Annotated in this window: 87 protein-coding genes and 4 pseudogenes; 63 read left to right on the top strand and 28 right to left on the bottom strand. The window is 60.6% G+C overall.

Annotation, left to right across the window (positions count from 1 at the left end; translation table 11 throughout):
* The first annotated feature begins 466 nt into the window (after positions 1-466).
* Complete coding sequence (gene pgm, locus BOP96_RS19195; RefSeq protein ID WP_014718392.1) at positions 467-2110, top strand: phosphoglucomutase (alpha-D-glucose-1,6-bisphosphate-dependent); 1644 nt, start codon at positions 467-469, stop codon at positions 2108-2110.
* Positions 2111-2182: 72 nt separating this feature from the next.
* Here the strand turns inward: pgm and BOP96_RS19190 are convergent, their stop codons facing one another.
* Positions 2183-2878: a pirin family protein gene (locus tag BOP96_RS19190; protein WP_073453710.1), complete on the bottom strand. Its 696-nt coding sequence runs from the start codon at positions 2876-2878 to the stop codon at positions 2183-2185.
* 217 nt (positions 2879-3095) lie between these two features.
* Here BOP96_RS19190 and BOP96_RS19185 point away from each other — a divergent pair, with 217 nt between their 5' ends.
* A complete protein-coding gene (locus BOP96_RS19185; RefSeq protein WP_073453709.1) occupies positions 3096-5558 on the top strand; it encodes a UvrD-helicase domain-containing protein in 2463 nt (820 codons plus the stop codon).
* A gap of 264 nt (positions 5559-5822) precedes the next feature.
* On the opposite strand, the gene BOP96_RS19180 is transcribed toward BOP96_RS19185, so the two are convergent.
* Positions 5823-6095, bottom strand: a complete 273-nt coding sequence (locus BOP96_RS19180) for a DUF1652 domain-containing protein (protein WP_014718395.1) — start codon at positions 6093-6095, stop codon at positions 5823-5825.
* A 257-nt stretch (positions 6096-6352) separates the two neighbouring features.
* Between BOP96_RS19180 and BOP96_RS19175 the strand changes: the two genes are divergently transcribed.
* The 5 genes from BOP96_RS19175 (at position 6353) to BOP96_RS19155 (ending at position 10783) form a co-directional block, all read left to right on the top strand.
* Positions 6353-7162 carry a helix-turn-helix transcriptional regulator gene (locus tag BOP96_RS19175; protein WP_014718396.1) on the top strand — a complete coding sequence of 270 codons (810 nt, stop codon included), beginning with the start codon at positions 6353-6355 and terminating at the stop codon, positions 7160-7162.
* Between the two features lie 49 nt (positions 7163-7211).
* Positions 7212-8618 carry an NAD(P)/FAD-dependent oxidoreductase gene (locus BOP96_RS19170; protein WP_073453707.1) on the top strand — a complete coding sequence of 469 codons (1407 nt, stop codon included), beginning with the start codon at positions 7212-7214 and terminating at the stop codon, positions 8616-8618.
* Between the two features lie 26 nt (positions 8619-8644).
* Positions 8645-8986, top strand: coding sequence for a cupin domain-containing protein (locus BOP96_RS19165; RefSeq protein ID WP_073453705.1), 342 nt, complete (start codon positions 8645-8647; stop codon positions 8984-8986).
* Between the two features lie 60 nt (positions 8987-9046).
* A complete protein-coding gene (locus tag BOP96_RS19160) occupies positions 9047-10126 on the top strand; it encodes a polyamine ABC transporter substrate-binding protein (protein WP_073453703.1) in 1080 nt (359 codons plus the stop codon).
* 189 nt (positions 10127-10315) lie between these two features.
* A complete protein-coding gene (locus BOP96_RS19155; RefSeq protein ID WP_019820090.1) occupies positions 10316-10783 on the top strand; it encodes a M10 family metallopeptidase C-terminal domain-containing protein in 468 nt (155 codons plus the stop codon).
* 2 nt (positions 10784-10785) lie between these two features.
* On the opposite strand, the gene BOP96_RS19150 is transcribed toward BOP96_RS19155, so the two are convergent.
* Positions 10786-11571 (bottom strand): helix-turn-helix transcriptional regulator, encoded by a 786-nt coding sequence (locus BOP96_RS19150; protein ID WP_014718401.1) that lies wholly within the window; start codon positions 11569-11571, stop codon positions 10786-10788.
* A gap of 199 nt (positions 11572-11770) precedes the next feature.
* On the opposite strand from BOP96_RS19150, the gene BOP96_RS19145 reads away from it, so the two are divergent.
* From BOP96_RS19145 to BOP96_RS19100, 10 genes are all read left to right on the top strand, one after another.
* Positions 11771-13135, top strand: a complete 1365-nt coding sequence (locus tag BOP96_RS19145) for an APC family permease (RefSeq protein ID WP_014718402.1) — start codon at positions 11771-11773, stop codon at positions 13133-13135.
* A gap of 9 nt (positions 13136-13144) precedes the next feature.
* Positions 13145-14248 carry a DmpA family aminopeptidase gene (locus BOP96_RS19140; RefSeq protein WP_019820089.1) on the top strand — a complete coding sequence of 368 codons (1104 nt, stop codon included), beginning with the start codon at positions 13145-13147 and terminating at the stop codon, positions 14246-14248.
* A 369-nt stretch (positions 14249-14617) separates the two neighbouring features.
* Positions 14618-16051: a serralysin family metalloprotease gene (locus BOP96_RS19135; RefSeq protein WP_014718404.1), complete on the top strand. Its 1434-nt coding sequence runs from the start codon at positions 14618-14620 to the stop codon at positions 16049-16051.
* 48 nt (positions 16052-16099) lie between these two features.
* Positions 16100-16468 carry an AprI/Inh family metalloprotease inhibitor gene (locus tag BOP96_RS19130; protein WP_014718405.1) on the top strand — a complete coding sequence of 123 codons (369 nt, stop codon included), beginning with the start codon at positions 16100-16102 and terminating at the stop codon, positions 16466-16468.
* Positions 16469-16568: 100 nt separating this feature from the next.
* Positions 16569-18320: a type I secretion system permease/ATPase gene (locus tag BOP96_RS19125; RefSeq protein ID WP_073453701.1), complete on the top strand. Its 1752-nt coding sequence runs from the start codon at positions 16569-16571 to the stop codon at positions 18318-18320.
* The gene (locus BOP96_RS19120) at positions 18317-19630 is read left to right on the top strand and encodes an HlyD family type I secretion periplasmic adaptor subunit (RefSeq protein WP_014718407.1); all 1314 of its coding nucleotides are present in this window, start codon (positions 18317-18319) and stop codon (positions 19628-19630) included. Before BOP96_RS19125 ends, BOP96_RS19120 begins: the two co-directional genes overlap by 4 nt.
* 2 nt (positions 19631-19632) lie before the next feature.
* Entirely contained in the window at positions 19633-20973 is a 1341-nt protein-coding gene (locus BOP96_RS19115; RefSeq protein WP_073453699.1) for a TolC family outer membrane protein, read from the top strand.
* A gap of 142 nt (positions 20974-21115) precedes the next feature.
* Complete coding sequence (eprS, locus tag BOP96_RS19110; protein ID WP_020301487.1) at positions 21116-24073, top strand: autotransporter serine peptidase EprS; 2958 nt, start codon at positions 21116-21118, stop codon at positions 24071-24073.
* A gap of 205 nt (positions 24074-24278) precedes the next feature.
* The gene (locus BOP96_RS19105) at positions 24279-27386 is read left to right on the top strand and encodes an autotransporter outer membrane beta-barrel domain-containing protein (RefSeq protein ID WP_038450072.1); all 3108 of its coding nucleotides are present in this window, start codon (positions 24279-24281) and stop codon (positions 27384-27386) included.
* Between the two features lie 128 nt (positions 27387-27514).
* Positions 27515-28942: a polyurethane esterase gene (locus tag BOP96_RS19100; protein ID WP_073453697.1), complete on the top strand. Its 1428-nt coding sequence runs from the start codon at positions 27515-27517 to the stop codon at positions 28940-28942.
* 121 nt (positions 28943-29063) lie between these two features.
* Here the strand turns inward: BOP96_RS19100 and BOP96_RS19095 are convergent, their stop codons facing one another.
* Positions 29064-29288 carry a YgdI/YgdR family lipoprotein gene (locus tag BOP96_RS19095; protein ID WP_073453695.1) on the bottom strand — a complete coding sequence of 75 codons (225 nt, stop codon included), beginning with the start codon at positions 29286-29288 and terminating at the stop codon, positions 29064-29066.
* Positions 29289-29477: 189 nt separating this feature from the next.
* Between BOP96_RS19095 and BOP96_RS19090 the strand changes: the two genes are divergently transcribed.
* Positions 29478-31124 (top strand): VRR-NUC domain-containing protein, encoded by a 1647-nt coding sequence (locus tag BOP96_RS19090; RefSeq protein WP_073453693.1) that lies wholly within the window; start codon positions 29478-29480, stop codon positions 31122-31124.
* Positions 31121-33382 (top strand): ATP-dependent DNA helicase, encoded by a 2262-nt coding sequence (locus BOP96_RS19085; RefSeq protein ID WP_073453691.1) that lies wholly within the window; start codon positions 31121-31123, stop codon positions 33380-33382. Before BOP96_RS19090 ends, BOP96_RS19085 begins: the two co-directional genes overlap by 4 nt.
* 31 nt (positions 33383-33413) lie before the next feature.
* Here BOP96_RS19085 and BOP96_RS19080 read toward each other — a convergent pair whose 3' ends face one another.
* Positions 33414-34364: an alpha-E domain-containing protein gene (locus BOP96_RS19080; RefSeq protein WP_014718413.1), complete on the bottom strand. Its 951-nt coding sequence runs from the start codon at positions 34362-34364 to the stop codon at positions 33414-33416.
* A 2-nt stretch (positions 34365-34366) separates the two neighbouring features.
* Positions 34367-35776, bottom strand: a complete 1410-nt coding sequence (locus tag BOP96_RS19075) for a circularly permuted type 2 ATP-grasp protein (protein ID WP_060767315.1) — start codon at positions 35774-35776, stop codon at positions 34367-34369.
* Between the two features lie 407 nt (positions 35777-36183).
* Here BOP96_RS19075 and BOP96_RS19070 point away from each other — a divergent pair, with 407 nt between their 5' ends.
* From BOP96_RS19070 to BOP96_RS30590, 3 genes are all read left to right on the top strand, one after another.
* Entirely contained in the window at positions 36184-36729 is a 546-nt protein-coding gene (locus BOP96_RS19070) for a hypothetical protein (RefSeq protein ID WP_014718415.1), read from the top strand.
* 85 nt (positions 36730-36814) lie between these two features.
* Positions 36815-37027 (top strand): hypothetical protein, encoded by a 213-nt coding sequence (locus BOP96_RS19065; RefSeq protein WP_014718416.1) that lies wholly within the window; start codon positions 36815-36817, stop codon positions 37025-37027.
* Positions 37028-37038: 11 nt separating this feature from the next.
* Entirely contained in the window at positions 37039-37173 is a 135-nt protein-coding gene (locus BOP96_RS30590; protein ID WP_014718417.1) for a hypothetical protein, read from the top strand.
* Here BOP96_RS30590 and BOP96_RS19060 read toward each other — a convergent pair.
* From BOP96_RS19060 to BOP96_RS19050, 3 genes are all read right to left on the bottom strand, one after another.
* The gene (locus tag BOP96_RS19060) at positions 37164-37511 is read right to left on the bottom strand and encodes a helix-turn-helix domain-containing protein (RefSeq protein ID WP_073453690.1); all 348 of its coding nucleotides are present in this window, start codon (positions 37509-37511) and stop codon (positions 37164-37166) included. The genes BOP96_RS30590 and BOP96_RS19060 overlap by 10 nt on opposite strands.
* A 55-nt stretch (positions 37512-37566) precedes the next feature.
* Positions 37567-38913 (bottom strand): cation:proton antiporter, encoded by a 1347-nt coding sequence (locus BOP96_RS19055; protein ID WP_019820078.1) that lies wholly within the window; start codon positions 38911-38913, stop codon positions 37567-37569.
* A gap of 218 nt (positions 38914-39131) precedes the next feature.
* Positions 39132-39575: an Lrp/AsnC family transcriptional regulator gene (locus tag BOP96_RS19050; RefSeq protein ID WP_014718420.1), complete on the bottom strand. Its 444-nt coding sequence runs from the start codon at positions 39573-39575 to the stop codon at positions 39132-39134.
* A gap of 108 nt (positions 39576-39683) precedes the next feature.
* Here BOP96_RS19050 and BOP96_RS19045 point away from each other — a divergent pair, with 108 nt between their 5' ends.
* Entirely contained in the window at positions 39684-40592 is a 909-nt protein-coding gene (locus BOP96_RS19045) for a DMT family transporter (RefSeq protein WP_032903427.1), read from the top strand.
* A 76-nt stretch (positions 40593-40668) separates the two neighbouring features.
* Here BOP96_RS19045 and BOP96_RS19040 read toward each other — a convergent pair whose 3' ends face one another.
* The 3 genes from BOP96_RS19040 to fabF form a co-directional block, all read right to left on the bottom strand.
* Positions 40669-42648 carry a peptidase U32 family protein gene (locus BOP96_RS19040; protein ID WP_014718422.1) on the bottom strand — a complete coding sequence of 660 codons (1980 nt, stop codon included), beginning with the start codon at positions 42646-42648 and terminating at the stop codon, positions 40669-40671.
* 262 nt (positions 42649-42910) lie between these two features.
* Positions 42911-43291 (bottom strand): RidA family protein, encoded by a 381-nt coding sequence (locus tag BOP96_RS19035; RefSeq protein WP_014718423.1) that lies wholly within the window; start codon positions 43289-43291, stop codon positions 42911-42913.
* Between the two features lie 71 nt (positions 43292-43362).
* Positions 43363-44631: a beta-ketoacyl-ACP synthase II gene (fabF, locus tag BOP96_RS19030; RefSeq protein ID WP_014718424.1), complete on the bottom strand. Its 1269-nt coding sequence runs from the start codon at positions 44629-44631 to the stop codon at positions 43363-43365.
* Between the two features lie 107 nt (positions 44632-44738).
* Between fabF and BOP96_RS19025 the strand changes: the two genes are divergently transcribed.
* A complete protein-coding gene (locus BOP96_RS19025; RefSeq protein WP_073453688.1) occupies positions 44739-45215 on the top strand; it encodes a winged helix-turn-helix transcriptional regulator in 477 nt (158 codons plus the stop codon).
* A gap of 4 nt (positions 45216-45219) precedes the next feature.
* Here the strand turns inward: BOP96_RS19025 and BOP96_RS19020 are convergent, their stop codons facing one another.
* Positions 45220-46089, bottom strand: a complete 870-nt coding sequence (locus tag BOP96_RS19020; protein ID WP_019820071.1) for an isocitrate lyase/PEP mutase family protein — start codon at positions 46087-46089, stop codon at positions 45220-45222.
* A gap of 142 nt (positions 46090-46231) precedes the next feature.
* On the opposite strand from BOP96_RS19020, the pseudogene BOP96_RS30125 reads away from it, so the two are divergent.
* From BOP96_RS30125 to BOP96_RS18975, 8 genes and pseudogenes are all read left to right on the top strand, one after another.
* Positions 46232-46348: pseudogene (locus BOP96_RS30125) on the top strand (ATP-binding protein); the annotation flags it as partial.
* A 176-nt stretch (positions 46349-46524) separates the two neighbouring features.
* Positions 46525-47481 (top strand): ABC transporter substrate-binding protein, encoded by a 957-nt coding sequence (locus tag BOP96_RS19010; RefSeq protein ID WP_073453686.1) that lies wholly within the window; start codon positions 46525-46527, stop codon positions 47479-47481.
* A gap of 22 nt (positions 47482-47503) precedes the next feature.
* Entirely contained in the window at positions 47504-48835 is a 1332-nt protein-coding gene (locus BOP96_RS19005; RefSeq protein ID WP_060767313.1) for an LLM class flavin-dependent oxidoreductase, read from the top strand.
* Positions 48836-48936: 101 nt separating this feature from the next.
* Positions 48937-49776, top strand: a complete 840-nt coding sequence (locus BOP96_RS19000) for a helix-turn-helix transcriptional regulator (protein ID WP_032873985.1) — start codon at positions 48937-48939, stop codon at positions 49774-49776.
* 36 nt (positions 49777-49812) lie between these two features.
* The gene (locus BOP96_RS18995; protein WP_014718431.1) at positions 49813-51195 is read left to right on the top strand and encodes an aspartate aminotransferase family protein; all 1383 of its coding nucleotides are present in this window, start codon (positions 49813-49815) and stop codon (positions 51193-51195) included.
* A 145-nt stretch (positions 51196-51340) separates the two neighbouring features.
* Positions 51341-52720, top strand: a complete 1380-nt coding sequence (locus BOP96_RS18990; RefSeq protein WP_014718432.1) for an APC family permease — start codon at positions 51341-51343, stop codon at positions 52718-52720.
* Between the two features lie 222 nt (positions 52721-52942).
* Complete coding sequence (locus BOP96_RS18980) at positions 52943-54433, top strand: aldehyde dehydrogenase (RefSeq protein WP_058410430.1); 1491 nt, start codon at positions 52943-52945, stop codon at positions 54431-54433.
* A gap of 131 nt (positions 54434-54564) precedes the next feature.
* A complete protein-coding gene (locus BOP96_RS18975; protein WP_014718434.1) occupies positions 54565-55497 on the top strand; it encodes a cupin in 933 nt (310 codons plus the stop codon).
* Position 55498: 1 nt separating this feature from the next.
* On the opposite strand, the gene BOP96_RS18970 is transcribed toward BOP96_RS18975, so the two are convergent.
* The 3 genes from BOP96_RS18970 to BOP96_RS18960 all read right to left on the bottom strand — a co-directional run bounded on the left by BOP96_RS18970 (position 55499) and on the right by BOP96_RS18960 (position 57066).
* Complete coding sequence (locus tag BOP96_RS18970; protein ID WP_014718435.1) at positions 55499-56404, bottom strand: LysR family transcriptional regulator; 906 nt, start codon at positions 56402-56404, stop codon at positions 55499-55501.
* A 117-nt stretch (positions 56405-56521) separates the two neighbouring features.
* Positions 56522-56782 carry a metallothionein gene (locus BOP96_RS18965; protein ID WP_014718436.1) on the bottom strand — a complete coding sequence of 87 codons (261 nt, stop codon included), beginning with the start codon at positions 56780-56782 and terminating at the stop codon, positions 56522-56524.
* A gap of 56 nt (positions 56783-56838) precedes the next feature.
* Positions 56839-57066 carry a hypothetical protein gene (locus tag BOP96_RS18960; protein WP_003191203.1) on the bottom strand — a complete coding sequence of 76 codons (228 nt, stop codon included), beginning with the start codon at positions 57064-57066 and terminating at the stop codon, positions 56839-56841.
* Between the two features lie 217 nt (positions 57067-57283).
* Between BOP96_RS18960 and BOP96_RS18955 the strand changes: the two genes are divergently transcribed.
* From BOP96_RS18955 to BOP96_RS18920, 9 genes and pseudogenes are all read left to right on the top strand, one after another.
* Positions 57284-59011, top strand: coding sequence for a hydrogenase maturation protein (locus BOP96_RS18955; protein WP_073453682.1), 1728 nt, complete (start codon positions 57284-57286; stop codon positions 59009-59011).
* Positions 59012-59153: 142 nt separating this feature from the next.
* Entirely contained in the window at positions 59154-59762 is a 609-nt protein-coding gene (locus tag BOP96_RS18950) for a dTMP kinase (RefSeq protein ID WP_014718438.1), read from the top strand.
* Positions 59763-60076: 314 nt separating this feature from the next.
* On the top strand, positions 60077-60325 hold the full coding sequence (locus tag BOP96_RS18945) for a CsbD family protein (protein WP_014718439.1): 249 nt from the start codon (positions 60077-60079) through the stop codon (positions 60323-60325).
* Between the two features lie 490 nt (positions 60326-60815).
* Positions 60816-62183, top strand: coding sequence for an epoxide hydrolase family protein (locus BOP96_RS18940; RefSeq protein WP_073453681.1), 1368 nt, complete (start codon positions 60816-60818; stop codon positions 62181-62183).
* Between the two features lie 62 nt (positions 62184-62245).
* Positions 62246-63319: an alpha/beta fold hydrolase gene (locus BOP96_RS18935; protein ID WP_072434564.1), complete on the top strand. Its 1074-nt coding sequence runs from the start codon at positions 62246-62248 to the stop codon at positions 63317-63319.
* A 24-nt stretch (positions 63320-63343) separates the two neighbouring features.
* Entirely contained in the window at positions 63344-63853 is a 510-nt protein-coding gene (locus tag BOP96_RS18930; protein WP_032902606.1) for a cytochrome P460 family protein, read from the top strand.
* Positions 63854-63878: 25 nt separating this feature from the next.
* Positions 63879-64655 (top strand): alpha/beta fold hydrolase, encoded by a 777-nt coding sequence (locus tag BOP96_RS18925; RefSeq protein WP_073453679.1) that lies wholly within the window; start codon positions 63879-63881, stop codon positions 64653-64655.
* 12 nt (positions 64656-64667) lie between these two features.
* Positions 64668-64745, top strand: a pseudogene (locus BOP96_RS30585) (creatininase family protein); the annotation flags it as partial.
* A gap of 74 nt (positions 64746-64819) precedes the next feature.
* Positions 64820-64996: pseudogene (locus BOP96_RS18920) on the top strand (aldehyde dehydrogenase family protein); the annotation flags it as partial.
* A 99-nt stretch (positions 64997-65095) separates the two neighbouring features.
* Here the strand turns inward: BOP96_RS18920 and BOP96_RS18915 are convergent.
* Both BOP96_RS18915 and BOP96_RS18910 read right to left on the bottom strand, forming a co-directional pair.
* Complete coding sequence (locus tag BOP96_RS18915; RefSeq protein WP_073453677.1) at positions 65096-66307, bottom strand: cytochrome c biogenesis protein DipZ; 1212 nt, start codon at positions 66305-66307, stop codon at positions 65096-65098.
* Positions 66308-66337: 30 nt separating this feature from the next.
* On the bottom strand, positions 66338-66598 hold the full coding sequence (locus BOP96_RS18910) for a DUF2790 domain-containing protein (RefSeq protein ID WP_014718446.1): 261 nt from the start codon (positions 66596-66598) through the stop codon (positions 66338-66340).
* A gap of 304 nt (positions 66599-66902) precedes the next feature.
* Here BOP96_RS18910 and BOP96_RS18905 point away from each other — a divergent pair, with 304 nt between their 5' ends.
* Positions 66903-67643 carry a response regulator gene (locus BOP96_RS18905; RefSeq protein WP_014718447.1) on the top strand — a complete coding sequence of 247 codons (741 nt, stop codon included), beginning with the start codon at positions 66903-66905 and terminating at the stop codon, positions 67641-67643.
* Positions 67640-68947, top strand: coding sequence for a sensor histidine kinase (locus BOP96_RS18900; protein WP_073453675.1), 1308 nt, complete (start codon positions 67640-67642; stop codon positions 68945-68947). Before BOP96_RS18905 ends, BOP96_RS18900 begins: the two co-directional genes overlap by 4 nt.
* A gap of 468 nt (positions 68948-69415) precedes the next feature.
* On the opposite strand, the gene BOP96_RS18895 is transcribed toward BOP96_RS18900, so the two are convergent.
* The gene (locus BOP96_RS18895; RefSeq protein WP_044483237.1) at positions 69416-69601 is read right to left on the bottom strand and encodes a hypothetical protein; all 186 of its coding nucleotides are present in this window, start codon (positions 69599-69601) and stop codon (positions 69416-69418) included.
* A 20-nt stretch (positions 69602-69621) separates the two neighbouring features.
* Here BOP96_RS18895 and BOP96_RS18890 point away from each other — a divergent pair, with 20 nt between their 5' ends.
* On the top strand, positions 69622-69813 hold the full coding sequence (locus BOP96_RS18890; protein ID WP_073453673.1) for a hypothetical protein: 192 nt from the start codon (positions 69622-69624) through the stop codon (positions 69811-69813).
* A gap of 248 nt (positions 69814-70061) precedes the next feature.
* On the opposite strand, the gene BOP96_RS30930 is transcribed toward BOP96_RS18890, so the two are convergent.
* Together BOP96_RS30930 and BOP96_RS30925 are read right to left on the bottom strand one after the other, a co-directional pair.
* On the bottom strand, positions 70062-70787 hold the full coding sequence (locus BOP96_RS30930) for a methyl-accepting chemotaxis protein (RefSeq protein WP_370712708.1): 726 nt from the start codon (positions 70785-70787) through the stop codon (positions 70062-70064).
* Between the two features lie 132 nt (positions 70788-70919).
* Positions 70920-71675, bottom strand: a pseudogene (locus BOP96_RS30925) (MCP four helix bundle domain-containing protein); the annotation flags it as partial.
* Between the two features lie 157 nt (positions 71676-71832).
* Here BOP96_RS30925 and BOP96_RS18880 point away from each other — a divergent pair.
* A complete protein-coding gene (locus tag BOP96_RS18880; protein WP_020302785.1) occupies positions 71833-73044 on the top strand; it encodes a multidrug effflux MFS transporter in 1212 nt (403 codons plus the stop codon).
* 96 nt (positions 73045-73140) lie between these two features.
* On the opposite strand, the gene BOP96_RS18875 is transcribed toward BOP96_RS18880, so the two are convergent.
* On the bottom strand, positions 73141-74055 hold the full coding sequence (locus BOP96_RS18875; RefSeq protein WP_014718461.1) for a site-specific integrase: 915 nt from the start codon (positions 74053-74055) through the stop codon (positions 73141-73143).
* 108 nt (positions 74056-74163) lie between these two features.
* The gene (locus BOP96_RS18870; RefSeq protein WP_073453670.1) at positions 74164-74976 is read right to left on the bottom strand and encodes a M949_RS01915 family surface polysaccharide biosynthesis protein; all 813 of its coding nucleotides are present in this window, start codon (positions 74974-74976) and stop codon (positions 74164-74166) included.
* A gap of 411 nt (positions 74977-75387) precedes the next feature.
* Between BOP96_RS18870 and arnC the strand changes: the two genes are divergently transcribed.
* The 12 genes from arnC (at position 75388) to BOP96_RS18810 (ending at position 88474) form a co-directional block, all read left to right on the top strand.
* The gene (gene arnC, locus BOP96_RS18865) at positions 75388-76422 is read left to right on the top strand and encodes an undecaprenyl-phosphate 4-deoxy-4-formamido-L-arabinose transferase (protein ID WP_003191219.1); all 1035 of its coding nucleotides are present in this window, start codon (positions 75388-75390) and stop codon (positions 76420-76422) included.
* Entirely contained in the window at positions 76419-78410 is a 1992-nt protein-coding gene (arnA, locus tag BOP96_RS18860) for a bifunctional UDP-4-amino-4-deoxy-L-arabinose formyltransferase/UDP-glucuronic acid oxidase ArnA (protein ID WP_014718463.1), read from the top strand. Before arnC ends, arnA begins: the two co-directional genes overlap by 4 nt.
* Entirely contained in the window at positions 78410-79294 is an 885-nt protein-coding gene (gene arnD / locus BOP96_RS18855; RefSeq protein WP_073453668.1) for a 4-deoxy-4-formamido-L-arabinose-phosphoundecaprenol deformylase, read from the top strand. Before arnA ends, arnD begins: the two co-directional genes overlap by 1 nt.
* Entirely contained in the window at positions 79291-80946 is a 1656-nt protein-coding gene (gene arnT / locus BOP96_RS18850; protein WP_073453666.1) for a lipid IV(A) 4-amino-4-deoxy-L-arabinosyltransferase, read from the top strand. The genes arnD and arnT overlap by 4 nt, the downstream gene beginning before the upstream one ends.
* Entirely contained in the window at positions 80943-81290 is a 348-nt protein-coding gene (gene arnE / locus BOP96_RS18845; RefSeq protein ID WP_058409911.1) for a 4-amino-4-deoxy-L-arabinose-phosphoundecaprenol flippase subunit ArnE, read from the top strand. Before arnT ends, arnE begins: the two co-directional genes overlap by 4 nt.
* On the top strand, positions 81287-81700 hold the full coding sequence (gene arnF / locus BOP96_RS18840) for a 4-amino-4-deoxy-L-arabinose-phosphoundecaprenol flippase subunit ArnF (RefSeq protein WP_014718467.1): 414 nt from the start codon (positions 81287-81289) through the stop codon (positions 81698-81700). The genes arnE and arnF overlap by 4 nt, the downstream gene beginning before the upstream one ends.
* Positions 81697-83079 carry a UDP-glucose dehydrogenase family protein gene (locus tag BOP96_RS18835; RefSeq protein WP_014718468.1) on the top strand — a complete coding sequence of 461 codons (1383 nt, stop codon included), beginning with the start codon at positions 81697-81699 and terminating at the stop codon, positions 83077-83079. The genes arnF and BOP96_RS18835 overlap by 4 nt, the downstream gene beginning before the upstream one ends.
* Positions 83080-84702 carry an ArnT family glycosyltransferase gene (locus tag BOP96_RS18830; RefSeq protein WP_073453664.1) on the top strand — a complete coding sequence of 541 codons (1623 nt, stop codon included), beginning with the start codon at positions 83080-83082 and terminating at the stop codon, positions 84700-84702.
* Between the two features lie 317 nt (positions 84703-85019).
* Positions 85020-85208: a type VI secretion system contractile sheath small subunit gene (locus BOP96_RS18825; protein ID WP_256200704.1), complete on the top strand. Its 189-nt coding sequence runs from the start codon at positions 85020-85022 to the stop codon at positions 85206-85208.
* A gap of 165 nt (positions 85209-85373) precedes the next feature.
* Positions 85374-86084 (top strand): HPP family protein, encoded by a 711-nt coding sequence (locus BOP96_RS18820; protein WP_019817055.1) that lies wholly within the window; start codon positions 85374-85376, stop codon positions 86082-86084.
* A 131-nt stretch (positions 86085-86215) separates the two neighbouring features.
* Complete coding sequence (locus BOP96_RS18815) at positions 86216-87319, top strand: enoyl-CoA hydratase/isomerase family protein (RefSeq protein ID WP_060767292.1); 1104 nt, start codon at positions 86216-86218, stop codon at positions 87317-87319.
* 3 nt (positions 87320-87322) lie between these two features.
* A complete protein-coding gene (locus BOP96_RS18810) occupies positions 87323-88474 on the top strand; it encodes an acyl-CoA dehydrogenase family protein (RefSeq protein ID WP_073453662.1) in 1152 nt (383 codons plus the stop codon).
* Positions 88475-88603: 129 nt separating this feature from the next.
* Here the strand turns inward: BOP96_RS18810 and BOP96_RS18805 are convergent, their stop codons facing one another.
* From BOP96_RS18805 to BOP96_RS18785, 5 genes are read right to left on the bottom strand one after another with little or no spacing between them, the layout of a single operon-like run.
* Positions 88604-89377: an enoyl-CoA hydratase gene (locus tag BOP96_RS18805; protein ID WP_019817057.1), complete on the bottom strand. Its 774-nt coding sequence runs from the start codon at positions 89375-89377 to the stop codon at positions 88604-88606.
* 9 nt (positions 89378-89386) lie between these two features.
* Positions 89387-90514, bottom strand: coding sequence for an acyl-CoA dehydrogenase (locus tag BOP96_RS18800; RefSeq protein ID WP_019817058.1), 1128 nt, complete (start codon positions 90512-90514; stop codon positions 89387-89389).
* Positions 90515-90523: 9 nt separating this feature from the next.
* Complete coding sequence (locus BOP96_RS18795; RefSeq protein ID WP_032903056.1) at positions 90524-91708, bottom strand: acetyl-CoA C-acyltransferase; 1185 nt, start codon at positions 91706-91708, stop codon at positions 90524-90526.
* Between the two features lie 11 nt (positions 91709-91719).
* Positions 91720-92487, bottom strand: coding sequence for an SDR family NAD(P)-dependent oxidoreductase (locus BOP96_RS18790; protein ID WP_060767419.1), 768 nt, complete (start codon positions 92485-92487; stop codon positions 91720-91722).
* Between the two features lie 21 nt (positions 92488-92508).
* Positions 92509-94158, bottom strand: a complete 1650-nt coding sequence (locus tag BOP96_RS18785) for an AMP-binding protein (protein ID WP_014718478.1) — start codon at positions 94156-94158, stop codon at positions 92509-92511.
* Positions 94159-94535: 377 nt separating this feature from the next.
* Here BOP96_RS18785 and BOP96_RS18780 point away from each other — a divergent pair, with 377 nt between their 5' ends.
* The 6 genes from BOP96_RS18780 (at position 94536) to BOP96_RS18760 (ending at position 102455) form a co-directional block, all read left to right on the top strand.
* Positions 94536-95429, top strand: a complete 894-nt coding sequence (locus BOP96_RS18780) for a bestrophin family protein (protein ID WP_014718479.1) — start codon at positions 94536-94538, stop codon at positions 95427-95429.
* Positions 95430-95499: 70 nt separating this feature from the next.
* Positions 95500-96558, top strand: coding sequence for a tetratricopeptide repeat protein (locus tag BOP96_RS18775; protein WP_003191245.1), 1059 nt, complete (start codon positions 95500-95502; stop codon positions 96556-96558).
* A gap of 158 nt (positions 96559-96716) precedes the next feature.
* Positions 96717-98216 carry an ATPase domain-containing protein gene (locus BOP96_RS18770; RefSeq protein ID WP_014718480.1) on the top strand — a complete coding sequence of 500 codons (1500 nt, stop codon included), beginning with the start codon at positions 96717-96719 and terminating at the stop codon, positions 98214-98216.
* Complete coding sequence (locus BOP96_RS18765) at positions 98216-99886, top strand: ATP-binding protein (protein WP_073453660.1); 1671 nt, start codon at positions 98216-98218, stop codon at positions 99884-99886. Before BOP96_RS18770 ends, BOP96_RS18765 begins: the two co-directional genes overlap by 1 nt.
* 121 nt (positions 99887-100007) lie before the next feature.
* A complete protein-coding gene (locus BOP96_RS30120) occupies positions 100008-100241 on the top strand; it encodes a hypothetical protein (protein WP_175562997.1) in 234 nt (77 codons plus the stop codon).
* A 30-nt stretch (positions 100242-100271) separates the two neighbouring features.
* Entirely contained in the window at positions 100272-102455 is a 2184-nt protein-coding gene (locus BOP96_RS18760; protein WP_175562996.1) for a hypothetical protein, read from the top strand.
* Positions 102456-102510 lie beyond the last annotated feature (55 nt).

The raw sequence follows: 102510 nt of genomic DNA, 5'->3' as shown, positions 1-102510 counted from the left end.
GATTACGGGCACACCGAGCCTAAGCGAGGTGCCGAGTGGTGGGGCAAGAGCGTTTTGCTTACTTTTGCGCTTTTCAAAAGTGAGCCGCCGTCAGGGCGGAACCCTAAGTAGCCTTAACCGCAGGAATGGATATGTACACGGTCCAACTGTGTTGACTGTCAGGCCGCCTTCGCAGGCAAGCCAGCTCCCACATTGAGATCTCGGCGCGTCAGTTAGATCAGCGCCGTCTGCAGGGCCGTCACGGGAGCAAGCTCCCTCGCCACAGGTCCAGCGTCGCACCAAAATTGTGTAGATACCGATGCAGCGATAGGGGGCTGACGGCCAATCAGGCTGTCAGGCCGAGTGCATATCCTCACCTCAATTATCCGAAATTTCTCTTCAGGCTGTCGGATCGATACCGTCGCGCAGTAGTCCAAGTCCCAGTAAACTTTCATTTTTTCCGAATCCTTCTTTTCGAGGTTTATGCATGACTATCAGTCCTTTTGCGGGCAAACCGGCGCCAGCCCAGTTGCTGGTGGATATCCCGCGACTGGTCACGGCCTACTACACCGGCCAGCCTGATGCAGCGATCTCCACTCAGCGTGTGGCTTTTGGTACTTCCGGGCACCGCGGTAGCTCGTTTGAACTGAGTTTCAACGAGTGGCATGTGCTGGCTATCAGCCAGGCCATCTGCCTGTACCGCGAAGCGCAGGGCATCACTGGCCCTTTGTTTGTCGGCCTGGATACCCATGCATTGTCGACGCCAGCCGGTGCCAGCGCCTTGGAAGTACTGGCGGCCAACGGCGTGCATGTGATGCTGGCCGAGGGCGACGAGTACACGCCGACGCCGGCGATTTCCCACGCCATCATCTGCTACAACCGCGGCCGTACCAGCGGCCTGGCGGACGGCATTGTGATTACACCGTCCCACAATCCGCCGCAAAGTGGCGGCTACAAGTACAACCCGCCTAACGGTGGCCCGGCTGATACCCATGTCACCAAGTGGATCGAAGCCAAGGCCAACGAACTGCTCGCCAACAAGCTGGCCGGGGTCAAGCGCATCACTCACGCCCAGGCGCTCAAGGCCGACACCACCCATCGCCATGACTACCTCAACAGCTATGTGGCCGACCTGATCAATGTGATCGACATGGACGCGATCCGCAGCGCCGACCTGCGCTTGGGCGTGGACCCACTGGGCGGAGCAGGGGTGCGCTACTGGTCGGCGATTGCCGAGCACTACCGCTTGAACCTGGAGGTGGTGAATACCGAGGTCGACGCAACCTTCCGCTTCATGAGCGTCGACTGGGACGGCCAGATTCGCATGGACCCGTCTTCCAGCTACGCCATGCAAAGTCTGATCGGGCTCAAGGAGCGTTTCGACGTTGCCTTCGCCTGCGACCCGGACCACGACCGCCACGGCATTGTCACGCCTTCCGGAGGTTTACTGGCGCCCAACAACTACCTGGCGGTGTCCATCGACTACCTGTTCCAGAACCGTCCGGACTGGCGCGCCGATGCAGCCGTAGGCAAGACCGTGGTGAGCAGCGGCCTGATCGACCGCGTCGCAGCGCGTATTGGTCGTCGCCTGTACGAAGTGCCAGTGGGCTTCAAATGGTTTGCCGATGGCTTGTTTGAAGGGTCGTTGGGGTTTGGCGGCGAAGAAAGCGCCGGTGCCTCGTTCCTGCGCAAGGACGGCAGCGTGTGGAGCACCGACAAGGACGGCCTTATCCCGGCCTTGCTGGCCGCGGAAATGACCTCGCGCAAAGGTCAGGACCCCAGCCAGATCTACCGCGGCCTGACCGATGCCCTCGGTGAGCCGTTCGCTATCCGTGTGGATGCCAAAGCCACTCCAGCGCAAAAAGCCCTGCTGGGCAAACTGTCGCCGGAGCAGGTCACGTCCACGCAATTGGCCGGGGAGACCATTCAGCAGATCCTCAGCCATGCGCCGGGCAACAACCAGGCGATTGGCGGCTTGAAAGTCATGACCGAAAACGGTTGGTTTGCCGCACGGCCCTCGGGCACTGAGGACATCTACAAGATCTACGCCGAGAGTTTCGTTGGCGAAGAGCACCTCAAGCAACTGGTGGAGGAGGCGCAGGTGTTGGTTGATGGTGCAATCAGCCAATAACTGACACTCATGCGGTAGAAGTGTGGGAGGGAGCAAGCCGCCTCCCACATTAGATAGCAACAAGAGTTGAGATCAGGCCAGGTCCACCAGCACGATTTCGCTGTCCTCAATCGCCGTTACCCGCAATACCTGTTCATCCTCAACCGCCACACCATCTCGCGCCTTTGCCTGCACGCCATTGACGTCAATCACGCCCGTGGCGGGCACCAGGTACGCCCGGCGGCCACTGCCCAGCCGATACTCCGCGCTTTCTCCAGCTTTCAGGTTAGCTGCCACCAAGCGTGCATCCGCACGAATTCGCAAGCTTTCACTGTCGCCAGCCTTGCCGCTGGCCAGGGTTACAAAGCCCTCGCGGTTGCCTTGTGGAAACGGTTTGGCGCCCCAGGACGGTGGCAAGCCGGCTTCATTGGGGATGATCCAGATCTGGAAGATTTTGGTCGGCGTGGCCTCCAGGTTGTACTCGCTGTGGGCAATGCCGGTGCCCGCGCTCATTACTTGCACGTCGCCGGCTTCGGTGCGGCCTTTGTTACCCAGGTTGTCGGCATGGCTGATGGCCCCTTCGCGCACATAGGTGATGATTTCCATGTCGCGGTGCGGGTGCTGGGGAAAGCCGCTGCCGGGGGCGATGATGTCGTCGTTCCACACCCGCAAGTTGCCCCAGTGCATGCGCTGGGGGTCGTGGTATTCGGCAAAGGAAAAGTGGTGATGAGCGTCAAGCCAGCCATGGTGGGCGCCGCCCAGTGTGTTGAAAGGTCGAAGTTCAAGCATGATCGTCTCCTGTTGATGAACCTATCATCCAGCAGCGCATGATCGAGAAAAAGCGTAAAAAATGCCTGTTTATGATTCATTTATTCGATGTTTAACCCCGGTGTTCACTTTCACTTCATCGCCTAACTGCATGACAACAAAGCATTTGGCTGGAACTGAGCGGCGTTTCCGGCGACCATGACGGCTTGGTCAAAACAAGCTCACCGCAGGAGTCCGCGTGTCGCAACAACAGCCTGATCTACCCCCCGAACTGCGCCCCTTGGCTGAAATGCCGTTGTTGAAGCGGCTTGCCGCGCGCCTGTTCGGCCATGGCCTCACCCGTTTGCGTGCGCAGCACAGGTTTTCCTGGTTGCATGGCCAGGCCGACGGCTTTCGCAGTGGGCATGAGGCGGGCGTTGAGTACGGTTACCGTGAGGGTAGGGCTGATGGCATCGAGGAGGGCCGACAAGTCCTGCTGATTCGTGACTTTCGCCCCGATGAGCACCGTGCGCCAGGCATAGATGACAGCCTGTTCGACGATTGGCGATTGCCGCTCACCGCAGAGGTGAAGAAGCGCATGAAGGCCGATGTCGCGCGCCTGCTGCCAGCCCATGCGCAGCCAAGCGCGGCGCAATGGAAGATGATCTTCAGCGACACCCCCTCGACCTCAGTGATTGCGGGGGCCGGCGCTGGCAAGTCGACGTCCCTGGTGCTGCGCATCCTGCTGCTCAGCCATTACCTGGGCTTTGAACTGAGTTCGATGACTGTGGTGACGTTCACCCGCGAGTCGCGCAAGGACTTTATCAACAAACTCATGGAAATTCTCAACCTGTGGGGCCAACCCCTTGGCAGCAAGGAAGCCCAGGCGCTGGTGCGCACCTTTCATTCGCGCATCCTGCCGATGGTGCGCAGCCTGCCGGGTTTTGAGCGGCTGCAGGCCTTTGAGAACCTCAGCGGTGGTTTTGAAGACGCCGACAGCAACGCCTTCGACCTGCGTATCAGTGACGCCCAGCGCCAGCAGATGAACGCTTGTTATCACCGCTTGTATGGCCGCCATCAGCGTTTTCGCGAGTTGATTGCACCCTTGGCCCGCCATAGCCTTCAGCTCAAGGAGCTGGAGCGCGATCATCCTGACGTGCAAAAGCGTATGGCCGTGACTGAATTGGCCGCCAAGCGCGATGAAGAACTCTGTGATGTGATTGAGGACCTGTGGTTTCGCGCCGGTGCCTGGCCGATCAAAGGTATCGAACCCAGCCGTCAGACCTTTGAAATCAACGGCGCGCGATTTCATTGCCACGGCTACATCCCGGAGCTGGACGCCTGGGTGGTACTGGGGTTCGATGGGCGTGAAAACCCGCAGATCAGTCGGCCGAATTCGAAACTCTCGGTGCGTGCAGAATGGGCAGTAAAGCGCACGTTGTTTCAAGCTTTCTGTAATAAGCCACTGATATGGATGGATAATTACGAATCTTCAAAGCGCCTTTTGAGCAGTCTGGGCGGCGATGCCACGGCCGGGCCAGGCTTCGATTACAAGGTTAAAGGCGAACTCGCCTCGGCGCCCCTGTTGGACAGTTTTGTCATGGCAGCCGGGTTTATCGAGAACCTCGGCCTGGATGTCCCCACGGCGGTTGGCCAGATGAGTTTTGCCAAGGACGACCCGGATCGGCTGTTCTTCGAGGCCCTGAGCATTTTCTGGAAGGCGCTGGAAGATCACCTGCTGGAACAATCGCCGCCGATCATGACCTACAACCGGATGTTCTCGCTGTTTGGCGAAAACACCCCGGAGAACCTCAAGCTGCTGAGTGATCCCTTGTTGCGGCCGATGTCGCACTTGATGATCGATGAATTCCAGGACGTATCGCCGCAGATCGTGTCCTGGATCCGCGCCAGCCTGCGCGAAATCCGCAGCCGTGGGCCGGCCATGCACGTCGGGCGCGCAGCCCAACGCTCATCCTTGCTGTGCGTGGGGGATGACTGGCAATCCATCTATGGCTGGCGCGGCAGCTCGCCCAAGTACTTCATGGAGTTCAACAAGGAGTTTGTTTCGCCCAGCACCACCCGCGTGATGCTGGGCGAGAACTACCGCAGCCACCAGCACATCATCGACGCTGCCGAACATATCGTCCGTAGCGCGCCGGCCATCCCGGGCAAGAAGGCCAAGGCCAGTGGCGAGCCCAAGGTATTGGTGCCCGTCACGGTGTTGGAGCGTGACGACGCGGCACTGGGGCAGCGGTTGCTCGAGCACTATCAGCGGGGCGATTCGATCCTGATGCTTTATCGAAAAAGTAGCGATAAGTTATTGATTCAAGAGCATATTCAATCTGTAGTTAATGTGGATTCTAGCTCGGCGCCTCAGGCGCGCAGGCTTAAACAGCTGACTTATCACAGTGCCAAGGGCTTGCAGGCGGATGCGGTGTTTTTGCTGGGCGATTGTCAGCATGTCACCAGCTCGCCGTATAAGAATCAGGTCTATCGCATGGCGGGCTTGGGTAAGGATGGCGACAGTGAGCCTTATGACAATGCCCAGAGAGACGAGGTGTTGCGCCTGGCCTATGTGGGGATCACCCGGGCGGTCAGCCATTGCTATTGGTATGTGGAGAAGCCGGAAGGCCAAGGCGTGAATGTGCCCAGGGCGTCTGATCGGGTGGATGGCAGGAAGGTGTTTTTTGATGATCAGCGTGCGCCGAAGGGGGCTGGCTGACCTGCGATAAGAGCCCGACAGCCGACGCGTCTCTACCTGACAACACGGGATCGAACATGTGGGAGCTGGCTTGCCTGCGATGGCGGCCTGACAGCCGACGCCTATCTACCTGACACTCCACGATCCAACTGTGGGAGCGGGCTTGCTCGCGACGGCGGCCTGACAGGCGACACAGTTGGAACGGGGCGCCTGAGATCAAAAGCAGATCAAGAGCGACTCGCTTCGCATCGTGGTTACCGTCAGAGTGGGGCGGTTAGCCCCGCCTCACGCCCGCAACGAAACCGGCGGCACGAAACTCTCCAATTCATCCTCCACGGCCTCGATGATGCGCTCCACATCAGCCGCGTTCATCACCGTAGCGCACGGAATCCCCGCGATAGCGATCAACGTCTCGCCGCTGGCCCGGTCGAACAGGCGGGCGATCATGCTGCCGGGGGCGTCCATGCTGCCCTCGAAGCCCATCGGGTGAAAATGCCAGCGCATCAGCTGGCAGGCGTTGGGAAATGTTACTTTGTTCATGTTGCCCACCTTGTTCATTGAGCGCTTCCTTTAGCTCGCGGCAGGGGCCAGGACCTTCGCTGGTCATGACATCTAGGGCTTAAAAATAGCATTCGTTCGCAACTGCAAGGTGACTTTTTTGCGCCCGTTCGGCGGTTCTTTCGCCTGGTTTTGATATAGATCATGTCCTACAGAGGAATAGGCAAAAGGCCATTAGTCAGGCGCTCGATTTGACCATTGAAGGGGCGGGTAAACTTCGGCACTCTCAAATATTTTCTCCCGTCGTAGAGCCCAATATGCCCGACATCGCCCCAGACGATGAGTGTCAGAATTCCCACGCTACCGGCCAGTTGGTGCTGCGCCATCACCTGTGCTGGCGTCATCGCGATCTGGACGGGGTGATGGCTTACTACCATCCCGAGATCCAGTACCACGATTTTTTCCAGAACCGTGTGGTGGGCTATGCCGAGTTGCGCGAGTACTTGCAAGCCAGCATGCCCCGTGAGGCGGATGAGGCCATTGAACACACTGACCGCATCCGCGCCGATGGCGATACGGCGTTTATCCAGTACCGCATCACCTTGCGTGGCGGCCAGGGCCTGGTGTCGTTTCGTACCAGTGAGGCCATTACGGTGCGCGACGGGTTGATTTGGCGGGTGAATGAATATGCGTCCCTGGTGCACGAGCAACCAGCCCAGGCCTTGCGCCCTACGGTCAGCCGCCTGGGCCTGTCGCCCCAGCAGTTGGGTTATATGGCCAATGACCTGCAACAATATTTTGAGCGTCAGCAGCCGTATCTGGACCCGGAGCTGGATCTGCAGCGGGTCGCCAAGGCCTGTGGCTACAGTCGCAACCAGATGTCCTACCTGCTGAACCAAGTGCTGGGGCAGAGCTTCTATCGCTACGTCAACCAGGCGCGACTCCAGCATTTACTGGCCGCGCTGGATCACGCCACCGCGCCGGTCAAAGTTGATGAGTTGGCCTTTGCGGCCGGTTTCAATTCACTCTCGGCGTTTTACAGCGCTTTTCGCCAGCACACCGGGCAATCGCCCAAGGCGTACCTCAAACAAATTTCCCTGCGTGCACGCGCGCAAGACAGCCCCTGACACTGCACTCTAGGATCGGCCCTATCGAACCGAGGTAGGGGAAGCTGGCATGCCGGCATGGCGCAATATCAGTTTATGGATGGACCAGTTGGACGACCCGCTGTTAGCGCGTCCATCGCTGGAGCACGACCTGGACGTCAATGTGGCGATTATCGGCGCCGGCTACACCGGCCTGTGGACCGCCTATTACCTGAAGCGCCAGGCCCCCGAGCTGAAAATCGCGATCATCGAGGCACAGACTGCTGGGTTTGGCGCATCCGGTCGCAATGGTGGCTGGTTGATGGGCAACCTCTTGGGGGAAGACCGACTGCTGGCTGAGCTTGCCCCTCAGCACCGGAGCGCTTCGTTTGACCTGCTGCACGGTATCCCTGATGAAGTGGCCCAGGTGCTGGCCCGCGAAGGCATTGACTGCGACTACCGCAAAGGCGGCGCCTTGTATTGCGCCGCACGCTACCCCGAGCAGGAAGTCAGCCTGCGCCGCTATCTGGACAAGCTGTACGCCCAGGGCCTCACCGAAGACGACTACCGCTGGCTCAGCCCGCAGCAATTGGCCGAGCAGGTCCGCATTGCCAAGCCTTATGGCGGCATCTATGCCCCCCACGTCGCGACGATCAACCCGGCAAAGCTGGTGCGTGGCCTGGCGCGGGCGGTTGAGAATCAGGGCGTGATCATTTACGAAAACAGCCCCGTGACCCATTGGCAGTCCGGCGGCCTGCGCACCGCCAAGGCCAGCGTGCGCGCCGCCTGGGTGGTGCCTGCTGTCGAGGGTTACGCCAATACCTTGCCCCCATTGGGCCGCTACCAGTTACCGGTGCAGAGTTTGATCGTCGCCACCGAACCGCTGCCGGCCAGCACCTGGGCAGACATCGGGCTCAGTCAGGGTCAGGCCTTTGGCGAGAGCAGCCGACAGGTCACCTACGGCCAGCGTACGGCCGACAATCGTCTGGTCTTCGGCGCCCGTGGTGGCTATCAATTTGCCGGCAAGTTGCGGCACAACTTCGACCTGACCGACAGCGAAGTGGAGTTGCGTCGCTACCTGTTTGGCGAACTCTTCCCACAGCTGAAAAAGGCCAAGATTACCCATTCCTGGGGCGGCAACCTCGGCATGTCGCGCCGTTTTCGTCCGCACATGCTCTGTGACCACGCCACGGGCATCGCACTGTCCGGCGGCTATGGCGGGGAGGGCGTGGGCGCCACCCACCTCGGCGGCCGCACCCTGGCCGATTTGATCCTCGGCCGCGACACCTTGCTGACCCAACAACCCTGGGTGATTCGCGAAGGCGGCCTCAAAGCACTCAAGGCCTGGGAGCCGGAGCCGTGCCGCTGGCTGGGTTACAACGCGATCATTCGTAGTTTTGTCCATGAAGACCAGGTCTTGGCCAACCCCAACACTGCGCCCTGGCGCCGCAAGCTGGCAACCGGCGTTGCCGGTTTCATGGAAGGCTTCATGCACTGACTCGTTCCACCCACAGGGGAAAACCCATGAGCATCATGCAATTCAAAGACACGCTGAACACCCCACTGCCAGATTCATCACCGGTGGCGGTGCCCCTGGGCGAGCCCATCGCCGTGGCCTCCACCTTGAGCGTGGAGCGCAACGATGGCGTCGAGACCGGCATCTGGGCCTGCACCCCGGGGCGCTGGCGTCGGCAGATCACGTCCCAGGAGTTTTGCCATTTCATCCAAGGGCGCTGCACCTTCACGCCCGACGACGGGGAAACCCTGCACATACAAGCCGGTGACGCACTGATGTTGCCAGCCAATAGCACCGGTATCTGGGATATCCAGGAAACCGTGCGCAAGACCTATGTCCTGATTCTGTAACGCTTTGATCCTTGATCGCCTGCCATAAAAACAGCCCTAAAACCGCCAGGAAATCGAACCATGAAAGCCATTGCCCTGTTGCCCTTGATGTTGGTGGCCTCTATCAGCCAGGCCGCCGAGACCGTGAAGATCTATAACTGGTCGGACTACATCGCGCCGGACACCACCAGGAATTTCCAGAAAGACACTGGCATCGGTTTCACCTATGACGTGTACGACAGCAACGAAACCCTCGACGGCAAGCTGATGACCGGTAAATCGGGCTATGACGTGGTGTTCCCCTCCAACCATTTCATGGCGCGACAGATCCAGGGCGGCGCCCTGAAAAAACTCGACAGGAGCCAGTTGCCCAACTGGAAAAATCTCAACCCCGTGCTGCTCAAGGCCCTGGAAGACAACGACCCCGGCAATGCCCACGGCTTTCCGTATCTGTGGGGCAGCACCGGTATCGGCTACAACATCGACAAGGTCAAGGCGGTACTCGGCGACAACGCCCCGGTGGATTCCTGGGACTTGATCTTCAAACCGGAAAACATGGCCAAGCTGCAAAAATGCGGCGTCGCCATTCTCGACAACGGCCCCGAACTGCTGCCAGCCGCGCTGAATTACCTGGGCTTGCCGCACCACAGCAAAAAAGCCGAAGACTACAAGAAGGCCGAGGCCTTGCTGATGAAAGTGCGACCTTACGTGGCGTATTTCCATTCCTCGAAATACACCGCCGATCTGGCCAATGGTGACATCTGTGTCGCCGTCGGTTTCTCCGGCGACATCCTGCAGGCCGAAAGCCGCGCCAAAGAAGCCAAAAACGGCGTGAATATCGGCTACAACGTTCCCAAGGAAGGCGCGGCAATCTGGTTCGACATGGTCGCCATGCCCGTCGACGCACCGAATGACAAAGCCGGCTATGCGTTCATGAACTACCTGCTGCGCCCGGACGTGATGGCGAGTATCACCAACTACGTGCATTACGCTAACGGCAACGCGGCGGCCGACAGCCTGGTAGACCCGGCGATCAAGGCCGATACCAAGGTGTATCCAAGTGCGGAAATGATGGGCAAGTTATTTGCACTGCAAGCCATGCCGTTGAACATCGACCGGGTGCGTACTCGGGTTTGGAATACCATTCGTACGGGGCGTTAAATAACAGGAAAACAGCGCCACCAGGAAGGCCGATAAGTCATCGGTACTGGGTGGGATAAATAATCACGTCATAGTTAAGACATGTGATGTCAATTATTTGGAGTGGAAAGTGTTATTGCCTGCGTGAGAGATTTCAATCCGCAACGCGTAACACTTTCACATACACTCATGATCTGACAGGTGACTTATATGTCTTCCATACAAAGCCTTCCCACTGGCGGCACGTGGACCCACCCGGAAAACAGCCCGCCCACCTTGCGCGGCACAGACCAGCGTGAGCGCCTCGAAGCCAGGCGTGGCGAGCCCTCGGTCCTCATCGGCGGTGGCGGTGGCGACCAGCTGGTGGGGCGCCAGGGTGAAAACACATTCAAATATGAAAAAAGTACCGACTCCCTTAGCGATGACCCTGACACCCTGTTGAATTTCAACCCCAAGGAGGATGAAATCGATGTGGCCGGGGTATTAAAAGACCACAATATCTCAGCTATTAATATTCAGCCAGGCCCGCCCGTGGAAGTGGGGGATGTGCAACTGACTCATGAGTTTGGCGTGAGCACTTTGACTATCAAGGTCAACCCTGAAGGGCCGAACTTTTCTATACGCGTTGATGGCGTAAATCTTTTGCCGCAGCATATTAATTTCTTTCATTCGGACTAAGCCTATGGATTCTCCAAGTCATGCCCCAACGACTGAATGAATAACGAAAACAACTCGGGTTGCGACGAAATGTCCAGCTTGGCGTACAAATGCCTGCGGTGCACCTTGACGGTGTCCGGCGAGATCTTCAGGCGTTCGGCCATGGCCTTGGAGGAGAAGCCCCGCAACACCAGCCGGGCGATTTCCAGTTCGCGGTCCGACAGTACACCGCTGCCGAAATGACTCAGGGCATCGCGAATCTGGCTGTCCATGGCCGGTGCCCGCTCGGTGCTTTGCTGCCAATGCTGCTGCATGAGCGGCAACACCCAGGCCGACAGCGTGGTCAACAGCCCGGTTTCTTCAAAGCTGAAGCGCCGTTGCATGCCCAGTGACAACGACAGGGTGCCGGCGCCAGGCAATTGCAGGATCAATTGCACTTCGTCTTCCAGCACATTGTCATGGAAATAATTGAGGAAGTACTCACTCTGGCGAAAATGGTCCGGCGCCACTTCCTCCAGGCGGTATACGCCGCTGGCGTAGTTTTCGCGGCAGGCCTGGTAAAACGGGTCGAGCAGGTACAAGCCGTTGAGGTACACCAGCATCGACGCCGGCTTGCTGCTGGGCTGGGCGTCGTACTCTTCCAGGGCCTGGGGCGGGCCATCCAGCGGGTAGAAAATCGCCAGAGCATTATCGAAGGGCAGGCATTGGTGCAATAACAGCACCAATTGCTTCCAGAACCGTTCGGTGCCGATCTGAGACAGGGTGCGGCCCAACCCCGCGTGCATACCGATTTCCCGGAACAGGTTCATCTCAACATCCCCACCCTCAAATGATCGGCCAAGGGTTAGGCTTCTGGGGGGCACCGTCAAGGGGAGTACGCCAATAGGGGAATTGGCCGACAGCCCCGCCAGCCGATAACGTCGTCACTGTCCAACGGGAAGCATATCCCGAGGAAAAATCATGTTTCGTTTCTGCCTCACACCAAAAACAACGACAGAGGATAACGATATGAGTGCTTCCCCCGCGCCCGATGGCGTGCTCAAGCCCACCCTGAGCGTCTTCGATGTAGTGGCCATTACCGTTTCAGCGGTAACGCCGGCCAGTTCCGTCTTCGTGATCGCCCCGTTTGCCATCCAGCAGGCGGGCAGTGGCGTGTTCCTGGCGTTTGTGATGGCGGCGTTGCTCGCGTTGATGTTTGCCTTCTGTTACGCCGAGCTCGGCCGCGCCCATAACAGCGCCGGTGGCGAGTACGTGTATGCCAAGCGCGTGTTTGGTGGCATGGCCGGTTACGCCACCTTCCTGACGGTTCTGGTGATGTTGCTGTTTATTCCGCCGGTATTGGCGACCGGTGCGGCGACTTATCTGAATAACGCTCTGGGCACGACATTCGACGCGCAAACTGTCGCCCTGGTGATCGTGGTATGCAGCTACGCCCTGGGCATCCTCAATATCAAGCTCAACGCCTGGATCACCGGCACCTGCCTGCTATTGGAAGTGGCGGCGTTACTGGTGATTGTGGTGATCGGCTTCGGTAATCCGGTGCAGCCGGCCAGTGTGTTGCTGCAGCCGCAAATCGTCGAAAACGGCGTGTTGCACCTGGCGCCCTGGGCGCTGGTGATCGGCGCCGTCGGCATCGGCCTGTTCTCGTTCAACGGCTACGGCCCGGCGGTGTTGCTGGCCGAAGACATGAAGTGCGGCGGCAAGGGCGTGCACAAGGCGGTGCTCTGGTCGTTGGGGTTGGTGGTGGTGATTGAGTTGGTGCCGATCACCGCGCTGTTGATCGGCGCGCCGTCCCTGAGCGAGATGATCAGCAGCCCCGACCCGATCGGCTACCTGTTGACCAGCCATGGCAATGAAACCCTGTCGCGGTTGGTGAGCGCCGGGATCTTCCTGTCGGTGTTCAACGCCATCGTTGCCATCGTGATCCAGATTGGCCGGGTGGTGTTCAGCAGCGGCCGCGATGCGTTGTGGACACCTGGCATCAACAAGCTGTTCACGCGTATTCACCCGCGCTGGGACTCACCGTGGCTGGCGACGCTGTTCCTGGCGATACCCTCGGCGCTGTTGAGCTTCAGTTCTAACCTGGCCGACCTGACCTCATTCAGCGTGCTGCTGATCATGCTGGTGTACCTGGTGGTGGCGCTGAGCGCGCTGATGAGCCGGGTGCTGTTGCGTGATCGCGAGCATCCCTATCGCATGCCGTTATGGCCGCTGCCGGCATTGCTGGCGGTACTGGGTGCCGGTTACCTGCTGGTCACCTTGATCCTGGAGGCCTCGGTACGCGACATCATGATCATCATCGGCTTGCTGGCCCTGTCGGTGATTTTGTATTGCATCAGTGGCCGGTTGAGTCCGGCGTTTCAGAAATTGTAAGGAGTGGGTATGCGTGCACGTCAATTGGGCATCACGTTGGGGCTGGGCATGCCCGGCGAATTGAATGCCATCACCGATGTTCCCGGGGTTCGCGTCGGTCATGCCACGCTCAAGGCACAGGTCGACGGCAAGCAGGTGCGCACCGGCGTTACGCTGATCCAGCCGCGTGCCGGGGAAGCGCGACATCAACCGTGTTTTGCCGGCTATCACGTGCTCAACGGCAATGGCGACGCCACGGGGCTTGAATGGATCAGCGAGGCGGGGCTGCTGACCACGCCGATGGCCATTACCAACACCCACAGTATCGGGGTGGTGCGCGACAGCCTGATCGCCCTGGAGCGCGAGCGTCTGGCGGACCCGGCGGTGTACTGGTGCATGCCGGTGGTCATGGAAACTTATGACGGCCTGCTCAACGACATCTGGGGCCAGCATGTTCGCCCTGAGCATGTGCGCCAGGCCCTGGACCAGGCTGAAAGCGGCCCGGTGCAGGAAGGCGCGGTAGGCGGTGGCACCGGCATGATTTGCCACGAGTTCAAGGGCGGCATCGGCACTGCGTCACGGCGCTTGCCAACGGAGCAGGGCGGCTGGACCGTGGGCGTACTGGTGCAGGCCAACCATGGCAAGCGCCAGGAGCTGCGGGTCGATGGTTACCCGGTGGGCCGTCATTTGACGGACATTGCTTCGCCCTTTGCCGAGCGTGGCACTCCCGGCATGGGCTCCATCGTGGTGATCATCGCCACGGACGCCCCCTTGCTGCCGCACCAATGCCAGCGCCTGGCACAGCGCGCGTCCATTGGCATTGCGCGCACCGGTGGCGGCACCGAGGATTCCAGCGGCGACCTGTTCCTGGCGTTTGCCACCGGTAACCGTGATTTGCCGCCGGCCGACTATGGGCGCAAGGACCTGCCGCTCAGCACCGGGTTGCAGATGGTCAACAACGACCATATTTCGCCGCTGTTCAGCGCGGCGGCAGAGGCGGTGGAGGAGGCGATCATCAATGCCATTCTGGCAGGTGAAGACATGACCACTCAAGACGGCGTCAAGGTGCCGGGCCTGGCTGGCGAAACCCTCTTGGCAGCCATGCAACAGTGTGGCTGGAGTATGTCCCGGTAATGGGGGACAGCGCACTTTAATAGTGCGAATAGTGGCTCTTTAATGTTGCTAATGACACCGTGACAATATATTGGATCCATTAATCAAGTGGGCCGCTCACTTAGAGTGGCTTTACTTGTATTTAATATTTAAATAGTGGTGTGCGCCGATTCGGCCACACAAACGCAACGGCCCCCAATAAACACTGCGTGCGACTTCTTCAACTTGAACCTGCGTCACAAGTGTGCGATGGAAATAGATGTAGACGAAAGATTTCAAGTTGTGTCAGTTTTCTTACGCCTTCAAAAGAGGTGAGTGATAGGACTATCCTCGCCCGCGAGGTTCCTATCGAACAAAGACTGATGCACTTGCAAACAAGGAAGTACGTTTATGTCAAAAGTAAAAGACAAAGCTATTGTATCTGCCGCGCAAGCCAGCACTGCTTACTCGCAAATCGATAGCTTCAGCCATTTGTATGACCGTGGCGGCAACCTCACGGTCAATGGCAAACCGTCCTACACCGTAGACCAGGCAGCGACCCAGCTGCTGCGGGATGGTGCTGCGTACCGGGACTTTGATGGCAACGGCAAGATCGATCTGACCTACACCTTCCTCACCTCGGCTACCCAGAGCACCATGAACAAACATGGCATCTCGGGGTTCAGCCAATTCAACACCCAGCAGAAAGCACAGGCCGCACTGGCCATGCAATCCTGGGCGGATGTCGCCAACGTGACCTTTACTGAAAAGGCTTCCGGCGGTGACGGCCACATGACCTTCGGCAACTACAGCAGCGGCCAGGACGGCGCCGCGGCTTTCGCTTACCTGCCCGGCACCGGTGCGGGCTACGATGGCACCTCGTGGTACCTGACCAACAACAGCTACACGCCGAACAAGACCCCGGACCTGAACAACTATGGCCGGCAGACCCTGACCCACGAAATCGGCCACACCCTGGGCCTGGCTCACCCTGGCGACTACAACGCCGGGAACGGCAACCCGACCTATAACGACGCCACCTATGGACAGGACACGCGTGGCTATAGCCTCATGAGTTACTGGAGCGAGAGCAACACCAACCAGAACTTCAGCAAAGGCGGTGTCGAGGCTTACGCTTCCGGCCCGCTGATCGACGACATCGCCGCGATCCAGAAGCTCTACGGTGCCAACCTCAGCACCCGCGCCACGGACACCACCTACGGGTTCAACTCCAACACCGGGCGTGATTTCCTCAGCGCCAGTTCCAATGCCGACAAGCTGGTGTTCTCGGTATGGGACGGTGGCGGCAACGACACCCTGGACTTCTCCGGTTTTACCCAGAACCAGAAGATCAACCTCACTGCCACCTCGTTCTCTGATGTGGGCGGCCTGGTGGGCAATGTATCCATCGCCAAGGGCGTCACCATCGAGAACGCGTTCGGCGGTTCGGGCAACGACCTGATCATTGGTAACCAAGTCGCCAACACCATCAAGGGCGGGGCCGGCAACGACCTCATCTACGGCGGCGGCGGTGCGGACCAGCTGTGGGGCGGCACTGGCAGCGACACTTTCGTGTACGGTGCCAGTTCCGACTCCAGGCCAGGGGCTGCGGACAAGATCTTCGACTTCACCTCTGGTTCGGACAAGATCGACCTGTCCGGTATCACCAAGGGTGCGGGCGTGACCTTCGTCAACGCCTTTACCGGGCATGCCGGCGATGCTGTACTGACCTATGCCTCAGGTACCAACCTGGGCACCTTGGCGGTGGACTTCTCCGGGCACGGCGTGGCGGATTTCCTCGTCACCACCGTTGGCCAGGCGGCTGCCAGTGACATCGTAGCCTGATGTAAAGCGCGCGGTGCTTCGGCGCCGCGCTCCAGGCTGGAGTTGGATATGCCACGTTTTTCCCATTTGATCGCCTGTGTTGTGCAGGTGTTGTTCGTGTCGGCAGGAGCCCACGCAATGGCTAGCAGTCTTGTATTACCCACCTCCGCGCAGCTTGCCGGGCAGTGGGAGCTGAAGCAGCAGGATCAGGTGTGCGCGCTCAAGTTAGTGGAGCAAGCCAACGCCCTGGAGGGCGATATCGCCTGTGCCGAGCAATGGCTGGGCGACAAGCCGCTGACGTGGTCGCCCACCCCGGATGGTATTTGGCTGTTTAACGCTGAAGGCTCAGGGATCACCCATTTGAATCGCCAGAAAGAGGGCGACTATCAAGCCCGCACTAAAGCAGGCGAAGTTGTAAGGCTGCAACGAAAACTTTAATTAAAAGTTATAAGCATATAACTCGATTTGTTAGGCGGCCGTACCCTACTTGGTAGGGGTGACCCTTTTGCGTAATTCGCTGCAAGGAAAAACAATTAATATGGCGAAGTCCCATGGGGTGGCGCCCTTATTCAGGGCGTTGGGTGAATACAAGAGTATTTTGATCAGCGTTGGCTGTTTCACGGCATTGATTAACCTATTAATGCTGGTGCCCTCGATTTACATGCTGCAAGTGTATGACCGGGTGTTGTCCTCCCAGAATGAAACCACCCTGGTGATGTTGACGCTGATGGTCGTGGGCTTCTTTGCATTTATCGGCCTGCTGGAAGTGGTGCGCAGCTTTATCGTGATCCGCATTGGCAGCCAGTTGGAGCGACGTTTCAACTTGCGCGTGTACAAAGCCGCGTTCGAACGCAACCTGCAGCGCGGCCAAGGGCACGCCGGGCAATCCTTGGGCGACCTGACCGCTCTGCGCCAATTCATCACGGGGCCAGCGCTGTTCGCGTTTTTCGATGCGCCCTGGTTCCCGATCTACCTGTTCGTGATTTTCCTGTTCAATGTGTGGCTCGGCGTGCTGGCCACGGCCGGCGCGGTGCTGTTGATTGGCCTGGCGTGCCTTAACGAATACCTGACCAAAAAGCCATTGGGCGAGGCCAGCGGTTATTCGCAGCAGTCCACCCAACTGGCCACCAGCCATTTGCACAACGCCGAAACCATCCAGGCCATGGGCATGCTCGGTGCGCTGCGCCAACGCTGGTTTGGCGTGCATTCGCAGTTCCTGGGCTTGCAGAACCAGGCCAGCGACACCGGTTCGATCATCACCTCCTTAAGCAAATCCTTGCGCCTGTGCCTGCAATCTCTGGTGCTGGGCCTGGGCGCCTACCTGGTGATCAAGGGCGACATGACCGCCGGCATGATGATCGCAGGCTCCATCTTGATGGGCCGCGTACTCAGCCCCATCGACCAACTGATTGCAGTGTGGAAGCAATGGAGTTCGGCCAAGCTGGCCTATCAGCGCCTCGACGAACTGCTGCGCGAATTCCCGCCAGAGGTCGAGCACATGGCCTTGCCTGCGCCCAACGGCCAAGTCAGTTTCGAACAGGTCAGCGCCGGCCCGCCGGGGCGGCGCATGGCGACCCTGCATCAGGTCAGCTTTAACCTGGCTGCCGGTGAAGTGCTGGGCGTGCTCGGCGCGTCCGGTTCCGGTAAGTCCACCCTGGCTCGCGTGCTGGTGGGCGTGTGGCCAACCCTGGCCGGTACCGTACGCCTGGACGGCGCGGATATTCACCGCTGGAACCGCGACGACCTCGGCCCGCATATCGGCTATTTGCCCCAGGACATCGAGCTGTTTAGTGGCAGCATCGCCGACAACATCGCGCGCTTTCGCGAGGCCGACCCGGAACTGGTGGTCAAGGCCGCGCAACAGGCCGGCGTGCATGAACTGATCCTGCGCCTGCCCCATGGCTACGACACCGTGCTGGGCGACAACGGCGGTGGCTTGTCCGGCGGCCAGAAACAACGCGTGGCCCTGGCCCGCGCCCTGTACGGCGGGCCGCGCCTGATCGTGCTGGACGAACCCAACTCCAACCTCGACACCGTCGGCGAAGCCGCATTGGCCAGCGCCATCATGCAGATGAAAGCCCAGGGCAGCAGCGTGGTGCTGGTCACCCATCGTTCCTCGGCATTGGCCCAGGCCGATAAGTTGCTAGTGCTCGGCGAAGGCCAACTGCAAGCGTTCGGGCCCAGTCAGGAGGTGCTGCGGGCGTTGTCCGGGCAGCAGGAAGCGCCGAAAGAAAAAACCGGTGTCAGCTTCAGCCGTCACTACCAGGCCGGAAGGAATCCAGGCGCATGAGCAGCCTTACTGTTGAACCTCAAATCAAAGAACGCGATGCCGGCTTTTTCGTAAAAATGGGCTGGGTGATGACCATTGTCGGTGCCGGTGGGTTTTTCCTCTGGGCCAGCCTCGCACCGTTGGACCAAGGCATTCCGGTCCAAGGCACCGTGGTGGTGTCTGGCAAGCGCAAGGCGGTACAAACCTTCAGCCCCGGCGTGGTCAGCCGCATCCTGGTGAAAGAGGGCGAGTTGGTCAAGCAAGGCCAGCCGCTGTTTCGTCTCGACCAGACCCAGAACCAGGCCGATGTGCAATCGCTGCAAGCCCAGTACCGCATGGCCTGGGCCAGCGTGGCGCGCTGGCAGAGCGAGCGTGACAACCTCTCCAGCATCACCTTTCCTGCAGAACTGAGTGCCAACCCCGATCCGGCCTTGATGCTGGTGCTAGAAGGTCAGCGCCAACTGTTCAGCAGCCGTCGCGACGCGTTTGCCCGTGAACAAGCCGGGATCCGCGCCAGCATCGAGGGCGCCAACTCTCAGCTAAGTGGTATGCGCCGTGCCCGCAGTGACTTGACCGCCCAGGCCCAATCTCTGCGCGCGCAACTGAGCAACCTGCAACCCTTGGCCGACAACGGCTACATCCCGCGCAACCGCCTGATGGACTACCAGCGCCAGTTATCCCAGGTGCAGCAGGACCTGGCGCAAAACGCCGGTGAAAGCGGCCGGATAGAGCAGGGCATTGTTGAGTCGCGGCTCAAATTGCAGCAGCACAGCGAGGAATATCAAAAAGAGGTGCGCAGCCAATTGGCCGACGCGCAACTGCGCAGCCTGACCCTTGAACAGCAACTGACCTCCGCCGGCTTCAACCTGCAACACAGCGAGATCAATGCGCCGGCCGATGGCATCGCGGTCAACCTCAGCGTGCACACCGAAGGCGCCGTGGTGCGTGCCGGTGAAACCCTGTTGGAGATCGTGCCCCAGGGCACACGCCTGGAAGTGGAAGGGCACCTGCCGGTGCATTTGGTGGACAAGGTCGGCACACACTTGCCTGTCGACATCCTCTTCACCGCCTTCAACCAAAGCCGCACGCCACGGGTGCCGGGCGAAGTCAGCCTGATCTCCGCCGACCAGATGCTCGATGAAAAGACCGGTGCGCCGTACTACGTGCTGCGCACCAGCGTCAGCGAGGCGGCGATGGAAAAACTCAACGGCCTGGTGATCAAGCCCGGCATGCCCGCCGAGATGTTCGTGCGCACCGGCGAGCGTTCGCTGCTCAACTATCTGTTCAAGCCGCTGCTGGACCGCGCCGGCTCTGCGTTGACTGAGGAATGAGCATGAAGCCAGTGTTCATTTCGCTGTTGCTGATGTGTGGCAGTGCCCAGGCCGCGATGGGGCCCTTCGATGTGTACGAGCAGGCGCTGCGCAACGACCCGGTGTTCCTCGGCGCCATCAAGGAGCGCGACGCGGGCCTGGAAAACCGCACCATTGGCCGTGCCGGCTTGCTGCCGCGGCTGTCCTACAACTACAACAAGGGCCGCAACAATTCCGAAGCGCACCTGCCCGACGGGCGCGGCGGCAGTTACCGCGACGACCGTAACTACAACAGCTATGGCTCGACCTTCAGCCTGCAACAGCCGTTATTCGACTACGAAGCCTATGCCAACTACCGCAAGGGCGTGGCCCAGGCGCTGTTCGCCGATGAAAGCTTTCGCGACAAGAGCCAGGCGTTGCTGGTGCGGGTGTTGAGCTATTACACCCAGGCGCTGTTTGCCCAGGACCAGATCGACATCGCCAGGGCCAAGAAGAAGGCGTTCGAACAACAGTTCCAGCAGAACCGGCATTTGTTCCAGCAAGGCGAGGGCACCCGCACCGATATCCTTGAAGCCGAGTCGCGCTACGAGTTGGCCACCGCCGAAGAGATCCAGGCCCTGGATGAGCAGGACGCCTCGCTCCGGGAGTTGGGCGCATTGATCGGTGTGCAAAGCGTCAACATCAACGACCTGGCACCGCTGAACCAGAGCTTTGCCGCGTTCACCCTGACCCCGGCCAACTACGACACCTGGCATGAGTTGGCGCTGACCAACAACCCTGTGCTGGCTTCGCAGCGCCAGTCCCTGGAAGTGGCGCGCTATGAAGTGGAACGCAACCGTGCCGGGCATTTGCCCAGAATCACCGCGTATGCCACCTCGCGCAAGCAGGAGTCCGACAGCGGCAACACCTATAACCAGCGCTACGACACCAACACCATCGGCGTCGAAGTGAGCATGCCGCTGTATGCCGGTGGCGGTATCTCGGCCTCCACCCGCCAGGCCAGCCGCGCGATGGAGCAGGCGGAGTACGAGCTGGAAGGCAAGACCCGGGAAACCCTGATCGAATTGCGTCGCCAGTTCAGTGCGTGCCTGTCGGGCGTGAGTAAGTTGCGCGCCTATCAGAAAGCGCTGGCATCCGCCGAGGCGCTGGTGGTGTCGACCAAGCAGAGCATTCTCGGCGGCGAGCGCGTCAACCTCGATGCCTTGAACGCCGAACAGCAGCTGTACAGCACCCGCCGCGACCTGGCCCAGGCGCGTTATGACTACTTGATGGCCTGGACCAAATTGCACTACTACGCGGGCAACTTGCGTGACACCGACTTGGCCAAAGTGGACGAAGCCTTCGGCCCGGATGGAAAACTGTAGGAGCGCGTATTTTGTGGCGAGGGAGCTTGCTCCCGCTCGACAGCGAAGCTGGAGCCGGCTTTTTTAGGGAGCGCTTCGCACTCCAGCGGGAGCAAGCTCCCTCGCCACAGGGCAGGGAATAACAATAATAGGGAGTGTGCACATGATCACCGATTCACCACGTTTCAAACCCTTCACCGCAGGTTCCTTGCTCTTGCTGTCCGTTGCGGCACAGGCGCAATACACCGAGACCGGCCAACCGGGTAACCCCGCCAGTTGGCGCTCCGCCGAGTACCAGAGCGACTGGGGACTGGGCCGCATGAAGGCCGATGAAGCCTACGCCGCCGGGATCAGCGGCCAAGGCGTGAAAATCGGTGCGCTGGACTCAGGGTTCGATACCAATCACCCGGAAGCTTCCAAAGACCGTTTTCACCCGGTCACCGCCACGGGCACCTATGTCGATGGCAGCGCCTTCAGCACCACGGGCGCGCTCAACCCGAACAATGATTCCCACGGCACCCACGTCACCGGCACCATGGGCGCCGCCCGCGACGGCGTGGGTATGCATGGCGTTGCTTACAACGCGCAGGTCTATGTGGGCAACACCAACGCCAACGACAGCTTCCTGTTCGGCCCCACGCCAGACCCCAAATACTTCAAGACCGTGTACACCGCACTGGTGGATTCCGGCGTGCGCGCCATCAACAACAGCTGGGGCAGCCAGCCCAAGGACGTCAGCTACCAGACCCTGGACAACATGCATGCGGCGTACGCCCAGCATTACAACCGTGGCACCTGGCTGGACGCGGCCGCGGACGTGGCCAAGGCCGGTGTGATCAACGTGTTCAGCGCCGGCAACAGCGGCTATGCCAACGCCAGCGTGCGCTCGGCCTTGCCGTATTTCCAGCCGGAACTGGAAGGCCACTGGCTGGCCGTGTCGGGGTTGGATAAGGCCAATAACCAGAAATACAACAAATGCGGCGTCGCCAAGTACTGGTGTATTTCTACCCCCGGCGCGCTGATCAACAGCACCATTCCTGACGGGGGGTATGGGGTGAAGTCCGGCACCTCGATGTCAGCGCCCCATGCCACCGGCGCGTTGGCGCTGGTGATGGAACGTTATCCCTACATGACCAACGAGCAAGCCTTGCAGGTGCTGCTGACCACCGCCACCCAGCTCGACGGCTCGATCACCCAGGCGCCCAACGCCATTGTCGGTTGGGGCGTGCCTGACCTGGGCCGGGCGATGCACGGTCCTGGGCAACTGCTCGGGCCCATGGAGGTCAACCTGGCCGCCGGGCAGGGCGATGTGTGGAGCAATGGCATCTCCGACCAGGCGCTCATCCAGCGCCAGGCCGAGGACCGCGCCGAGCACACGGCCTGGCAGCAAACCCTGATCGACAAGGGTTGGCAAAACGGCGTGGGTGCCTCTGCCAGCCAGCAGGACCAGACTGATTACGCCATCGGCAGTGCCCGCGACCAAGCGGCGGCCCAGCGTGTGTACGAGGGCAGCCTGATCAAGGCCGGTGCCGGTAGCCTGGTGCTCAGCGGCGACAGCACCTATCGCGGTGCGACCCTGGTCAACGGCGGTCTGTTGGCGGTCAATGGCTCGCTGACTTCAGCAGTGACGGTGAATGACAGCGGCACCCTCGGCGGTTCCGGGCGTATCGCCGCGTTGTCGGTAAACAACGGCGGCCGTGTGGCGCCGGGCAATTCCGTGGGCACCTTGCAAGTGGCAGGGGACGTAAACCTCGGCGCCGGCTCGACCTATGCCGTGGAGCTGACGCCCACCAGCAGTGACCGCATTGTCGCCGGTGGCCAGGCGATTCTTGGCGGCGGCACCGTCACGCTGGCGCTGGAAAACAGCCCGACCTTGCTCAGCCAGAGCCAGGCCCACAGCCTGATTGGCCGGCAGTACTCGATTCTCGAGGCGGCGGGTGGCATTCAGGGCCAGTTCGGGCAAGTGCTGCCCAACTACCTGTTCCTCGGTGGCACCCTCGACTACGCCGCCAATGCCGTGCAACTGAACGTGGGGCGCAACGACGCCAGCTTCGCCAGCGTCGGCGCGACCCGCAACCAGCGAAACGTTGCGGCTGCCGCCGAGCAATTGGGCGCCGGCAACCCGGTGTATGAAAGCCTGCTGCAGTCGCAATCGGTTGCCGTGGCCCAGCAGGGCTTGCAACAACTGTCCGGGGAAATCTACCCCGCCGTGGGTGCGATGTTGATCAACGACAGCCTGCAACTGCGTAATGCCGTGGGCGAGCGCCTGCGCCATGTGCCAGTGGCCGGTGAAAGCAACCTGTGGTTCAAAGCACTGGGCGCCTGGGGCAAGACTGATAGCCGCACTGAAACGGCGGGGTCCACCACCTCCATCGGCGGCCTGTTGGCGGGTGTGGACGGCGCGCTGGATGAGCAGACCCGCGTGGGTGTGGTTGCCGGCTACAGCGACAGCTCCTTGAACATGGGCAGCGGTACCCATTCATCGGCGTCCATCGACAGCTACCACTTTGGCGCGTACGCCGGGCGCGAGCTGGGTGATTGGCGCCTGAGCGTCGGCGGTGCCTACAGCTGGCATCGCGGCGACGTGAAGCGCGACCTGCAATGGGGGGATGTCAGCGGCAAGCAAAAAACCAAGCTGGACGCGACCACGGCGCAAGTCTTCACCGAAGCCGCGTACCGCATCCGCCTGCAAGCGGTGGCCCTGGAGCCGTTCGCCAACCTGGCCTATGTGCATCTGAACAGCGAGTCCTTCCACGAAAAAGGTGATGCCGCTGCCCTGGAACGCGGCAGCGACCGGCGTGATGCGGTGCTCAGCACCCTCGGTGTGCGCGCCCTGAAAACTCTGGCCCTCAATGACCACCAGCAACTGGACCTGTCCGGTTCGTTGGGCTGGCAACACAGCCTGACGGCGGTGGAGTCAGAGGAACACCTGGCGTTTGTCGCCGGCGGGCCTTCATTTGCGGTGCGCAGTGCGCCATTGCTGCGCGATGCTGCCCTGGTGGGCGTGCAGGCCAGCCTGGCGTTGAATGCGTCGACGCGGGTCAACCTGGATTACAACGGCCAGCTGGGTGGGCGCGCGAAAACCCAGGGCGTGGGCTTGAGCCTGAACTGGCAGTTCTGAAGACACCGCGAACCTGATCGTTCCCACGCTCCGCTGATCGTTCCCACGCTCCGCGTGGTAACGCCTCCTGTGACGCTCCGCGTCACGCTTTGGGACGCAGAGCGTCCGGGGCCGCATTTCCACGCGGAGCGTGGGAATGATCAGCGGCGGTGTTCTGGAGAAAGTGATTTACACACGTGCAATAAGAAAACTAAGGAAGGTCACCGTGAAAAAACGCAAGTCAGGGTTAACTACCGCCATCCACACAGGCCCGGGCTATCCGCTCAAGGCGCTGAGCTGCGTGCCATACGGCGCGTTGCTGTGTTGCCTGGCAAGCCTGGGGACCGCCCAGGCTGCACCCTATGTGGAAACCGGCAAACTGGGCGACGCCGCCAGCTGGCGCAGCAATGAGTTCAAGGCCGACTGGGGCCTGGGCGCCGTGCACGCCGACACCGCCTATGCGGCTGGCTATACCGGCAAGGGCGTCAAACTGGGGATCTTCGACCAGCCGGTGTACGCCCAGCACCCGGAGTTTGCCAGCCCCGACAAGGTGGTGACGATTGTCACCGAGGGCATTCGCCAATACACCGACCCGTATATCCCAGTGAAGGCCGGCGACGCGTTCCGCTACGACGGCACGCCGTCCAAGGACTCCAACGGCAAGCTGGGTAACCACGGCACCCATGTCGGCGGCATTGCGGCCGGTAACCGCGATGGCGGGCCGATGCACGGCGTGGCATTCAACGCACAAATCCTCACCGCCGAAAACGGTGACCCGGGCCCGGAAGACGGGATCATCCTCGGCAACGACGGCGCCGTGTACAAGGCCGGCTGGGATGGGCTGGTCGCCAGTGGCGCGCGTATCATCAACAACAGCTGGGGCATCGGCATCGGTGATCAGTACGCCAAGGGCGGCCGCGATCCGGCGTTCCCCAATTTCACCGTCAACGAAGCCCAGGCGCAGTTCAATACCATCAGGCCGATCCTTGGCACCCTAGCAGGTGGCGCGTACCAAGGCGCCATCGACGCGGCCCGCAGCGGTGTGCTGACCATCTTTGCTGCAGGCAATGACTACAACCTCAACAACCCGGATGCGATTTCCGGCCTTGCGTATTTTGTGCCAGAGATCGCGCCTAACTGGCTGTCCGTCGCGGCCCTCCAGCAGAACCCGAATACGGCAAGCCCCGATCCGTATGTGATCAGTACTTTCTCCTCGCGTTGTGGCTATGCGGCGAGCTTTTGCGTGTCGGCACCCGGCACCAAGATCTACAGTTCGATCATCAACGGTACCGACCTGAGCAACCTCACTACCGACTGGGCCAACAAAAATGGCACTTCCATGGCCGCACCTCACGTGGCAGGCGCCGCAGCGGTGCTGATGGAGCGCTTCCAATACATGAGCGGCGACCAGATCTCCACCGTGCTCAAGACCACCGCCACCGACCTCGGCGCGCCGGGCATCGATTCGCTGTATGGCTGGGGCATGATCAACCTGGGCAAGGCGGTCAACGGCCCCGGGATGTTTATCACCGCTGAGGATATCCCGGCCGAGTTCCGTATCGACGGCGCCTACGGCAGCGGCCAGTTCGTCGCGGACCTGCCGGGTGTCGGCGCGGTGGTGGATGCCGGCAAACCCACCCAGCGTGTGTGCGATGACCTGCACTGCGGGCGGGATGTGTGGAGCAACGACATCTCGGGCCATGGCGGCCTGACCAAGCAAGGCATCGGTACCTTGGTGCTCACCGGCGCCAATACTTACAGCGGGCCGACGCTGGTCAACCAGGGCTTGCTGGCAATCAACGGTTCGGTCACCTCCGACGTTACCGTCAGCCAGAGCGGTGTGGTCGGTGGTTCGGGGCGTATCGGTTCGCTGAGCGCGAAAAGCGGCGGCACCGTGGCGCCGGGCAATTCCATCGGCACCTTGAACGTGGCGGGCAACGTCAACTTTGAACCGGGTTCGACCTACGCGGTAGAACTGTCGCCCACCAGCAGCGATCGCATCGTCGCCGGCGGCACGGCCACCCTCAACGGCGGCACCGTGACTCTTGCCCTGGAAAACAGCCCGACCTTGCTGAGCGCCACCCAGGCCCAAAGCCTGATCGGCCGTCAGTACAACATCCTGCAAGCGGCAGGCGGCGTCACCGGTAGCTTCGCGGCAGTGGTGCCCAATTACCTGTTTGTCGGCGGCACCTTGAACTACGCCGCCAACGGTGTGCAGCTGGATGTGGCACGCACTAACAGCTTCGCCAGCGTGGCGGCTACGCCGAACCAGCGCGCCGTGGCCGCCGCCGCCGAGCAATTGGGCGCAGGCAATGGCGTGTATGAAAGCTTGCTGCTGGCACCCACGGCCGCTTCGGCTCAAGGCGCGTTCCAGCAACTGAGCGGGGAGGTATACCCGGCGCTGGAAACCGCACTGGTCAATGACAGCCGCTACGTACGCGAAGCGGTGGGCGAACGCCTGCGCAATGGCGAGATGGGCGCTACCAGCCAAGCCATCGACAGCCGTGGCAACGTGTGGGTCAAGGCACTGGGTGCATGGGGCAAGACCGACAGCCGCAACGACACGGCGGGCTACACCACCTCTATCGGCGGCATGCTCGCCGGTGTGGACGGCGCCCTCGATGAGGCCACACGCATCGGCCTGGTGGCCGGCTACAGCGACACGTCGCTGAACATGGGCAGCGGCACCCACAGCCGCGCCTCGGTCGACAGCTATCATTTCGGCGCCTATGCCGGGCATGAAATCGGCGCCTGGCGCCTGAGTGGCGGCGCGACCTACAGCTGGCACCGCGCCGATGTCAAACGCGACCTGCAATACGGCGACGTCAGCGGCAAGCAAAAAGCCAAGGTCGATGCCCACAGCACCCAGGTATTCACGGAGGCGGCGTACCGTATCAACCTGCAACCGCTGGCCCTGGAGCCGTTCGCCAATCTGGCCTACGTGCACCTGGACACTGACAGCTTCAAAGAGAAGGGCGACGCCGCCGCGCTGAGAAGTGGCGACGACAGCCGTGACCTGGTGCTCAGCACCCTGGGTATGCGTGCCTTGAAGACCTTCAATATCAACGACCATCAGCAACTGGAAGTCTCCGGCACCCTGGGCTGGCAGCACAACCTGAGCAGCACCGATTCGGAGCAGCACCTGGCGTTTGCCTCGGGCGGCCCGTCGTTCACGGTGGAAAGTGCGCCAATGGTGCGCGATGCCGCGTTGGTCGGAGCACGGGTCAGCCTGGCATTGAGCAAGGATGCGCGGGTGAACTTCGATTACAACGGCTTGCTGGCCAGCAAGGAGAAGGTGCACGGCGTCGGCTTGAGCCTGGACTGGGCGTTCTAAAGGCCAGATGCAGTGGGTTGTGGCGAGGGAGCAAGCTCCCTCGCCACACAAGCTCGCTCCTACAGGTGGTAACGGATAACAGGTGTTTTGGCTTTCTCTACAAATCCAACAACAGAGAGGCACTACCAATGGGTATCTTTGACTATAAAAAAAACCTCGGTACCGAGGACTCCAAGGCGTTGTTCGCCGATGCCATGGCGATCACGCTGTATTCCTACCACAACCTGGATAACGGCTTTGCCGTCGGTTACCAGAACAACGGCCTCGGGCTGGGCTTGCCTGCCACCCTGGTCAGCGCGCTGATTGGCGGCAGCAATGCCCAAGGGGTCATCCCCGGCATCCCCTGGAACCCCGACTCGGAAAAAGCCGCCCTGGAGGCGGTGCAAGCAGCCGGCTGGACGCCCATCAGCGCCAGTACCCTGGGCTACAGCGGCAAGGTCGATGCGCGCGGCACCTTCTTTGGCGAAAAATTCGGCTACGGCACGGCGCAGGCTGAGGTGCTGGGCAAGTACGATGATGCGGGCAAGCTGCAGGAAATCGGCATCAGTTTTCGCGGCACTTCGGGGCCTCGGGAAAGCGTGATCACCGACTCCATCGGCGATGTGATCAGCGACCTGCTCGCCGCCTTCGGGCCCAAGGACTATGCCAAGAACTACGCGGGCGAAGCCTTTGGCGGCTTGCTCAAAAACGTGGCGGACTACGCCAGTGCCCAGGGCCTTGGCGGCAATGACGTGGTGGTCAGCGGCCACAGCCTTGGGGGCCTCGCGGTCAACAGCATGGCCGACTTGAGCGACAACAGCTGGTCGGGGTTCTATAAGGACTCCAACTACGTGGCCTACGCATCGCCGACCCAGAGCGCCGGCGACAAGGTGCTTAACGTCGGCTATGAAAACGACCCGGTGTTCCGCGCCCTGGATGGCTCGTCATTCAACCTGTCGTCCCTGGGCGTGCACGACAAGCCCCACGAGTCGAGCACCGACAACATCGTCAGCTTCAACGACCACTACGCTTCATCCCTGTGGAACCTGCTGCCATTTTCCATCCTCAACCTGCCCACCTGGGTCTCGCACTTGCCCACCGGTTACGGCGACGGCATGACCCGCATCCTCGACTCGGGCTTCTACGAACAGATGACCCGCGACTCGACGGTGATCGTCGCCAACCTGTCCGATCCGGCACGGGCCACCACCTGGGTGCAAGACCTCAACCGCAATGCCGAGGCGCACAAGGGCAATACCTTCATCATTGGCAGTGACGGCGACGACTTGATCAAAGGCGGCAGGGGCGCGGACTTTATCGAAGGTGGCAAGGGCAATGACACCATCCGTGACAGCAGCGGGCATAACACGTTTTTGTTTAGCGGGCAGTTTGGCAATGACCGGGTGATTGGCTACCAGACGACGGACAAGCTGGTGTTCAACGACGTGGCGGGCAGCACCGATTACCGCGATCACGTCAAGGTGGTGGGCGCGGATACCGTCATTAGCTTTGGTACGGATTCGGTGACGCTGGTGGGTGTGAGCAGTCTGTCGGGGGAGGGGATAGTCATCAGCTAACGTATTCGGTGTGGGAGCTTGCTTGCCTGCGATGGCGGCGGTCAAGACAGCCATGCGGTGACTGACAAATCGCTATCGCAGGCAAGCCAGCTCCCACATTTGATGGGGTGTTGCTAGAAGATCACTTTTCCTTACGCACCGTGGCCACATCATCGGCCTTGATACGAATACGCTTGCCGGCAATATCGGTGAACTCGTAGAAGCCGTCGGCGGTCTTGGCGTTGGGCGTGTCCTTGGTCAAATACTGCGTGCCGTTCTGCAAGGTCACCACGGTTTGCGGGGAGCAACCGGCCAATACCAGAAAAGTGAGTGCAACCAGTGGCAGACCCAAATTCTTCATATTCATAACCCTTACCTTTAACCCTGAAAAGTCCCGCAGCGTCTGGCTGCGCGGCCATAAATATTACTTGATCAACCCCCTCATCAGATTGTTTTTTTGCAAAAAGTTGCAGGCGCCATTTATCTATTACTGATTGCAACAACCGCTTTGCCCCGGCACTCTGTATGCATAACCAGTATTTGATTGCTCTGCGCCATGGCCAACCCCCTCGAAGACCCCTTGTATTACCTGCATAACTTCCGCCAAGTGCTGGTTTGGTTGGGGCAGCGCTATGCCGATTTGCTCGATGCGCACGAACAGCATTTCATTCAGCAATTTGACAGGTTGCCTCTGGCGTCCCAGGCGTTGTTGGTGCGGATGGTGATGCGCAAGGGCGTGCATTTTCGCGCCACCAAGCTCCATTACCTGGAAATCGGTTGCCCTCATGCGGCGGCGGGGCCACTGCGTGAGTTGGGGTGGGTGGAGGATCAAAGCCCGCTGCCGTTTGCCACCCTGTTCGCCCTGCTGCAAAAAAGTGAATTGCTCGGCGCCTTCAGGCCCTGGATCGACCAACCCAAGGGCAACAAGGCCGACTGGCTTGAACCCTTGGCGGCGCAATTTACCGAACCGCGCAGCTTTGCCCAGTGGTGTCCCGACGTGGGCGATGTGCTGTATAGCCTGACAGTGATGGAGTTGTGTGATCGCCTGCGCCTGATGTTCTTCGGCAACCTGCACCAGGACTGGTCGGAATTCGTGTTGGCAGATCTGGGCATCTATACCTATGAAAAAGTCGAGTTCTGCGCCGAGTCTCGTGGTTTACGCAGCCGTGACGACGTGCATGGGTTTTTATTCCTGCACCAGTGCCAGCAAGCCTTTGAAGCCGGTGAGGCACTGGATACGGTGTTGGCGCAGGTCGCCACGTTGTGTACCGACAACCCGTGGCTGGAAAAGCGTCGTGCCAAGCTGCTGTTCCAGATCGGCCAGTATTGCGAACGGTGCGCCGAGCTGGCACTGGCCGAACAGATCTACCGCAATTGCACTCATCCCGGCGCGCGAGCGCGGCTGATCCGCGTACTGGAACGTCAGGAGGATTACGCCCAAGCCATGGCCCTGGCGACCGAGGCGCAACGGGCCCCACACAGCGCAGCGGAACACCAACACCTGCTTCGCGTAGTGCCGCGCCTGCGGCGCAAGCTCGGCGGGCCGGCGCTGCCCAGGGCCAAGCCCCAAGCGGTGGCACGCCTGGACCTTTCGCTGGTGCAGGAACCGCTGCTGTCGGTGGAATCCTGCGTGCTGGCGCACCTTAGCGAACCGGATGCACCGGTGCATTACGTCGAGAATGGCCTGATCAATTCGCTGTTTGGCTTGCTGTGCTGGGAGGCGATTTTTGCGCCGTTGCCGGGGGCGTTCTTCCACCCGTTCCAGCGCGGGCCGGCGGACCTGCACAGCGAGGACTTTTATCAACGCCGAGAAGCTTTGTTTGCCGCGTGCTTTGCGCAATTGAAGGACGGTCGCTACAAGGCAAGCATCCGCCAACGCTACGTGGATAAATGGGGCATCCAGTCGCCCTTTGTGTTCTGGAACCTGCTCAGCGAAGACCTGCTGGAGCAAGCCCTGGCCTGCCTGCCCGCCGAGCATTTGCGCCATTGGTTCACGCGCCTGTTGCAGGATATCCGTGCCAACCGGGCCGGGATGCCGGACCTCATCCAGTTCTGGCCGGCGCAAAACACCTATCGCATGATCGAGGTCAAGGGGCCCGGCGACCGCCTGCAAGACAACCAGTTGCGTTGGCTGGCGTTCTGCGGCGAGTACCAGATGCCGGTCACCGTCTGCTACGTGCGTTGGGCGGAGCAACCCGCTTGAGTTACAGCGTGGCCGTGCGGGCGCTGTGTGAGTTCACGGCCAAGGTCGGTGACCTCGACCTGCGCTTTACGCCGTCGCCCAGCGCCCAGGAAGGCATCGTCGGCCATCGCACGGTGGCATCCCGGCGCAGCGCGCACTATCAGCACGAGGTCACCCTGGAGGGCGATTACCAGCAGCTCAAGGTGCGGGGCAGGGCGGACGGCTACGACCCGGACGCCAACCGCCTGGAAGAAGTCAAAACCTACCGTGGCGACCTCGCTGCCCAGCCCGCCAACCATCGGCAACTGCACTGGGCCCAGGTCAAGGTGTATGGCTGGCTGATGTGCCAGAAACTCGGGCTCGATCATATCGACCTGGCGCTGGTGTACTTCGACATCGTCGGCGAAGGCGAAACCGTGCTGAACCAGCGGTTCGATGCACCCGACCTTGAGCAGTTCTTCAATCAGCAATGCGCGCTGTTCCTGGACTGGGCCCGGCAGGAGATGCAGCACCGTGCGGCACGCAACGCTGGCGCGCAGAGCCTGGCGTTTCCCCATGTCGACTTCCGTACCGGGCAGCGCGACTTGGCCGAGTCGGTCTACAAAGCGGTGACTACGGGCCGGTGCCTGATGGCCCAGGCGCCCACGGGTATTGGCAAGACCATCGGCACCATCTTCCCGCTGCTCAAGGCCCTGGCGCCGCAGCAACTGGACAAGCTGTTCTTCCTCACCGCCAAGACGCCCGGGCGCAAGCTGGCGCTGGATGCCGCCCAGGTGCTGTACGACAGCAGCCCCGAGCTGTCACTGCGTGTGCTTGAACTGGTGGCCCGGGACAAGGCGTGCGAACACTTGGACAAAGCCTGCCACGGCGATTCCTGCCCATTGGCCAAGGGCTTTTACGACCGCCTGCCTGCCGCCCGCCAGGCCGCGTCCAAGGTGCGCCTGCTCGATCAACAAAGCCTGCGCCACGTGGCGCTGGCCCATCAGGTATGCCCGTACTACCTGAGCCAGGAAATGGCGCGCTGGAGCGACCTGATCGTCGCCGACTACAACTATTACTTCGACTTTGGCGCCATGCTGTTCGGCCTGGCCCAGCTCAACCAGTGGCGTGTCGCGGTGCTGGTGGACGAGGCGCACAACCTGGTCGAACGCGCGCGCTCGATGTACAGCGCCAGCCTGGACCAGTACAGCCTCAAGACCTTGCGCGATAACGCGCCCGAGCCCCTGAACAAACCCTTGCAGCGCTTGAACCGTGAGTGGAATGCCTTGCACAAGGACCAACTCGCACCGTATCAGGCGTACGCCGCCAAACCTGACAAACTGCTCCAGGCCCTGAGCCTGTGCGCCAGCGCCATGGGCGACTACTTCAACGACCACCCCGAAGCCCTCAGCGGTGACCTGCAAGCCTTCTACTTCGACGCGCTGCAATGGGCCAAAGTGGCCGAGCTGTTCAATGAGCACTTTATCTTCGATATCACCAAGCGCTCGTTCAGCGGCAAGCGCAATAGCTCGACTCTGTGCCTGCGCAACGTGGTGCCGGCCGAGTTCATCCGGCCCAGGCTGACCGCCGCGCGCAGCAGTGTGCTGTTTTCCGCGACCCTGAGCCCGCGCCATTATTACGCGGACTTGCTGGGCCTGCCGGCGGATACCGTCTGGGTTGATGTGGCATCACCGTTCAAGGCCGAGCAATTGCAGGTCAGCATCGTTGACCGCATCTCTACGCGGTTTGTGCATCGCCAGGCGTCGCTGGAACCTATCGTGGAACTGCTCGCGTGGCAATTCGCCGCTCAACCGGGTAACTACCTGGCGTTTTTCTCAAGCTTCGATTACCTGCAACAGGTGGCCCAGTTAATGGCCGAACGGCACCCGCAGATTGCGTTGTGGTTGCAGGCGCGGGGCATGGCCGAGGCCGAGCGCCAAGCCTTTTTGGAGCAGTTCACCCACCACAGCCAGGGCATTGGCTTTGCGGTGCTGGGCGGTGCGTTTGGCGAAGGTATCGACCTGCCCGGAGCGCGCCTGATCGGGGCGTTTATCGCCACCCTGGGTTTGCCGCAGCTCAACCCGGTGAATGAGCAGATCAAGGCACGTATGGGCGCTGTTTTCGGCGCGGGGTATGACTACACCTACCTGTATCCCGGGATTCAGAAAGTTGTGCAGGCAGCGGGGAGGGTGATCCGCAGCCAGCAGGATCGCGGGGTGGTGATGCTGATCGATGACCGCTTTGGCGAATCGCGGGTGCAGCAGTTGTTGCCGCGTTGGTGGGCGATCAAGCCCCTGTAGGAGCGAGCAAGCTCGCTCCTACAGGTTTGGGCTACACCACTTCCAGGTAGGAGCTCTGTATCTCCCGGGCCAACTCACGCACGGTGTCGATGAATTCTGTCAGCCGAGTGTGCAGCCCATCTTCCAGAATCTCATCAATCCCCGTGTACCGCAGCCGCGCCTCGAACTCCGCCGCCAGGCGTTGCGCCGTGCGCCCGTAACTGCCGGGCAGGTCGGCCAGGATATGGCTCAACTCCTCGATGCAGGCATGCAGCGAACGCGGCACATCGCTGCGCAACAGCAGCAACTCTGACACCGAGCGTGCATTCAAGGCATTCGGATACAGCTCGGTATAGGCCTCGAACGACGACAACGCGCGCAGCAGGGCGCTCCACTGGTAATAACCGCGTGCCGATACGTCGCTGACTTCTTCCGACTCCTCGCCGAACATCTCATAGCGCGCATCCAGCAGGCGCAAGGTGTTGTCAGCACGTTCGACAAAGGTGCCCAGGCGAATGAAGCGGTAGGCGTCATTGCGCATGATGGTGCCCGAGGTTGCGCCCCGAAACAGGTGCGAGCGTTGCTTGACCCAATCACAGAAGTGGCTGATGCCATGCCGTGCCAGGCCACCGGCGGCGATGCTGCGCATTTCCAGCCAGGTGGCGTTGAGGTTTTCCCACATGTCGGCGGTGATGCGCCCGCGTACCGCATGGGCATTGCCTCGGGCAGCACGCAGGCAGTTGTAGATGCTCGCGGGGTTTTGCGCGTCGAGCGCAAAGAAGTGCAACATGCGTTCGGCATCCAGGGTCTGGTGTCGCTCCAGGTAGCTGTCCAGGGTGCCGCTGCTGAGCAACGACATCGCCAGTTCATCCAGGCCATCGCTGCGCCCGGCCTGGGGCATCAAGGACAACGAATAACTGACTTCCAGCATGCGTGCCAGGTTCTCGGCGCGCTCCAGGTAGCGCGACATCCAATACAGATCTGCAGCTGTTCTACTCAGCATACTCAGCCCTCCACCACCCAGGTGTCCTTGGTTCCACCGCCTTGCGACGAGTTGACGACCAGCGAGCCTTCCTTCAGCGCCACGCGGGTCAAGCCACCGGGCACCAGGCGGGTTTCCTTGCCCGAGAGCACGAAGGGTCGCAAGTCGATGTGCCGGGGCGCGATGCCGTTTTCGACAAAGGTCGGGCAGGTGGACAGGCTCAAGGTGGGTTGGGCGATATAGGCATGGGGGCGGGCCTTGATGCGCTGGCGGAAGTCTTCGATCTCGGCGGCCGTCGACGCCGGGCCCACCAGCATGCCGTAGCCGCCGGAGCCCTGGGTTTCCTTGACCACCAACTGCTCGAGGTTGGCCAGCACATGGGACAGCTCATCGGGCTTGCGGCATTGGAAGGTCGGCACGTTCTGCAGGATCGGTTCCTCGTCCAGGTAGAAACGGATCATCGCGGGTACGTAGGGGTAGATCGACTTATCGTCAGCCACCCCGGTGCCGATGGCATTGGCCAGCACCACATTGCCGGCGCAGTAAGCCGCCACCAGCCCCGGCACGCCGAGCATCGACTCGGGATTGAACGCCTGGGGGTCGAGGAAAGCGTCGTCGATGCGTCGGTAGATCACGTCCACGGCCTTGGGGCCGTCGGTGGTGCGCATGAACACCTTGAGGTCCTGCACGAACAGGTCGGCGCCTTCCACCAGTTCCACGCCCATTTCCCGGGCAAGGAAGGCGTGTTCGAAGAAAGCGCTGTTGAAGCGCCCAGGGGTCAACACCACCACATTCGGGTTATCGAGGCGGCTGGCGCTCTTGAGGGTCTTGAGCAAGAGGTTGGGGTAGTGGTCCACCGGGGCAATGCGCTGCTTGGCGAACACTTCCGGGAACAGGCGCATCATCATCTTGCGGTCTTCGAGCATGTAGCTCACGCCGCTGGGGGTGCGCAGATTGTCTTCCAGCACGTAGTAGGTACCGTCGCCGTCGCGCACCAGGTCGACGCCCGAGATGTGCGAATAGATGCCGCGGTGCAGGTCGAGACCGACCATGGCTTTCTGATAGCCCTCATTGCCCAGGACCTGATCGGCGGGAATGATCCCGGCCTTGATAATGCGCTGGTCGTGGTAGATGTCGGCCAAAAACAGGTTCAGCGCGTTGACCCGTTGGATACAGCCGCGTTCGATCAGGCTCCACTCACTGGCGGGGATGCTGCGGGGAATGATGTCGAAGGGGATCAGGCGTTCGGTGTCTTGCTCGTCGCCATACAGGGTGAAGGTGATCCCGGCGCGATGGAATAGCAAATCCGCTTCACGGCGACGCTGGGCCAGCAGTTCCGGCGGCGTGTGGGCCAGCCAGCGAGAGAAGTCCTGATAATGCGCACGGCAAACGCCATTTGCGTCATTCATTTCATCAAAGAAAGATCGAGCCATTCCAGTACCTTGTCAGTGCCCAGTGTGGCTTTGGGTGGCACTGCCGCTTAAAAAAACGCATGTTTTTATGAGCCCGTGGCTGAAGGTGCCAACAGACCTGGTCCTTACTTTCTTATGGGGGCGGCTCTGGGTCGGGGGGTAACGCATGCTCCTGTTTTCCGGGTGGTGAATGGATAAAGCAATGCCTGTGCCGGAATGCCGTTAATCCCCTGTAGGAGCGAGCTTGCTCGCGAAAAACTCACCGGCACCGCGTTTAATCAGGCAGCCCGCGTTAGCGTTGACGTATTTCGCGAGCTAACTCGCCCCTACAGAGGGCGGCGGTCGCCCTGGATTGGTGCGCGAACCTACTTGAACTTCACAAGGCCCCGATTCTTCTAAGGAGTTTCGTCACCTTGTGGAGCACCGTCGTGTCCAGAATCATCTCCCCCCACACTCCGGAAGCGGCCCTGAACGACCACAGCGAACACAACGCAAAGATATTCGGCTCGCCCAAGGACCGCCTCGACTTTTACCGGCGCGAGATCCAGTACGAAACCAGCATCCTGGCCAACCGCACCGACGCCTACCTGACCGCGCAATCCTTCCTGGTGATTGCCTTTGTCTCCGGCATGGGCAACCTCAACCCGGAATGGGGCAAGCTGTTCACGCTGGTGGTGCCGATCTTCCTGGTTTCGCTGGGTATTCTCAGTTCGCTGAATGCCTGGCCCGGTATCCGTGCGGCGTATGAAATCATCGACCACTGGCACTACAAGCAAAGCGAATTGCTGCGCAGCGAGCCAGTGATGGGCATGGCCTACGATGAGTCGCCCCTGTTTTCCGAAGTGGAGTCGAGCCACAAGGGCTATCGCAAGTCGTTGTTGTTTTCCATGCGTGCGCCGTGGTTGTTCATGGTGTTCTGGCTGGTGTTGGGCATCTATGCGTTCTATATCCAGGTGGACAATCCACTGCGCTGACCACGCGGACGGAACTTCAGCCGTGGCCGTGACGCCTTAGCTCTATGCGGTACAGATTTTTCACCGGCCAGCAAAGAGGTGCCTCATGCCCCAGCCTAAAGATCCCCAGACCCACAATCGCAACGACCCCGCCATCGACGGCGGCGAGCCTGCCCCTGGCACCGCCGCCGATGCGCCCAAGGATCCAACGCCTGCCAGCGACCCGAAGGCCAAGGAAAACGACTACAGTCCAGACTTCAAGCCCGAGCGCGAGCACAAGCCTGAAACCGATGCCGATATCGATACCCAAGGCGGTTAGAGGAGACGCACATGTCAAAAGAACTGGACGATGAACTCAACGACCCCGGCAATGAAGACCCGGGTTCGTTGATGGACGATGCCGAGGTGCCGCTGAACGACCTGGATGAAGCGGCGGACGTTGGCAACACTGAAAATCAGGACTGATCCGGCGGCGGGCCCGAGGGACTGCTGAGCTTGAAGTAAACGTCTTCCTCGGCCCCGCCGTCCAGCGACACCTCCTGGCCCACCACGCGGTTATCGATCAGCGTCTGCGCCTGATCGCGGCTGATATTGACCACCGTGCTGCGCTTGCCAGTGATCACATACACCACATCCACCCCATGCTCGGCCAGAGCTGCCAGGTAGTTGGCATGGGGCAGGTCTTCGCCCAGTTCATATTGACGTTGCTCGCGGGTGGTCACGCCGCCTGCCTGCGCCAGGTATTGCTGCGAATATCCCAGGCGTTGGCGTTCCTCAAGCAATCGTTGGGCGATCTTTTTCATTAGCTGACTCGCAGTGTGGGTCTTGGCTGTTTGAAACCCCGGCGTGGTGCAGGATTCAATTTTTTTGCGCAGCCTGACGCTCATACCATGCCAGCATGGGCTGGGTAGTCAGGCCATGGGCCAGGATGCTCAATGCGATGACCGACAACGTCAGGTTGACCGCCACCGCACTGCTGGTGCCCACCAGACCGTGGTTGAGCGCATAGAACAGGTAGTAAATGCTGCCGATCCCACGGATGCCGAACCAACTGACCAGGCTGCGTTGGCGATGGTCCAGCAGGCGGCCCCAAGGCATGGCGAATACACTGGCGGGGCGAATCACACAGAACAGTAACGGCGCCACCGCCAACGCGGCCCACTCCCAGTGGCTGACCAGCACGATGCCCAAGACGGTCACCAGGAACACCTCCATGGCCCGCTCCACCAGACTGCCGAAGGCCAGCATGTCACCCATCATCACGCCTGCCGCGATCTGGGTGTCCTTCAACTGGCTGACGTCGCCGTGCAAGGCTTGCTCGGGCTCGATTTCGAGGTGGCCCACCACCGGTTGCGCCAGGTGCTCGGCGGGTGTCTGGGCGTTGCCGGTGGACTTCACCTCGGCCTGACGCAACCCCAGGCCCGCCGCGAATACCGACAGGAAGCCATAGCCGCCCACGGCTTCGGCGGTCACATAGGCAAGGGCGATCAATGCCAGTGTCAGGTAATCATTGGGCGAGAGGGTGCTGTCGGCATTGATCAGGCGCAGGCGCAACGTCACACGGCCGATACCTCGGCCCATCCAGTAGCCGATCAATAGCCCGACCGGCACCGCCCATACCAGGTTTTTCAGCACCCAACCGCCGACCCAGTCGCCATCGAAGCCGCCGTGTTGCATGAACAGCAAGCCGAAGATCACAAACGGAAAGGCGCTGCCATCGTTCAGCCCCGCTTCGCCGGACAGACCGAAGCGCAGCGCGTCGTAGTCCTGGGCATTGTTGACCTGAACCAGGCCCGCCAGCACCGGATCGGTCGGCGCCAGGATCGCGCCCACCAACAAAGACACCCCCCACGACAGATCAAGCAGGTAATGCAGCAACAGCCCGGTGCCGAGGATGGTCAACAGCATGACCGGGCCGGCCAGGCCGAAGGCGATGCGCCAGGTGCGATGCTTGAGCGGCAGGCGCAATTTAAGGCCGCTGACAAACAGCGAAAACAGCACTGCCACTTCGGTCAGGTGCTCCATCCAGCGCGCCGACCCCTTGATGTCCAGGTGCAGCAGGTCCACACCCAGCGGGCCGATGGCGATACCCAGCAACAGGCACACCGCCGAAGTGGTGACCGGCATCCAGCGCAGATAGGAGGACGTGAGGGCGAGGGTGAGCAGCACCGCGCCCAATACGGCCAACCATAGAATGAAAGTCATAGTGCGTGCACCCGGCCGTGGTTCATTCAGGTTGGAGGGCGGTGGCCAAGTGCGGGTTCAAACAATCACCGGGTTGAAGTGGCATTCTGTGGGAGCGGACTTGCCCGTGAATGCGGTATACCCGTCAACAGAGTCGGTGACTGACACCCTGTATTCGCGAGCAAGCCCGCTCCCACATTTGACTGTGTTTGGTCATGACACTCCCTTGGCATGACACCTCAGCGAGCCCCCAGCGGCGGCAAGCGCCGTTTCACCGGGGTTTTCTTCACAATCGCAGTATTGGTTTCGGCATACCCATTGATCCGGTCCAGCAGGCTGTCCAACTGATCCATGGTGCGCACATGCAGGCGGGCGATAAAGCAGTCCTCGCCGGTGACCTTGTCGCATTCGGTGAACTCAGGGATCGCCTGGATCTGGCGCTCCACTTCCTGCAGTTTGCCGGGCAGGGGGCGGATGCGCACGATGGCTTGCAGCAGGTAACCGAAGTGTTTGGGGTCGATGTCGACGGTGTAGTGGGTCAGCACGCCGCGTTCTTCCAGGCGCCGCAGACGTTCGCTGACGCTGGGTGACGACAGCCCGGTGATGCCTGCCAGGGCCTTGAGGGACAACCGCGAGTCGTCCATCAAAGCGGCGATCAATTGCTGGTCGATGGTGTCGATCATGGTCTGTGCCTAATAAGAAAAGGTGATTTCGGGCTTTTGCCTTTTTTAGTCGCTGTAGCCGTCGCCGACAGATTGCCATACTGGAGCCTCACTTGAGGAGCCTCAATCATGGATTCATCCATCCGTCGCGGGTCGTGGGAAATGGTCGCCGCCATGCTGATCTCGGGCAGCATTGGCTGGTTTGTGCTGGTGTCTGGCGTGTCGGTGATCGAGGTGGTGTTCTGGCGCTGCGTGATCGGTGCGCTGACGCTGGTGCTGGTGTGCGCCTGGCTGGGTTACCTGCGCCTGGACCTGCTCAGTTGGGCAAAACTGGGGCTGGCCGTGCTCAGCGGTGTGGCCATTGTCGGCAACTGGTTGCTGCTGTTCGAATCCTACTCCCGTGCCTCCATCGCGATCAGCACCGCGGTGTACAACGTGCAGCCGTTTATTCTGGTAATGCTGGCGGCGGTGTTTCTCGGTGAAAAAATCACCGTGCAGAAACTGGCGTGGTTGAGCGTGGCGTTCCTGGGCATGTTGGCGATTGTTACCGCCCATGGCGAGCAAACGGGTGGAGGAGATTACCTGGTAGGCATCGCGCTGGCCCTGGGCGCGGCATTTTTGTATGCGGTCGCGGCGTTGATCATCAAGCGCCTCAAGGAAGTACCGCCGCATTTGATGGCATTGATCCAGGTGGCCACTGGCGCGCTATTGCTGGCGCCGCTGGTGCCCTGGAATGGCCTGCCGGCATCCACCACGACGTGGGCGGCCTTGGTCACCTTGGGGGTGGTGCACACGGGTTTGATGTATGTACTGCTGTATGGCGCGATCCAGAAACTGCCGACGGCCATTACCGGCGCACTGTCGTTCATCTACCCGATTGCGGCGATCTTTGTGGATTGGATTGCGTTCGGGCATCGCCTGGGGTGGCTGCAATGGCTGGGTGTGGCGGCGATTCTGCTGGCAGCGGCAGGGTTGCAGCGGGGCTGGTGGTGGCCCCGCAACCTCGGTAGGCGCGAGCTTGCTCGCGAAGAAGGCTAACGATGACGCAGCGCATCGGGTTGAAACGCGGCGTCCTCGAGCTTTTCGCGAGCAAGCTCGCTCCTACAGATGAGGGTTAGTGCGTGCCCTGATAGATGAGGTTTTCCGGGTTGAAATGCTCCACCGCGCTGCCAGGCTGCGGCAGGCCGAGGATATGCCCCTTGATCTTGCCCACCACATGCATCTCGCAGGGTTTGCAGTCGAACTTCAGGGTCAGCACTTCGTCACCGTGGATCAATTGCATCGGCGCCACCTTGGTCTTTACCCCGGTCACACCCTTGGCCTGTTTAGGGCACAGGTTGAACGAGAAACGCAGGCAGTGCTTGGTGATCATCACCGGCACTTCGCCGGTTTCTTCGTGGGCTTCGAAGGCTGCGTCGATCAGCTTCACGCCGTGACGATGGTAGAAGTCCCGGGCCTTCTGGTTGTAGACGTTGGCCAGGAACGACAGGTGCGCCTCAGGGTAAACCGGCGGCGGCGAGGTTTCAGCCTTGCGCCCGCCCCGCGGATGCGCGGCGACGCGTGCGGCGGTCAGTGCTTCGATCACTTCACGGCGCAAGGCCTTGAGCTGCGAATTGGGAATGAAGAACGCCTGCGGCGCATCCAGTTCGATGCGGGTGGCATGGTACTCGGTGGTGCCGAGTTGGCCGAGCAGGTCGCGCAGGGTGTCCAGCGCCTGTTCCGGCTTGTTGGCCACGCCAAACGGGCCGGGCAGGGTGACGCTGGCGCTGATGCCTTCTTCGCTGGTCGCGGTGATTTGCAGCTGCTCTTCACGCAGGCACGCGACCCATGACAAGCCGATACGGCGCTCGGCCGAGGTCTTGAGCAGGGCCTGTTGCCAGTTGTGGTCCAGGTTGCGATTGAGCGGGTGATGGGGGCGCAGTTGATGCAGGCCGGCCGGCATTTCGTTGGGCTCGACGCGGTAGCGGTAGCGCTTTTCACCGTCTTCCTCGAACTCACCCTTGGGCTCGGCGATGTTGGCGCGAAAACCCACCACTTCACGCTTGATCAGCACATTGAGGCCGTCGCCGTTGGACAGCGGCTCATGGGTGACCACCTGCAAGTCGCGCTTGCCGGCTTTTTCCACGGTGCCCACGGGCAGGCCGGTAAAGGTCGGGGTGTCAAACGCGCCGATGTCGATCTTGCGGTCGCTGACAAAGTAATCGGTGCTGCCCCGGTGGAAGGTTTTTTCCGGGTCGGGCAGGAAGAAGTGCGCGGTACGCCCGCTGGAAGCGCGGGCCAGGTCCGGGCGGTCTTCGAGGATCTCGTCGAGGCGCTGTCGGTAGTAGGCGGTGATGTTCTTCACATAGCCCATGTCCTTGTAGCGGCCTTCGATCTTGAACGAACGCACACCCGCTTCGACCAGGGCGCGCAGGTTGGCGCTCTGATTGTTGTCTTTCATCGACAGCAGGTGCTTTTCAAAGGCTACCACGCGGCCTTGGTCATCTTTCAGGGTGTAGGGCAGGCGGCAGGCCTGGGAGCAATCGCCACGGTTGGCGCTGCGGCCATTTTGCGCGTGGGAGATATTGCACTGCCCGGAGAACGCTACGCACAGGGCGCCGTGGATAAAGAACTCGATGGCGGCATCGGTCTCGTCGGCAATGGCGCGGATCTCTTGCAGGTTCAACTCGCGGGCCAGTACCAACTGCGAGAAACCGGCCTGGTCGAGAAACCTGGCCCGGCCCAGGGTGCGGATGTCGGTCTGGGTGCTGGCGTGCAGCTCGATCGGCGGAATATCCAGCTCCATCACGCCCAGGTCTTGCACGATCAGCGCATCCACACCGGCATCGTAGAGCTGATGGATCAGCTTGCGCGCGGGCTCCAGCTCGTTGTCATGCAAAATGGTGTTGATGGTGGTGAAGACGCGGGCGTGGTAACGGCGGGCGAATTCCACCAGTTGGGCGATATCGCTCACCTCGTTACACGCATTATGGCGGGCGCCAAAGCTCGGCCCGCCGATGTAAACGGCGTCGGCGCCGTGCAGGATAGCCTCGCGCGCAATGGCGACATCGCGGGCAGGGCTGAGCAATTCCAGGTGATGCTTGGGCAAGGACATAGTTTTTTTAGTCAGGCTTGTCACGGTTGAGGCGGGCATTGTAGCTGTGAAATGCCTGGGCGGCATCTACCGCAGGGCTGTCGGGTCTAATGCAAGTCCGTTAAGCGAACGCATTACTCAACGCAACGAAGCCCCAATGTGGGAGCTGGCTTGCCTGCGATGGCGATTGAACATTCACTACCGCTATCGCAGGCAAGCCAGCTCCCACCTTTTTGACCGCGTTCGACATTCCGATCAGATCGGCGCTAACGGCGCCACAGATTCAAGCCTTGGCAGCCATCGCCGTCACTTCCACCCGCATACCTTCTACCGCCAAGGCGGCAACGCCCACTGCCGCCCGCACTGGCCAGGGCTTGGCGAAAAAGCGCTTGTAGACCTCGTTGAACGCCGCGCGGTCGGCCATGTCGGTGAGGTAGATGGTCAGGTGCATGACCCGGTCCATGGAGCTGCCGGCTTTTTCCAGCGCAACTTTCAGCGCTTGCAGGGTGCACTCGCTTTGCAGGGTGATATCGCCCAGCTCCAGGCTGCCATCGGCATGGGTGGGAATCTGGGTGGAGACCAGGATGCCGTTGAAGCCGATCACGTCGGAGGAGATGGAATCGGCGTCCGGGTCAGGGGTATAGGACAGGTCGTGGTTGGCCATGGGCACCTCGTGTTGGCAGGAACAGAAAGGCGCCATGGTCGGTGAAATTCGGCCCAGGGGCAAACCCCGGCTTATATCCAGCGCCGGAACAGTACGCTGGCGTTCACGCCGCCAAAGCCGAAGCCATTGGACAGCGCATATTCAATCGGCATGGGACGCGCCTCATCGCGCACCATGTCCAGGCCGTCGGCGAGGGCGTCCGGGTTTTCCAGGTTGAGTGTCATTGGCGCGATCTGGTCACGCAGGGCAAGCACGGTGAAGACGGCTTCGATGCCCCCCGCAGCACCGAGCAAGTGGCCGGTGGCGGATTTTGTCGAGCTGATCGCCGGGCTGCCGCCGGTACCGAATACCGTCCTGATCGCCGCCAGCTCGCCCTTGTCGCCCACAGGCGTGGAGGTCGCGTGGGCATTCAGGTACTGCACCTGCGATGCCTCGATGCCCGCCTGGCGCAACGCTTGAGTCATTGCCCGGCGCGCACCGTCACCGTCTTCAGGCCCTGCGGTCATGTGATAGGCGTCTGCACTGGTGCCATAGCCCACCAGTTCGGCAATCGGCTGTGCGCCCCGCGCCAGGGCATGCTCCAGTTCTTCAATTACCAGAATGCCGGCGCCTTCGCCCATCACAAAGCCGTCGCGCGCCTGATCGAAGGGGCGCGAAGCGCGCTGCGGCGTGGCATTGAAATCGCTGGACAACGCTCGCGCTGCGGCGAAACCGGCCAGGCTGACGCGATGAATCGCCGCTTCGGCACCGCCGCATACCGCGACGTCGACTTCCCCGGCGCGGATCATTCGCGCTGCGTCGCCGATAGCCTGAACCCCGGCTGCACACGCGGTTACTGGCGCACCCAGCGGGCCTTTCAAGCCATAGTTGATCGACACATGCCCGGCGGCCATGTTGCTCAGAAACGATGGAATGGTGAAGGGCGACAGACGACGCGGGCCCTTGCTGTCAGTGGTGCGCACCGCATCGGCAATGGCCGGGAAACCACCGACACCGGAGGCGATGATGGTCGCTGTGCGCGCCTGCTCCTCAGGTGTTTTGGGTGCCCAATTGGCCTGCTTCAGGGCTTCATCCGCCGCCGCCAGGGCGAACAGGATAAAGCGGTCCATCTTGCGCTGTTCCTTGGCCGCCAACAGTCGATCAGGATCAAAACCGGCTTCGGGGTCTTGCAACGCACTTTGCACCTGGCCGCCGATGCTGACCGCCAGATCACCGATCAACTCTTGCGGCAAACGGCGGATGCCCGACTGCCCGTCCAGCAAGCGCTGCCAAGTGGATTCCACGCTCGACCCCAGCGGCGTCAGCGCGCCCATGCCCGTCACGACGATACGTTTACTCATGCTCAATCGACTCCTGTTGCTTGAAGGATACACAGCGTATGGACGTCACTATCATCATGAAAGTAACATGGTGTCCTACAAGTTTGTACTCGCACACAGGAATACTTATGCAGCGCAAATCCCTCATCAGTGCCGAATGCCCCATCGCCCGTAGCCTTGAACGGGTAGGGGAGTGGTGGAGCATGCTGATCATGCGCGACGCCGTGCACGGCCTGCGCCGTTTTGACGAGTTCTCGCGCAGCCTGGGCATCGCGCCCAACATGCTGACGCGGCGCCTTAATGGCTTGGTAGAAGCGGGCATGCTGGAGCGCCGCGCCTACAGCGAGCGGCCGCCACGCTACGAATACGTGCCGACGGCCAGGGGCGAAGACTTTCGTATGGTGCTGATGGCGTTGGTGGCCTGGGGCAATCGGCATTACGCCGAGGAGGGCATCAGTGTCGAGGTGGTGGAACGCGAGACGGGCCGGCCGGTGCAGCCGATGATGGCGACGGCGCAAGGTGCGTGGGTGGCGATGGATCAGTGCGTGGTACAGCCCGGCCCGGCCGCCAGCGCAGGGATGCGCCAACGGCTGAGCCGTGAGTGATTGATTACTCTTTTACATCCATGAACTCTTCGGCCCACGCCACATAGCTCTCAGGCAAGGTGTAGGTGTGGGTCAACTCCGTCGCACTGAGGTTCGAGGTGCTGTGGGTCAGCTGACGCTGGGCACGCAGGCTGTCGTAAGTGGCCTTGATCGCGGCGAAGTAGGCGCCATGCCCGGCCACCACGATGCGCACGCCCAGGCTGGCCAGGCGCTCGCTGTCGTGCAGTTGCGGGTTGCCGTAGGTCACCAGCATCAGCGGAACGCTGAGGTTCTGCGCGATTTGCTCCAGGTGGTCGAAGTCCTTGACGCCGACCATGCAGATGCCGTCAGCACCGGCCTTTTCGTAGGCCTTGGTCCGCGCAATCACGTCGCTGGTGGGCAGCACGCCGGCATTGGTGCGCGCAATGATCGACAGCGCCGGGTCGACACGTGCCTCCAGCGCGGCCTTGACCTTGCCGATGCCTTCTTCGACGGAAATCAGGTCCGTGGATTTACGCCCGAATTGCGCGGGCAAGAGGGTGTCTTCGATGGTCAGCGCAGCGACGCCGGCGCGTTCCAGTTCTTCGACGGTGCGCATCACGTTCAGGGCGTTGCCGTAGCCATGGTCGGCATCGGCGATGAAGGGCAACTGGGCCACACGGCCGATGCGGGTGGCTTGCTCGACGAACTCACTCAGGGTAATCAACGCAAAATCGGGGGCCGCCAGCACCTGCAGGGAGGCGACCGAGCCGCCCAGGATTCCCACTTCAAATCCCAGGTCGGCCGCGATGCGGGCAGACATGGGGTCGAATACGGAGGCGGTTTCAACGCACAGGGGCGTTGCCAGCAGGTCACGGAAGTTACGGCGTAGCGCTGAGTGAGAAATCTTGGGCATGGTCTTTCCTGGCTTTGGTCATCGTCAAGTGACGATCAATGTCTATTCGTGGTGCCGGGAGATTACCACGCAGATGCCCCTGTGATTATGACGTTTGAGCAGGCGTGCTAACGAGCGCCGGGGCTGTATGCCGGGTCGGCCTGAGGTCAGCGACGAGGGGCCGGGGATTCCCGAAGCGGACCTGGAGCGTGTATTCGACCCGTTCTTTCGCCTTCGGCGTGGTTCGGGCTTGATGGCCCGGATTGAATTTGCGCGCTAGCGTGATGCGATATACGCATTTTTATTGAATTAGGTTATGCGTAATCAGTATTTTACATCTCGCCTTCAGCCCGCAAAAATAGCCCTCACACCCCATAGCTATAAACAATAACCTTTTAAACCGAGACCGTGCGTGCGGATCGACTTGCATGCCCCACAAGGCATCTGGAGACGAACGTGCGTTACCTCAAAATCCTGGCGGCCGGGTTCGCCGCCTCATTTCTGTGCCTGACGGCGCAAGCGCAAACCCTGGTGGTCGGCGACCAGAGCTACAACGCCCAGGCCGTGATGGAAGCGGCGGGGGTGCTGGATGACTTGCCCTACACGCTGGACTGGAAACAGTTCACGGCCGGCTCACCAGTGGCCGAAGCGCTCAACGTCGGCAGCCTGGACCTGGGTCTGCTCGGGGATGCCCCGGTGTTGTTCCTGGGCGCCTTGGGTGCACCGATCAAGGTGATTGCCGTCAGCCGGCAGAATCTCGACGGCGTAGCCATCCTGGTAAAAAAAGACTCGTCGATCCGCAGCCTGGCCGATCTGGCAGGCAAACGCGCCGCGATCTGGAAGGGCTCCTGGAGCCAGCAACTGTTGCTGACCGCGCTGGACAAGGCCGGGGTTGCGCGGGATTCGCTGCAATGGCGTTACCTCAGCGCCCTGGACGCCTCCCACGCGCTGGAAGGCGGTGCCGTTGACGTGATCGCCACCTGGGAACCCTACGTCACGCAACAGGAACGCCAAGGTGCGCGGGTGCTGGCAACCGCTGAAGACTTGATCCCGGCCCAGAGTTTCATTGCCGCCAACGCCAGTGCTGTGGAGGCCAAGCGTGAACCCATCAGTGACTTTCTCCAGCGCCTGAAAACAGCCCGCGACTGGGCGCGCCAGAGCCCGGCCAACGCCAACGCGTATGCCGATGCCTGGGCCAAGCGCACCCGCGCTGATGCCGACATCGCCCGCGTCTGGTTTGCCCGCGCACGCACCACCGTCGAGCCGCTGACGCCTCAGGCGCCCATCGAGGCGCAAAAGACCGTGGACTTTTTTGCCGGCCTGGGTCTGGTCAAGTCTTATTCGGCCGCCACGTTGTTTGACCCTTCATTCGCGGCCGCCTTGCAACCCGCCGTCGTCACCACCCAGCCCTGACCGCTTGAAGGACTAGTGCGCAATGACTAAAAGACAGCTCAAACTGGGCGCCCTGACCATGGGCTGCGGTGGGCCGGGCCGCCATAACCTGTGGCTTGATCCGCAATTGCCGGCCGATGCCAGCGTCAACGTCGATTGGTACATCGAGATAGCGCGCCAGGCCGAGGCGGCGCTGTTCGACCTGATGTTCATCGTCGACAGCCAGTTCATCACCGAAGGCTCGCCCTCCCATTACCTCAATCGCCTGGAGCCGCTGACCTTGCTGTCGGCACTGGCCGTGAGCACGCGGCATATCGGCCTGGTCGGTACGCTGACCACCTCGTATAACTCGCCGTATAACGTCGCCCGGCGCCTGGCCTCCCTGGACCTGATCAGCAAAGGCCGCGCCGGCTGGAACGTGGTGACCAGTGGCGATGCCGGTACCGCCGGCAACTACAGCCGCGACGAACACTACGACTACGCCACGCGCTACGGGCGTGCCGCCGAACACGTTCAGGTGGTACAGGGGCTGTGGAATTCTTACGAAGACGATGCGTTTGTGCGCAACCGTGCCACTGGGCAGTTTCTCGACCCGAGCAAGCTGCACAGCCTGAACCACCAGGGCGAACACTTTTCGGTGGTGGGCCCGCTGAATATCCAGCGCTCCCCCCAGGGCCAACCGGTGATATTCCAGGCTGGCGACTCCGAACAAGGCCGCGACCTGGGCGCCGCCACCGCCGATGTGATCTTCACCCACGCAGCCAGTATCGAGCAGGGCCAGGCGTTTTACCGGGATATCAAGGGTAGGGCGGCACAACGGGGGCGCGATCCGGAACAGGTACTGATCATGCCCGGTGCGGAAATTTACGTGGGCGACACCGATGCCCATGCCCGGGAAATCGAGCAGCACTATCATCAGCTCGACCACAGTTTCGCGCTGGCGCTCAAGGAGTTCGGGCGCAATTTTGGTTGGCATGATTTCAGCCAATACGACCTGGACGCGCCGTTCCCGCAAGAGAGCCTGGAGGCCGCGCGCAGCAGTTTTTTCACCGCAGCCAAACGCATCGCAGATCAGGCCCGGGAAAAGGGTTCTACCCTGCGCCAGGCCGTCGAGTTTGGCCGGCAATTACGCCCAGGCGCGTTCGTGGGCAGCGCCGCCACGGTGGCGCAGAAACTGGCGGATTGGTTCCAGGCGCGGGCGGTGGATGGGTTCAATATCTACATCGGGCACCCTGGGCAATTTGATCGCTTTACTCAGGAGGTGATCCCTTTGCTGCAGGAGCGCGGTGTTTATCGCACGGCCTACGAGGGCTCGACCTTGCGTGAAAGCCTGGGCTTGGCGATTCCGAGGTTTGCGCGCACCCCCTCACCCTAAGGGGTGATTTCGATGACTTTGCGGGTGTGGGACTATCACTTCAGTCCCCGGCGCCAGTGACCTGGTGTCGCACCCAACCGTTATGACGGCGAGTCTTCGAAGTGGATAATGATCGACTGTCTTCAGCCCAGTGGTTCGAACAGATAGCCAGGGTGACCGAGAGCATCGGGCACGCGGGGTTTGCCGCCACGTTGTTCGATGCCCTGGGGTGTATCCGCCCCATTCAGGCCACGACCTTGTACCTGTACCCCCACGACGGCATGCCCAGCGCAGTGTTCGAACTGGACGGGCCATGGCTGCCCCAGGGCAATGTGCGCCAGTACCTCTCCGGGTTTTACTTGCTCGACCCGTTCTACGGCGCCTGCGTGGAGGGGGCGGCTTCCGGCTGCTACGACCTCGCCGACGTAGCCCCCGATCACTTCGAGCACAGCGAGTACTACCAGTCGTTTTACCGGCATTCGCACCTGGAGGATGAGCTCAACTACATCCTGCAGGCGAGCAACGGCTTGAGCCTGGCGGTGTCGCTGGCCTTTACGCAAAAGCTCGACGCGGCCACCACCGAGCAATTCAAGCGCATAGCACCTTGGGTACTGGCGGTGCTGGGCAAGCACTTCGCCGGCCTGGAGACTCAGGGCGCGCGCTTCGAAAGCCTGTTGGAACAGCGTATTCACTCGGCACTCAACAACTTCGGCTCGTCGCTGCTCACCGAACGCGAATGCCGGATCACCCAGTTGATCCTGCGCGGCCACTCCACACGTTCGCTGGCCGAGCGCCTCGGAGTCTCCGAAGACACTATCAAGTCCCACCGTAAGCACATCTACAGCAAGCTCGACATCGGCACGCAATCGGAACTGTTTTCCCTGTTTATCGACTCGTTGGCCGAGGCCCAGGGCGGGCTGAGCAAAGACCCCCTCGAACGCTACATGAGCAAAAGCCGTTGACCGGCTGCATGACCACCCACAACAAGAGAAAAAGCCATGAACCTACCCTTTGAACCGCAACGCCAGACCCAGGACTATCAGGCCTCGGACGCGGCGCACCATATCCATGCCTTTGTGGATCAAAAGGCGCTGAATGCCGAAGGCCCACGCGTAATGGTCCGCGGTGAGGGCCTGTACCTGTGGGACAGCGAGGGTAAGCGTTACCTGGACGGGATGTCGGGCCTGTGGTGTACGCAGCTGGGTTATGGCCGCAAGGACCTGACCGCTGCGGCGGCTGCGCAGATGGATCAGTTGGCGTACTACAACATGTTCTTTCACACCACCCATCCGGCGGTGATCGAGCTGTCCGAGTTGCTGTTCAGCCTGTTGCCAAAGCACTACAGCCATGTGATCTACACCAACTCCGGTTCCGAAGCCAACGAGGTGCTGATCCGCACCGTACGCCGCTACTGGCAAGTGCTCGGCAAGCCGCAGAAGAAGATCATGATCGGTCGCTGGAATGGCTATCACGGCTCCACCCTGGCGGCGTCTGCCCTGGGCGGCATGAAATTCATGCATGAAATGGGCGGCTTGATCCCGGACGTCGCGCACATTGACGAGCCTTATTGGTACGCCCAGGGCGGTGAGTTGACCCCGGCCGAGTTCGGAAGGCGCTGCGCCCTGCAACTGGAAGAAAAGATACTGGAGTTGGGCGCGCAAAACGTCGCCGGTTTTATCGCTGAACCTTTCCAGGGCGCCGGCGGCATGATTTTCCCCCCAGAAAGCTACTGGCCAGAGATCCAGCGCATCTGTCGCCAATACGATGTGCTGCTGTGCGCTGATGAAGTGATTGGCGGTTTCGGCCGTACCGGTGAATGGTTTGCCCATCAGCATTTCGGCTTCGAACCCGACACGTTGTCGATCGCCAAGGGCCTGACCTCCGGTTACCTGCCCATGGGCGGTTTGGTATTGAGCAAGCGCATGGCCGAAGCTCTGGTGGAGCGGGGCGGGGTGTTTGCCCATGGACTGACGTATTCCGGGCACCCGGTTGCGGCGGCGGTGGCCCTGGCCAACCTCAAGGCGCTGCGTGACGAAGGGATCGTGCGCCAGGTGAAGGACGACACCGGGCCGTATTTGCACACGCTCCTGCATGAAGTCTTTGGTAACCACCCGCTGATCGGCGAGATCCAGGGTACCGGCCTGCTGGCAGCCTTGCAGTTTGTCGAGGACAAGGGCACGCGCAAACGCTTTGCCAATGAAAACGACCTGGCCTGGCAATGCCGCACGTTTGGCTTCGAAGAAGGCGTGATTATTCGCTCGACCCTGGGCCGTATGATCATGGCGCCGGCCCTGGTGGCCAGCCGCGCGGAGCTTGATGAGCTGGTCGACAAAACCCGCATCGCGGTGGACCGCACCGCACGGATCGCGGGAAAACTGTGAAGGGCTGAGCCCCTGCATGCCGCTCGGTTGAACAGGGTGGGCGCCCCATAGCGGCCTGCCCACCGCTCCCAATGGATGACTCATCAACGGTGTCGATTTGATCGAACGCCGCGGTGCCCTGCATTCCACTTTCCAGGAGTCAGCAATGAATACAATAACAAACGTAGCCGATACTCCCGCCCATCAAACCTCAACCCAACTGACCTCATCGCGCCGCTTTCGACAACCCCTGGGCCTTGTCGGGCTTGTACTGTTCGGCCTGGCGTATATGGTGCCGCTGGCGGTGTTCACCACCTACGGCCTGGTCACCCAGATGACTAAAGGGCATCTGGCCACCGCCTACCTGTTGACCCTGGCTGCCATGCTGCTGACGGCCTACAGCTATGGGTGCATGGTCAAGGCGCACCCCTATTCGGGCTCGGTCTACACCTATACGCGCAAGGCGTTTGGCGCCTCCTTCGGCTTTATCGCCGGCTGGACCTTGCTGCTGGACTACATCTTCCTGCCGCTGCTCAGCTATTTGCTGATCGGCATCTACTTGTCCGAATACTTTCCTACCGTGCCCACCGCCGTATGGGTATTGGGCTCCATTGCCCTGGTGACGGCGCTGAATCTGGTGGGTATCGAGTCGATTACCCGGGTCAATTGGGTGCTGATCGTGGCCCAACTGGTGTTCATCGTGGTGTTCGTGGCGTTGTCGATCCACAACCTCAGCGGGCAAGCCGAGCCGGTGCCGCTGCTCAAGCCGTTTTACCATGAAGGTTTCAGTGTGCCGCTGATCATGACCGGTGCGGCGGTGCTGTGCCTGTCGTTCCTGGGGTTTGATGCGGTATCGACCATGGCCGAGGAGACGCCGGACCCGCGCCGTACCATTCCGCAGGCGATCATGGCGGTGTCGCTGATCGGTGGGCTGCTGTTTCTGGTGGTGTCGTATTGCGCCCAGATGGTCTTCCCGGAATGGAACAGTTTCGCCGATCCCGACGCGGCTTCGGTGGATGTGATGCGTCGGGTCGGCGGTGAGCTGCTGGTGAGTGCATTTACCGCCACCTACGTGGCGGGTTGTTTCGCTTCCGCGATGGTCTCCCAGGCCAGCGTGTCACGGGTGCTGTTCGCCATGGGCCGCGACGGCGCATTGCCCAGGGTATTCGGCAAGCTGGTGACGAAAAAACGCGTCCCGGCCAACGCGATCATGCTGGTCAGCCTGTTTTCGCTGATTGCGCTGTTTATCAGCCTGGACACCGTGGCCAACATGATCAGCTTTGGCGCGCTGTTCGCGTTTTCGGCGGTGAACCTGGCCGTGATCAAGCATTACCTGGGCGACCAGAAGCTGCGCGGTACACGCAACTATCTGCTGTACGCCGCCCTGCCAGGCCTGGGGTTTCTCAGCACGCTGTGGTTGTGGACGAGCCTGTCGGGCCTGTCGTTCACCATCGGCCTGGGCTGGATGGGCCTGGGGCTGCTGTGTTTGCTGTGCCTCACCCGAGGGTTCCGGGTGGGGATGCCGGAATTGCACATGGCCGAATAAGAAAAAAAACGGGCGTTCCCTAATGCCAATCAGTCAAGCGCAGGCCCCCTGTGGGAGCGGGCTTGCTCGCGAAGACGTCGGCCCAGCAAACATTGATATTGACTGATACACCGCCTTCGCGAGCAAGCCCGCTCCCACATTGGCACTGCGTTGCCTTGAGCATTGCGTTCGGCGTCGGGCTTGCCGCCGCGTGGATTAGACCCAATTACATAGGAGTACAGCATGTTCAACCTCGACTACTGGCAGCAACGCGCTGCCCGTCAAACCTTCATCAACACCGCTTTGATCGACGGCCAGGCCGTCGCCGCACTGTCCGGGGCGACCTTTGACGCCATCAACCCGGCGACCAACCAGCTCCTTGCACGTGTCGCCGCCTGCGGTGACGTTGAAGTGGACTTGGCAGTGCGCGCCGCACGCCGCGCCTTTGACAACGGCCCGTGGCGGCGCATGCCTCCAGGCGAACGCAAAAAAGTCCTGATCAAACTCGCCGACCTGTTGATGACCCACCGCGAAGAACTCGCACTGCTGGACTCCCTGAACATGGGCAAGCCGGTAATGGACGCCTATAACGTCGACGTGCCCGGCGCGGCCCATGTGTTCGCCTGGTACGGTGAAGCCCTGGACAAGCTCTACGATCAGGTCGCGCCGACTGCCCACAACGCGTTGGCGACCATCACCCGCGAAGCCCTGGGTGTGATTGCCGCGGTGGTGCCGTGGAATTTTCCGCTGGACATGGCCGCCTGGAAACTGGCACCCGCCTTGGCGGCCGGCAATAGCGTGGTGCTCAAGCCCGCTGAGCAATCGCCGTTTTCCGCCCTGCGCCTGGCCCAACTGGCGCTGGAGGCAGGCATCCCCGAAGGCGTGCTAAACGTGGTGCCAGGTATGGGCGAGGGCGCCGGCAAGGCACTGGGGTTGCACCCGGACGTTGATTGCCTGGTGTTTACCGGCTCCACCCAGGTGGGCAAATACTTCATGCAGTACGCCGCCCAGTCCAACCTCAAACAGGTGTGGCTGGAGTGTGGTGGCAAGAGCCCGAACCTGGTGTTTGCAGACTGTCAGGACCTGGACCTGGCGGCGGAGAAGGCGGCCTTTGGGATTTTCTTCAACCAGGGCGAGGTGTGTTCGGCCAATTCGCGCCTCTACGTGCAGCGCTGCATCCACGACGAGTTCATCGAGCGCCTGATCGATAAATCCCGCGCCTGGATGCCCGGCAACCCACTTAATCCCGCCAGCGCCGCCGGTGCAATTGTCGACAGCGGGCAAACCGCACGCATCATGCAAGCCATCGGCCGGGCGCACGCAGACGGTGCCACGCTGTTGACCGGCGGCCAACAGTTGAACATTGAGGGTTGTTCAAACTTCATCCAGCCGACGATATTCGCCAACGTCACCGCTGACATGCGCCTTTCCCAGGAGGAGGTGTTTGGGCCTGTGCTGGCGGTGAGCGCTTTCGATACCGAAGAACAGGCCATTCAGCAAGCCAACGACAGCCTTTATGGCCTGGCGGCCTCGGTGTGGAGTGATGACCTGAACCGTGCGCATCGCGTGGCCCGTGCCCTGAACGCCGGCACCGTGTCGGTCAACACCATTGATGCGCTGGATGTGACCGTGCCGTTTGGCGGCGGCAAACAGTCGGGGTTCGGGCGCGATTTGTCGCTGCATTCGTTTGATAAGTACACGCAACTGAAAACCACCTGGTTCCAGTTGCGTTAACTGCCCCGTTTCGCATAACTGCTGTGCCGTCACAGGCATTCATCCGCCAGTGGGCAATGCCTATAGTCCACTCACCCCGTGCAGCGCTTCAACCGCGCTGCGCGATCCAGCCCAAGACTGAGGTGAGCCTGATGAACCGTGAATTGGACCCCGCACTGACGGATATCAACCAAGTGGACGCCGAGTACTTCGAGTACAGCAAGGCGGCGAACCCCATCAGTGCCAACCTGATTTCCCGCATTCCCTACCACAGCTTTCCCGCCTCGCTGTATGACAATGGCCCCTCCCGCGTGGTACCGCTGGACCTCAGCGAGGCTTTGGGCTGCGAAGGCCCCGCCACCGGCCCCGGGTTATGCGCAAACTTCATGCGCCTTAACCGTGGTGACACACTGGCCCTGCAACCCAACGCCACTTCCCAGGTGTTCTACGTGATTGCCGGGCAAGGCAGCGTGGTTCAGGGGGAGTATGAGATTCAATGGTCCAAGGGCTGCTTTATTGCCCTGCCGGGATTACAGCAGGCGCACTTCAGTGCCCGCGAGGATGCGCGTCTTTACTACGTGCATGATGAGCCACTGTTGCGTTACCTGGGGGTGACACCCCGCGCCGATCGCTTTGCGCCGACCCTGTACCCAGCAGCGCTGGCCAACGCGAAGTTGCGTGAAGCGGCCGATGATCCCAGGGCACAGGACCGTAGCCGCATCAGCATCCTGCTGGGCAACCGCCGCTTCCCGCAGACGCGCACGGTGACCCACGTGCTGTGGGCCATGTACGGGATTCTGCCGGCGGGATCGGTGCAGAAACCCCATCGGCATCAGTCGATTGCACTGGACTTCATTATTGATTGCCCCAAGGGCTGTTATTCATTGGTGGGCACCGAGCTGGACGCGGATGGGCAAATCCGTAACCCGCAGCGGGTCGACTGGTCGCCCGGCCTGGCGTTTGTCACACCACCCGGTTACTGGCATGCGCATTTTAATGAATCGGATAGCGAGGCGTTCCTGATCCCGATTCAGGATGCGGGGCTGCAAACCTACCTGCGTGCGTTGGATATCCGCTTCAGTTGAGTCACTTCCAGTCCGGTGTTTCGCCCAGTCGTTCAACGATAAAGTCGATAAAACACCGGACTTTCGATGACACGATGCGCTTGGGCGGGTACACAAACCACACCGCAAACGCCCGCTCCACGCCCTGGATGTGCCATTCGGGTAGCCACACTGCCAAGTCGCCTGCCTCGATACTTCGCGCCACCAGCCAGTCCGGCAACAGCCCAAAGCCCAAGCCTTGGCGCACGGCGATGAGTTGCGCGTCCAGGTCATTGATTCGAATCACGCCGTCATGCTGCAACGGGAGCGCGCGGCCGGCGGATACAAAACTGATATCGCCGGCGGTAGCCGTGCCCAGCACCGCAGGCACACCGGCCAAGTCCGTGGGCGTGGACGGAGGAGGGTGCTGCGTGCCAAACGCCGGGCTGACCACCAAGCGGTAGTGGCCGTCGCTGAGCTTGCGTGCCTTGAGCGTCGAATCGGCCAGCTCGCCAATGCGGATGGCCAAGTCGACGCCGGCATGAATCAAATTGACCTTGTTGTTATCCAGCACCAGTTCCACGCTGATCTGCGGGTAGCGCGCCAGAAAGTCATTCAACGCCGGCAGGATGTGATGCCGCGCAAACGCCGGCGGCAGGTTGAGTTTCAATACGCCCCGTGGATGCTGGTTCAGCGCTGACGTGGCGGCCTTGGCGTGTTCCAGCTCGTCCAGCACCCTGCGTGCATGTATCAGAAAGGTCTGGCCGCCTTCGGTCAGGTGCAGCGTGCGTGTGGAGCGGTTGAACAGCGCGATGCCCAGGTCTTGCTCAAGGTCCTTCACATAGCGTGAAACCGTTGAGGCCTTGATCCCCAAGCGCTCGGCGGCACGCGAGAAGTTGTTGCCTTCGGCGGCTTCGATGAAGGCGGTGAGCGCGGTGAAATAGTCCAAGGGCAGCCTCAGGGCAGGGCGGTGAGACGTGCAGGTTGTTGATTTTTGCCGGGGGCTGTCAACTGCTAGACCCTAGAGCCACGATGCAGCCCCCGTTTTCCTATTGGGTCTGAATGATCAAGGCGATATGGGATCGCTTGCAGGAAAGGTTTCTTCGATCGCCTCGTCGAGCTGGCTATCGCTGACGGAGCGGTCTCGCACCTTCACATTCGACTCGCAATGGCAATCGGCACTGGGGCACGCTTGACCCTGTGGGTGCAAGTCGGCGCATGCCTGGCTGCAGTAGGCTTTGCCGTTGCGCTGGTGACGCGTGTCATGGGTCACCTGGCAGGTGCAACCTGGGCAGGCGCAGGGCAAACCTTGAGTTGTCGGGTTCATAGGTCCTCCGAATATTCAGTGATTGATAAACGGGCAGCGGTTTTCTGATACGTAAATCAGGGCTGCTGGTAATGCCCTGGGATGTCATGGCCTTCATCGGCGGGCTTGTTGCGCTTTTGCACCTGGACGTCGCTCAATTTCGCGTCCTTGAGCTCTGCAAAGCGCTGCCTGAGCAGGGACTCGGCCCATTGAGGGTCCAGCGTGTCGGCATCGTGCTCAAGCGTGCGGCTTTGTGGCTGGTTGTCGAGGATGAAACTGATGAGGTAATGCGGTTTCTCGAACATGAACGTGGCTCCGTTACGGTTAACAAGGCGTACCCGAGCAGGGCATGTTCATTTGATGAGTAGGTTGCGCGGTGATTCAGAAAAAATAAGCCGCTTTCATCTATTGATCTCGATCAGGTGGGGAGGCTGGCTCGCTCTATAACCTTGGGCGCTTATCGATGGCCAGGGACGGCTCAACGGGCTGCTCTGGTCGCATATTCTCAAGGAAGAGTCAGCCATGCGATCACTGAAGATCCTGTTGTTATCATCGGCATTCAACGGTTTAACCCAACGGGCCTGGCTGGATCTGCGCCAAGCGGGTCACGACCCCAGCGTTGTGGTGTTCACCGATCAAGCCACGGTATGCCAGCAGGTCGAGGCGTCTGGCGCCGACCTGGTGATCTGCCCATTTTTGAAGGACCGTGTGCCGCATCAACTGTGGAGCCATCCGCAACGCCCGGTGGTGATCATCCATCCGGGCATCGTCGGCGACCGTGGCGCCAGTGCGCTGGACTGGGCCATCACCCAGCAGGCCCGCCGTTGGGGCGTCACCGCCTTGCAAGCGGTGGAGGAAATGGACGCCGGGCCAATCTGGTCCACCTGTGAGTTCGACATGCCCGCCCAGGTGCGCAAATCCGAGCTGTACAACGGCCTGGTGAGCGACGCCGCGATGGTTTGCATTCGTGACGTAGTGGCGAAATTCGCCAAAGGCTTCGTCCCGACACCGCTCGATTACACCCAACCCGGCGTCATCGGGCGCTTGCAGCCGAACATGACCCAGGCCGACCGCACCTTCAGTTGGTTCGATTGCGCAGGCTTTATCAAGCGCAGCATCGACGCTGCCGATGGCCAGCCCGGCGTGTTGGCCAGCCTGTTGGGCGGGCAATATTACCTCTACGACGCGCACTTGGACGCCCGCCAGGGCACTCCCGGAGAAATACTCGCGGTACAGGACGACGCTGTGTTGGTGGCGGCTGGAGATCACAGCCTGTGGATCGGCTCGCTCAAACCCAAAGGCCCAGAGACCTTCAAGCGACCGGCACGGCACGTTCTGGCTGAGCAGTTGGCCGGGGTGCCGGTGCTGGACAGTTCAATCGTCTGCCAGGCGTTCAACGAGCGGGTCTATCAACCCATTCGCTACCAAGAGTTCGGCCACATCGGCGAACTGACGTTCGAGTTCTACAACGGCGCCATGAGCACCGAACAATGCCAGCGGCTGGTCGCAGCGTTGCGCTGGGCCAAGGCGCGAGATACCCAAGTGTTGCTGATCAAGGGCGGGCGCGGCAGCTTTTCCAATGGGGTGCACCTAAACGTCATCCAGGCCGCCGACGTGCCGGGGCTGGAAGCCTGGGCCAACATTCAAGCCATCGACGATGTGTGCCTGGAGCTGCTCACTGCCAGGCAGCTGGTGATCAGCGGCCTGACCGGCAGCGCAGGCGCAGGCGGCGTGAAGCTGGCGCTGGCCGCCGACATTGTATTGGCCCGCGAAGGTGTGGTGCTCAACCCGCACTACAAGACTATGGGACTCTACGGCTCCGAATACTGGACCTACAGCCTGCCACGGGCCGTGGGCAGCGAAATCGCGCATAAGCTTACCGAAGAATGCCTGCCCATCAGCGCCATCCAGGCCCAGCAGTACGGCATGGTTCAGGCCATCGGCCCGCGTTGCCCACAAGCATTTGGCTTGTGGCTTTTGCAACAGGCCGACAGTGCGTTGACCGATGATAAGTACCTTCATGCACGCACACGTAAAGCCACGCTGGATACTCAGCAAGTTGAACGCTGTCGCGAGCAGGAACTGGCACAGATGCGATTCGACATGGTGGGAAATCGCCAGCAGTTTGCCGAGAAATGCCGCAACTTCGTGTTTAAACGCAAAACCTGCCAGACCCCGCAGCGGTTGATTGCGCCGTGGGCGTTGAGGTACGAGGCTGGCGTGCCGCAAAGCCGGATGCTGAATGACTGACCGTCGACGCGGGGAGGGCGCGGCGGCCAGCCCAGCCTCGCGTTGGGCGATAGGGTTCCCCATAATGAAGTCCAATTTGCCCAAACGCTCAAACTAGAGGCCCCATGGAACTGTACAACCTTAACGATGACGCAGCGCTCGTATGACTCGGGCGCTGTTTATTTCGTTGGATGGGCCCAAGGGTACCGGCAAAACCACGCTGTTGGAGGCCGTTACGACAGCGTTGAGGGCCGACAATAAAAAGGTCGTCCGACTGTGCGAGCGCAAGAGCGATCCCTATCGAGCGCAAACGATGGCGCTGGTTAACAAATTCGCCAGAGACCCCAGCCGGGATCTGGAACTTGAGGTGTGTGAGCGCTTTGCTGACAGCCGCAGCTGGATTACCCAGCACGTACTGGCCGCACAGCCACCTGACAGCATCATCCTGATGGATCGCTGGTACCCGTCTGATGCTGCGTTTCGTCGATTGATACCCTTTGCAGACATTCTTGAGCTGAACATTGATCGACAGGTGCAAGTGCCGGATCTGCATGTGGGGGTTGTCACCGCGGCGCAAATATCCTGGGCACGGGCGGCAGCACGACGGCGCGGGCTGAGCAGTACGGTGATGTTTAAGCTGGAGGAGCAAGTTGTGTGTACCGAGGCTTTTGAACGAGCGGCGGTGGGGCAGGGGTGGGTGATCTGTCGCAATGAAGGGACGATTGAGGAGGCGATGAGGCGGGTGGTTTCGCAGATATATAAAGTCCTTTGATCGAAGATGAAGAGCGCAAAGGCAACGAGAGTTAGCGGCGCTTGAGCAAAACATAGAAGCGTTGAAACGCCAGGGTGGTGACGCCGCCATTATTGACTGCGAGGGACGCCCGTGCGTGCGCACGCGAGAGGCCCCGGGCGAAAACCTCTATCACGATGCCGCTACAGGGAAGAAGACTTATCGGTTGATCTGGACTAAGTGAGGCTCATCAACTTTGAACTAATCAATAAGCCTGTCCACCTAACGCTTTGCACGTTGCCTCAAACCCAGGTTTTTCCTGGGTTACCCAATCACACACGAAGGTTTGGTTAATCATGAAGAGCGAACAGGTAGAAGGCGTTGTAGAAAAGGTTGCTGGCAAAGCCCAGAGCGCAGTCGGGAAGCTTTTTGGTGATTCGAAGTTGGAAGCTGAGGGCGCTGGACGCCAGGCTGCGGGTCAACTGACGCAAACCTATGGTGACGCACTGGACAGCGTTTCTACATTCGTCAAAGAAAAACCGGTTGCTGCACTGGCAATCGGGGCTGTTGCTCTACTGGTGCTGAAGAGATTGCTTGGTCGCTGAACAGCAGTAGCTTCAATAAGATTGCTAACGCGGTAGAAACGATGGTGAACGCTAACCAGAATCAGGGGCAAATTTCTGAAGTTTCTTGCAGGCGTGGAAGGGCGTGAAGTGGAGCGGGGTATCTGCCTGTTCCTTGGGTAACCAAGTCATGCTGCCTGGCAATCGACGCGGTCTCTATGCCCTTTGCCGAGCTTGATGGGCTGAAAAGCCCTTATGTTTTCCAGGTCCCAGAAAAGCCAATGCCCCGACAAGTCGGGGCATTGGCTTTTTTATGAGCGAGTGGTCGGTTTGTATCGTTTTGTATCTGCGCTTTGGATAGATACACAGCGATTCCTTTAAGTCGGTTGATGACACATACGGGATACCCGCGGGGCTTTAAATGAACCCATCGAGAAGGCGCAAACCTTCTTCAATGGATGACTCATTTAACTCGCGGTTATCCCTGCGCGTTTCGCGACGTTGTCGACCAATGACTTATAGGAAATTCAAAATGCCTGCAGCTACGTTCGGTTTCACCTGGCGCCATTGTCTGGCTTCTTCCGTGAGAATGGGCGCTTTGGGGTTGGCCCTGATAGCCGGCAGCGGTGCTGCCTGGGCTGCTGGCCCGGCCGTCGATGCGTCAGTTGCCAGCTCGGCCTCGACCCATCCCGAATCGATTAGACCTTATCGAATTCACGTCGATGAAGCTCAATTGGCCGATCTGAAAAAGCGCATTGCGGCGACCCGCTGGCCGGACAAAGAGACCGTCAACGACGTTTCCCAAGGCGTGCAGTTGGCCCAGGTCCAGGCGCTGGTGAAGTATTGGGGCAGCGGCTATGACTGGCGCAAGGCCGAAGCGAAGCTCAATGCGCTGCCTGAATTCATCACGACTATCGACGGCGTGGATATTCAATTCATCCATGTTCGCTCGCCAAACCCCAACGCGATGCCGCTGCTTCTGACACACGGATGGCCTGGCTCACAGTTTGAGTTCTTGAAGACTATCGGCCCGCTGACGGATCCCGTTGCTTACGGCGGTAAGGTTGAAGATTCGTTCGACGTGATCATTCCATCGATTCCGGGACACGGTTTTTCCGGTAAGCCAACTGAATTGGGCTGGGGGCCGGATCGAGTCGCGAAGGCTTGGGATGTGCTCATCAAGCGTCTGGGTTATACCCACTATGTTTCCCAGGGCGGAGATCACGGTTCGGTCATATCGGATGCATTGGGCCGCCTGAATCCGCCGGGGCTGTTGGGCATTCACTTGAACATGCCGGCCACCATCCCGCCCGAATTGGTCAAGCCGATCAATAGTGGTGACCCGGCCCCTGACGGGCTCACTGAGCCTGAACGCAAAGCGTTTGATTCCTTGAGCACCTTCTTCGGCCGCAATGCAGCATACGGCGCGATGATGGTTACGCGCCCGCAGACTATCGGTTACCTGCTGGCCGATTCGCCTACCGGAACTGCGGCGTGGATGTACGAAAAAATCGCCGCGTGGACGGACAGTGATGGCCAGCCTGAACGGGTATTGACCCGTGACGAGATGCTGGACGATATCAGCCTGTACTGGCTGACGAACGCAGGCGCATCGTCATCGCGTTTCTACTGGGAAAACAACAACAACAATTTCAGCGCTGCCGCGCAGAACACCGCAAGCATCAAGGTGCCGGTGGCGATCACGGTCTTCCCGCACGAGATCTATCAGGCGCCAAAAAGCTGGGCGCAACGCGCTTACCCATCACTTTCCTACTACAACCAGGTTAACAAGGGCGGCCACTTCGCTTCCTGGGAGCAACCTCAATTGTTCAGCGAAGAGTTGCGGGAGGCCTTCCGGCCGCTGCGCGCCAAGCTGAGCGCAACGAAGACAGCCCAGTAGCTCCCACCTAATCCAGTCAACACACCGGGCCGCTATTCGGCGGCTCGCTACGGAGAAACACCATGGAGATGACCTTGCTGAACAATCAAAATAAATCCAGCCGCCTGCGGGGTCTTGCCCCATCGCTGTTGGCAGCAGCAGTGCTGCAATTCGCGGCGGTGGCTGTCGGTTTTTCCCAAGCCAGCGCGGCTGATGTACCCGCGTCCACCATTGGGGCGATCACCCCGGGAGCTCACACCTCTCTCGGTGCACTTAAGCATGTGAAAGCGGGGCTGCTGAACGTTTCTTACGCGGAACTCGGCCCAGCCGATGGCCCTGTGGTCATTTTGTTGCACGGCTGGCCCTACGATATCAACGCATACGCTGATGTCGCTCCTGCTTTGGCGGACAAGGGATATCGAGTGTTGATCCCTTCTGCGCGTGGTTATGGCGATACGCATTTTCTCTCGGCCAAGACCATTCGCAATGGTCAACCTGCTGCGCTGGCGACCGACCTGATCGACTTCATGGACGCGCTGAAGATCAAGACCGCGGTGCTGGGTGGGTTTGACTGGGGCGCCCGCACTGCGGATATCGTTGCCGCACTGTGGCCGGAAAGAGTGAAAGCCCTGGTCGCTGTGAGCGGTTACCTGATAGGCAGCCAAGAGGCGGGCAAGGCGCCATTGCCGCCAGCCGCCGAACTGCAGTGGTGGTACCAGTTCTATTTCGCGACCGAGCGCGGGCGCCTGGGCTACGAGAAAAACACCCATGACTTCGCCAAGCTCATCTGGAAGCTGGCGTCGCCACAGTGGAATTTCGACGACGCCACTTATGAGCGCAGCGCGGCATCCTTGCAAAACCCTGATCACGTGGCCGTGTCGATTTTCAACTATCGCTGGCGCCTGGGGTTGGTCAAGGGCGAGGCCAGATACGACGCGCTGGAGAAGAAACTCGCGGCATTTCCATCCATCAGTGTGCCCACCATCACCCTGGAAGGTGATGCGAACGGCGCACCGCACCCACCTGCCGAAGCGTACGCCAAGCGCTTCACTGGCAAGTATGAGTACCGATTGATCACCGGTGGTGTAGGCCACAACTTGCCGCAGGAAGCGCCGAAAGCCTTCGCCCAGGCGGTGATCGACGCCGATCATCTTTGAAAACCGGCTGAGAGGATGGCGATGATGAAGCTGAAATTTCTGGCCGCGATGTCGGCTGCCATTGCAATCGCAGCGTTGAGCGCTGCCGGTGTGGCCTCGGGCGACGCCAGTACTGGCGACGCCTCGCCGATCTATGGCGTGAAACTGCCTGAAAACTACCGCCTATGGCCGCTGATTGCGCCGGCGCAGGAAGCGGCCCCCCTGAACGAACTTCGAGCCGTGCTGGGCAATGACTTGGCCATCAAGGCATATCAGGATTCAACGCTGCCATTCCCTGATGGCACGGTGCTGGTAAAGCTGGCCTGGAAACATGTGCAGTCCCCGGAATTCGAGCCGGCGTCCATCCCGGGGCCGGCCACGACCGTGCAGGTGATGGTCAAGGACTCGAAAAAATATGCAGCAACCGGTGGTTGGGGATTCGGGCGGTTTATCAACGGTAAACCGGCCGATGAAGCCCAACACCAAACCTGCTTCGCCTGTCACCAGGCGCGAGTGCGTAATCACGATTTTGTCTTCACGCGCTTCGCTCCCTGATTTCCCGTCAAACCTGGAGTCAACAATGAAAAAAGTACTAACCGCACTGGCCGTCGCCGTCAGCCTGAGCATGGCGACACACGCCTGGTCGCAAACTGAAAAACCCACGATTGTGCTCGTACATGGCGCCTTTGCCGATGCGTCGAGTTGGAATGGGGTCGTGAAGATTCTCGAGAAGGACGGTTATCCAGTGGTTGCCGCTGCCAACCCATTGCGCAGTGTAAAGAGCGATGGTTCGGCAATCTCGGCATTGTTGACGAACATTCATTCGCCGGTGGTGTTGGTCGGCCACTCCTATGGCGGCAACGTTATCAGTGACGCGGCCAACGATCATGCAAACGTCAAAGCCCTGGTTTACGTCAGTGCGTTTGCACCTGAGGCCGGGGAAACCGTCGCCGGGCTGGCCGGCAAATTCCCGGGCAGTACGCTGGGCCCAACGCTGGCTGCGCCTGTACCGCTGGCCGATGGGGGCAAGGACTTGTACATCCAGCAGGACAAGTTTCACAACCAGTTCGCCGCTGACGTCCCCGCGAAAGAGGCGGCATTGATGGCCGCCACCCAACGCCCGGTAACGGAAGCGGCGCTCAACGAAGCGTCCGGCAGCCCTGCCTGGAAGCATATACCGTCCTGGTACATCTACGGCGACAAGGACAAGAACATTCCCCCGCAAGCCATGGCATTCATGGCCAAGCGCGCCGCTGCCAAAGCCGTGGAAGTGGTCAAGGGCGCTTCACATGTGGTGATGGTTTCGAACCCGGAACCGGTTGCCCGCCTCATCGAAAAAGCCGCCACGGCGAAATAACACGCCAAGGGCGAAGCGGCGTTTTCAGCGCTCTACGCCGAGGCGAGTTTTGCACGTCGCCCGGCGGGTTTCGTTTTCAAGTTGTGCAACGCTGAAACGCGGGAGAGGGGGATTCGACGCGGCCAACGCCTGGGCATACCGGGCGTTGTGCTTATCGCGGGCAACCGGACCGTGCCCAACACCTGGCGGCCCAGCTGCAGGCCGGCTCGGTGTTGATCAACAGAATTTCGCCAGAGTTGCTGGCGCCGTTCGGCGGGGTAAAGCAGTCCGGTGTCGGCCGGGAGTTTGGAGTCTTTGGGCTGCAAGCATTTCTTGAGGCGAAAAGCATCGTGTCGGATTAGCCTGGGGTTGGCGGGAGAGGGTGGTCGCGCAACCCAGGCCGCAGGAGAAAAAGCTAATGGCCCACAGCACGTTGCCTGTGGGCCATGGGTTTTCAAGGGTTACGCGGCTGGAGCTTTCGCCTCCTGCAGCAGTTGCTGAATCATCTTTTCCTGCGTCTCGTAGCGACCTTCTCCGAAGTGGGTGAAACGCACTTGCCCTTTGGCGTCGATCAGGTAGTGCGCGGGCCAGTACTGGTTATCGAAGTTGCGCCAGATCGCGTAGTTGTTATCGATGGCTACCGGGTAAGTGATGCCGAGCTTTTTCACCTCATCCCTGACATTGCTGATGATGCGTTCAAAACCGTATTCCGGGGTGTGGACGCCGATTACCACCAAGCCATCCTTCTCGTACTTCTGCGCCCAGTCCTTCACGTACGGCAGGGTATGCTGGCAATTGATGCAGTCGTAAGTCCAGAAATCGACGAGCACCACCTTGCCTCTGAGCGATTCACTGGTCAGTGCGGGCGAATTGAGCCATTCCACCGCGCCAGACAGCGACGGCATCGGGCCTCGGGCGTTGTCGAGGGTGGGTTCGGCCTTGGCCTTGCTTACCAGGTATTCGACGACTTTGGGGACGCTTTGCAGCACGCCGTTTTCCAGCACGCTGACGCCTTCGGACGACGCCCCGGCCAACAGCGTCTTGTCGGCACCGGTAGAAATCATCAGCGCTGCGGCCAGGACCGCAAAACCGGTGGCGCGCCGCAGCCAACCAGTAACCGGAATCGAGGCCTTCAGGCGATTGACTAAACCACGTCCGGCGAAAATCAGCGTACCCAACGACAGTGCACTGCCCAAGCCGTAGGCCACCAGCAGCAGGCTGGTTTGCGCATTGGCGCCTTGCAGCATGGCGCCGGTAAGGATCACCCCGAGGATAGGCCCGGCGCACGGCGCCCAGAGCAGGCCGGTGGCGACGCCGATCATCAGCGAACCCAGCGGCCCGGACATTTTGCGCGTCTGGGGGTCGAGGCAATTGCCCAGTAACACGAACGGGCTGGCCAGCCAGCCACTGATTCGCGCCGAGATCAGCGACAAGGCAAACAGCGCCATCACCACCAGTGCCACATGACGCCCGGTGTTGTTGGCTTGAATCACCCATTCACTGCTGACCACGGCCAGGCTGGAAACCAGCGCGAAGGTCAGGACCATGCCACCAAGGGTAAGCAGGATCGATGAGCGTGTGCGGTCGATACCCGCGAACAGAAATGGCACGACCGGCAGGATACAAGGGCTGAGGACGGTCAATAAGCCGCCCAGGAATGCGATGAGGAACATAAGGGTCTCCTGATGAAATGTGGGCCGGGCTCAGTTATCGCTGTGGCACTCGGCAAATTTGCGGTAGTTCAGGATCTCGGTCTTGCCCTGCGAATTCAGGTAGGTCAGTTGGGCATCGACAATGCCGCAGGCCGCCCCGGCATCCTGTGTCAATGCCACCACTTTCTGGATGTCCAGATGCGTGCCGTAGGTGTAGGTTTGCGGCGTGACGTCGGCTTCGGCGCGGGCCGAGAAGGTGCAGATATTCAGGGCGGCAAACAGGCAAGTGGCATAGAGGGTATTGGTGTTCATGGTCGTTTCCTCAAGGCTTCAAGGGTTGGGTCGTTCGGTTGAGCCGAGGCGCTAGGGTTGGCCTCGATGTGGCTCATTAGAAGCCCGCGAGGTATCTCGCCTGTGTCAAAAACCGGCGCGGATAAATCGGTTCGTATCAGGACCCCGTCCCGATACACAGCCATACAAAACTTAGGAAATTGTTGTTTTTGCCTCTGCATGTATCCTTCGCCACAGCAGATACACTGCAATACAAACCGCCGCGGGCGAACGGGCTCAGCCTCTATAGACTGAGCCGCAATTCCCATTGACAGAGGCTTGGCCCATGGAACACGTTGATCACATCCTCATCGTGGACGATGACCGTGAGATTCGAGAGATGGTAGGCAACTACCTGAAGAAGAACGGCCTGCGCACCACCGTGGTTGCCGATGGCCGCCAGATGCGCTCGTTTCTCGAGGCCACGCCGGTAGACCTGATCGTGCTGGACATCATGATGCCCGGCGACGATGGCCTGGTGCTCTGCCGCGACATTCGCGCCGGCAAACACAAGGCCACGCCGGTGCTGATGCTGACCGCCCGCAACGACGAAACCGATCGCATCATCGGCTTGGAAATGGGCGCCGACGATTACCTGGTCAAGCCGTTCGCCGCCCGTGAATTGCTGGCACGCATCAACGCTGTGCTGCGCCGTACGCGCATGCTGCCGCCCAACCTGGTCGTTACCGAAACCGGAAGGTGGCTGGGGTTCGGGCGCTGGCGCCTGGACACCTCCGCCCGCCATCTGCTTGATGAAGACGGCACCATGGTCGCCCTCAGCGGCGCTGAATATCGCCTGCTGCGGGTGTTCCTCGACCATCCGCAACGGGTACTCAATCGCGACCAGTTGCTCAACCTGACCCAGGGCCGTGACGCCGACCTGTTCGACCGTTCCATTGATCTGCTGGTCAGCCGCCTGCGCCAACGCCTGCTTGACGATGCGCGCGAGCCGGCTTACATCAAAACCGTACGCAGCGAGGGGTATGTCTTCTCGCTGCCGGTGCAAGTGCTTGGAGCACCGGCATGAAGCCTTCGCTGCATTGGCCTCGTACCCTCATCTCGCGGCTGTCGCTGATCTTTCTGGTAGGGCTGACCCTGGCGCAGGCCTTGTCCTTCGGCGTGCAGTATTACGAGCGTTACGAAACCGCGAAAAACACCATGCTCGGTAACCTGGAAACCGATGTATCGACGTCCATTGCCATCCTTGACCGCTTGCCCGCCGAGGAACGCATGAGTTGGTTGAAACAACTGGATCGACGCAATTACCGCTATTTGCTCGACGAAGGCTCGCCAGGCGTCGCTCTGCGTGACACGCCGATTGCAGTGACCTCGATCAAGGAGGCCATCGGTAAGGATTACCCGATGACCGTGACAGACATTCCCGGGCCTATCAAACATTTCCAGGTCCATCTGAAACTGGCCGACGGCAGCCCGGTGACCATCGACGTGCGCCCCTCGATGGTGCCGTTGTCGCCGTGGCTGCCCGTGGTTTTGCTGGGCCAGTTGGCCTTGATGATTCTATGCACGTGGCTGGCCGTTCGCATTGCCATAAGCCCGCTGACCCGCCTGGCCCAGGCCGTGGAAAACCTCGATCCCAACACTCACCCGGTGCATCTGGATGAACAAGGCCCGACCGAAGTCGCACACGCTGCCATCGCCTTCAATGCCATGCAGGCGCGCATCGCGGCCTATCTGAGAGAACGCATGCAACTGCTGGCGGCGATTTCCCACGACCTGCAAACCCCAATCACGCGCATGAAGCTGCGTGCCGAATTGATGGACGACTGCGGTGACAAAGACAAATTGTGGAATGACCTCGGCGAGATGGAACATCTGGTGCGTGAAGGCGTTGCCTATGCCCGCAGCGTGCATGGCGCCACCGAGGAAAGCCGCCGTACCGATCTTGATTCATTCCTCGACAGCCTCGTGTTCGACTACCAGGACATGGGCAAGGACGTGCAGCTCAGCGGCAAAAGCAACGCAGTGATTCACACTCGGCCCCACGCGCTGCGCCGAGTGCTGGTAAACCTCACGGATAACGCGCTCAAATTCGCCGGTGCCGCGCAGCTGCGGGTCGAGCCGGAGGAGGGCGACAGCCTCTCGGTGACCGTGATGGATCGTGGTCCCGGCATTGCCGAAGAGGAGCTGGCCCGTGTGATTGAGCCATTTTACCGCGTGGAAAATTCGCGCAACCGCAGCACCGGCGGCACGGGCCTGGGCCTGGCTATCGCCCAGCAACTGGCACAAGCCCTCGGCGGCACCCTGACCTTGAGAAATCGCGAAGGCGGCGGACTGTGCGCTGAACTGAGATTACCGACGCGCTTATCGTAGGAGGCGCGAAGCGGCGCTAGTCAACTGTGCTTTGAATCTGGATGTGGAAGAGTTGATCAACGCGAGTTTCATCAAGCGCTTTCGCCAGCGCCCGCGTCAAACCGAGTCGACATCGAGGGCTTCAAGGTACTCGCCGCCAGGCATCATTGAAAGCGCGGTTCCTGAGTCTGAGTGGACGTACATGAACGGGACGAGCCTGGGCAACGGCGCCGCGTCACCAGTTTGCACGAACAGCGGTAGTCGTTGACCTGAAGAGAAACGGCATTATGGACATGGCCCGTTGAGAGAGTAGGCGTAAAAACGAATTCGTCGAATCAGTGACTTACGTAGCTCATGAACCTATAAGGCATAACACTTCATTTAACATAATATACATTATGCGAACCGTCCTATACGGAGCTGGGGGGCTCTGGAGGCTATATTTCACCTGGTGATCAGCGCTCAGGTGTTGCTACTAGCAACACAGGTTCAGAACGATGAATCCTGGGCTTGGCCATCTGCCTCGATACGAATCTTGGCGCGTGCAACAACGGCCATAGCCTCGGCAATGAAAGCCGCATCACCGGTGTCGTGTGCATCAGCCAAAAATACAGCTACGGCCTCTGAATCAACCAGCGAGTCTGCTGGGTCATAATCATAAATTGGCTCTGTCATCTGATCACCTGGAGAAAATAATGAACCCGAAACCCAAGGCTAAAAATACGAGCTGGAAAGTAAAATGCCAGGATGCGGCTGATGACAGTGGCGATTTAATCATACCGCTGACTGACGATCTCCTGTCGGCCATCAAGTTAGCCAGCGGCGACAAACTCGACCTGGAAGTGAAACCTAACGGCACCATAATCCTGACGCCAGTTCGTGCGTAGGACCAATTCAGCCATCCACGCGATTGATGGTTGCAGCCCATAAACGACGTGACTTGTTACCGACTACACGTGATTTCACTGGGCGCTAATTTCTAATCCTTGAGAGATAGCGTTCAAATTTGGAAGATAACGAGCAAGGATGAGCTACCCCGAGTTCATCTGCTGAGCTACCCTTCTCCTTTTTAATATCCTTTATGCATAACTAAACTAAATGACTATTTAGTTGAGTTATAAGCTGTTACCCCAGATCAAAGCCTAAACCGATCCACCGACTGCGAAAGCTTCCCCGCCAAACTCGACAATTCATCCGTCGTCGACGCCGTCTCGCCAATCACCCGACTGTTACTTTCCGACATCCCCGCAATTCTCTCCACCTGATGAGCGATCTCATTACTGGCCAGGCTCTGCTCACTAATCGTGCGTGAAATATCGTTGACCAATTCAGTGGTACTCAGCGTAGCCTGGAGGATCTCGCGAATGGCGCGCTCCACCTCGGCAGTCACCGCCATGCCCTTGTCCACTTGGGCAACGCCCTCCTCCATGCTGATCACCGCTTCACGGGTGTTCTGCTGGATACTCCCGACCATGCTGGCTATTTCCTGGGTGGAGGCGCTGGTGCGTCCGGCCAGGCTGCGCACTTCGTCGGCCACGACCGCAAAGCCGCGCCCTTGTTCACCGGCGCGGGCGGCTTCGATGGCGGCGTTCAGGGCCAGCAGGTTGGTCTGGTCGGCAATCCCCTTGATCACCTGGATAATGCTGTAGATCGCCTCGGACTCCTTGTCCAGCGTGCGGATCACTTGGGCTGACTGTTGGGCAGAACGGGCGATGCCATCCATGTCGCTGACCACCTGGTGGATAACCCGGCCGCCGTCCTTGGCCAGGGTTTCAGCCTGGCTGGCCATGTCCAGGGCACGTTGGGCGTGACGGGTGATTTCTTCGATGCTGGCTGTCATTTCGCTCGCGGCGGCGGCCATGGTGCTGGCGGCGACGCTTTGTTGCTGGCTGCTGCCTGCCACTTCATGGCAACCCTGGCTGAGGCGCTCGCTCATGCCATTGACGCCATGGGCGTTGCTGCGAACCACTTCGATCATGCCGCGCAAATCCCGCTGCATCGTCGCCAGGCTGCGAATCAGTGCACTGGCTTCGTCCTGGTTCTTGGGTTCGGCAATCGGCTCGCTCAGGTTGCCATGGGCAATGCTCTGGGCAATACGGCTGGCGGTGCGCAACGGCCCCATGATGCTCAGGGTCACCCAACGTCCTTGTGCCAGCAGCAACAGCAGGCTCGCCCCCAATACAATAATCAAGGTCCAGTTAGCGTTACTGATGGTTTGCCGGGTACCGGTGCTGGTGAGTTGGGTATTGTTTTCGATCAGTTCGCTCAACGCCGCCATTTGTTCTTCCAACTGGCTGAACGCGGCATTGAAGGTCTGCAGTTCCCCTCGTGCGGCCTCTGGATTCTCCAGGGCCAGCGCGACGATGCGCTCGCCGGCACTGATGTAGGTGTCCAGGCTGGGTTTGATTTTTTCCAGGCTGGCCTTGATCGAGGCGTCCAACGGCAGCTTGAGATTGTCCGCCAGCACCTCGCGAAAGTGCTCGGCATGCTCCTTGATCGAGCTGTTGACCTCGGCCGCCGTACTGGTGCTTTTGCCCAGCCCGACCAACATGGCTGACAGTACATCCGCACGCAGGGCGTCGTGCATCATGTCGGCTTCCATGTGGTTACGCAGTACCGTCATGCTGACGTCGTTGTCCTGTACCGCATCGGCCATCCGCGTATTGCCCAGGTAGCCAGCCAGGCTCATGATCAAAGCGGTGAGCAACCCGGTCGCAATCAACAGCACCAAGCGTAATTTGATCGTCATAGTGGTACCCCGTGCCAGGACCGCCGGTTGGGAACCCAACCGTTTCAATGTCGCTGCTAGCTGTATCGGCAGCTGTTGCTTGTTAGTGAAGCCTAAGTTTGCGGATCTGCGCGGTTCCCTTAAGCTGACCGTCCGTTGCTCTACCTGGATCTGCCAAATGCCTCAACGTATCGCCCGTCTCGCCCTGTTGCTGGGCTTGATCACCGCCGTGGGCCCGTTTGCTATCGACATCTATCTGCCGGCGCTGCCGACCCTGGGCGCCAGCCTCCAGGCCTCGCCGGCGGCCGTGCAGATGAGTTTGACGGTGTTCTTCATGATTATCGGCGTGTGCCAGTTGTTCTACGGCCCCCTCAGCGACGTGTTCGGGCGTAAACCACCGATTTATGCGGGTTTGGTGATCTTTGCCATTGGCAGCGTCGGCTGCGCGCTGGCACCGACCATCGAAGTGTTGATTGGTTTTCGTGCGGTGCAGGCGTTCGGTGCTTGTGCGGGCATGGTGATCCCACGGGCGATTGTCCGTGACCTGTATACCGGTCATGAAGCGGCGCGTCTGATGGCTTTGTTGATGCTGGTGATGAGTGTTTCGCCGATCCTCGCGCCGCTGGCCGGTAGCCTGGTGATTTCGATCTGGAGCTGGCGCGAAGTGTTTGCCGTGTTGGGGGTGGTGGCCGTGCTGTGTCTGGTGATGACCGCCGTACAACTGCCAGAAACCCACCCGGCCGAGCGCCGCCTGGGCAAGACATTGGGCCAGGCGTTCGGCAGTTATGGCGCCCTCCTCCGCGACCCGGTCTTTACGGGTTTGTCGGTGGTGTGCGGGTTTGGCCTGGCCACCTTTTTCGTATTCATCGGCAGCGCGCCCTTCGTGTACATCGAATTTTTTGGCCTGACACCGACCCAGTTCAGCCTGTGCTTTGCGCTCAACGCGGCTTCGTTTTTTGCCATGAGCCAATTGACCGCCCGCCTCAGCGCCCGCTTTGGCCTGGCGCCGCTGATTCGCTGGTCGGTGGTGGGCGTGGCGGCGGTCATGAGCTTGCTGGCGGCTACTACACTGTGGGGTGACAGCCTGGGCTTGATGATGGGGCTGTTGTTTATCGGTTTTGGCTTTCTTGGCCTGCTATTGCCGGCGGCCGGGGTACTGTCGCTGGAGGATCATGGTGCGGTGGCGGGTTCTGCGTCTGCACTGCTGGGCGCGATCCAGATGGTCACGGCGGCTGTGGCGATGACCTTGGTGGGGATCTTTGCCGACCATACACCGGCGCCGATGTTGATCGGCATTGCGCTGTGTGCGCTTGCCGCGATGCTGACCACCTTGTGGACGTTGCGGCGCTTGCCGGCTCACCTGGTTTCAAGCGTCCCGCCTTCCTCCTGAGCAGAGGAGCAGGCAGATTCAACATTCTGGTTGCCTGTGAGGCCCTCTTCGCAGGCAAGCCAGCTCCCACATTTGAATCGTGGTGTATCCACAAGCCTACAAATCAAATCGATCCACCGCCCGCCGCCGCTCATTGTCGTCACGCACGTCATAGCTGGCGGTGGTCTGGATATTGGTGTGATGCGCCAGTTTCTGCGCAATCGACAAATCATGCTCCTCGATCACCCGCGTGATAAACGAACGACGGAAATCATGGGGCATGATCTTGACCCCCACTTGATCGCCGCGCTGGCGCGCGATGTAGTAAATCGCATGCTTGGTGATGCGTTCCCGGGTGATATGGCTGCCTCGCCGGATACGGTTGAACAAGAAGCTGTCGTCCTGCTCGCCTTCCTTGAGGTGCTCGCGGCGGAACGCCAGCCAGGCCTGCAGCTTGGCAAACGCCCAGTCCGGCGCGTACTTGACCAGCTCTTTGTTGCCCTTGCCGATCACGCGCAAGCTGCGCTCGTCAAAGTTGATCTGTGCCAGGTCCAGGTTCACCGACTCCGACTTGCGCATGCCCGAGCCATATAACAGACCGATCACTGCGGCATCCCGCAGGCCCTGAGGCCGGGGGTCGGCGGCGCAGACGTCGAGCATCTCGCGGATCAAGGTGCGGCGCAGATTGCGGCCCTGGCTCAGGCGCGTACCGGGTGTGGCCTTGACCGAGCGCATCTTCAACAGGTGGTCCTGGCTGATCAAGCTCATGCGCCACGCTTCATTCATGACCCCGCGCACCGCATTCACATACAGCGACGAAGTGTTCGGCGCTAAGCCGTCCTCGCGCAAGGCAGCCACCAGTGCGATGACGTGTTCGGGCTGCAGCAGGTGCCAGTCAATCTCTTCGAGGTTGAGATCTTCGAAACCCAGGCGGTCGGCGGCATCCTGCAGCACGTAGCGCATGGTTAACTGGCTGGAAGGCGCCAGACGGGTGAGGTAAAGGGTCAGCGGGTTGCGAATGGACTCGGTCAAGGTAGATCAGCCTTTGGATTAAATACATCGACCAACTATTTGATTAGTCGATGTATTTAGTGGGTTGGCGAAGGCCGAGTCTAACCCAGGAGCGGCCCTGGCACAAAATCACGGGGCTGTATCGTCGTCCTCACTGGCTGCCTGGGGTTGGGCCTGGGACTGGCTCCAGTCGGCGTCCTGTTGCTGCATCAGCGCGAACCACTGCTGGCGCATAAAAGCGAGGTAACTGTCCGGCGCCTTGGCAAAGTCCTTCTCGTCGCCATAGCAGCCTGGCAGGGGCAGTTCGGTGCCCTGCTCCTTGTATTGGCTGACCAACGCTTGCTGCGCCAGGACGCTGCAGTCAGTGGGCAGTGGCATGCCGCGCAAGGCGCCAGCGTCCTCATCCCACCAACTTGCGCCCACGCGGTCGAGGCCGCGCAGACGATACTTCTCGGACTTTCCGGCATGCATGATCAGCTTGAATTCGTTGGGGCTGACATCACTGGTGCAGGCCCGCGAATAACCGACCGTGGCCTGGGTATTGCCGTCGCCCAGCAGGTCGGTGACCTTGGTGGCAGCCCGGTCAAAGCGCAGCCCGGCGTCGAATTCGCAGTGCTGTACATCGTCGTACAGCATCCACACGCGCTTGGGGCGCTCGCCTCCCAGCATGTATTGCGCCGCGTAGACAAAGGCGGACTGGGTACCATCGTCATCGCGCTCACCGACTTGCTCGGCGAGTACCAGCAGGTTTTTGCCTTGGCGGTCATCCCAGGTATAGGCGGCGACCTGCTTGCCGCGCACTTCCACCCCGTCCGGCACCTGGTCCAGTGGGGTCAGCGCGACGCCCTGATCAGCCCGCACGCTGGTGACACAGGCCACCGTCATCAACAATCCCATCAGCGCTGGCCGCAACTGGCCGCGTAAAAGCTGCACGCTATTCATCCGAGTACCCTGGCAAGAGAGGGCTTACTTTACCGGCACTTGAGCGCCAATGCAGAGAAGATTGTTGAAGGGCAAACATTGGGCTGATCGCCTCGCTCAGATTGAACCAAGCGTCTTGCACGAAGCTCCGATATCGCCCTGTGAGGCCTACATGTAACGCCTTGATTACTTAGCTGAACCCTAGCTGTCTGCCTGTCAAATAAACGAGTTTTTCATCCGCCTTTCATATTCGTTGCACATTTTTGCGCTTAACCTTGTAGGCAACACTTGAGAGCAATCCGTGGATTATCGACTAACCTATTGAAAACGCATCATCTTTAGCCCCGTTTTGTATCCTGCGGGCTGTAGTTTTGCCCAATGAACGCTGCTGTTTTCACGCTTGAAGTCGCTTTAGCCCGAGGTCATGAATCTTTGAAACCCTACCCTATTCATTGCGTGTCGATCGTTATCCCGGTCTACAACGAACAAGAAAGCCTGCCTGAGTTGCTGCGCCGCACCACGGCAGCCTGCAAGCAATTGGCTTACGAATACGAAATCATCCTGGTGGATGACGGTAGCCGCGACAATTCGGCCCAACTGCTCGAAGACGCCGCCGCCGAAGACGGCAGCAATGTGGTGGCGGTGATCCTTAACCGCAACTACGGCCAGCACGCGGCGATCATGGCCGGCTTTGAACAGTGCCGTGGCGAAGTGGTGATCACCCTTGACGCCGACCTGCAGAACCCGCCGGAAGAAATCCCGCGCCTGGTCGAGCAAGCCGCCCTGGGCTACGACGTGGTCGCCACCGTGCGTAATAACCGCCAGGACTCGGCCTTCCGCCGCTGGCCCTCGCGCTTGATCAACCTTGCCGTGCAGCGCTCTACCGGCGTGGCCATGACCGACTACGGCTGCATGTTGCGCGCCTACCGCCGCACCATCGTCGACGCCATGCTCGCCTGCCGTGAGCGCAGCACGTTCATTCCTATCCTGGCCAACGGCTTTGCCCGCCACACCACGGAAATCCTGGTGCACCACGCCGAACGTGAGCACGGCGAATCCAAATACAGCGCCATGCGCCTGATCAGCCTGATGTTCGACCTGCTGACCTGCATGACCACCACGCCCTTGCGCCTGCTGTCCATCGTCGGCTTCAGCCTCGCGGCGCTGGGCGTGCTGTTTGCCTTTGCCCTGATCGTCATGCGCCTGGCCTTCGGCGCCGACTGGGCCGGTGATGGCCTGTTCGTGCTGTTTGCGGTGTTGTTCGTGTTCACCGGTGGCCAGTTCATCGGCATGGGCCTTTTGGGCGAATACCTGGGCCGCATGTACAGCGATGTCCGCGCCCGCCCACGCTTCTTTATTGAAAAAGTGCTGCGCAACCAACCGGCAGCACCGGCTCCAGTCGTCGTGGTCGACGGCCTGGTGTCTTCCCATACGTCTACTTCTTCTTCGGATCAGGTCCAGTCATGAGTTCAAAAGCTGTTGTATTCGCCTACCACGATATTGGTTGCGCAGGCATTGAAGCGCTGCTCAGCGCCGGTTACGACATTGCCGCCGTGTTCACCCATGCCGATGACCCCAAGGAAAACAACTTCTACGGTTCCGTCGCCCAACTCTGCGCCCGCAATGGCATCCCGGTGCATGCACCGGAAGACGCCAACCACCCGCTGTGGATCGAACGCATCGCCAAGCTGAACCCGGAGTACATCTTCTCGTTCTACTACCGCAACCTGCTGAGCGAGCCGCTGTTGGCCACCGCCCGCAAAGGCGCGTTCAACCTGCACGGCTCGTTGCTGCCTAAATACCGTGGCCGCGCCCCGGCCAACTGGGTGCTGGTCAACGGCGAAACCGAAACCGGCGTGACCCTGCATCGCATGGTCAAGCGTGCCGATGCCGGCGCCATCCTGGCCCAGCAGAAAGTCACCATCGAGCGCAGCGATACCGGCCTGAGCCTGCACGCCAAGCTGCGTGATGCGGCCACGGCGCTGCTGCGTGATGCCCTGCCACAGCTGGCCCAGGGCAAGCTGAGCGAAACCGCCCAGGACGAGAGCAAAGCCACCTACTTCGGTCGTCGCACCGCCGCCGATGGCAAGCTGGACTGGAAAAAGCCCGCCGAGCAACTGTTCAACCTGGTACGTGCAGTGACCCAGCCGTACCCGGGCGCCTTCTGCGCCGTGGGCGAGCACAAGTTGATCGTGTGGCAAGCCGACGTGGTCAAGGGCAACGAAGGTCTGGCGCCTGGCCGTGTAATCAGCGTCAACCCGCTGCGCATTGCCTGCGGTGAAGATTCCCTGGTGGTCAAGTTCGGCCAGCGCAACGAAAACGGCCTGTACCTGGCCGGCCCGTCCCTGGCCGATGAACTGGGCCTGGTGGATGGCTCCGTGCTACGCGGCGCCGAGTCGGGTCGCAAGCCGCGCCGTACCCGTGTGCTGATCCTGGGCGTGAACGGTTTTATCGGTAACCACTTGTCCGAGCGCCTGCTGCGTGACGACCGCTACGAAGTCTATGGCCTGGACATCGGCTCCGACGCCATCGAGCGCCTGCGCAGCCACCCCAACTTCCATTACGTGGAAGGCGACATCAGCATCCACACCGAATGGATCGAGTACCACATCAAGAAGTGCGATGTGGTGCTGCCGCTGGTGGCCATCGCCACGCCGATCGAATACACCCGTAACCCGCTGCGTGTGTTCGAACTGGACTTCGAAGAAAACCTCAAGCTGGTGCGCTACTGCGTCAAGTACAACAAGCGCGTGATTTTCCCGTCGACCTCCGAAGTTTATGGCATGTGCCAAGACCAGTATTTCGACGAAGACACCTCCAACCTGGTGGTGGGCCCGGTCAACAAGCAACGCTGGATCTACTCCGTCTCCAAGCAACTGCTGGACCGCGTGATCTGGGCCTACGGCGACAAGGGCCTGAAGTTCACCCTGTTCCGGCCATTCAACTGGATGGGCCCGCGCCTGGACCGCCTGGACTCGGCGCGTATCGGCAGCTCCCGCGCCATTACCCAACTGATCCTGAACCTGGTGGAAGGCACGCCGATCCGTCTGTTCGACGGTGGTGAGCAGAAGCGTTGCTTCACCGACATTGCCGACGGCATCGAAGCCCTGGCACGCATCATTGATAACGACAATGGCGTCTGCGACGGCCAGATCATCAACATCGGCAACCCCGAAAACGAAGCCAGCATTCGCCAGTTGGGCGAAGAGCTGCTGCGTCAGTTCGAGGCTCACCCACTGCGCCACAACTTCCCGCCGTTCGCCGGTTTCCGCGACGTCGAGAGCAAGGCGTTCTACGGCACAGGCTACCAGGACGTGGCGCACCGCAAGCCGAGCATCGACAACGCCAAGCGCCTGCTGAACTGGGAGCCGAGCGTAGAGATGAGCGAAACCATCGGCAACACGCTCGATTTCTTCTTGCGTGAAGCCATGCTTGAAATTGCGGATAAAAAGTAATGCAGGCAGGTCTTCGCATCGACGTCGACACCTACCGCGGCACCCGTGAAGGTGTGCCGCGGTTGCTCGACTCCCTGGCCGAAGCCGGGGTCAAGGCGACGTTCTTCTTCAGTGTCGGGCCGGACAACATGGGGCGTCACTTGTGGCGCCTGATCCGCCCGCAGTTCCTGTGGAAGATGCTGCGCTCCAACGCGGCCGGCCTGTATGGCTGGGACATCTTGCTGGCCGGCACCGCCTGGCCAGGCAAACCGATTGGCCGCGACCTGGGGCATTTGATGCGCCAGGCCAAGGCCGCCGGGCATGAAGTCGGCCTGCACGCCTGGGACCACCACGGCTGGCAGGCCAACACCGGGCGTTGGAGCGAGGCACAGCTGGTCGAGCAGATTCGACGCGGCGTAGACACCTTGAGCGACATCCTCGGCGAGCGCATCGACTGTTCAGCGGCCGCCGGTTGGCGCGCCGATGAGCGCGTGGTGCAAGCCAAGCAAGGCTTCAACTTTCGCTACAACAGCGATTGCCGGGGCACCAGCCTGTTTCGACCAACCTTGGCCGATGGCAGCGCGGGTACCCCACAAATTCCGGTAGACCTGCCGACCTTCGACGAAGTCGTCGGGCCGGTGGTGGCTGCCAACGATTTCAACCGCTTCATTCTTGATCGGTTCAACGCGTCAAAGCTGAACGTCTACACGATCCACGCGGAAGTAGAAGGGATTCTGATGGCCAATGATTTTCGCCAGTTGCTCGCCCAGGCCGGGCAGCGCGGCATCGAGTTCAAACCCTTGGGCGAGCTGTTGCCCGCGGATGTGACCACCCTGCCCCAGCAACAGCTGGTGCGCGGCGCCTTGAGCGGCCGCGAGGGTTGGCTGGGAGTGCAGCAGGCATGATCCGCCGCTGGGCTTTGCCCCTGCTCCTGCTGGCGTTCGCCGTGTTCTACCTGCTGCCGTTGGCCACCCATGGCCTGTGGATTCCCGATGAGACCCGCTATGCGCAAATCAGCCAGGAGATGCTGCTGACCGGCAAGTGGGCCGCGCCGCACTTCATGGGCATTCGCTACTTCGAAAAGCCCGCCGCAGGCTATTGGATGATCGCGCTGGGCCAGGCGATCTTCGGACAGAACCTGTTCGGCGTGCGGTTTGCCTCGGCGTTGAGCACCGGTTTGAGCATTTTGCTGGTGTACCTGGTCTCTCGTCGGTTGTGGAATGATCCGCAAAAAAGCCTGGTCAGCACGTTGCTCTACATGAGCTTCGTCAGCGTGGCCGCGCTGGGCGGCTATGCCAACCTGGACCCGCAGTTCACCTTCTGGGTCAACCTGACGGGCGTGGCCTTGTGGTTCTGTTTCGACAGCACCACGCGGCGCGCGCGCTTGTGGTCATGGGCCTTGCTGGGCCTGGCGTGCGGCATGGGCTTCATGACCAAGGGCTTCCTGGCCTGGTTGCTGCCGGTGCTGGTCGCCCTGCCCTACGCCGTCTGGCAAAAACGTTTTGTCGAGTTGTGCAAATTTGGCCCTGTTGCCGTGGTGGTGGCGATTGCTGTCAGCGTGCCGTGGGCGTTGGCTGTGCACCTGCAAGAGCCGGACTACTGGCATTTCTTTTTCTGGCACGAGCACATCCAACGCTTTGCCGGTGAAGACGCCCAGCACGCCGAACCCTTCTGGTATTACCTGCCGCTGCTGGTAGGGTTCGCGCTGCCGTGGGTCGCGCTGTTGCCGTCCGCGCTCAAGCAGGCCTGGCTGCAGCGGCGCGTGCCGAAAACCGCGTTCCTGCTACTGTGGCTGTTGATGCCCCTGGTCTTTTTCAGCCTGGCCAAAGGCAAGCTGCCCTCCTACATCATGCCGTGCATGCTCCCCCTGGCCTTGCTGATGGGCTCGGCCCTGAGCGACAAACTGGCTCAAGGCCGCGGCCGTGTGCTGCGCATCAATGGCTGGTTGAACCTGGTGATGGGTGTGCTGGTGTTGCTGGCCCTCAGCTGGTTCCAGTTGAAGAATCCGGTCTACGAACCGGGTGAGGAAACCGTCAGCCTGGTGCTGGTGTTCATCTTTTTGTTCGGCTGGATCGTGGTCAATCTGCTGCAAGCGGCACGCCCCTTGGCATTGTGGGCCACGCCGCTGATCGGCAGTGGATTTCTGGTGCTGCTGGTGCCTGCGGCGTTGCCCCATTCGGTGGTTTACAACAAGACCCCGGACCAGTTCATCATTGATCACATCGACGAGTTGCAGCCCAGCGTTGCCCTGCTGAGCAACGACCTGGGCGCCGCGTCGGCGCTGTCCTGGCGCCTCAAACGCCCGGATATCACGCTGTACAACACCTCGGGTGAGGTCAAGTACGGCCTGGCTTACGAGGACACGGCCCCGCGTCTGGTCGACCGTAACCGCATCCAGACGTGGATGGCCGAAACCCGTCGTACCGGTGCGGTGGGCGTGGTGATGCGCGTCAATAGCACCGGCGAAAAGGAAGAACTCGCGCTACTGCCTACTGACGGCAAGCGTTATGCGCAAGGCAAGATCGTGATCCTGATTTTCCCGCAGGTCGCGCCATGATCACCCTGCTGCTACTGCTCACGGCCTGCCTGCTCACCTGCATGGGCCAGGTCTCGCAAAAATTCGCCGTGGAGAGCTGGCGCGGCGTGCCGGACGGCTGGGCACCGAAACTGCGCTCGCCGTGGTTGTGGTCGGCGCTGGTGTGCCTAGGCGTGGGCTTGCTGGTGTGGCTGCTGGTGTTGCAGCGCCTGGAAGTCGGCATTGCCTACCCCATGCTCAGCCTGAATTTTGTGCTGGTCACGCTGATGGCGCGCTTTGTGTTTCACGAACCCATTGATGCCCGTCATTGGCTGGGTGTGGGGCTGGTGATTGCCGGCGTGGTCTTGCTGGGGCGCCAGGTATGAGCCGCATGCGGGGTTTCGCCCTGGCCCTGGGCAGTGTCGGCCTGGTGAGTGGCGCCCAATTGGGCATGCGCTGGAGCATGACGCGCCTGCCGCTGCCCACCCAATGGCTGGCTGCCTTCACGGATAACAGCATCGACCTCGGCGCCCTGGGCGTGGTGATCCTGGCGATCATCGCCTATGCGCTGTCGATGCTGTGCTGGCTCGGCGCACTGAAGCACTTACCCCTGGGCCGCGCCTATTCGCTGCTCAGCATCAGTTACGCGCTGGTGTATTTGCTGGCCGCCAGCCTGCCGGTGTTCAACGAAGATTTTTCGCTTTCAAAAACCCTGGGGGTGGCCTTGGTCATCCTCGGCGTACTGGTTATCAACTCTCGTCGTGCTAGCACCTCAAGTCCCAGGAATACCCCATGAAAATCAGTGTATTTGGTAGTGGTTACGTTGGTCTGGTTCAGGCCACGGTATTAGCCGAAGTCGGTCACGATGTCATTTGCATGGACGTTGACAAGCACAAAGTCGAGTCGCTGCAGAAGGGGCATGTGACCATCTTCGAGCCGGGCCTGGCAGCCATGGTCAAGGACAACCTGGAAAGCGGACGCCTGCGCTTTACCCACGACGAAAAACTCGCCGTCGAGCACGGTGAAGTATTGTTTATTGCTGTGGGCACGCCGTCGGATGAAGACGGTTCGGCCGACTTGAAATACGTGCTGTCGGTGGGTGATGCAGTTGCCCGCCATCGCGTGGCGCCGGTGATCCTGGTGGAGAAATCCACCGTACCGGTGGGCACCGGCGACACGTTGCGTGACCACATCCTCAATAACCTGCGTGCCGCCGGCCGTGAGCTGCAGTTCGATATCGTCTCCAACCCGGAATTCCTCAAGGAAGGCTCCGCCGTTGCCGACTGCCGCCGCCCGGACCGGATCATCATCGGCTGCGAGCGTGAAGAGGTGCGCGACGTGATGCGCGACCTGTACGCACCGTTCAACCGCAACCACGACCGCATCATCTTCATGGACCTGCGCAGCGCAGAACTGACCAAGTACGCCGCCAACTGCATGCTGGCCACCAAGATCAGCTTCATCAACCAGATCGCCGAGTTGGCTGAACACCTGGGTGCCGACATTGAGTCGGTGCGCCTGGGCATCGGTGCCGACTCACGCATCGGCTACCACTTTATCTACCCCGGCTGCGGTTATGGCGGCTCGTGCTTCCCCAAAGACATGCGCGCCCTGATCCACAGCGCCAAGCAGGCCAACTGCTCCAGCGACCTGCTCGAAGCCGTGGAAGCCATCAACCAGCGCCAGAAGAGCAAGTTGTTCGAGCGCATCAACGCGTTCTTCCAGGGCAACCTCAAGGGCAAGACGTTTGCCCTGTGGGGCCTGGCCTTCAAGCCCAACACCGATGACATGCGTGATGCCCCCAGCCGCGTGCTGATGGAAGCGCTGTGGGCTGCCGGCGCCAATGTGCGCGCCTTTGACCCTGAAGCCATGCAGGAAACCCAACGCATCTACGGCGATGACCCGCGCCTGATGCTGATGGGCACCCCGGAATCCACCTTGGGCGGCGCCGATGCGTTGATCGTGTGCACCGAATGGCAGCAATTCAAGGCGCCGGACTTTGACCTGATTCACCAGCGCCTGAAAACCCCGGTGATCTTCGACGGCCGTAACCTGTACGACGGCGAGCGCCTGGCGCGCAAAGGCTTCAAATACTTCCCCATCGGCCGCGGCGATTCCTGCGAGTTGCCGATCCCCCAGCAAAACTGGGTGGAACAGGTCAAGGACGCTTGCTAGGTGAACATCGCCTTACCGTCCGCGCAGCGCGCAACGATCCGCCACCAGTCGCTGGGGCTTGGGCTCTTGGCGCTGGTGCTGTTTATCGTCGGCAACTGGCACCAGGCGATCATCGGCTTTGATTCGCGCTTTGTGCTGTTTGCCCAGGAAATGCTGCGTCACGGGCCGAGTTTCTTTCCCACCACCTATGGTCAGCCGTATGCCGATTACCTGGCGACGTCGACCCTGTTGACGTGGCTGCTGTCGGTGCCCTTGGGCCAGGTCACCAGCCTGACGGCGTGGCTGCCCACTGCGGTCGCGTCGGCGCTGATTGTGGTGCTGGTCTATCGCCTCACTGCGCCCTACTCGCCACGTTGGGGCCTGCTGAGTATCGCGATGCTGCTGCTCAGCAGTACGTTCATCAGCGAAACCCGTGCAGTCTCCCTCGACCAGATGCTCGCCGCCGTGGCGTTGGCGGTGTTCTACCTGGGCTACGCCCATGATCATTTTGCCGCAGCCAAGCGCCTGCATTGGGTGTTTTTGCTGGTGCTGCTGGGGTTTGCCATCCGTGGCCCGATCGGCCTGGTGATCCCTACGGGCGTGTTGTGCAGCTACTACCTGATCAACCGCCAGTGGCGCCAACTGTTCAGCTTCGGCCTGCTGGCACTGGCGCTGCTGGCGGCGTGCGTCGGCCTGTTGCTGCTGCTGGCCAAGCTCAGCGGCGGCGAAGATTTTATGCATGACGTGATTCGCATGCAGTTCCTGGGGCGCATGGATGGCAGCGAAGGCTCCGGCGGCGTGCTGTATTACTTCACCAGCTCCCTGGGCAACTACGCCCTGGCCTATCCAATCGCGTTGTTGGTGCTGCTGGCGGTGCTGATGGGCGGTCGACGTGCGCCGGACCCGGCATTGAAGCTGGTGCTCTACTGCGCGGCAGCCGGTGTGTTGGTGATGCTGGGGCTGTCGGTGCCCCAAGCCAAGAAAGCGCGCTATATCCTGCCGATGTTACCGATGGCCGCGATCATTGCCGCGTATCCCTTCGCGGTCACACAAGGGCGACTGTTTGCGTGGCTGCGCGCCTTGATGCTGGGCATCTGGACGCTGTTGCCAACGCTGTTGGCCATTGGCTTGGTGGTGGCGCGGCGGCGCTATCCGGAACCGCTGGCCGACCTTGAGCTGATCTTCGTCGTGCTTGGCTTGCTACAGGTGCTGGCCCTGCTGGCATTGTTCCGCTCGCGGCTGCGCACCTACGGTCCCGCCTTGGCCGCCGTACTCGCCCTCTGGGCCATCTACATCATGGTGGTTGAACCCCTGGAACGTCAGGTGTACGACACCCGCACCTTCAGCCTCGCCGTCAAGGCACAGGTTCAACAGCAACCGGCGCCGCTGGTGTTGCACGCACTGGGCAAAGACGCGAAAGCCATCAAATTCATGGTCAACTTCGATTGCGACAAGGTTCCGCTGTTTACCCAATTGCCCGCCGAATTGAAACCGGTCCAGGCGCCGGCATGGTTGGTCATGAGCCAGGCTGATTTCCAGGCGCTGGACGATCCGCGCCTGCGTTCAATCACGCCGACGCTTACCGCAGCGTTCGACAAAACCCCCTATGTGTTGCTGCATTTGGCAAAAGCCTCGACGCCTTGAGCGCTTTTCCGCCTGCACTGTAAGAAGAACGCCCACTCCCTCCACGAGTGGGCGACTTTCATCATAGGTACCAAGAAAACACCTACATTTGTTTGCGTAATGGCTGGTGCACTTTCCCTTCCGGTGCTCGGAGCCCAACTGTAGACTCGCTGCCACGTGCACTTACTATCTACCACCCGATCGTCAGGACTGCCCTGAAACGCTTGGGTCAGGGCACTTCACAACAAGGACGTTGTAGGCTGCCCACGCGCGATGGCTTACTTCATTGAGAGGACAATGCCGTGCGAGAAGACCTGTTAACCGTACCCTTACCCAGGCTGGATCGTTTGATGGCATTGCGTGACGCACTGGTGGCGTTAAAGGGGCCGTTGGCCGACGACCCCAGGCTGCGCGAAGACTTGCAAGCGCGCCTGTTCAACGAAGAAACCCATAGTCGCGTGCTGGGCAAAATCAACCCCGCTGCATCCGCGTCCACCGGGCAGATAACCTATGGCGAAGCCGGTTAACTGCATTTATTTTGCATTCAATGTTCATTAATATGCAGTGGCGCCACCAGATCAAGCGCGGCACACTGCGCAGGTTCCTTCCCCCAATATTGGAACCTTCAAAGGGCTGTTCCGGGAAACCAGGCAGGCCTTTTTTTTCGCCCGCTGTTTATGGACCGTCTTTCAATGCTCGCTCGCTGGTTACCCGCTGCAATCAACACCCGTCCCGCCGAATGGAGCCGTGCAGCCATCGGCATGGCCCTGGGCACGCTGTTCAGTGTCTGGGCCTGTGCCCAGGTGTTCGGCATGGAGGTGGCCCTGCACCTGCTCGGCCCTCTTGGCGCATCGGCCGTATTGCTGTTTGCCGTGTCGTCGGGGGCGCTGGCCCAACCCTGGTCGATAATCGGCAGTTACCTGTGTGCAGGCGTCGTCGCGTTGCTGGTCGCCCGCGTCCTGGGGCGCACCTTGGGCAGCGCCTGCCTGGCGGCAGGCATGACGGTGATCCTCATCTGCTGGCTGCGCTGCCTGCACCCGCCGGCCGGCGGCCTGGCCATGACCCTGGTGCTGGCCGATCCGGCATCGGTCGGCCTCGGCTGGTACGAGCTTGCGCCGGTGATGCTAGGGGCCGGCGCCCTGCTCGCCTGCGCGCTGGCCTATAACAATGCCACGCGCACGCGTTATCCCAAGGGGCTTGCCGAGCCTGCCCCGGTTATCCTGGGCACTGCCACCGCCGTGAGCGAGCCGAGCATCACGGCAGCCGACCTCAAGCTAGCGTTGGCCGAGATGGAGCAGTTCTACGATGTCGAACCGACAGAGCTTGAACAACTGATCCACGCCGCCGAGGGCCATGCCCGGCGTCGCAGTATCGGTGAGGTCCTGGCCAGCCGGGTGGTTTGAGCGACACTGCATAAATGCAACAACGACCTGCATGATTCCAAGTTGTACGAGGCAAATTTGCACTGGTACGATCACGAGAGAGTTCGCCCGCGAACGTCTTGATAAAGAACAATAAAAGCAGGGAGTTAGAGATGACTGCTCAGGTTTCATCCCAAGCAAGCCACGCCGAGATCCAGCAGGATGCAGTTCTGGCACAGGTGCGTAACCATATCGGCCACCTCACCCTCAACCGCCCCGCAGGCCTTAACGCCATCACCCTGAACATGGTCCGCCAATTGGCCGCGCACTTGCAGGTCTGGGCCGACGACCCTGAGGTCTATGCCATCGTCCTGCGCGGCGCCGGTGAGAAGGCCTTTTGCGCCGGTGGCGACATCCGTTCGCTGTACGACAGCTTCAAGCAAGGCGACACCCTGCACCAGGATTTCTTCGTCGAGGAATATGCCCTCGACCTTGCCATCCACCATTACCGTAAACCCGTACTGGCGTTGATGGACGGCTTCGTACTCGGCGGTGGCATGGGCCTGGTGCAAGGCGCGGACCTGCGGGTGGTCACCGAACGCAGCCGCCTGGCAATGCCGGAAGTGGCCATCGGGTACTTCCCGGATGTGGGCGGCAGTTATTTCCTCTCGCGTATTCCTGGCGAACTGGGCACCTACCTTGGGGTGACCGGCGTGCAAATCCGCGCGGCGGATGCCTTGTATTGCGGGCTGGCGGACTGGTATATCGACAGCGCCAAGCTGGTTGAACTGGATCAGAAGCTCGACCGTCTGCAATGGAGCGAGTCTCCCCTCAAGGACTTGCAAGGCGCACTTGCCAGGCTGGCCGTGCAGCAATTGCCCGACGCCCCGCTGGCGGCCTTGCGCCCGGCCATTGACCACTTTTTCGGGTTGCCGGACGTGCCCAGCATCGTCGAGCAACTGCAACAAGTCACCGTGGCCGATAGCCATGACTGGGCGCTGACCACCGCCAACCTCATGCAGACCCGCTCGCCCCTGGCCATGGCCGTGACCCTGGAGATGCTGCGCCGTGGCCGCCACCTGCCACTGGAACACTGCTTTGCCCTCGAACTGCACCTGGACCGCCAATGGTTCGAGCGCGGCGACCTGATCGAAGGGGTTCGCGCCCTGATCATAGACAAGGACAAGACGCCGAAGTGGAACCCGCCCACCCTCCATGCGCTGGATGCCAGCCATGTGGAGAGCTTCTTCCGCGACTTCGCGCAGATCGAGAAATAAGCCATGCAAGATCTTGAATACACTGAAGAACAAGTGATGATCCGCGACATGGCGCGGGATTTTGCCCGTGGCGAAATCGCCCCCTACTCCCAAGCCTGGGAAAAAGCCGGCTGGATCGACGACGCCCTGGTGGCGAAGATGGGGGAGCTGGGCCTGCTGGGCATGGTGGTCCCGGAAGAATGGGGTGGCACCTATGTCGATTACGTGGCCTACGCCCTGGCCGTGGAGGAAATATCCGCCGGTGACGGCGCCACTGGCGCCTTGATGAGCATCCATAATTCAGTCGGTTGCGGGCCGATCCTCAACTACGGCACCACCGAACAGAAACACACCTGGCTGGCCGAACTCGCCAGCGGCCAGGCCATCGGTTGCTTCTGCCTGACCGAGCCCCAGGCCGGCTCCGAAGCCCATAACCTGCGCACACGCGCCGAACTGCGTGATGGCCAATGGGTCATCAATGGCGCCAAACAGTTCGTCAGCAACGGCAAGCGCGCCAAATTGGCCATCGTGTTCGCCGTGACCGACCCGGAACTGGGCAAGAAAGGCATTTCGGCGTTCCTGGTGCCGACCGACACCCCAGGTTTCGTGGTCGACCGCACCGAGCACAAGATGGGCATTCGTGCGTCAGACACCTGCGCCGTCACCCTCAACCAATGCAAGGTTCCCGAAGCCAACCTGCTGGGTGAGCGCGGCAAGGGGCTGGCCATCGCCCTCTCCAACCTGGAAGGCGGCCGCATTGGTATCGCCGCCCAGGCCCTGGGCATCGCCCGCGCCGCGTTTGAAGCCGCGCTGGCCTACGCCCGTGATCGGGTGCAGTTCGACAAGGCAATCATCGAACACCAGAGCGTGGCCAACCTGCTGGCCGACATGCAAACCCAGCTCAACGCTGCGCGCCTGCTGATCCTCCACGCCGCGCGCCTGCGCACCGCCGGCAAACCCTGCTTGTCCGAAGCCTCCCAGGCCAAGCTGTTCGCCTCGGAAATGGCCGAGCGGGTCTGCTCCAAGGCAATGCAGATTCATGGAGGGTATGGGTATCTGGAGGATTACCCGGTGGAGCGTTACTACCGGGACGCACGGATCACGCAGATTTACGAAGGCACCAGCGAGATTCAGCGGATGGTGATTGCCAGGGAGTTGAAAAACTACCAGCTCTGATGGGCATGACCCAAAGCCCCGTGGGAGCTGGCTTGCCTGCGATGCAGACACCTCGGTACATCATAAACCGAGGCGATGCCATCGCAGGCATGCCAGCTCCCACCTTTGCTTTGCGGCGTTTGGCAGGGGTTACTTATCCTTGAATTCCGGCGCCCGCTTGGCCACGAATGCGGCCATGCCTTCTTTCTGGTCCTGGGTCGCGAACGCCGCATGGAACACCCGGCGCTCAAAGCGCACGCCTTCGGACAGGCTGACTTCAAACGCACGGTTCACGCTTTCCTTGACCATCATGCTGATCGGTACGGATTTACCGGCGATCAGGGCGGCCACTTTCAGCGCTTCTTCCAGCAATTCATCGGCGGGCACGATGCGCGCCACGATCCCGCAGCGCTCGGCCTCTACCGCGTCGATAAAACGCCCGGTCAAGCACATCTCCATGGCCTTGGCCTTGCCCACTGCACGGGTCAGGCGCTGGGTGCCGCCCATGCCTGGCAGCACGCCCAGGTTGATTTCCGGCTGGCCGAACTTGGCAGTGTCGCCGGCGAGGATAAAGTCGCACATCAAGGCCAGTTCGCAGCCGCCGCCCAGGGCGAAGCCATTCACGGCGGCGATGATCGGCTTGCGGCGGTTGGCCACGCGGTCGCTGTCGCTGAACAAGTCGTCCATGTAGATCTGCGGGTAGGTCAGCTCGGCCATTTCCTTGATGTCGGCACCGGCCGCGAAGGCTTTTTTCGAGCCAGTCAGCACGATGCAGCCAATTTCAGGGTTGGCTTCCAGGCTGTCCAGCGCCTGGTTCAGCTCACTGACCAGTTGTGCATTCAAAGCGTTCAGGGCGTTGGGGCGGTTAAGCGTGATCAGCCCCACACGGCCCTGGACGTCAAGCAGGATGGTTTCGTAACTCATATCGGCTCCTTAAAGATTGCGTGAGATGACCATGCGTTGAATATCGCTGGTGCCTTCGTAAATCTGGCAGACCCGCACATCGCGGTAGATCCGCTCCAGGGGAAAGTCGTTCAGGTAACCGTAACCGCCCAGGGTTTGCAAGGCGGCCGAGCAGACTTTCTCGGCCATTTCGGACGCAAACAGCTTGGCCATGGACGCTTCCACCAGCGCCGGCTTGCCACTGTCACGCAGGGCGGCGGCGTAATGCACCATCTGCCGGGCGACGGCGATCTGGGTGGCCATGTCGGCCAGGCGAAAGGCCACGGCCTGGTGTTCGACCAACGGCTTGCCAAAGCTTTCACGCTCACGGGCATAGTCGCGGGCCGCTTCGAAGGCGGCACGGGCCATGCCCACCGACTGGGAGGCGATGCCCACGCGGCCACCTTCCAGGTTGGCCAAGGCGATTTTGTAGCCCTCGCCCTCCTCGCCCAGACGGTTGGCCACCGGTACTTTCACGTCTTCAAACAGGATCTGGCAAGTGTCCGAGGCATGCTGCCCCAGCTTGTCTTCCACCCGTGCCACGGTATAACCGGGCGAATCGGTGGGCACGATAAACGCGCTGATCCCACGCTTGCCTGCGGCGGGGTCGGTGACCGCAAACACAATCACGATCCCGGCGTTTTGCCCGGAGGTGATGAACTGTTTGCAGCCGTTGAGTACATAGTGGTCGCCTTCAAGGCGCGCACGGGTTTTCAGGCTGCTGGCATCGGAGCCTGCCTGGGGTTCGGTCAGCGCGAAGGCACCGAGCATGGCGCCACTGGCCAGGGGCGTGAGGAACTGCTCTTTCTGCTGGTCATTGCCAAACTTGAGGATCGGCACACAACCCACCGAGTTGTGCACGCTCATGATCGTGGAGCAGGCACCGTCGCCGGCGGCGATTTCTTCCAGGGCCATGGCGTAGGCCAGGTAGCCAGTGTCGCAACCGCCCCACTGTTCCGGGACCAGCATGCCGAAAAAGCCCAGTTCGGCCATTTGCGCAATGGCCTCCTTGGGAAAACGATGCTCGCGGTCCCACTCGGCGGCGAAGGGTTTCAAACGTTCCTGGGCAAATTGCCGGGCGGCGTCGCTGATCTGCAGTTGTTCGTCATTGGGCAACATAGGTCATCCTCAATACAAGCATTCAACGGCCATGGCCGTGGCTTCACCGCCGCCAATGCAGATAGCGGCGACGCCACGCTTGAGGCCCTTCTGGCGCAGGGCCGCAAGCAACGTCACCAGGATGCGTGCGCCGGAGGCACCAATGGGGTGGCCCAATGCACAGGCACCACCATGCACGTTGACCTTGTCATGGGGAATCTCCAGCTTGCTCATGGTCACCAGGCTGACCACGGCGAAGGCCTCGTTGATTTCGAACAGGTCCACCTCGTCGAGGCTCCAGCCGGTCTTGCTCATCAGTTTGCGAATCGCCCCCACCGGCGCCACCGGAAACAGCCCAGGCTCATCGGCAAACGCGGCGTGCCCGTGGATCACTGCCAACGGCTTGAGGCCGCGCTTGAGCGCCTGGGACTCACGCATCAGCAACAACGCCGCGGCGCCATCGGAGATCGAGCTGGAGTTGGCTGCTGTCACTGTACCGCCGTCACGGAACGCCGGTTTCAGGCTGGCAATCTTGTCCAGCCTGGCTTTCGGCGGTTGCTCATCGTGCAGAATGGTTTTTTGTTCTTTGCCCACGGTGACCTGCACCGGGACGATTTCACTGGCAAAGCTGCCGTGGGTGATAGCCTCTTGTGCGCGGGTCAGGGAAGCGATGGCAAACGCGTCCTGAGCTTCACGGGTAAAACCATTGTGCTCGGCGCAGTCCTCGGCAAAGGTGCCCATCAGGCGCCCCTTGTCGTAGGCATCTTCAAGGCCGTCGAGGAACATATGGTCCAGCACCTTGCCGTGGCCCATGCGGTAGCCGCTGCGCGCACGGTCCAGCAGGTACGGGGCGTTGGACATGCTTTCCATGCCGCCCGCGATCACCACATCGACACTGCCAGCGCGCAGCGAATCGTGGGCCAGAATCGTCGCTTCCATGCCGGAACCGCACATTTTGTTGAGGGTGGTGCAGCGCGTGCCCTTGTCCAGCCCGGCGCCCAAGGCAGCCTGGCGAGCAGGCGCTTGCCCAAGCCCGGCGGGCAGTACACAGCCAAACAGCACTTCGTCGACGGCATCGGTGGCGATACCGGCACGCTCGACCGCCGCACGAATGGCGGCTGCGCCCAGTTGCGGCGCGGTCAGGCTTTTGAGGTCGCCCTGGAACCCGCCCATGGGCGTGCGCACGGCGCTGACAATAACAATTGGATCGTTCATAGCCATTGCTCCTATTTGGCGGCCATGCGCAAGGCACCGTCGAGACGGATCACCTCACCATTAAGCATGCTGTTTTCAATGATGTGGCGTACCAGCGCGGCATATTCGGCGGGTTTGCCCAGGCGTGGCGGGAACGGCACGCCGGCAGCCAGGGAGTTGCGGACTTCGTCGGTCATGCCGGCCATCATCGGGGTTTCGAAAATGCCGGGTGCAATGGTCATCACCCGGATACCAAAGCGCGCCAGTTCCCGCGCGGCAGGCAAGGTGAGGCTGGCGATCGCGCCCTTGGACGCGGCGTACGCAGCCTGGCCGATCTGCCCATCGAATGCCGCCACCGAGGCGGTATTAATGATGATGCCCCGCTCGCCGTCGGCATTCGCCTCGGTTTCAGCGATCGCCGCAGCGGCCAGGCGCAGCAGGTTGAAACTGCCGATCAAGTTGACGTTGATGACTTGGGCAAAGCTCGCCAGGCCGTGCGGGCCGTTCTTGCCGAGGATCTTCTCGCCACGCACGACACCCGCGCAGTTGACCAGGCCGTGCAAGCCCCCAAAGGCCTCGACCGCCGCCGTCACGGCCGCTTCTGCAGCGGCTTCCTGGCTGATGTCCGCCACGGCGCTGCGGGCATTGTCGCCCAGTTGCTTGGCCTTGGCAGTCACGGCGTCGGCGTTCAAGTCCACCAGCATCACCTTGGCACCCGCGGCGACCAGCATTTCGGCCGTGGCCGCGCCGAGGCCCGACGCGCCGCCGCTGACCAGGAATACCTTGTTTTCAATCTGCATCGTTGTTTCCTTTTAAAAGGGTCAAGCTACGGCCGCCTGGGCCTTGGCTATTTCCTGATTGCGCAAAATAAAGCGTTGCAGCTTGCCGCTCGGGGTCTTGGGCAAGTCGCTGACAAATTCGATTTCCCGCGGGTACGCATGGGCGGCCAGGCGCTGGCGCACATGCAGGCGCAGCTCTTCAGCCAGCTCCGGGGTGGCGCGGTATTGCTCGCTGATCACCACAAAGGCTTTGACCAGCTCAGTGCGCTCCGGGCAAGGCTTGCCGACCACGGCAGCCTCGACCACCGCCGGGTGTTCGACCAATGCGCTTTCCACGTCGAAGGGGCCCACGCGGTAGCCGGATGTAGTGATCACGTCGTCGCTGCGTCCGACAAAGCTGATGCTGCCGTCCGGGTTCAGCTCCACGGTATCGCCGCTGAGGTAGTACTTGCCGACGAACGCCTTGGTTTTCACGCCGTCGTACCCGGCAAACCAGCACATAGGCGATTGCTCGCGGTCGATGGCCAGGATGCCGGGTTGGCCGGCTGGCAGCTCCTGATGGTTGTCATCCAGCACCACGATGCGATGCCCTGGCGAGGCAAAACCCGCCGAGCCCACATGCACCGGATGCGCCAAACCATGGTGATTGCACAGCACCATGCCCAGCTCGGTCTGGCCGTAATGGTCGTGGATGGTCACGCCCAGGTGGTCGGCGAACCAGCGGATCACCTCTGGGTTCAAAGGCTCACCGGCGCTGCTGACGATGCGCAGCTTGCCCTTGATCGAACCGGCGAACTGTTCGCCACCGGCAATCAACAGCCGATACGCCGTGGGCGAACCGGTCAGGTTGGTGATCGCGTATTTATTGATGACCCGGCAGGTGCTTTCCAGGGTGAACGGGCCATCGTAGAAGGTGATCGGGTGCCCCATGGACAACGGCCCGGTCACGCCGAAATAGATGCCATAGGCCCAGCCAGGGTCGGCAACGTTCCAGAATGCGTCCTCGGGGCGCAAGTCCACGGCGTCGCGCATGTAGCCCTGGAACGCGACGATGGCCTTGAGCGGTACCGACAGCGCCTTGGACGGGCCGGTGGTGCCGGAGGTGAACATCAGCAGGAACGGCTCCTCTGCGCCCAGCAGCACCGGCTCGCAGTGAGAAGAGTAGCTGGGCAGTTCGGCCCAGAAGCTGTAGTCGCCCCGCACGATACCTTCGCCCTTGGCTCCGGCGACCGTGACGATGGTCGGGCAGTCGGCGACTTCCGCCAGCTTGGGACGGTTCACTGCATCGGTGACCACCAGCGCTGCGCCCGAGCTGTTCAAGCGATGTTCAATTGCCTTGGGTCCGAACGCGGTAAACAGCGGCTGATAGACCGCGCCGATGCGCCACGTCGCCAGCACGACCACCAACAATTCGGCAGTACGGGGCAACAGGCCCGCCACCTTGTCACCGCGCTTGACGCCCTGGGCCAAGAGGAAGTTGGCGAAACGCGCGGCCTGCTCTTGCAGTTCGGTAAAGGTTGACGTGGCGCTGCGTCCGTCCTTGCCCTCCCAGAACAACGCGATGCGCCCCGGCAACGCGTGACGGTCACAGCATTCCACGCAGGCATTGAGCGCTTGCAGGTTGCCGGCCAGTGCGGCGTCGACGGTGTGCTGGTAATCAAACTCGGTGGTGGCAGCCAAATACTCACGCATCGCTTCCTATCCTTCTGTGTTTTTATTTTCAGGACGTTTTCAACTCCAGAAAAGCGCTGAAATAGTCGCTCCAGAGCGGCGCAGCGGCAATGGTCAAAGCTTTCAACTTGGCTGACTGGTTTGGCCAGTCCGTAGCGAAACGCGGGGGGCTTTTTCGCTTTTCGGTGGGAGCGGGCTGGCCCGCGAAGGCGGTGGGTCAGTCACCACAGCTGTCACTGCACCACCGCTTTCGCAGGCAAGCCAGCTCCCACAGGGTTATGTACTGCCCGGCTCCCATGTTAGTCATTGAGTCGACTGATCAGGCGGTCGATCCAAGTGATTGGACGCGATGCATAGCAGCTTCTAATCTGAACGCCTGCACGCCACAGAAGCCCTCCATGATCGTTCGCCCTAAACCCAACGTCCTGGGTATCCTGTTCTCCCTCAAAGGCTCCATTGCCAAGCGCATTGCCTGGCGCAGCCTGCTGGTCACGCTGTTGGCCTCGGTCATCGTGCTGGTGGAAACCCTGCACCCCGCCTATTTTTCCAAGGTCAACGCTACGCCCTTCACCTTGTTGGGCCTGTCACTGTCGATCTTCATGAGTTTTCGCAACAACGCCTGCTACGACCGTTGGTGGGAGGGCCGCAAGCAACTGGGACAAATGGTCATTGACGTGCGCTCGCTGATTCGCGAGACCCAGGTGCTGGGGGACACCGCCGAGCGTGCTGGCCTGCTGCGCGGCCTGTGCGGTTTTGCCCATGGCTTGGTCGCGCATTTGCGCCATGAAGATCAAGCCCGGGCGATACACCCTTGGATCAGCATGCCAGTGGGCCACCCCAACTTGCCGGACAGCGTGCTGCAAACGGTCGGTGCGCGCTTTTCGGTCCTGGCACAACAGGGCGTGATCAGCGAATGGCGCTACACCCAACTGGAAGCCCGGCTAGTCAGCCTGAGCCAGGTGCAGGCGGCATGCGAGCGCATCAAGACCACGCCACTGCCCTTTCCCTACACCCTGCTGTTGCACCGCACCATTTACCTGTTCTGCATCTTGCTGCCATTCGCCATGGCCGAGCCACTTGGCTGGTTGACGCCAGTGTTCACCGCGATTGTCAGCTACACCTTCTTTGGCCTGGATGCGATTGGCGACGAATTGGAAGACCCCTTCGGCTTCGACGAAAACGACTTGCCGTGTGATGCTATCCTGCGGACATTGGAGCGCGAGATCCTCGCCGCCCTTGGTGAAGTCAACCTGCCGCCAGCGTTGGAGCCAGCGGACTACGTGCTGACCTGACGCGGGTTTGACACTCGCCTCGCACTGACCGAAGCTTGGAACTTTGCTGCCCAAGCTTTCGGACGCCTGCATGTCAAAGTCACGCCGTTACTCCATCATCGGCCTGTGCGCCCTGTTGTTGATCGTACTGATCACCTGGTTTTTCTCCCGCACCCCTGCAGTGGCCGTACCCCCAGCCATCGCCCATGGCTATTCCAAGGCCTTGAAGCAGGCGCATAACGGCGAGCCCGGCGCCGCACGTGTGTTGTACCAACAGTTGGGCCGGCCGGACCTGTCGCCCGAGCGCCGCGCCGCCTTGCATGCTGAGCTGCCCAATTACCCCAGCCCCCAGGCGCTGAAGCTGGCCGATAAAGACCTCGCCAATGAGTCGGCGCTGGTGCGCGAAGCCGCTATTCACAGCATCGTCGGCCTAGTGCCCACTGGCCAGCGCACCTTACTGCTCGGCCCGGTGCTGGACGATCCGGAACAATCGGTGCGCTTTGCCGCCGCCAACGCCTTGCTGGGCCTGTCGCCCGATACACTGGGTTTGTACTTTGGCCCACTGCAGCAGGTGCTCGATGAATTCGTGACAACGCTCAAGGCCCAGCCCGAAACCGCTGAAGGCTGGATTCAATTGGCGCGCCTGTACATCCACAGCGCCCTGCTGCCGGAGGCGCAAAACGCCCTGGAGCAGGCAATGCGCTTGCAGCCGGACAACCTGCAAGCGGTGGTATCGCAAATCGAACTGCTGGACAAGCAAGGCAAGACCGACGAGTCGCGCCAACTGCTGGCCCGGCAACTGGCGGCGCATCCGGAGTCGGCCTACCTGCAACATGCCTTGGGCATGTGGCTGTTGCACCATGGCGAGCGCCCCTACGCCCTGCTCGGCCTGTCCAAGGCGGTGGAGCTTGCGCCGGACAACCCGGATTATCGCTATGACCTGGCCACCACCCTGCACGCCCAGGACGAAGTAGAGGCGGCCCAGCGCCAGTTGGAAGAAATCGTCCAGCGGCATCCCGCCAATCGCAAAGCCCGCGTGTTGCTGGTCAATTACTGGAAAGAGACCGGGCAGTTGCAGAACGTTCAGGTGCTGCTCGCCCAACTGGAGCAACAGAACCCGGATGATCCGGCGCTACAACAGGGCCTCTGATAGGCGATCAGCTCAGCACTGCAAAAAAACGTGTAAAGCGACCTCTCTTCGTACAATTCATCCAAAACGTTGAACCGCTAGTGGCCACTACGGTCAAGTGAATATGGCACGTCCCAGTCGGCGTGCCCCTCTACTTGTACGTGACCTGAGGGCACTTCTTGAGTACATCCAAACAGCTGTTGAGTGAAAAGGCGGCCACCGGCGTCGAAGGTCTTGATGACATTCTTGCCGGGGGGCTATCGCGAAGCCACGTGTTTTTGCTCGAAGGCGAACCCGGCACCGGTAAAACCACCGTGGCCCTGCATTTTCTGCGGGCCGGTGCGCAGAACGGCGAACGTTGCTTATATATCACCCTGTCCGAAACCGAGCACGAACTGCGCCAGGGTGCCAAATCCCACGGCTGGGACTTGGATGAGCATATTCATATCTTCGAGCTGACCCCACCGGAAAGCCTGCTCAACGCCGATCACCAGCAAAGCCTGCTGTACTCCTCCGACCTGGAGCTGGGTGAAGCCACCCGCCAGATCTTTGAAGTGGTAGAGCGGGTCAAGCCGACCCGCGTGGTGGTCGACAGCCTGTCTGAGATCCGCCTTCTGGCGCAAAGCTCGTTGCGCTATCGCCGGCAGATCCTGGCGATCAAGCACTACTTCGTGCGTTATGACGCCACCGTGTTACTGCTGGATGACTTGACCACCGAATCCCTGGATAAGACCGTGCACAGCGTTGCGCACGGGGTGATTCGCCTGGAGGAGCTGACGCCCAACTATGGCGCCGAGCGTCGGCGTATCCGTGTGGTCAAGTACCGGGGCCAGAAATACCGTGGCGGCTTCCACGACTTCACCATCATGGGCGACGGCATTCACGTATTCCCGCGCCTGGTGGCGGCCGAACATCGCGGCGGTTACAACCGTCAAACCTTGAGCAGCGGTATCGAGGAGTTGGATTCTCTGCTCGGCGGGGGGATCGAGACCGGCTCCAGCAGCCTGATTCTCGGCCCGGCCGGTACCGGCAAGTCTTTGATCTCGATGATCTTCGCTGCCGCCGCCGTGGCCCGTGGCGAAAAGGCTGCGCTGTTCATCTTCGATGAAGAGCTGGGCCTGCTGTTCGAGCGCATGAAGAACATGGGCATCGACCTCGCCGCCTTACGAGACACCGGAAACCTGCTGATCGAACAGGTCGACGCGGCCGAACTCTCCCCCGGCGAATTTTCCCACCGGGTTCGCCGCTGCGTGGATGAGCGCGGTATCAAGACCGTGGTCATCGACAGTATCAACGGCTACCAGGCGGCCATGCCCGAAGAAAACGCGCTGATCCTGCATATGCATGAACTGCTGCTGTACCTTAACCGCCGTGGTGCAGCCACCTTCATGACGGTGGCCCAGCACGGCCTGGTCGGCGACATGCAGACGCCGGTCGACATCACCTACCTGGCCGACACCGTGATCTTGCTGCGTTATTTCGAGGCCCTGGGTAAAGTTCGCCGGGCCATTTCGGTCATCAAAAAAAGAACGGGCTCCCACGAGTCGACCATTCGTGAATATCGCATCGGCAGCCGCGGTATGACGGTAGGTGTACCCCTGGATAACTTCCAGGGTGTGCTGCGGGGCATTCCAACCTATATGGGTGCCGGCTCCCCTCTGCTCAAGGATGAGGGCTAGTGCCGGCCCTGTCTCCCGTCTACGAGCGTGCCATCGTGCTGGCGCCCATGGGCCGCGATGGCTCATTGGCGCTGATGATGCTTAACGAAGCCGGCTACAGCGGGATTGTCGCCAACAGCCTGGCCGCTCTGTGCGAAGAGCTGACGCAAGGCGCCGGCCTGCTCATCATTGCGGCTGAGGCACTGCGTGGCGTCGACCTTGAGCCGTTACTCGAGCTGTTGCATCAGCAACCGGCCTGGTCCGACCTGCCTATCGTGCTGATGACCCAGCATGGCGGCAAAGAGCAGAACGGCTCGACGCGGCTGAGCGGCTTGCTGGGCAACGTCACGTTTCTGGAGCGGCCGTTCCATCCCATCACCTTGATCAGTCTGGTGAGCGCGGCCCTGCGCGGTCGACGGCGCCAGTACGAAGCGCGGGACCGGTTGATTGACTTGAGCGAGAGTGAGTTGCGTCTCCAGCGCACTTTGGAAACGCTTGAGCAGCAAGTGGAGGAACGCACCGCCCAACTGCGTCACAATGAAGAAGCCCTGCGTCAATCGCAGAAAATGGAAGCCGTTGGCCAGTTGACCGGGGGTATCGCCCATGACTTCAACAATATGCTTACCGGCATTATCGGTAGCCTGGAACTGCTACGCCGACGTGTGTCCCGGGGCAAACTGGATGACCTGGACAGCCTGATCGACCTGGGCGTGACCTCGGCCAACCGCGCGGCGAGCCTCACCCATCGACTGTTGGCGTTCTCCCGTCGACAATCACTGGACTCCAAGCCTGTGCAGATCAACCAGTTGGTCACGTCCATGGGCGAATTATTGCAACGCAGCATCAACGAAAGTATCAACCTGGACATGCGCCTGAGCGACGCCTTGTGGACGGCCGAGGCCGACCCGAACCAGCTCGAAAGCGCCCTGCTCAACCTGGTGATCAACGCGCGCGACGCCATGCCCACGGGTGGCACGCTGACCGTGGAGACCACCAATCGTCACCTCGACAGTGTCTTTACCGCCGCCTACGGCACCTTGACCCCGGGCGACTACGTAGAACTGAGTGTCAGCGACAACGGTTGCGGCATACCGCAACACCTGATGGATCGCGTGTTTGATCCGTTTTTTACCACCAAACCCATCGGCCAAGGCACCGGTCTTGGGCTGTCGATGATCTACGGCTTCGCTCGCCAGTCTCGTGGGCATGTGACCATCCACAGCGAAGTCGGCAAAGGTACGACGGTCAGTTTGTTCCTGCCGCGCTTTATCGGTGAGCCCCAAGCTCAGGAGCCGCTCAACCCGACATTGCTGCCGTTTGCCAATGCAGGGGAAACGGTGTTGATCGTCGAGGATGATCCCGCAGTTCGGGTGTTGGTCAGCGCGGTGCTCAAAGAACTGGGTTACGGGTTTATCGAGGCTGGGGACGCGAATGCGGCGGTGCCGATCATTGAATCCGAACAGCGCATCGACCTGATGATCAGCGACGTCGGTTTGCCGGGGATGAACGGCCGACAACTGGCGGAAATCGGCCGGCAGATTTGTCCGGAACTCAAAGTATTGTTTATTACCGGATACGCCGAGCACGCCGCGGTGCGGGGTGGCTTCCTGGACCCGGGGATGCAACTGATCACCAAGCCTTTTACGTTTGATTTGTTGACGGCCAAGGTGCGGGAGATGATCCAGGCGTAGAGCGGCCACATGTGGCAATAAGTCGTCACGGTTTAGCAGGCAGCAGATGGAATCGATGTGAGTTTTTTTCCACATACGTTGGCGAATAACGCACTACCCACATCGACCAGGAATATTTCTGATGACTGCCATTTCCAATTCACGCTTTTCCGAGCTTTATACGCCCCAACTGGCAAGCGCCGTTCCACAACCGCAATCTGCCCGCCTCGAGGTCGCGACAGAGCTTCCGGGAACAAGACAAACCTCTCTGCAAGATAAGGATCAGTGGTTAGCCAGCATATACGGTGGTACGTTGCGAGATTTGTTGGGTGACAATCAAGACTATCGCGAAGTTGAAGTTGACAGAATCCCGTAGAATTCGTCCTTAGGGCAGACGCGTGCGCTGATGCTTAAACTACTTGGAAGCCCTGCGTTCAAGGACTGGGCCAAGCAGAATGATGTAGACCTATCAAAGCCGCTTACTATCAATGTCGACAGCGGTACCCTCGACGTCACGACCACGGGGGCCAAACAGCGAAACCCCTTCGACTTTTCACCGCCCACGCCCACCGCCAAATCCTTGGATATTCACAGCTTTACGGGTTGGCCCCTGCTCATGAGTGTTGCCAAAACGCTGGCAGGCCCCGGCAATGTCGTAAGTTTCGATACCGCATCCACCGCGACCACCGCAACGATCGCAGACATCGCACGGTTTCATGGTCATGCCGTGCCCTCCGACCGCATACTATCGCCTTCTCAGCGACAGGCATCCATCCAGCAGCTACTTGATAAACTGCAGGATCCGGATTCTGACACCTACAATGAGAGGTTTAATTTCCCTCCCCAGCAATACCTGAATAATCAAGTGTCGGAGTTGGGGGATCTGAACAATCGAAATGCCGTGATTGGGGTAATATCAAACGTCGTAAACGAAAAAGCTAAGGACCTTGAGGACCTGGAGGCCGAGCTCCAATTCTGGCAAAAAAGATCTGGTTACGAAGAAACTGTCGAAGAGCTCAAGCTAACCATTAAGCAGCGGTTGCAAAGTGTTCTGGATACGCCAGTTGAGATAGATCCCACCTCTTCCTACTTCCGGGACCACAATCTGAAACCGGATGTGGCGGTGACGCTGCGCGACTACCTCGTAGGGCATGGCGTATTGCTTCCAACTAATGCGTCGGAGTTAAAGAACATTGCGCAGTCGTTGGCAAACCCTCCCATTGAAAAACCGGCGCATGGCAATCTAGGTGGGGCGCACTCATGGCCAACGCCGATGAGCAATGATGATCGGCGTGCACTTGCCGCCATGACCAGTAAGTTTTTGGAAGGTCAGCCAGAAAACACCTTGCTCGCCTATTTGACCCGTGGAATTGATTATCAGCAGGGTCTTTCCGAAGACTTTCGGGATAATCGCAGTCGCGCCATTGACAGAGTCCTCGGGTTTTCCAATGTTCAGAAATTCGCCCTCGCCGCTGAACGTGAACTTGGCGAAATTGCATCGCCTAACGTGATCGCTGATTGGATGTTGACAGCGCTCTACGACTCGTTGGACCCCCTCAGCATCAACGCAACTTCACCCGATTCGAACAGGACTAAAGTTGCAGGCTTCGACCTGGCCAACATGAACCTCTCCGGAATGAACGCCCAAGACATATACGCAACGCTGTCTGATCACTTGCGCGAAACCGGAGTGACGAACCATTACAACGGCGTGCTGGCCATGGAAGTTCTATTGGCCCGCAAGGCTCCGGAACTCCTGGTCAAAGACATACCCGAAACATTGACCAAGGGTACCCACTCTTGGGTCAGTTTCGTTACGGCAGTAGCCCGTATAGAGGCTGAGGCTCCTGGCTCGACCAGCCGAATGACGTATGCCCAAGTCATGATGCGACATGAACTGGCGCCAATAACGCTGGCAGACAAACTGGTTGAGCAGCAGGCTCAAACGGACGCCCTGAAAGACTGGGGCGTTTACAATGGTGTGCTGACCAGGAGCAGCACAGATCAATACTCAGAAGAAGATATGGCAAAGGTGCGCGCTGCATTCAATGAGCAGATGCATCAGTTGAATGAGTCTTCCAAGACGTTTGCGACGCCGTTCCCTGTGCTGCATGAAATGGCAGTGGCCAGCATCAAAGAGCAAAATCCGCACTTGTCGGAAGAGCAAATCAAACGAAAAGTGCTGACACCAAAGGACTCTGGCTTTTTGGAGTTTCCAGGGCCCTACTCATTGGTGGATATATTGATTAACGCGGAGCGACACCATAAGGATGTCGCTTTGGATAGCTATACATCCAGCGATAAAGATATCGACCTTAGCACCATCGCCTTGCGAAAATTTACAAACAGCTTCGTAGTGTCTACCTTCGAAGCACAGCTTTCTGTTTTATTCGATCGCTTTGAACGAGCCACGCAAACGCAAGTCAAGAACTTGATTTCCAAACTCCCTGTTGAGGATCGGAAGATAATTGAGCATGGGAACGTTACGGTTTCTAAAGAAGTAGACGTTTCGTACGAAGCTTACTCGCAGGTACAAAAAAGAAAAGACTGGCGGTTGCAGGAGCTGAGTGCAACACGGTTATTGAATTGAAGCCGGAGCATCATGCCGCATTGCCATGGAATTTTGCATGACCTCTCCCATCACC

This window comes from Pseudomonas sp. FSL W5-0203, from assembly GCF_001896155.1.
Lineage (GTDB): Bacteria > Pseudomonadota > Gammaproteobacteria > Pseudomonadales > Pseudomonadaceae > Aquipseudomonas > Aquipseudomonas paracarnis.
This window is presented reverse-complemented; position numbering and strand designations above follow the sequence as displayed.

Coding starts and splice junctions, on each gene's coding strand:
- pgm (WP_014718392.1), top strand. CDS start 467: ATGACTATCAGTCCTTTTGCGGGCAAACCGGCGCCAGCCCAGTTGCTG.
- BOP96_RS19190 (WP_073453710.1), bottom strand. CDS start 2,878: ATGCTTGAACTTCGACCTTTCAACACACTGGGCGGCGCCCACCATGGC.
- BOP96_RS19180 (WP_014718395.1), bottom strand. CDS start 6,095: ATGAACAAGGTGGGCAACATGAACAAAGTAACATTTCCCAACGCCTGC.
- BOP96_RS19175 (WP_014718396.1), top strand. CDS start 6,353: ATGCCCGACATCGCCCCAGACGATGAGTGTCAGAATTCCCACGCTACC.
- BOP96_RS19170 (WP_073453707.1), top strand. CDS start 7,212: ATGCCGGCATGGCGCAATATCAGTTTATGGATGGACCAGTTGGACGAC.
- BOP96_RS19165 (WP_073453705.1), top strand. CDS start 8,645: ATGAGCATCATGCAATTCAAAGACACGCTGAACACCCCACTGCCAGAT.
- BOP96_RS19160 (WP_073453703.1), top strand. CDS start 9,047: ATGAAAGCCATTGCCCTGTTGCCCTTGATGTTGGTGGCCTCTATCAGC.
- BOP96_RS19155 (WP_019820090.1), top strand. CDS start 10,316: ATGTCTTCCATACAAAGCCTTCCCACTGGCGGCACGTGGACCCACCCG.
- BOP96_RS19150 (WP_014718401.1), bottom strand. CDS start 11,571: ATGAACCTGTTCCGGGAAATCGGTATGCACGCGGGGTTGGGCCGCACC.
- BOP96_RS19145 (WP_014718402.1), top strand. CDS start 11,771: ATGAGTGCTTCCCCCGCGCCCGATGGCGTGCTCAAGCCCACCCTGAGC.
- BOP96_RS19140 (WP_019820089.1), top strand. CDS start 13,145: ATGCGTGCACGTCAATTGGGCATCACGTTGGGGCTGGGCATGCCCGGC.
- BOP96_RS19135 (WP_014718404.1), top strand. CDS start 14,618: ATGTCAAAAGTAAAAGACAAAGCTATTGTATCTGCCGCGCAAGCCAGC.
- BOP96_RS19130 (WP_014718405.1), top strand. CDS start 16,100: ATGCCACGTTTTTCCCATTTGATCGCCTGTGTTGTGCAGGTGTTGTTC.
- BOP96_RS19125 (WP_073453701.1), top strand. CDS start 16,569: ATGGCGAAGTCCCATGGGGTGGCGCCCTTATTCAGGGCGTTGGGTGAA.
- BOP96_RS19120 (WP_014718407.1), top strand. CDS start 18,317: ATGAGCAGCCTTACTGTTGAACCTCAAATCAAAGAACGCGATGCCGGC.
- BOP96_RS19115 (WP_073453699.1), top strand. CDS start 19,633: ATGAAGCCAGTGTTCATTTCGCTGTTGCTGATGTGTGGCAGTGCCCAG.
- eprS (WP_020301487.1), top strand. CDS start 21,116: ATGATCACCGATTCACCACGTTTCAAACCCTTCACCGCAGGTTCCTTG.
- BOP96_RS19100 (WP_073453697.1), top strand. CDS start 27,515: ATGGGTATCTTTGACTATAAAAAAAACCTCGGTACCGAGGACTCCAAG.
- BOP96_RS19095 (WP_073453695.1), bottom strand. CDS start 29,288: ATGAATATGAAGAATTTGGGTCTGCCACTGGTTGCACTCACTTTTCTG.
- BOP96_RS19090 (WP_073453693.1), top strand. CDS start 29,478: ATGGCCAACCCCCTCGAAGACCCCTTGTATTACCTGCATAACTTCCGC.
- BOP96_RS19080 (WP_014718413.1), bottom strand. CDS start 34,364: ATGCTGAGTAGAACAGCTGCAGATCTGTATTGGATGTCGCGCTACCTG.
- BOP96_RS19075 (WP_060767315.1), bottom strand. CDS start 35,776: ATGGCTCGATCTTTCTTTGATGAAATGAATGACGCAAATGGCGTTTGC.
- BOP96_RS19065 (WP_014718416.1), top strand. CDS start 36,815: ATGCCCCAGCCTAAAGATCCCCAGACCCACAATCGCAACGACCCCGCC.
- BOP96_RS30590 (WP_014718417.1), top strand. CDS start 37,039: ATGTCAAAAGAACTGGACGATGAACTCAACGACCCCGGCAATGAAGAC.
- BOP96_RS19060 (WP_073453690.1), bottom strand. CDS start 37,511: ATGAAAAAGATCGCCCAACGATTGCTTGAGGAACGCCAACGCCTGGGA.
- BOP96_RS19055 (WP_019820078.1), bottom strand. CDS start 38,913: ATGACTTTCATTCTATGGTTGGCCGTATTGGGCGCGGTGCTGCTCACC.
- BOP96_RS19050 (WP_014718420.1), bottom strand. CDS start 39,575: ATGATCGACACCATCGACCAGCAATTGATCGCCGCTTTGATGGACGAC.
- BOP96_RS19045 (WP_032903427.1), top strand. CDS start 39,684: ATGGATTCATCCATCCGTCGCGGGTCGTGGGAAATGGTCGCCGCCATG.
- BOP96_RS19040 (WP_014718422.1), bottom strand. CDS start 42,648: ATGTCCTTGCCCAAGCATCACCTGGAATTGCTCAGCCCTGCCCGCGAT.
- BOP96_RS19035 (WP_014718423.1), bottom strand. CDS start 43,291: ATGGCCAACCACGACCTGTCCTATACCCCTGACCCGGACGCCGATTCC.
- fabF (WP_014718424.1), bottom strand. CDS start 44,631: ATGAGTAAACGTATCGTCGTGACGGGCATGGGCGCGCTGACGCCGCTG.
- BOP96_RS19025 (WP_073453688.1), top strand. CDS start 44,739: ATGCAGCGCAAATCCCTCATCAGTGCCGAATGCCCCATCGCCCGTAGC.
- BOP96_RS19020 (WP_019820071.1), bottom strand. CDS start 46,089: ATGCCCAAGATTTCTCACTCAGCGCTACGCCGTAACTTCCGTGACCTG.
- BOP96_RS19005 (WP_060767313.1), top strand. CDS start 47,504: ATGACTAAAAGACAGCTCAAACTGGGCGCCCTGACCATGGGCTGCGGT.
- BOP96_RS18995 (WP_014718431.1), top strand. CDS start 49,813: ATGAACCTACCCTTTGAACCGCAACGCCAGACCCAGGACTATCAGGCC.
- BOP96_RS18990 (WP_014718432.1), top strand. CDS start 51,341: ATGAATACAATAACAAACGTAGCCGATACTCCCGCCCATCAAACCTCA.
- BOP96_RS18980 (WP_058410430.1), top strand. CDS start 52,943: ATGTTCAACCTCGACTACTGGCAGCAACGCGCTGCCCGTCAAACCTTC.
- BOP96_RS18975 (WP_014718434.1), top strand. CDS start 54,565: ATGAACCGTGAATTGGACCCCGCACTGACGGATATCAACCAAGTGGAC.
- BOP96_RS18965 (WP_014718436.1), bottom strand. CDS start 56,782: ATGAACCCGACAACTCAAGGTTTGCCCTGCGCCTGCCCAGGTTGCACC.
- BOP96_RS18960 (WP_003191203.1), bottom strand. CDS start 57,066: ATGTTCGAGAAACCGCATTACCTCATCAGTTTCATCCTCGACAACCAG.
- BOP96_RS18955 (WP_073453682.1), top strand. CDS start 57,284: ATGCGATCACTGAAGATCCTGTTGTTATCATCGGCATTCAACGGTTTA.
- BOP96_RS18950 (WP_014718438.1), top strand. CDS start 59,154: ATGACTCGGGCGCTGTTTATTTCGTTGGATGGGCCCAAGGGTACCGGC.
- BOP96_RS18945 (WP_014718439.1), top strand. CDS start 60,077: ATGAAGAGCGAACAGGTAGAAGGCGTTGTAGAAAAGGTTGCTGGCAAA.
- BOP96_RS18940 (WP_073453681.1), top strand. CDS start 60,816: ATGCCTGCAGCTACGTTCGGTTTCACCTGGCGCCATTGTCTGGCTTCT.
- BOP96_RS18935 (WP_072434564.1), top strand. CDS start 62,246: ATGGAGATGACCTTGCTGAACAATCAAAATAAATCCAGCCGCCTGCGG.
- BOP96_RS18930 (WP_032902606.1), top strand. CDS start 63,344: ATGAAGCTGAAATTTCTGGCCGCGATGTCGGCTGCCATTGCAATCGCA.
- BOP96_RS18925 (WP_073453679.1), top strand. CDS start 63,879: ATGAAAAAAGTACTAACCGCACTGGCCGTCGCCGTCAGCCTGAGCATG.
- BOP96_RS18915 (WP_073453677.1), bottom strand. CDS start 66,307: ATGTTCCTCATCGCATTCCTGGGCGGCTTATTGACCGTCCTCAGCCCT.
- BOP96_RS18910 (WP_014718446.1), bottom strand. CDS start 66,598: ATGAACACCAATACCCTCTATGCCACTTGCCTGTTTGCCGCCCTGAAT.
- BOP96_RS18905 (WP_014718447.1), top strand. CDS start 66,903: ATGGAACACGTTGATCACATCCTCATCGTGGACGATGACCGTGAGATT.
- BOP96_RS18900 (WP_073453675.1), top strand. CDS start 67,640: ATGAAGCCTTCGCTGCATTGGCCTCGTACCCTCATCTCGCGGCTGTCG.
- BOP96_RS18895 (WP_044483237.1), bottom strand. CDS start 69,601: ATGACAGAGCCAATTTATGATTATGACCCAGCAGACTCGCTGGTTGAT.
- BOP96_RS18890 (WP_073453673.1), top strand. CDS start 69,622: ATGAACCCGAAACCCAAGGCTAAAAATACGAGCTGGAAAGTAAAATGC.
- BOP96_RS30930 (WP_370712708.1), bottom strand. CDS start 70,787: ATGGCCGCCGCCGCGAGCGAAATGACAGCCAGCATCGAAGAAATCACC.
- BOP96_RS18880 (WP_020302785.1), top strand. CDS start 71,833: ATGCCTCAACGTATCGCCCGTCTCGCCCTGTTGCTGGGCTTGATCACC.
- BOP96_RS18870 (WP_073453670.1), bottom strand. CDS start 74,976: ATGAATAGCGTGCAGCTTTTACGCGGCCAGTTGCGGCCAGCGCTGATG.
- arnA (WP_014718463.1), top strand. CDS start 76,419: ATGAGTTCAAAAGCTGTTGTATTCGCCTACCACGATATTGGTTGCGCA.
- arnD (WP_073453668.1), top strand. CDS start 78,410: ATGCAGGCAGGTCTTCGCATCGACGTCGACACCTACCGCGGCACCCGT.
- arnT (WP_073453666.1), top strand. CDS start 79,291: ATGATCCGCCGCTGGGCTTTGCCCCTGCTCCTGCTGGCGTTCGCCGTG.
- arnE (WP_058409911.1), top strand. CDS start 80,943: ATGATCACCCTGCTGCTACTGCTCACGGCCTGCCTGCTCACCTGCATG.
- arnF (WP_014718467.1), top strand. CDS start 81,287: ATGAGCCGCATGCGGGGTTTCGCCCTGGCCCTGGGCAGTGTCGGCCTG.
- BOP96_RS18835 (WP_014718468.1), top strand. CDS start 81,697: ATGAAAATCAGTGTATTTGGTAGTGGTTACGTTGGTCTGGTTCAGGCC.
- BOP96_RS18820 (WP_019817055.1), top strand. CDS start 85,374: ATGCTCGCTCGCTGGTTACCCGCTGCAATCAACACCCGTCCCGCCGAA.
- BOP96_RS18815 (WP_060767292.1), top strand. CDS start 86,216: ATGACTGCTCAGGTTTCATCCCAAGCAAGCCACGCCGAGATCCAGCAG.
- BOP96_RS18810 (WP_073453662.1), top strand. CDS start 87,323: ATGCAAGATCTTGAATACACTGAAGAACAAGTGATGATCCGCGACATG.
- BOP96_RS18805 (WP_019817057.1), bottom strand. CDS start 89,377: ATGAGTTACGAAACCATCCTGCTTGACGTCCAGGGCCGTGTGGGGCTG.
- BOP96_RS18800 (WP_019817058.1), bottom strand. CDS start 90,514: ATGTTGCCCAATGACGAACAACTGCAGATCAGCGACGCCGCCCGGCAA.
- BOP96_RS18795 (WP_032903056.1), bottom strand. CDS start 91,708: ATGAACGATCCAATTGTTATTGTCAGCGCCGTGCGCACGCCCATGGGC.
- BOP96_RS18790 (WP_060767419.1), bottom strand. CDS start 92,487: ATGCAGATTGAAAACAAGGTATTCCTGGTCAGCGGCGGCGCGTCGGGC.
- BOP96_RS18785 (WP_014718478.1), bottom strand. CDS start 94,158: ATGCGTGAGTATTTGGCTGCCACCACCGAGTTTGATTACCAGCACACC.
- BOP96_RS18780 (WP_014718479.1), top strand. CDS start 94,536: ATGATCGTTCGCCCTAAACCCAACGTCCTGGGTATCCTGTTCTCCCTC.
- BOP96_RS18775 (WP_003191245.1), top strand. CDS start 95,500: ATGTCAAAGTCACGCCGTTACTCCATCATCGGCCTGTGCGCCCTGTTG.
- BOP96_RS30120 (WP_175562997.1), top strand. CDS start 100,008: ATGACTGCCATTTCCAATTCACGCTTTTCCGAGCTTTATACGCCCCAA.
- BOP96_RS18760 (WP_175562996.1), top strand. CDS start 100,272: ATGCTTAAACTACTTGGAAGCCCTGCGTTCAAGGACTGGGCCAAGCAG.